Source organism: Spirillospora sp. NPDC127506, assembly GCF_040302145.1.
Lineage (GTDB): Bacteria > Actinomycetota > Actinomycetes > Streptosporangiales > Streptosporangiaceae > Spirillospora.
The window spans coordinates 390998-506340 of the sequence record NZ_JBEORG010000001.1; the positions used below are offsets into that span (position 1 = coordinate 390998).

A 115343-nucleotide genomic window follows, 5' to 3' on the forward strand; every position below is an offset into this window, starting at 1 on the left:
TGCACCCGAACGCCCGCGGCGAGGCCGCCTACGCCGACATCATCGGCAACGCCCTCGGAGCGTAGTCTCCGGAGCATGAACGAGGAGATGCGCGCCAACACCGCCGCCTTCGAGCAGACGGTCCGTTCGACCCTCGCGCTCGCCGCGACGCTCACCGACGACGACTGGGACCGGCCCACCGAATGCCCCGGCTGGACGGTCAAGGACCAGGTGTCCCACCTGGTGGGAATCGAGCTCGATCTCCTCGGCGATCCCTCCCCCGACATCGACGTCCCCGACTTCCCGCACATCCGCAACGACTTCGGCCGGGCCCTTGAGGCGGCGGTGCACGCGCGCCGCTCCGTCCCGGGCCCGGCCGTGGCGGCGGAGCTCGCCGACGCCCTGGAGCGCCGCCTCGTGCAGCTCCCCACCCTGGACCCCGACCGCGTCGTCAGGATCCCGGACGGCCGCGAAGGCCCCTACTCCCGCCTGATGCTGGTCCGCGCCATGGACTGCTGGACCCACGAGCAGGACATCCGCCGCGCGACCGGACGCCCCGGCAACCTCGACGCCCCGGCGGCGCACTGCTTCTGGAAGCTCTTCAGCCCCGTCCTGCCCCTCATCGTCGCCCGCCGCGCCAAGGCCGCCCCTGGCGAGTCCGTGACCTTCGTCATCACCGGCCCGCCCGACTTCGACGCGGCCGTCACGGTGGACGAGAACGGCCGCGGCGCCCTGTCGGCGGCGCCCTCCGCTCCCACCGCAGAACTCGCCATGGACTGGGAGACCTACGTCCGCCTGACCGCCGGCCGCTGCACCCCCGACGCGGTGACCGTCGGCGTCAAGGGCGACGCGGACCTGGCCGCCCGCATCCTGGCCGCCATGTCCGTCACCCCCTGAGGGGTTCCGCCGATCCGCTCATCCGCTCACTGGAATCGCGTTCGATTTGTGTTGATCACCATGGCTATGATGCGGCGATCACATTTTGGACCGTTCCGGGGGGAACTTCATGGCGGAAGTGCACCACTTCTCCTACGGCCTGCTGACTCCGGTGGCCGCGTACATCATGTCCTTCATCGGGTCGCTGCTGGGGCTGATGTGCACGGCCCGCGCCCGGGCCTCGTCCGGCCGCTCGCGGGCGTCCTGGCTGGGCCTCGCGGCGCTCGCCATCGGCGGCACCGGCATCTGGGTGATGCACTTCATCGCCATGCTCGGCTTCAGCGTCCCGCACGCGGAGATCCGCTACGACGTGCCGCTCACCCTGCTGAGCTGCCTCGTCGCGATCGTGGTCGTCGCGATCGGGCTGTTCATCGTCGGCTTCACCGGCCCCGGCACCGCGTCGATCATCCTCGGCGGCGTGCTCACCGGCGCGGGCGTGGCGAGCATGCACTACATGGGGATGGCGGCCATGAACATGTCCGCCGACCTCGGCTACCAGCCCGCCCTGGTGGCGCTGTCGGTGGTGATCGCCCTGGTGGCGGCGACCGCCGCGCTCTGGTTCGCGCTCACGGTCCGCGGCATGTGGGCGACGGCGGGCGCCGCGCTGATCATGGGCGTCGCGGTGACCGGCATGCACTACACCGGCATGGCGGCCATGCGCGTCCACCTGCACGCGCACGAGACCACCCCCGAGGGCGTCAAGGCCGTCGACTTCATCCTGCCCCTCGTCGGCGGCGTCGGCGCGGTCGCGACCATCCTGCTCATCATCATCGCGATGGCCCCGAGCGAGGACGAGATGCGCATCGAGGCCCGGCTCCAGGAGCGCCTGGAGGAGGCCCGCACCCGCCGGTCCGGACCCCGCCCGCCGGCCCCGATCACCCCCGCCGACTCCCGCTCCCAGGCCGGCGAGTGGTTCGGCGGCCCCAACCCCTGACGGTTGGCCCCTGACGGTTGGCCCCTGACGGCCGGGCCGGCCGTCACGGGCGGTGGCGGGTGGCGTGGGGGAAGTGGGACGCGAGGAGATCGGGGGACTCCTCGCGTCCGTCCAGGACGCGGTTGGTGCGGGACACCGCGCGCCAGCCGTCCTCGGTGCGGCGCAGGCGCCAGTGGTTGGCGGTGGCGCGGCGCAGGACGAAGCCGTCCCCGTTGACGATCATGAGGGTGTAGCCGACGGCGGTGGCCTCGTCGCCGTCGACGGTGACGTGCGGGGGGCCGATGAAGTGGGCGCAGCCGCCGGCGATCCAGCGCTGGTGGGCGGGCGAGCGGACCATCGCCTCGATCTCGGGCCGCCCGGTCATGAGGATCTCGTCCACGTCGTAGACGCCGCCGGGCTCCCACAGGGCGGCGACGCCGGCGGCGCAGCCGCTGTCGACCAGGGGTCCGTAGGAGAGGATCAGGCGGGTGATCTCGCGTTCGTCTTCGAGGGCGCGGAGGCGCTCTTCGAGGGCGGCGAGGCGGGATTCGACGGTCACTGCTTCTCCTCGAAGGCCAGGCCGTAGTCGCCGGCCAGGTCGCGCAGGGCCGCGAGCTGCTCGCGGTAGTGCGCCGGGGACGCGGACGCGAACCTCACGCCGGCGATCGTGGCGCCCGCGTCGCGGAGCCCGGCGAGGGCGGCGCCGGCCGCCGCGGGGTCGGCGAGGGGGTCGAGCGGGCGGGACGGGGCGAGGACCACGTCGAAACCGGGCGGGACGTCGGCCTCGCGCAGCATTTCGGCGAGGGTCTTCAGCGGGAGGCCGAACGGGACCCAGCCGTCGGCGGTCAGGGCGCGGCGCAGGGAGCGTCCCGAACGGCCGCCGATCCACAGCGGGACGCGCTCCTGGACGGCGTGCGGCTCCACCACCAGGCCTGAGTAGTCGTAGTACGCGCCGTGGTACTCGGGGACGCGGCGCCCCAGGGAGGCGCGGAGGGCGGCCAGGGCGTCGTCGGCGCGGGCGCCGCGGCCGGCGAAGGGGGCGCCGAGCAGGTCGAACTCCTCTTCCAGGCTGCCGACGCCGAGCCCGAGCACGAGCCGGCCGCCGCTGACCCGGTCGAGCGTCCCGTACCGCTTGGCGATCGCGAGCGGGTGGTGGTAGCCGAGCACGAGGACCTGCGTGGCGAGCCGGATGCGGGACGTCCGGGCGGCGAGGTAGCCGAAGGTGGCGAGCGGGTCCCAGTAGACGCCGCCGCGCCGCTCGGCCGCCCCGGCGGGGACGGCGACGTGCTCGCTGCAGGTGACGTGGTGGTAGCCGAGCCGGTCGGCGGTCTCCGCGATCGCCGCGATCTCCTCGATGCCCGCGTCCCGCTCCCAGGCGCCGGCGGGCGGCGGCTGCGCCACCACCGGCGTGACGATGCCGACACGCATTGTGGCTCCCCTCCTAGGCAGGAAAACGTTCTATCACGGCCTCCGGAACAGCCAGGACATCGGATTCCGCAGCAAAGACTTCGCTGACCTGGGCATATGTCCCCCCTTCACAGGAGACCAAGCGATTGCTACATTCCAGGTAACAAGAATTCATTTCAGTCGGCTTCTGGGAGGTGCGATGACCGAGGCGATGACGCACGGGGCAGCGGCGCCGACGGTGGCGGGGACGGCCGCACGGCGGGAGTCGCCGCCGTCGATGATCGAGCGGATGACGCTGATCCTGGACGCGTTCAACGGGCCCACCGCCCGGCTGACCCTGGAGGACGTCGCCCGGCGCACCCGGCTGCCGCGCTCGACCGCGCACCGGATCCTGGACCAGCTGGTCAAGCAGCGCTGGCTCGCGCACCACTCGTTCGGCTACGGCCTCGGCCAGCGCGCCCTCGGCCTCGGCGGGCAGGACGGCGGGCACGGCAAGATCCGGGAGGCGGCGGCCCCGCTGCTGCACGAGCTGCAGGTCACCACCGGGCTGGTCGCGCACCTCGCCGTGCTGGACGGCGCCGAGGTCTTCTACCTGGACAAGCTCGGCGGGCGGCTCGCCGCGTCCGTGCCGTCCCGGGTCGGCGGCCGCGCCCCGGCGCACTGCACCGCGCTCGGCAAGGCGATGCTGGCGTGGCTGGAGCCCGAGCAGGTGGACGCGCTGCTCGGCGACAACATCAGCCGCCTCACCAGCCGCACCATCGGCGAGCTGGGCACGCTGCACCAGGAGCTGCACCGCATCCGGCGGCGCCGCGGCCTGGCGTTCGAGCGCGGCGAGTCGTTCCCCGGCATCGCGTGCGTGGCGGCGGCGATCCGCGGCGACGAGGGGCCGGTCGCCGGCATCTCCCTGGCCGGCGACATCCGGACGCCGCTGGAGAACGTCGCCCCGCTGGTGGTCACCGCGGCCCGCGAGATCTCCCAGATCCTCTTCCCGGGCTCGGCGGCCGGCACCGGCCGCCCGCGCGCCCGGCGCGCCCCCGGCCGGACGAGCGAGGAGCCGACGTGGTCGCCCGAGACGCTGAACCGGCTGGTCGCCGTGGACGGACGCGGCACCTGGATGTGACACCGCGCCCGAACGAACACGGGCCGAACGAACACGGCCCGAACGCGCACGGGGCGTCAGCCCCAGCCCCACCGGTCGCCCAGCCCCCACGGGTCCGGGGCGATCGGCGCGTCGGGCTCGCCGACGCCGAACCGGCTGCGGAAGAACACCATCGGACGCCGCCACACCCCGTCCCGGACGTCGTGCCGCTCCACCTGCAGGACCCGGCCGATCACCACCTCGTGGTCGCCTGCCTCGTGGATGTCGTGGACGACGGCGTGCACGGCGAGCAGGACGTCCGGCAGCGTGGGCGCTCCCCACGGCGACACGTCCCATTCCAGGCCCTCGAACTTCGTGCCCCGGCTGGAGCCGAACCGCTCGCACAGGTCGCGCTGCTCCTCGCCGAGCACGTTCACGCAGAAACGCCCCGCGGCGCGGATCCGCGGCCACGACCGGCCCCGCTTGTCCGCGCAGAACAGGATCAGCGGCGGCTCCAGCGACACCGACGCGAACGACTGGCAGGCGAAGCCGACCGGCTCGCCGCCGTCGAGGGCGGTGACCACGGTGACCCCGGTGGCGAACTCCGCCATCGCCTTCCGGAACTCCGCCGGATCGGGCGCGGCGGCGTCGGACGCGGCGGGCGTGCGGCCGGTGTCTGCGGTGAGCGCTGGCTCGGCTGGCATCTGTTCACCTCGGGCTCGGTGCGGGACGGTCGACGTCCAGGTTCAACAACAACATGTCCGACAACAATGCCCAATAGGCGGCATCGTCCAATAAGCAGGGTCCGCGCGTCGCCGGTCAAGTGGCCGGTGCGCCTGAACGTAGGCATGCCCCCGGCGGCCGGCGCGCACCGGTCCCGTTGAGTGGAAGCGCGCGCCGAACCGGCCGGGGAGAGCGCCGATGAGACCCGCGTCCCGCTGATCGGGATCCACCGGGTGACCCCGCCCCGGCCGGAATTACGTTCACGTCAAGCCACCGTCCGAAGGACTGGGAGATCATGCCTGCGGAGCTGACCTACGAGTCGACGTTGCGCGAACTCGCCACCGACCGGGGCGTCCTGCGCTACCACGAGGCCGGCGAGGGCCCGCCCCTGCTGATGCTGCACGGGTCCGGGCCGGGCGTGACGGGCTGGCGGAACTACCGCGGCAACCTCCCCCGGTTCGCCGAGCACTTCCGGTGCCTGGTGCTGGAGTTCCCCGGGTTCGGGGTCAGCGACCCGACCGGCGAGCACCCGATGATGGCGGCCGGCGGCGCCGTCGTCCGGTTCCTGGACGGCCTGAACCTGGGCCGGGTCGACGTGATCGGCAACTCGATGGGCGGCATCATCGCCACCCAGGTGGCGCTCCGGCATCCGGACCGCGTCGGGCGCCTGGTCACGATCGGCGGCATCGGCCGGAACGTCTTCAGCCCCGCGCCCGGCGAGGGCATCAAGCTGCTGGCGGAGTTCACCGACAACCCGACCCGCGAGGGCCTGGTCCGGTGGCTGCACTCCATGGTCTACGACCCGGAGGTCGTGACGGAGGAGATGATCGAGGAGCGCTGGCAGCAGGCCACCGACCCCGACACGCTCGCCGCCGCCCGCCGCATGTACGGGTCGAAGGCGATGGCCGCCCGCGACAAGGCGATGGCCGCGTCCGACGAGCCGCCCTACTGGGCGATGCTCCACAAGCTCAGGGCGAAGACGCTTATCACGTGGGGACGCGATGACAGGGTCAGCCCCGTCGACATGGCGCTCATCCCGATGCGGACGATCCCGGACGTCCAGGTGAACATCTTCCCGAACTGCGGGCACTGGGTGATGATCGAGCAGAAGGCCGCCTGGGAGAGCGCCGTCCTCGCGTTCCTGACCGCCAAGGAGCAGGGATGAGCGCCGGGCGGGGCTGGGACCACGAGTACGACCTCGTCATCGTCGGCAGCGGCGGCGGCGGGATGACGGCCGCGCTGACCGCCCACGACGCCGGCATCTCCGCCCTGATCGTCGAGAAGGGCAAGCGGTTCGGCGGCTCCACCGCGGTGTCCGGCGGCGGCATCTGGATCCCGAACAACCCGACGCTGCGGGCGCACGGCCACGACGACAGCCGCGAGTCGATCCGCGCGTACCTCGACCGGCTCACCGAGGGCCGCGTCCCCGGCGCGCGCCTGGACGCCTTCATCGACAACGGCCCCGCCGCGATGGAGCTCATCGGCAAGAGCAGGTGGATGAAGTTCTTCTGGACGAAGGGCTACTCCGACTACCACCCCGAGTACGAGGGCGGCCGCCCGCTCGGCCGGTCCATCGAGGCCAAGCCGTTCGACACCCGCAAGCTCGGCGAGGACGAGAAGTACCAGCGGCCGAACAGCATGAAGGGCCCGCTCGGCCTGTGGATCACCGCGAAGGACTACCACGACCTCGCGATGGCCAAGCGCACCTGGGCGGGGCGCCGCGCGTCGCTGGTCGCGGCGTGGCGCGTGTCGTCCAACATGGTCCGCCGCCGCCACATGGCGACCGGCGGCCGGGCGCTCGCCGCGCGGCTCCGCATGGCGCTGAAGGACGCCGGCGTCCCGCTGTGGCTGAAGACCGCGATGACCGAGCTGGTCACGGACGAGGACGGCCGCGTCACCGGGATCGTCGCCACCCGCGACGGCGAGACGGTGCGCATCCGCGGCCGCAGGGGCGTCCTGCTCGCGACGGGCGGGTTCGACCACAACCAGGAGATGCGCGACAAGTACCTGCCGAAGGGCGGCCAGGAGGACTTCGCGATGGGCGCCCGCGAGCTCACCGGCGACGGCATCCTCGCCGGCGAGCGGCTCGGCGCCGCGCTCGACCTGATGGACGACGCCTGGTGGATGCCGGCCGTGCGGCACCCGGCCGGCGCGGTGATCCCGCTGCTGTCGGAGCGGTGCATCCCGCGGTCGGTGATCGTCGGCCAGGACGGGAAGCGGTTCACCAACGAGTCGGCGCCGTACGTCAACTTCGTCCACGACCAGCTCGACGGCGGGCACGTCCCGTGCTGGTTCGTGATGGACGCCAAGGCCCGCGCCCGCTACCCGTTCGCGCAGATCCTGCCGGGCGCGCCGATCCCGCAGGCGTTCTACGACAAGGGCATCGCGTTCAAGGCGGACTCCCTGGAGGAGCTGGCCGGGAAGATCGGCGTCCCGGCGGACGCGCTGGCCGAGACCGTCCGCAAGTTCAACGAGTACGCCCGCGCGGGACGGGACCCCGAGTTCGGCCGCGGCGACTCCGCCTACGACCGCTACTACGGCGACCCCAACCTGAAGAACCCGAACCTGGACGTCATCGAGGGCGGCCCGTACCACGCGTTCCGGATGGAGGTCGGCGACCTCGGCACCAAGGGCGGCCTCGTGTCGGACGAGCACGCCCGCGTGCTGCGCGAGGACGGCTCGGTCATCGAGGGCCTCTACGTGACGGGCAACTCGTCGGCGTCGGTGATGGGCAATGAGTACGCCGGTCCCGGCGCGACGATCGGCCCGTCCATCGTGTTCGGCTACATCGCGGCGCGGCACGCCGCCGGAAGGGCCGCGGAGCGGTCATGACGGCTCTGAAGGCGCGGGTGGTGGAGGTCGTCCACGAGACGGCCGACGCGCACTCGCTCGTCCTCGAACCCGCGGAGGGCGACCGGGACCGGTTCACCTACCGGCCCGGGCAGTTCCTCACGGTCCGGGTCCCGGCCGGGGACGGCTGGGCGGCGCGCTGCTACTCGCTGTGCAGCTCGCCGCTCACCGACGACCGGCTGAAGGTCACGGTCAAGCGGGTCGCGGGCGGTCTAGGGTCCAACTGGATCTGCGACAACGTCACCGCCGGCGACGTGCTGGAGGTGCTGCGCCCGGCGGGCACCTTCACCCCGGCGTCGCTGGACGACGACCTGCTGCTCGTCGCGGGCGGCAGCGGCATCACGCCGGTGATGTCGATCCTGAAGTCGTGCCTGGCGGGCGGGAGCGGCAGGGTGGCGCTGCTCTACGCCAACCGGGACGAGAAGTCGGTGATCTTCGCCGAGGAGCTGCGGGCGCTGACCGAGGCGCACCCGGACCGGCTGACGGTCGTCCACATCCTGGAGTCGGTGCAGGGGCTGCCGACGCCCGCCGTCCTGCGGTCCCTGGCCGGGCCGTACAAGGGGCGGCAGGCGTTCGTGTGCGGGCCGGAGGTCTTCATGGACCTGGTCACCGACACGTTCACGGGCCTCGGCGTGCGCGTCCACGTCGAGCGCTTCTTCTCGCTGGAGGGCGACCCGTTCGAGGAGCCGGAGGAGGCCCCGGAGGGCACCGGGGACGCGGGCGAGGTCGAGGTCGAGATGGACGGCGAGACGCAGACCGTCCCGTGGCCGAAGTCCGACCGGCTGCTCGACGCGCTGCTGCGCGCCGGCGTCGACGCCCCGTTCTCCTGCCGGGAGGGCAACTGCTCGGCCTGCGCCTGCATCAAGCTGGAGGGGGAGGTCACGCTGGACGCCAACACGGTCCTCGACGAGCAGGATCTCGCCGACGGCCTCATCCTCGCCTGTCAGGCGAGGCCGGTCACCGACCGGCTGAAGATCACCTACGACGGCTGAAACACATCACGGGAGACAGGCGATGGCGAACCGCGTGCTTGACACGATCATGGAGAGGGCGGAGCAGATCCGCGAGCTGGGGCCGTCCAACGAGGCCCTCGGCCGGCTGGACGACAAGGCCGCGTCGATCCTGCGCGAGGCCGGGGCTATCCGGCTGCTGCAGCCGGAGGCGCACGGCGGCCTGGAGGTCCACCCGCGCGAGTTCGCCGAGACGGTGATGGGCATCGCCGCCCTGGACGGCTCCACCGGCTGGATCGCCGGGATCGTCGGCGTCCACCCGTGGGAGATGGCCTACGCCGACCCGAAGGTCCGCGAGGAGGTCTGGGGTGAGGACCCCGACACCTGGATCGCGTCCCCGTACGCGCCGATGGGCATCGCCCGCCCGGTCGACGGCGGCTACGTCTTCAACGGCCGCTGGCAGTTCTCCTCCGGCACCGACCACTGCGACTGGATCTTCCTCGGCGGGATGCTCGGCGACGAGGAGGGCCAGATGGTCATGCCGCCGCGGTCGCTGCACCTGATCCTGCCCCGCTCCGACTACGAGATCGTCGAGGACTCCTGGGACGTCGCCGGGCTCAAGGGCACCGGCAGCAAGGACATCATCGTCCGGGACGCGTTCGTCCCGAAGTACCGGACGCTGGAGTACGCCAAGGTCGTCGACGGCACCGCGCCGCGCGAGGCGGGGCTGACCAACCCGTCCTACCTGATGCCGTTCTCGTGCGTGTTCCCGCTCGGCATCACCTCCGCGGTGATCGGCATCGCCGAGGGCGCGCTGCACCACCACCTGGCCTACCAGCGCGACCGCGTCCAGATCACCGGCACCAAGATCAAGGACGACCCGTACGTGCTGTACGCGATCAGCGAGGCCGCCGAGGAGATCAAGGCGTCCCGGACGGCGCTGCTCGACAACTGCTCGCGCGTGTACGACATGGTCGCGTCCGGGCGCGTCCCGACGTTCGCCGAGCGCGCCGCCGGGCGCCGCACCCAGGTGCGCGCCGCGTGGCGGGCGGTGCAGGCGATGAACGAGATCGTGGTCCGGTCTGGCGGCAACGCGATGCGGATGGACAACCCGATCCAGCGCTTCTGGCGCGACGCGCACGTCGGCCTCGCCCACGCGATCCACGTGCCCGGCTCGGTCTACCACGTCACGGCCCTGACGGACCTCGACATCGAGCCCCCGCAGGGCCCGATGCGCTCGATGATCTGACCGCCCCGCCGATCTAAGCGCCCCGCCGATCTAAGCGCCCCGTCGATCTGAGCGCCCCGCCGACTTGCGGCGTGTTGCCCTTATGAACGCGCCGTTAAGGGCGACACGCCGCAGGTCAACGAAGGAGGCCGAGGTCTTCGACCAGCTTGGGCGTCCAGATCACGCGGCCTAGGAACCTCTCCGCCTCCGGGTTCGCGGCGAGCCAGACCACGGCCGCCGCGGGAGCCTCCTCGGGCGTCGCCTCGAAGCCCTCCTCCTTGAGGGAGTCGAGGCCGCCGCGCGCCGCGCCCGCGTCCGTGATCACGAACCCGGGGTCGAGGTTGAACGCGCGGACGCCGCGGTGCAGGTACTCGGCGTTGATCGCGCCCGCGAGCCGCCCGAACGCCGCCTTGGACGCCGAGTAGGCCACGCCCCAGCCGCCCTCGCCGGGCGGTCCGGGCGGGTCGCCGGCCGCCGATCCCGAGCAGAGGTTCACGATCGTCCCGCCGCCCTGGCCGAGCATCGCCGGCAGGACGGCCTGGAGCAGCACGATCTGGTTGAGGTAGTTGCCGGCGACCACCTGTTCGGCGACGCCGACGTCCAGGTCGAGGAACCGCTCGTGGGTGCCGGCGACGTGCGCGACCGCGTTGTTGACCAGGACGTCCACCCGGCCCCAGGCGTCCAGCACCGTGTGCGCGGCGGCCCGCACGCTCTCCCGGTCCAGCAGGTCCATCCGGACGGGGAGCGCCCGCGCGCCGAGCGCCTCGATCTCCGCCGCCGTCCGCGCCAGGCTGCCGGGGACGGGTATGGCGTCGCCCGTGCCGTGCCGCGGCGGTATCCGGCCCTCGCCCTCGTCGACGGTGCGCGCGGTGAACGCGACGTCGTGCCCGGCGGCGGCCAGCGCGAGCGCCGTCCGCCGGCCGATGCCCCGGCTCGCCCCGGTCACCAGCGCGACAGGTCTCGTTGCAGTCATCCCGCGATCATCCCCGCTCGCCCGGCCCGGGCCGGTGCGCGACTCTCACTGAGCGGGAAGGCGCGGGCGGCGCCCCGGCCGGTTTGGCAGGTTGAGCATGGACCGCCGCAGCGCGGGCCCGCGACATCGAAGGGACCGAGGACAGTGACGCAGATCCGAGGGCTGGGGTATCTGAGGGTCCAGACCCGCCACATCGACCGCTGGCGCGAGTTCGCCCTCGAAGGGCTCGGGTTCGCCGAGGGCGGCGGCCCGGATCCCGACGGCCTGTACCTGCGCATGGACGAGCGCCGCTCGCGCCTCCAGGTGCTGCCCGGCGACGGCGACCGGGTGCTGGCCGTCGGCTGGGAGGTCCGCGACCAGTTCGCGCTGGCCGCGGTCCGCGAGGCCGTCGAGAAGTCCGGGACGGCCGTCGCGGCGCTGTCGGCCGAGGAGGCCGCGGAGCGCGACGCCGAGGAGGTCATCGCGTTCACCGACCCGGGCGGCACGCCCGTCGAGGTGTTCTTCGGCCCGGTGCTCGACCACAGCCCCGTCCGCACGGGCTTCGCGCAGAAGTTCGTCACCGGCCCGATGGGCATGGGGCACGTCGTCCTGCCGACGCCGAACTTCGCCGAGACCGCCGCGTTCTACAACGAGGTGCTCGGGTTCCTGCCGCGCGGCGCGATGAAGGTCGGCGGCGGCGCCGTCCGGATCCGCTTCATGGGCGTCAACCAGCGGCACCACAGCCTCGCGATCTGCCCGGCGCCGCACGACGGCGACCCCGGCCTCGTCCACCTGATGGTGGAGGTCGACACCCTGGACGCGGTCGGCATCGCGCTCGACACCGTCAAGGAGAAGGGCTTCTCGATCTCGTCCACGCTGGGCCGGCACACCAACGACAAGATGGTGTCGTTCTACGTCCGGGCCCCCGGCGGCTGGGACATCGAGTACGGCTGCGAGGGCATGCTCGTGGACGAGACGTACTACACCGCCGAGGAGATCACCAAGGACAGCTACTGGGGCCACGACTGGTCGGGCTCCGAGCCGTTGGCCGCGTTCGTCCCGCAGAAGAAGGGCTGACGCCGATGGCGAAGCCTTCGGTGGAGCCGGTCGACGCCGCCGAGGCGGACTTCGACCACGAGTGCGACGTGCTCGTGGTCGGCTTCGGCGCCGCCGGCGCCGCCGCCGCGTACGAGGCGGCTGCGGCGGGAGCGGACGTGCTCGTCCTGGAGCGGTCGAGCGGCCCCGGCGGGACGTCCGCGCAGTCCGGCGGGGAGCTGTACCTCGGCGGCGGCACCCGGGTGCAGAAGGCGTGCGGCTTCGACGACACGCCCGACGACATGTTCGCGTTCCTCAAGGCGGCGCTCGGCCCGCACGCCAACGAGGAGAAGCTGCGGCTGTACTGCGACGAGAGCGTCGAGCACTTCGAGTGGTTCCGCGCGCGCGGCGTCCCGTTCAAGGAGAGCCTGTTCGACGCGCCGGGCTGGATGCCGTACACCGAGGACGGCCTGATGTGGCTCGGCGAGAACGCCTGGCCGTACAACACGATCGCCAGGCCCGCGCCGCGCGGGCACCGCCCCGAGACGCCGATGTTCGCCGGCGGGATCCTGATGGACAAGCTGATCGCGGCCGTCGCCGAGGCGGGCGCCGCCGCCCACCCGGACACCTACGCCGCCAACCTCGTCGTGGACGGCGGCCGCGTGGCAGGCGTCGTCGCCCGCAGGTTCTCCGAACGGGTCGCCTACCGGGCCCGCCGCGGCGTCATCCTCACCTCCGGCGGGTTCGTCGACAACGAGGAGATGCTCGCCGACCACGCGCCGGTGCTGCTCGGGCACGACAAGGTCAGCGACGGCACCAGCGACGGGTCCGGCATCCGCATGGCGACCGCGGTCGGCGCCGCGACCCGCCGCATGGCGACGGTGGAGATCGCGCTCACCGCCAACCCCGCCGTCATCTGCCGGGGCATGCTCGTGGACGGCCTCGGCCGCCGCTTCATCAACGAGGACGTCTACCCGGGCCTGTTCAGCCACCGGGCCGTCCAGCACCAGCCCGGCCCCTACTGGGCGATCATCGACGAGGCCGGGTACGACGAGATCGCCGAAGCGGACATGTGGGGCGTCCACCCCAAGCACGCGGCCGAGACGATCGCGGAGCTGGAGGAGTCCCTGGGCCTGCCGCCCGGCTCGCTGGAGGCGACCGTCGAGACCTACAACCGGTACGCGGAGAGGGGCGAGGACCCCTACTTCCACAAGGACGCCAGGTGGCTGCGTCCGCTGAAGGGGCCGTTCGCGGCGATCGACCCGCGCGACGGGTTCTTCGGCGCGGGCAGGCACGGCGCCGGGACGGGCGCCGGCGGGTTCACCCTCGGCGGCCTGGACACCACCGTGGACGGCGAGGTCCGCAACAACTCCGGCGAACCGATCCCCGGCCTGTACGCGGCGGGGCGCACGGCCTCCGGCATCCACGGCGAGGGCTACATCAGCGGGACGTCCCTGGGCGACGGCACGTTCTTCGGCCGCCGCGCCGGGCGGGCCGCCGCCGCAGCTTCGGACTGAGGGGCACGCGCATGAGGTACGCCGTCCTGCCCCCCGTGGCGGCGGGCGTGACGGCCGATCCCGCGTGGATCGGCGCGTACGTCCGGCACGCCGAGGCATGCGGCTTCGAATCGGTCGGCGCGGTCGAGCACACGGTGGTGGCGAGCGGCTACGCGAGCGTCTACCCCTACGACGCGTCCGGGCGCATGGATCTGGCCGACGACCTGGACATCCCGGACCCGGACGATCGGAGATCGTCGCGACGCTGTCGGTGCTGGACCGGATGCCGCTGACCTTCCACGCGCTCGCGGGCCAGGTGTTCGACGCGGGGCCGGAGCCGGGCACGGCCACGGGCGAGATCGCCTGCGTCGCCCACCACATGAGCGCACGCGGGGACGGCGTGTCCGACCTCGTCTGGCACTGCCGGTACACCGACGTCTACCGGCTGGACGGCCGGACCTGGCGGATCGCCCGCCGCGAGCAGCGCATCGACTCGATCGGGATCCGTCCCGTCCGGAGGTGGCGCGGTGAGTGAGAACCCCCGGGTCAGCGTCGCCAAGGGCGGAGCGCTCGGCATGGGCGGGGCGATCTCCCGCCGCCTGGCAGCCGGCGGCGACCTGGCGGTCGCCGGCCACACGATCCCGGTCGACGGCGGGACCCTGGCCGCGTCCGGCTGGTTCGTCCGCGCCGACTTCGACTGTACGAACCGCCCCCACCGCGCCTAGGGAGTGCCGATGCCCGCGTTGCGAGACGACCGTCCGGACCACGAGATCACGTTCGCCGAGCTCGTCGCGGCTCGCGCGGACGACGACCGTCCTGCCCTGAACTTCGAGGACGCGTCCTGGACGTGGCGCGAGGTCATCGAGGAGGCCCTGCGCTGCGCGACCCTCGCTCGCTCGGCCGGCGGACACGTCGGCCTGTTCCTGGAGAACGGCCCGGAGCATCTGTTCTGGCTCCTAGGTTCGGCGCTGGCCGGCGTGCCGGTCGTCGAGCTGAACCCGACCCGGCGAGGTGCCGAGCTGGCTCGCGACATCGCTCATACCGACTGCGCGCTCCTGGTCACGGAGACGTCCCGCGCATCGCTGCTGGACGGCCTGGCGGACGTCCCGACGCTGACCGTCGACACCGACCGGTTGGAGGCCCCGCCGGCTGACGTCCTCCCCGTCGCCCCCGAGACGATCTTCTCCCTGGTCTTCACCTCGGGCACCACGTCGGCCCCCAAAGCGGTGATCTGCACTCAGGGCAGGCTCGGCCGGATCGCCGTCCAGCAGCGCGACCGCCGCTCGCTCACCCGCGACGACGTGTTCTACGTGGTCATGCCGATGTTCCACTCGAACGCGCTGATGGCGGGGATCGCCCCGGCAGTGGCAACAGGCGGCCGCATGGTGCTCCGCCGCAAGTTCTCGGCCTCGGGCTTCCTGCCGGACGTCCGCCGCTACGGCGTCACGTTCTTCAACTACGTCGGCAAGCCGCTGAACTACATCCTGGCCACCCCGGAGAAGCCGGACGACGCCGACAACCCGCTCCGCATCGCCTTCGGCAACGAGGCGAACGAACGCGACATCCACGAGTTCGCCCGCCGCTTCGGCTGCACGGTCATCGACTCCTACGGCTCCAGCGAGGGCGAGATCCGGCTGAACCGCGTCCCCGGCACACCTCCCGGTTCCCTGGGCGTGGCCGAGCAGGGCACCCTGGTCATCAACCCGGACACCCTCCAGGAATGCCCGCCGGCCAGGTTCGACGCCCACGGCACGCTCCTCAACGCGGAAGAAGCGATCGGCGAGATCGTCGACACGAACGGCGCGGGCAAGTTCGAGGGCTACTACAACAACCCGGAGGCGACGGCGAGACGCGTCCGCAACGGCTGGACGTGGTCGGGCGACCTCGCCTACCGCGACGCCGACGGCTACTGGTACTTCGCCGGCCGCACCGACGACTGGCTGCGCGTGGACGGGGAGAACTTCGCCGCGGCCCCCGTCGAACGCCTCCTGGCCCGCTACGAGCCCTTCGCGGAGGTGGCCGTCTACGCCGTCCCCGACGACCACGTGGGCGACCAGGTGATGGCCGCCGCAGCCCTCGCCCCGGGCCGCTCCTTCGACCCGTCGTCCTTCATGGCCTTCCTCAAGGCCCAGCCCGACCTCGGCACGAAGTGGACGCCCCGCTACATCCGCATAGTGGACGCGCTGCCGCGCACCCCCACCAACAAGGTCGTCAAGCGCCCGCTACGCGAGGCGGCCCGCAACACCACCGACCCGATCTACGAACACCGCAACGGCACCTACACGCTCCGAACGCCCTGACGACCGGACTGCCCGCTTTCGCCTGTGCCCTCCCAGAGAACCCCCAGAGAACACTGCCTGCGACGGCAGGTTGAACAACTCCAGCCAGGGGCGTGCCAGTCCCGTCCTAACGTTGATCCATGCCCAAGACGCCGTCACGGGTCGAACTGCGCCCGCTCACACGCTCCGACCAGGACGAGTTCTGCTCGCTCGTGCAGGCCAGCACCGAACTGCACCGGCCGTGGGTGCAGCTGCCCGCGACTCCGGAGGAGTTCCAGGCTTGGATGCGCCGCTTCGACGACGGCGCCAACCGGGGCTTTCTGGTCCGCGTCCGGGAGACCGGCGCAGCGGCCGGCATGGTCAACATCAACTCGATCATCCGGGGCCGCTACCAGGGAGCGTCCCTCGGCTACGCGGCCTTCGCCCCCTCCGCAGGCCGCGGCTACATGACCGAAGGGCTCGCCGCCACCCTGGAACACGCCTTCACCGAGCTGCGGCTGCACCGGCTGGAGGCCAACATCCAGCCGGGGAACAAAGCGTCCTTGGCATTGGTCCAGCGGCTCGGCTTCCACTACGAAGGACTTTCGCCCGCCTACCTCTATATCGACGGAGACTGGCGGGACCACGAACGCTGGTCCATTACCGCCCCGCCCCCATGGACCCCTGACCCGTCCCTCCCCGAGTTCTGAGCCACAGCCCGCCGCACTGAACCATGGCTCGGGCGGACGCAAACGCGCTCTACCTGAGGGGGCGGGGTGGCTGAATTCTTGTGATGATGTCGCGTTCGGGGGTGTGGCGATCGTCTAGTGGGTGAGGGGAGTGTCGGCTGCAGAGGAGTGAGGTTGCCATGCCGGACGACGACAGGAAGCGAGCAGCGCACCGGGCGCTGGTCGAGCACGTGCTGAGCGCGGAAGGCAAGGCATCTGCGGAGCAGCGGGCGCGTGCCTTCGGCAACGAGGGCCTCTCCCCGCCGTTGGACGCCCTGGTCGACAAGGTCGTCAACAGGCCCGCGCAGGTCGGCGACGCTGATCTGGCGGCGGCAAAAGCGGCGGGATACAGCGAGGACGGGGTCTTCGAGCTCGTGGTGTGCGCTGCGGTGGGGCAGTCCGACCGGCTCTACGAGGCTGGGCTGGCTGCTCTGGCCGAGGCGACCATGGGGGAGGGGCCGGATCATGCGTCTTGACGTCCTCAACAGCGGCTACGCCCGGAAGACCAAGGTGCTGTTCGGGGTCATCCGGCTGTTCTCCGGACGTCCGCTGCCGGACGCCGCCAAGCTGGTCTTCTACCGGCCCGACTTCTACGGTGCCCGGGCCAAGGAGTTCACCCATGAGGCGATGCGCGGGCCGTCCGACTGGTCCGTGGGCGACCGGGAGCTGATGGCGGCGTACGTGTCCAAGGTGAACGGCTCCGCCTTCTGCATCGGTGCGCATAGCGCCACGGCGAGCCGTGCCTACCAGGACGGGCAGTTGGTCGCGTCGGTGCTGGACGACCTGGAGACGGCGCCCGTCGGGGAGGCGCTGCGCGAGACGCTGCGGATGCTCGGCAAGCTGACCCGCGACGGCAAGGTCGGCGCCGACGACATGCGCAACGTGCTGGCCGCCGGAGCCACGCCCCGGCAGGTGCGGGACGCGCTGGCGGTTTGCGCCGCCTTCAACATCACCGACCGCCTCGCCGACGCCTTCGGCTTCGAACTGCTCGACCAGGAAGGCTTCGACGCGGGTGCCAGATACCTGCTCAAACGCGGCTACCGATAACGGGGCAATCTGCGGGGCCACGGGCCGGCGGGTGGGCGCGGGAGAGCCGGCCGGCCGGATGATCCGCCGGTATGTGCCGCCACCGACAGGAGCGGCCAGAAGTGCTTGTACGCGACTTCCTCTGTGCGCGGTCTGCGGCGGGAGTCATGCTGCGGTCGGAGGGCGGGTTTCGACCGTGGTCGGATGACCGGGAGATGCGGGCGGCCGAAGCTGGCGGCATGACTTCACAGAGGGACGCCGGCCCGGCGATCACGGTCGAGGGGCTGACGAAGCGGTACGGCCGGCGGACGGTGGTCGACGACCTGACGTTCACGGTCCGGGCGGGCGCGGTGACGGGGTTCTTCGGCCCGAACGGCGCGGGGAAGACCACGGCGCTGAAGGCGGTCGCGGGGCTGGCGCGGCCGTCGGCGGGCACGGTGTCGGTGCTGGGCGCGCCGGTGGGCTCGGTGGTGCCGGACGCGCGCCGGGTCGGCGTCCACATCGAGCCGTGCGGCGCGCACCCCGCGCGGTCGGCCCGCGCGCATCTGCGGGCGCTGGCGCTGGCGGCGGGGCTGCCGCGCCGCCGGGTCGAGGAGGTCCTGGAGATCGCCGAGCTGACGCCGGCGGCGGGACGCCGGGTCGGCGCCTTCTCGCTGGGGATGCGGCAGCGGCTCGGGCTCGCCGCCGCGCTGCTCGGCGACCCGGAGATCCTCGTGCTGGACGAGCCCGCCAACGGCCTCGACCCGCAGGGGATCCGCCGGCTCCGGACGATGCTGCGCGAACGGGCGGCGAAGGGCGGCACGGTGCTGCTGTCCAGCCACCTGCTCGCGGAGGCGGCGCAGACGGTCGACGACGTGGTGGTCATCGACCGTGGCAGGCTGGTGCACGAGGGGCCGATCAGTGAGGTGGAGTCGCTGGAGGACGTGTTCCTCGAGCTCACCGGAGGGGTGGAGCGATGATCGGCCTGCTGCGCGGGGAGCTGCTCAAGTCGGTGACGACCCGGGCCGTGTGGGGTTTCGCGGCCGGGGGGACGGCGTTCGCCGTGCTGAACGCCGTGCTCATCGCCGTGGCGTCGGGGACGCTCGACGAGGTGCCGGAGAAGAAGGAGGCGCTGTCGGGTCTCCCCGTCCTGCTGCTGCTCTGGGGGCTGGTCGGCGCGGCCGGCGAGTACCGCCACCGGACCGCCGCTCCGGCGGCGCTGGCGGCCCGGCGCGGCCGCGGCACCGTCCTCGCGGTGCGGATCGCGGCGTACGCGCTGACCGGGCTCGGGCTGGCGCTGCTGATCAACGCGGTCGCGGTCGGCGTGGCGCTGCCGCTGCTGGCGGACCAGCCCGGCCCGGCCCTGACGTCCGGCCAGGTGGCCGGGGTCGTGGCGGGCAACGTCCTGGCGCTCGTGCTGGCGACGGTGCTGGGCGCGGCGCTCGGTGCGCTGATCCGCGGCCCGGTCGCCGGCGCGGTGGTCCTGCTGATCCTGGCCCTCGTGGTGCAGCCCCTGCTGAGCGGGGCGTGGGAGCGGGAGGCGAACCTCCTGCCGTTCGGGGCGGCGGACGTCATGACGGGCGGGACCCACGACACGACGCTCACGGTCCCGCAGGCCGGCGCGGTGTTCGCGGCCTGGACGGTGCTCGCGGTGCTGGTCGCGGTCGCGTGCGAACGGCGGCGAGACCTGGCGTGAACATCGCGGAGCGGGTCGGGGCGGTGCGGGGCCTGCGGGCCGCGCACCGCTCCCTGCTGTTCGACATCGCGGTCGCCGTGGCGGCGACCGTCGTGGAAGTGGGGCTGCTGTTCGACGACGGCACCGAGGCCGTGCCGCTGCCGATCGCGGTGACGGTCCTCACCGGTGCGGTCCTCCTGGCCCGCCGCCGGTTCGGGGTGGCGGTGACCGCGGTGACGGTCGCCTCGGCGGCCGTGCTGGCCGTCGCCGGGTACTCGCCCGGCGGCGCGCCGGTCGTCGTCTCACTGTGGTCGCTCGCCGAAACGCGCGACCGGCGGGTCTCGCTGGCGGTGCTGGCACCGGTCGTCGTGTTCCTGGCCGGCGCGAGCATCTCCTCCCCGCCCGTGCCGGTCGGCGCGTGGATCCTGGGCGCCTACATGCAGACGCGCCGCCGCTACGTCCGGGCGGTGGAGGAGCGGGCCGCCACCCTCGAACGGGAGCGGGAGCAGCTCGACCTGATCGCGGCGCAGCGCGAGCGCGGCGCGATCGCCCGCGAGCTGCACGACATCGTCGCCCACTCGGTGACGGTGATGCTGATCGGCGTCCGCGGCGCCCGCGACGTCCTGGACACCGAGCCGCGGGTGGCCGCGCGGACGCTGGAGCAGGTGGAGGCCAGCGCGGAGAAGAGCCTGGCCGAGCTGCGCCGGATCCTCGTCCTGCTGCGCGGGTCGCACGCGGCGGACACGAGGCCGCAGCCGTCCCTGGCGGACCTGGACGAGCTGATCGCCGGGTACCGCGCGGCGGGCCTGCCGGTCCGGCTGGAGATCGCCGGCGAACCGCTCGACCTGCCGGGCGGCGTGGCGCTGTCCGCCTACCGGATCATCGAGGAGGCGTTGACCAACGCGCTGAAGCACGCCGGCGCGACACTCGTCACGGTGCGGCTGAGCTACGGCGAGGAGCTGGAGGTGCGGGTGCACGACGACGGGACGGGCACCGCCGAGCCTGGTCGTCCCGGCGGCCACGGCCTGGTGGGGATGCGTGAGCGGGTCGCGTTGCTCGGCGGCGAGCTGGAGACCGGCATGGCCCCCGGCGGCGGGTTCCAGGTCGCGGCCCGGCTGCCGATCGGGGAGCCCGCGTGACGATCCGCCTGCTCATCGTCGACGACCAGGAACTCATCCGGATCGGTTTCCGGCTGTTCCTGGGGACCCAGCCCGGCCTGGAGGTCGCCGGGGAGGCCGCGGACGGCCGCGAGGCCATCGCGCGGGCGGCGGAACTGCGGCCCGACGTCGTCCTGATGGACGTCCGCATGCCGCGGATGGACGGCGTCGAGGCCACGGCCCGGATCACCGCGGCCGGCCGTCCGCCCCGGGTGCTGATCCTCACCACCTACGACCTCGACGAGTACGTCTTCGGCGCGCTGCGCGCCGGGGCGTCGGGATTCCTGCTGAAGGACGCCCCGCGCGAGCGGCTCCTGGAGGCGATCCGCGTCGTCCACGACGGCGAGGCGCTGCTGTCCCCGTCGATCACCCGCCGGCTGATCGAGGACTACGCCGGCCGCACCGACCCGGTCCCGCCGGCCCCGGACCTGCTGGCCGCGCTGACCCCGCGCGAGCGCGAGATGCTCCTCCTCGTGGCCCAGGGCCTGTCGAACCAGGAGATCGCGGCGCGCCTCGTCGTCACCGAGGCCACGGTCAAAAGCCATGTCGGCAGCGTGTTCGCCAAACTCCATCTCCGCGACCGGGTCCAGGCCGTCGTGCTGGCCTACGAGCACGGCCTCGTCATCCCGGGCCGCCGTCCCGACGCCCTGTGACCGCCGACCCGTGACCGCCGACCCGCCGTGACCGCCGACCCGCCGTGACCGCCGACCCGCCGTGACCACTGACCCGTCGTGACCGCCGACGCGTCAGGTCGTCAGCACGACCTTGCCGCGCCCGTGGCCGGTGGCGACCTTCCGGTGGGCGTCGGCCGCGCGCTCCAAGGGAAACACCCCTCGCACATGGATGTGCAGGCGGCCCTCGTCGTAGAGGCGTGCCGCCTCGGCCACGCGCGACGCCGACCGCTTCTCGGGCGGCGTCGTCCGGACGCCGAGTCCGGCGGCACGGTCGTGGTCGACCAGCGTGATGATGCGGGAGCGGTCCTTGACCAGGTCGAGGGACACGTCCAGGGCGTGACCGCCGGCGCCGTCCAGGGCGGCGTCCACACCGTCCGGCGCGACCGCGCGCACACGCTCCTCCAGGCCGTCCTCGTAGGCGACCGGGATCGCGCCGAGCGCGCGGAGGTACTCGTGGTTGGCCTCGCGGGCGGTGCCGATGACCCTCGCACCCGCGACACGGGCCAGTTGCACGGCGACCGTGCCGACCCCGCCCGCCGCCGCGTGGACGAGAAGGGTGTCGCCCGGCCCCACCGCCATCTCCTCGAGCGCGATGTGCGGGGTCATGACGGCGGCGGGGAAGCCGCCCCCCACCTCCCACGGCATGCTCGCCGGCTTCGCCGTCAGCGCCTCGGCCGGGACGGTGACGTACTCGGCGTAGGCGTTGAGCCGGCAGTTGCCCAGCACCTCGTCCCCCGGACGGACGGTCGTGACGCCCTCGCCGACTGCGTCGGCCACGCCCGCGAACTCGTTGCCGGGCACGCGCGGAAAGCCCTCCGGCGTCCCCGGCGGCATCCACCCCTCCCGGACGGCCAGGTCGAACGGCTGCACCCCGGCAGCCATCACCCGAACCCGCACTTCGCCCGGCCCGGCCTCCGGCACCGGAAGATCCAGAATCCTCAGCACATCCGGCCCGCCCGGCTCGGTGAACCCCGCAACCCGCATGGTCGCCCCCAATCGTCGATCAGGAGGAACCCTAGAACCTCAACCAAACTTGAGGTCAAGTCGCGGACCCGCGGGCACGCCAGTCAGTCCTGGACGGCGAAGGCGTGGATCTCAGACCAGACCGCGGCGGGTTGCTCTTCCTGAGCGAAGTAGCCCGCGTCCGCGCACGCTAGGACGGGTCGGGCAGCATCCGCTTCATGGCCTCGTGCGCGCCCAGCACCTTCCGGTCGCGCGGGAAGCCCGCGCGCTTCTGCGCCGCCTCGTAGTTCCCGCCCGCGACCCAGACAGGCCCGTCCTTCAGGTGCGAAAGCCCCTCGCGAGCGATGTCGTCGGGTTCGGCGACGTTCAGCCCCGGCATGTCCATGTTGAGCCCGGCGCGTTCCATCGCCGGTGTCCGCGTCACGCCGAGGACGAGTTCCAGGACGTCCACCCCGTGCTCGCGCATCTCCAGCCACAGCCCCTCGGCGAAGACGCGGCCGAACGCCTTCGCGGCCGAGTAGACGCTGATCTGCGCCTGGCCCATGTACCCGGCGAGCGAGCCGACCAGCAGCAGGCCGCCCCTGCCGCGCGCCTTCATCAGCGCGCCGAAGTGGTGCGTGAAGGCGAGCTGCGCGGTGATGTTGAGGTCGATGACGCCCTGGAAGCGGTCCAGGTCGCCGGTGACGAACTCGTGGCCGTAGGCGTTGGCGCCCGCGTTGAAGATCAGCAGCCCGACGTCCAGGCCGTCGGTGACCTCGCGGACCTTCTTCAGCGGGTCGGGGGAGACCAGGTCCAGCTCCAGCGTCCGGACCCGCACCCCCTTCGCCCGGACGGCCTCGGCGGTCTCCGCCAGCGGGCCCGGCTTGCGGGCGATCAGCACCAGGTTGACGCCCGCGTCGGCGAGGCGGTGCGCGAACGCCGCGCCGACCCCCTCCGAGCCGCCGGCGATGACGGCCCACGGGCCGTACTCGTCGATCATTCTTCGTCGATCATTACTCGTCGGCCATTACTCGTCGGCCATTACTCGTCGGTCATTCTTCGTCGATCGTTCTTCTCCGTCCACGGCCGGGCGGACCCCGGCCGGCTCACCATCGACGATCTTGATGGCGCCGGTCAGCGCCGCCTCCTGGATCGCCGAGCGCAGCGCCGGGCAGGTGTCGTGCGGGTCCTGGAGGCCCACGCACGCGGCCCGCGCGGCGGCGTTCCACTGGATGCTCGTCTGCTCCCAGGTCGACTTGCGCACCAGCACCTCGGCGGCGCAGCGGCGGCAGGCCACCGGGACCAGCGGGCCGTCCAGCAGCCGGTCGTCCTGGCGGGTCGTCACGCCGAGGCCCCCTGCGCCTCCCGGCGGGCGAGATTCTCCTCGACCTCCTTCCTCCACGACTCCACCGGACGGGTCGTGTCGATCTCGAACTCGAACCGGTCGGTCATCTCCGGCCGGACGTCGGCGACGTCGACGTAGAACTGCTCGTACCAGCGGCGCAGCTGGTAGACGGGCCCGTCCTCCTCGCACAGCAGCGGGTTGTCGATGCGCGTCTTGTTCCGCCAGATCTCGATGTCCTGCTCGAAGCCGAGCAGGATGAAGTCCGACAGCTTCTGCGCGGACGCCTCCGCCGCCTCCGGCGGCAGCGCGTCGCTGTGCTGGACGATGATGCCCGAGTGCAGCGAGAACGAGTTCTGGTCGATCGGGTAGTGGCAGTTGATCAGCACGGAGTGCAGATCGTAGCCCTCGTAGTGGTACGTCAGCTCGTCGATCATGAACGAGGGGCCGTGGTAGGACGCGACCGAGGTGTTGCCGAGCATCCGCGGCCCGCCCCCGCCGCCCCGGGCCGCGCGGGCGTCCTCCCGGGTCACGCCCTTCATGATCTGCGTGGCGGTGTGGCCCTCGAAGATGTTCTTGAAGTACGTCGGGAACGACTTGTGGATGTAGAAGAAGTGCGCCATGTCCACGACGTTGTCGATGATCTCGCGGCAGTTGGTGTGGACGACCGTCTCGGTCCAGCGCCAGTCGGTCCAGTCGTCGCTGGTCGCGCCCGCGATCTTCGGGATCGTCACGTCCGCCGGCGGCTTGCTCCCCTCCGGGTCGTTCCACACGAACAGCAGCTTGTCCTGCTCCATCGTCGGCCACGCGGCGGTCCGGGCGCGCAGCGGGACGCGGCGCGAGTACGGGATCTGCTTGCAGCGGCCGTCGCCGCCCCAGCGCCAGTCGTGGAACGGGCAGGCGATCTCGTTGCCCTTCACCGTCCCCTGGGACAGGTCGCCGCCCATGTGCCGGCAGTAGGCGTCCAGGACGTTCGTCTTCCCGTCCGCGCCGGTGAAGACCACGAGCTTCTGCCCGAACGCGTTGACCGTGTGGGGCTTGCCGTCCTTGTACTTCTCGGCCAGCCCGAGGCAGTGCCATCCCCGGGCGAAACGGGAGGTGACGGCCTCCGCCTCGATGGCGCGGACGGCGTCCGACTCGGTTGCGGTCACGTGGATCATCCCTTCAGCGATGGATGGGTGATTCGAACGTTAGATCGCAGGTCACCGTCCCGAACGGCGAGTCCCGGTGGCCGGGACGCGGAGCCCCGTGCGGGCCCGCGCGCGTGGTCTGCTGCAATGGGCAGACGACGAAGACGGGAGTCGACGGATGAGCAACGAGGTCCTGGACGCCGTTCGCGGGCTGCTGCCGGGCATCGCCGAACGGGCCCGGTCCGTGGACGAGAAGGGACACATCCCCGCCGAGACCATGCGCGAGCTGACCGCCGCCGGGGTGTTCAGGATGCTCCAGCCCGCCCGCTACGGCGGCGCCGAGGACGACCCCGTCGCCTTCTACGAGGTCGTCCGCGCGATCTCCGGCGCCTGCGGCTCGACCGGCTGGGTCGCCGCGATCCTCGGCGTCCACTCCTGGCATCTCGGCCTCTTCGCGGACGAGGCGCAGCGCGAGGTGTGGGGCGCCGGGCCCGACACCCTGATCTCCTCGTCCTACTCGCCCATCGGCCGCCTCACCCCCGTCGACGGCGGCTACGAGCTGAGCGGCCACTGGTCGTTCTCCTCCGGCGTGGAGTTCGCGTCCTGGGCCCTGCTCGGCGCCCTCGTCGTCGGCGCGGAGGGACGCCCGGTCGACTTCATGACGGTTCTCGTGCCCAGGCGCGACTACGAGATCCGCGAAGTGTGGGACTCGATGGGCCTGCGCGGCACCGCCAGCGACGACATCGTCGTCGACCGGGCGTTCGTCCCGTCCCACCGCGCCATGCGCAACTTCGAGCAGGCCCAGCTCCGCAACCCCGGCCGCAAGGTCAACACCGGCCCGCTCTACCGGATGCCCTTCGGGACGATCTTCACCAGCACCGTCACCGCCAGCGTGATCGGCATGGCGGCGGGCTGCCACGACCTCTACGTGGAGAAGATGCGCGACCGGATCCGGCTCAGCCTCGGCGGCGGCCGCTTCGTCGAGGACCCGCACGCGCAGGTCGCCGTGGCCCGCGCCGCGTCCGAGATCGACGCCGCGATCCTGCAGACCGACCGGAACGTCCGGGAGATCCACGCGTACGCGGCCCGCAACGAGAAGATCCCGATGGAGCTGCGCCTGCGCGCCCGCCGCGACCAGGTGCGCGGCACCGAGCGCGCCATCCAGGCGATCGACATCCTCTTCAAGACCGCCGGCGGGAACTCCCTGCACCGCGGCAACGTCATCGAACGCGCCTGGCGCGACGCCCACGCCGGCAGCGTCCACGTGGCGAACGACGTCGAGCACGCCCTCTCCATGTGGGGCCGCGGCATCTTCGGCCTCAAGGTCGAGGACAACCTCGTCTGACCCGCCCCCGAACTCGTCTGACCTGCCCCTGAACTCGTCTGACCCGCCCCCGGAGGGGTCAGCCCGCGCGTCCGGGAAGCATGGCGAGGGCCTTGGAGCGCTCCGCGACGAGGCCGTCGTAGGTGCCGTCGCGCTCGGCCCAGCGGTGCATGAGGACCCCCTTCACGAGGATCTCGCGCGGGGTGGGCTCCTCCGAGAGCAGCCGCATGACCTCGGCGGCGAAGTCGTCGAGCGGCAGCGCGTGCGGGTTCACCTTCTCCTGGCCCGCCGTGGCGACGGCCGGGGGGACGAGTTCGACGACGCCGACGCCGGTCCCGTCGAGCTGCGCGCGCAGCGCCTCGGAGTAGGCGTGCACCGCGGCCTTCGAGGCGGCGTAGGTGGGCATGGGCGGGAACGGCAGGAAGGCGATGCCGGAGGTCACGGTGATGATCGTGCCGGCGCCGCGCCCGACCAGGTGCGGGGTGAAGGCGTCGATGACCCGGATGGTGCCGACCAGGTTGGTGTCGATCGTCGTCTTCGCCGTCTCGAAGTGCGCGGGGTCGCGCAGGTCCTCCATGGCCATGACCCCGGACATCGTCACCACGGTGTCCAGCTCGGGGTAGCGGGCGAGGACCTCGTCGCGGGCGCGTGCGACGGAAGCGCCGTCGGTGACGTCGACGCCGAACGCGCCGAACCCTTCCCCGGCGAGTTCCGCCAGCGCCTCCGCGTTGCGGCCGCCGACGGCCACGGTGCTGCCCGCCGCGGCGAACCGGCGGGCCAGCTCCCGCCCGATGCCCGAGGTTCCGCCGACGATGAGAACGGTGCGGCCGGAGAGATCCATGATGTCGTCCTTTCGATCCAGCTTTCGATCCTGGGCGCCGAGCGGTTCCCGGGCCCTTGAGCGGTACGGCCTCAAGCTTCGGCGGCATGCGCCGGGTGTGGCAGAGCCCCCGTGTTCCCTGGTCCTGACAGGACCCCCTCAGCGACGCGCCCACCGGCTTACGGTGGCGGTATGAAGGGCGGTATGAAGGACGAGGAATCCGGCAACCGGCTCGGCGCCTACCTGCGCGCGCGGCGCGAGCTGATCACCCCGGAGCAGGCGGGGCTCCCGCCCGGCGGCAACCGCCGCGTCCCCGGCCTGCGCCGCGAGGAGGTCGCGCTGCTCGCGGGGATCAGCCCCGACTACTACCTGCGGCTGGAACGGGGCCGCGACAGGAACCCCTCGCCCCAGGTGCTCGAATCGCTCGCGCGCGTCCTGCGGCTCGACGACGTCGAACGGACGTACCTGCTCGGCCTCGCGTCGGTCCGCACGAGATCGCCGCGCCGCAAGCGCCCCGAGCGCGTCCCGGCGCGGGTGCACCAGCTCCTCGCGCACCTGCCGATCCCCGCGTTCGTCGAGGGCCGCGCCTTCGACGTCCTGGCCTCCAACCCGATGGCCGTCGCGTTCTCGCCGCGCCTGCGGCCCGGCCAGAACCGGCTCCGCTCCTTCTTCCTCGACCCGGAGGAGCAGGCGTTCCACGAGGACTGGGCGGGCCAGGCCGCCGGGTTCGTCGCCGCTCTGCGCACCGCCATCGGGGACGACGTCGACGACCCCCGGTTCATCGAACTCGTCGGAGAACTCTCACTGGCAAGCCACCGGTTCCGCACCCTGTGGGCCAGGCACGACGTCCGCAACCTCGACGGGGGGACCACCGTCGTCCACCACCCCGTCGTCGGCGACATGCGGCTCCACCGCGACAAGCTCCCCATCGACGACGTCATCCTCGTCGCCTACTACCCCGACAAGGGCGGCGACAGCGACGAGAAACTGCAACTCCTCGCCGCCCTCTCCCGAACCGGCCCCGCCGCGGCGGCGCAGGAGAACCCAGCGGACATCCCGCGAACCGATGAGGAACGCCTCCGGTGAGCCGCTCTCAGGTGCTCCTCCTGATGTGCTGGACGGCGCGGTACGCGAAGGCCATCGCCGAGCCGATCGGGATGCCTGGGCCGGGGTAGACGGGCCCGGTGAACGAGGCGCTGGTGTTGCCGGCCGCGTAGAGGCCGGGGATCGGGGAGCCGGAGCCGTCCAGGACGCGGCCTTCGGGGTCGGTGCGCAACCCGCCCTTCGTCCCGAGGTCGCTGAGGACGACCTCCGCCGCGAAGTACGGGGCCTGGTCGAGCGCGACCACGCACGGTCCGCCGCCGGAGAAGAACCGGTCGTAGGGGTCCTCGCCGCGGTGGAAGTCCTCGTCGGCGCCCTTCTCGGCGAACCCGTTGAAGCGGGCGACGGTCCCGGCGAGGACGCCGGGCGGGACACCGATCTCGCCGGCGAGCTCCTCCACCGTCGCCGCCTGGACCCACCGGCCGGACGCCAGCTGCTCGTCCGGCGCCAGCGGCGGGACGGAGATCGCCGGCAGCCCGTCCCAGCGCGCGTCGAAGATCAGGTGGAAGGGGCCCTCGGCGGCGGCCATCTTCCGGCCCATCTGGTCGTAGGGGAGCGACTCGTTGGCGAAGCGGCGCCCGGAGCCGTCCACGATGAGCCCGCCCCGGAAGCCCAGCGTGAACGCCGGGAGGCCGTCCGGGGTGCGCAGGCCGGGGCAGAACCACGCCTGGTCGAGCAGGCCGGTGGACGCGCCGATCCGCACGGCCGCCTCGATCGCGTCGCCGGTGTTCGCGCCGTCCGGGGCCATCGTCCAGTCCGCGGAGCCCGGCACGCCGCGCGCGGCGCGCAGCCGGGCCGACGCCTCGAACCCGCCGGCGGCCAGCAGCACGCCGCGGGAGGCGCGCAGCCGCAGGCCGCCCGCCTCGACGCCCGCGACCCGGCCGTCCTCGACGATCAGCCCGGTCAGCGGGGTTCCGGTGCGCACGTCGCCGTTCCCGGTCGCGGTGAGGGCGAGCAGCAGCCGCCCGATCAGCGCCCGCCCCTGCGCCATCGGCCTGGCCGAGTGCCCGCGCCCCGCCCGGTCGCGGTCGACCGGCGGGCGGACGAGCCCGGCCAGCTCGCCGAGCCGCTCCACCGGCAGCTCCAGCGGCATGAACGACCGGCCCATGTCCAGCCGCCCGGGCGCGGCGAAGTAGTCGGGGAACGGCCGGAACTCGAAGTCGAGCGCCGGGTCGCGCTCCAGGAACTCCACGACCTCGGGCGCCGCCGCCAGGAACGCCTCCCGGTGCGCCGCGTTCTCGTCGCCGAGCAGCGCCCGCAGGTACGCGCGGGCCGATTCGGCCGAGTCGGCGATCCCGGCCCGCTCCTGCACCCGCGTGCCCGGCAGCCAGATCGCCGACCCCGAGTACGCGGACGTCCCGCCGAGCACCCCGGTCTTCTCCAGCACCGCGGTGCGCAGCCCGGCCGAGGCCGCGGCGAGCGCCCCCGTCATCGCCCCGGCGCCCGAACCGGCCACCACCACGTCGTATTCGTCGTCCCAGCGGGCGTCACCCACGCGGCATCCCCTCCCGATCTCGGCGCGCGCACACCGTAAGCGCGGGCCGCGGCGCGGCGGGACGACCGGTCCCACTGACCGGTATCGCCGATCGCGGGGACGGCCGCGACCCCGGATATTGTTCCTAGTCAGCACACCGGCAACAGCACCGGCATCAGCACACCGACACGAGCACACCGACAGCAGCACATCGACACCAGCACACCGACAGAGCACACCGACACCAGCACACCGGCGGAGCGGAGGGAGGACCGTGGCGAGGATCGCAGCGGCGAGGATGTCCGCCGAGCCCAGCTCACCCGAGCAGCACGACCGGCGGCAGCGCATCCTCAAGGCCGCGTCGCGCATCGGCGCGGAGAAGTCCCTCGAACGCGTCCAGATGCACGAGGTGGCGAAGGCCGCCGGCGTCGCGATCGGCACCCTGTACCGGTACTTCCCGTCGAAGGTGCACCTGTTCACCGCGGTGATGGCGGCGCAGGTCGACCGGCTGCACGAGCAGGTCTCCGAGCCCGCCCCCGGGGTCAGCCCCGAGGACGCGGTCGCCGACCTGCTGGTGAAGGCGAGCCGGAGCCTGCTGGCCCAGCCCGTCCTGTCGGCGTCGATGCTGCACGCGTCGAACAGCGCGCACGTCGCGACCGTCGCCGACACGATCCACATCGACAACACGTTCCGGGACATCCTGCTGCGCGCCGTGGGCATCGAGGTCCCGACCGCGCAGGACGTGACGCTCGTCCGGCTGCTGATGCAGTGCTGGTACGGGGTGCTCCAGTCGAGCCTGAACGGCCGCGCGTCCATGGCGGACGTGGAGAGCGACATCCGCCTCGCCTGCAAGCTGCTGCTCGCGCCCCGGTCGAACGCGCGGCCCTCACAGGACGGCGCGCAGCCCTCCCAGTGATCGGGACGGCCCCGGCGCAGGCTCCGGCGCCGCGGCTAGCGTGCGCCCATGAATCGCTATGACGGCGTGAAAGTGCTGCTCACCGGGGCCGCGTCCGGCATCGGGCGGGCCACGGCGATCCGCCTCACCACCGAGGGCGCCGCGGTCTACGGCGTGGACATCTCCGGCAAGGGCCTCGCCGGGACCGCCGAGGCCGTCACCGGGCCCGGCACCCTGACCACCCGTACGGCCGACGTGACCGACGAGGCCGCCGTGGCGGCCGCGGTGGCGGACGCGGCGGAGACCCTCGGCGGCATCGACGTCCTCGTGAACGTGGCCGGCGTCCACAAGACCACCCCGATCGAGACGCTCACCGTGGACGACCTGAACCGGCTGTTCTCCGTCAACCTCGTCGGCACCGCCCTGTTCTGCCGCGAGGCGCTGAAGCACCTCCCGGACCGGACGGGCGTGATCGTCAACACGGCCTCGCTGTCGGCGACGCAGGGCAGCCCGTACATGACGGCGTACTCGGCGTCCAAGGGCGCGGTGCTGGCGTTCTCGCTCAGCCTCGCCGCCGAGCTGGCCGCCCGCCGCATCCGCGTCGTGCCGATCTCCCCGGGCGCCGTCGACACGCCGCTGATCCAGTCCGCCGACATGTTCCCGCCCGGCATCGACCTCGACTACTTCTCCAAGATCCGGTCCTACTACGGCGCGGCGGACCCCGAGATGATCGCGGCGGCGATCGCGTTCGCCGGGTCGCCCGACGCCGCCTACTTCACCGGTGCCGACTTCCGCGTCGACGGCGGCGCGCACACCTAGGAGAGCGACATGGCACGCACCATCGCCGTCAGCGGTTCGGCGTCCGGCATCGGCGCGTCCCTCGCCGGGATGCTCCGGGACGCCGGCGACACCGTCATCGGGATCGACCGGCACGACGCCGACGTCCGCGCCGACCTCAGCGTCCCCGAGGGCCGGGCGGGCGCGGTCGCGCAGACGCTGGAGCGGGCGGGCGGGCGGCTCGACGCCGTCGTGGCCTGCGCCGGCGTCTCCGACTTCACGATCATGCCGGTCAAGGTGAACTTCTTCGGCGTCGTCGGGCTGCTGGAGGGGCTGCGCCCCGCGCTCGCGCGGGCCGAGGCGCCCCGCGCCGCCGTGGTCGGCTCGATCTCCGGCACGCACCCGGTGGACGACGCCACCGTCCGCGCCTGCCTCGGCCTGGACGAGCCGGCCGCGCTCGCCGCGGCCGCGAAGGTCGAGGAGAGCGGCGCCGGCGGCCTGCTGTACCCGTCGTCGAAGTCGGCGCTCGCCCAGTGGGTGCGGCGGGTCTGCACCGCCCCCGAGTGGGCGGGCGCGGGCATCCCGCTGAACGCGGTCGCGCCGGGCGTCGTGCGGACCCCGATGAGCGCGCCGCTGTTCGAGGACGAGGGCATGTTCCAGATCATGAAGGAGGCCGTCCCGATGCCGCTGAACGGCTTCGCCGGCCCCGAGGTGATCGCGGAGGCGCTGCGCTGGCTGATCTCCCCGGCCAACACGCACATGACCGGCCAAGTGATCTACGTGGACGGCGGCGCCGAGGCCACCCTCCGCGACGCGTCCCTTTTCTGAGAGCGGCGGTTTCTAAGAGCGGTTTTCTGAGAGCGGCGGTGACGGAGCACCGGCGGCCGCCCCCCTCGCGCCGGGGGCGGCCACCGGTCGGCTCCGCGGTCAGTACTTGCTGGTCTCGGTGTTGTCGAGCGCGGCGACGCTGTAGGCGGCGTAGGTCCGGCGCGGGTCGCGGTCCTCGAAGTACGGCGTGATCTGCGCGCCGAGCTCCTCGACGGAGAAGACGCCTCCGGCCGCCGTGAACTTCTGCTCCACGGTCGGCGCGGCCATCAGCGCGACCATGTCGCCGTAGACGATGAACACCTGACCGGTGATCTTCTCCGCGGCGGGGGACGCGAGGTAGCCGACGAACGTGCCGACCCGCTCGGGGGCCATGGCGTCGAGCCCGCCGGGCGAGGTGCCCTCCGCGAACGTCGCCTCGGTCATCGCCGTCCGGGCGCGGGGGCAGATCGCGTTGGCGCGCACCCCGTACCGGCCGAGCCCGGCGGACGTCGACAGCGTGAGCGCGACGATGCCGGCCTTCGCGGCGGAGTAGTTCGGCTGCCCCGCGGATCCGAACAGGAACGCCTCCGACGCGGTGTTGATCACCCGCCCGTAGACGGGGCCGCCGGCGGCCTTGCTCGCGGCCCGCCAGTGCACGGCGGCGGCGCGGGACACCGACGCGTGCCCCTTCAGGTGGACGCGGACGACGTCGTCCCAGTCCGGCTCCGACAGGTTGAACAGCATCTTGTCGCGCAGCACGCCCGCGTTGTTGACCAGGACGTCCAGCGAGCCGAAGGTGTCGACCGCCGCGGACACCAGGGTGTCGCCCATCGACCAGTCGCCGACGTCCCCCTTCACCGCGACGGCCCGCCCGCCCGCCTTCGTGATCTCCGCGACGACGTCGTCGGCCGCCGGCCCCATGTCGTTGACGACGACGTTCGCGCCCTGCGCGGCGAGGGCGAGCGCCTCGGCGCGGCCCAGCCCGGCGCCCGCGCCGGTGACGATGGCGGTACGGCCCGCCAGGGACAGGTCAGCGTTCATCGGAGCCTCCGGATCGGGTGTTCGGGTCGCTGGCCGGAGGCTAGTACGAATTCTAGTCACGCGGCAGGAGCCGTCCCGCTCAGCGGGTGTCCGCAGGCAGCTCGCATGGTGCGGACAGCTCAGCGGGACTGACCTTGCCCGCCGACAAGAACGAATTCTAGTCTCCCGGCCACGACGCTGGATCCGGCGACGCTGTCCGCCCCGCTCGCCGGCGCGATCCGCGCGCACGGCGGCGCGCACGGTGGCGCGTTCGACCTGTCGCGCCTCCGCTGACGGCGCGGATCCCGGTACGGTGGCGCGATGATCGAAATGGTGGGGTTCGACGCCGCGGTCGAGGTGGGGGTCGCGGCGTTCTGCGCGGGACCGGAGGCGCCGAGCGACGAGGACGTCCGGAAGCGGCTGACCGGGACCGGGGTCGAGCCGTGGCTGGCCGAGCGGCTCCTGGTCTTCCTCCCGATGGCGTTCACGCGGCGGCTGCTGCCGGATGTGCAGTACGCGGACGCGGTGGCCGCCCCGGGCGGCCGGGTGATCCTCCGGGACGAGCCGGTGTTCACGGCCGCGCTGGCGCGCGCGGAGCGGGCCGGCCGGGGCGAGTTCGAGCGGGTCGCGCTGCGCAGCGCCGAGTTCGCCGCGATCAACAACGCGCTGCACGGCGGGGCGGCGATGTCGGACCTGGTCATGGCGGAGACGGCGCTGACCGCCGACCTGCCGCCCGTCCAGCCGGGGGACGGCGGGGTGCCCTCGCCCCGGGCCGTGTTCGAGGGCTTCCTGCGGGGGCACGGTGTCGCGCCGGACGGCGGGACCGGCGTCGACGCCGGGCTCTTCGTCCACCCTTCGCCGGACGGCGTGGTGCTGGCCCAGATCGACTTCCGCGTGTCGCACCCGGCGCTGGCGGTGCCGTGGCTGGTGGAGAGCTTCGCCGGGCACGGCGCCACGTGGCGGGACGCGATCGGCGTGGCCCTGCAGAAGTTCGAGCGCGCTTCGCTGCATCCGATCGTCGACGGCCTGCTGCGTCCCGGGGCCGTCCCCGAGCAGGTGGAGCGGGAGCGCTACGAGCACCCGGGCGGCCCGTTCGAGCTGGTGCTGGGCGCTCAGATCAACATGTTCGCCGGCCGGCCCGTGCCGTCCGCCGGGCCGCTGCTCGACCGGATGCTGGAGGCGCTGCGGGCGGAGCCGCTCACCCGGAAGGTGCACGGGCTCCGCCTGTTCACCGCCTACAACGAGGGCCGGTTGGAGACCAACGAGGTGCTCCTGGACGGCGAGCCATGGGCCGCCGGGCAGATGGTGGTCGCGAACAGCCCGGCGCCGCTGCCCGACGGGAGGGTCGCGGTCCGCGTCTTCGGCCTGCTCGTCCCCCGCTGACGTCCCCTGCTGACGTCCCCCGCTGACGTCCCCCGCTGACACCGCCTCGGGCGAGGCGGCGGCACGGGCACGCCCGGGCGACGGGTCCTCGGCACCCCGCCCTTCTCCCCGCCCTTCTCCCCGCCCTTCTTCCCCCATTCTCGTCGGCGGCGGGGTGCGGGGTCAGCCCATGTGGAGGCGTTCCAGGGCGTCGTCGTGCAGGCGGCGCGCGATGAGGTCGTAGTCGGCGGCGAGGCCGGCACGGATCCGCTGCTCCTCGTCCGGCTCCATGAGCAGGGCCGGGTCCGCGGCGGGGAGGGCGCGCAGGACGGCGATGCGCAGGTGCGTGGGCGGGTGGCTGCGGTCCACGCGGAGCTGCCGGCGGGCCGAGACGCGGAGCCGGCGCTCGCGCTCGGAATCGGGGAGCGCGGCCAGGGCGCCGCGCAGGTCGTCCCAGTACCCGGCCGTGCGGCCGGCGAGCGCGTGCCGCTGCACGGCCGTGAGGTGCGTGTCCTCGGCGACCACGAGCGTCTCCAGCATGCCCGCGGCCGCCTCAGGGGACGCGAGGCGGGCGGCCAGCCGGTCGGCGAGGTACTCCGCCCGCTGCCCCGCCCGCAGCGTGATCATGTGCTGCAGGACGAGGACGGAGCCGACCACCGTGCTCGCCGCCCCCTGCACCACCCGGAGGCACAGGTCGATCAGGTAGTTGAGCCGGTCGTCGGGCGGCCCGGGGCGCAGCAGCGCGTGCAGCCGGGCGAGCGTGGACAGCGACGTCCCCACGACCACGCCGTGGGCGGCGTCGCCGTTCGCGCCGTGCGCGAACTCGTGCCCGAGCAGCGCGACCTTCTGCTGGGCGGTGAGCGACTCCCACAGCGGCAGCCCCAGGAACAGGACGCGGCGGCGGCGCAGGCCGACCGTCCCGTAGGCGGCGTTGAAATCCTCGGACACCACCACGGCGTCCACCGGCCTGACGCCCAGTTCGGCCGCGACCCGGTCGAGCAGGGCGAACAGGGCCGGGGCGTCGGCGCGGCGCCGGACGTCCGGGAGCTTGCGCAGGCTGCCGAACCGGGGCAGCAGCAGCCACGCCACGAGCAGCGCGAGGACCGCGAGGACGATCAGCACGGGCGTGCGCATCGCGGCGAACACCCAGACCGCGAAGGCGATCAGCGCGGCCGTGCACAGGTGCACGCCGAGCGCCAGCGCGTAGGACGCGACCCGGGCCGCGTCCCAGCCGGGCCGCTCCGCCGGTGACTGGGCGACCTCGGCGTAGAGCGCCTCGACCCTGCGGGACGACCACCGGTCGAAGCGCCCGCGCAGCCCGCGCCGCTGCGGTTCGTCGGCGCCCAGGCCCCAGCCGCAGCCGGGGCACCAGACCGGATGCCCTTCCAGGGAGGCCAGCGGCGCACCGCAGGAGGGGCACGGCGTGATCGTCTGCGTCATGGCAGACGATCTTAGGAAGCGCGGGTCGCGGGATCAGGAGAATTCAGTCTCGATCCGCTTGCGGAGCACCTTCCCGGTCGCGTTGCGGGGCAGCGGGTCGGTGGTGACGTGCCAGCGGGACGGGACCTTGAAGTAGGCGAGCCGCTCCTTCGCGAACGCCGCCAGCTCGTCCGGCGCGGGCGGGTCGTCGGGGAAGACGGCGACCGCCGCGACCTCCTGGCCGAGGTCCGGGTGCGGGACGCCGACGACGATGCACTCGGAGATCCCCGGGTACTCGGCGAGGGCGTTCTCGACCTCGGCCGGGTAGACGTTCTCGCCGCCGCGGATGATCAGGTCGGAGCGGCGGGTGGTGAGCCGCAGCCGGCCGTTCTCCAGCACGCCGATGTCGCCGGTGCGCAGCCAGCGGCCGGCGTCGATCGTGCGCCCGGTGGCCTCCGGGTCCCGCCAGTAGCCGATCATGTTGTAGGCGCTGCGGGCGCACACCTCGCCCTCGGCGCCCTCCGGGACGGGCCTGCCCTCCGCGTCGCGGATCTCGATCTGGACGCCGATGTTCGCGGGGCCGACCGTCCCCGGCGCCTCGGCGAGGTCCATGGGGGTGGCGACGGAGATGGCGGTGGACGACTCGGTCAGGCCGTAGCTGTCGACGAGGGCGCCGCGCGCCGGCGGGAACACCTCCTGGAGCCTCTTCTTGAACGCCGGCGAGGACGGCGCGGAGGCCAGCGCGAACGCGGTCAGCGACGACAGGTCGTACTTCGACAGGTCGCCGTGCCGCATCATGCGGTGCGCCATCGTGGGGACGGCGCCCCAGTTCGTGACCCTCTCCTTCTCGATCAAGCTCAGCACCTCGTCCACGTCGAACCCGCCCATGTGCATGATCACCGCGGTGCCGGTGGCGAGCCGCGGGACGGCCAGGTTGTGCAGGGACGCGATGTGGAACAGCGGCAGCGCGAGCAGGTAGCGGCGGGACGAGGCGTCGATGCCGAACGCGCCCATGACGGCGTCGTTGTACCGGTGGTACTCGATCACCGAGGTGAGGTTCCGGTGCGAGTGGACGGCGCCCTTCGGGCGGCCCGACGTGCCGCTCGTGTAGAGGATGACGGCCGGTTCGTCCTCGGCGGCGTCCGGGATGTCGAACCCGGCGCCCGGGTAGCGGGCCGCCAGGGACGGGACGTCCTTCTCGATCGTCAGCACGTCCTCGGAGATCAGCGCGGCCCGCTTCTCGTCGGCGATCACGACCTTCGGGTCGGTGTGGCCGAGCGCGTACTCGATCTCGGGCCGCGTCCACCAGGCGTTGTAGCCGACGGGGACGGCCCCCGCCGCGACCGCCGCCCAGAAGGAGACGATCCACTCGGGGCTGTTCGCGGCGTTGATCGCGATGCGGTCGCCGGGCCGCACGCCGAGGTCGTCCCGCAGCGCCTTCGCCATCGACGCGGCGGCGGCGGCGTGCTCGGCGAACGTCAGCCGGCGGGTCGCGGTGACGATGTAGTCGCGGTCGCCGTGGGACGCCGAGCGGACGAGCACCTCGCCGAGGCTGCGGGCCCGGTTCGCGAACACGGGAACCCGCGCGCCGAGCACGTCCTCCTCGCGCAGCTCGAACTCGCCGCCGGGACCGGTCAGCTTCGCGATCGACTCCATCGGACCCCCTCCTCCTCGCCGGAGCGCCCATTGTGGGCTGCGACACACCGGCGTCAGCAGGGCATTCCGCTCAGCGGGACGGTCACGGACCGTTCCAGGGCGAACTCGTTCCGGCTCAGTTGGATTGGGACCGGCTCAGCGGGACTGGGACCGGCTCGGCGGGACTGGGACCGGCTCGGCGGGACGGGGGCCGGCTCGGCGGGACGGGACCTTTGCGCGCCACGGCGTCGACGCTCCCGGTCAGCGGGATGTCCGGACTGCGCGGACATCCCGCTGATTAACGTCTAGTCCGGATGGAGGACTCCCGATGAACGACGTGCAGCCCGACGTGTTCGCCCCGGCCAGGCCGGGGCCGGTCACGCCGCGGAACCGGATCGTCAAGGCGGCCATCTGCGAGGGGCCGGCCAAGCACTGCCGGGTCACCCGTCGCGTCCTGTCCACTGAGCCGGCCCGGGGTGCCGCGAGTGCGTGACGAGACCATCGCCGGGATGCTGCTCGCGCGGCTGGGCGACGACCGGCCCGGCCTGCGCAGCCGCGAGCGGACCTGGACGTGGGACGAGGTCGTCCGGGAGAGCGCGGCGCGCGCGGCCCTGGCCCGCGGCCTGCGGCGGGACGGCCCGTTCCACATCGGGGTGCTGCTGGAGAACGTCCCCGAGTACGTCCTGTGGCTGGGCGCGGCGGCGCTCAGCGGCGCGACGATCGTCGGGATCAACCCGACCCGGACCGGCGCCTACCTGGAGCAGGAGGTCCGGCACACCGACCTCCAGCTGCTGGTCACCGACGAGGCCGGGCTGAAGCTGCTGGACGGGCTCGACATCGGCGTCCCGCGCGACCGGTTCCTCCTGATCGACTCGGCCGGCTACCCGGCGCTCGTCTCGTCCCACGCGTGCGAACCGGAGGCCGACCCGCCGGTCACCCCGGAGACGCAGATGCTGCTGCTGTTCACCTCCGGGACGACGGGCGCGTCCAAGGCGGCGCGCTGCTCGCAGGGCCGGCTCGCCGAGCTGGGCCGCGACAACAGCGCCAAGTACGACATCGGGCGCGACGACATCAGCTACTGCCCGATGCCGCTGTTCCACGGCAACGCGCTGATGGCGCTGTGGGCGCCGTCGCTCGCCGCCGGCGCGACCGTCGCGCTCACGCCGAAGTTCTCCGCGTCCGGGTTCCTGCCGGACGTGCGGTTCTACGGCGCGACGTTCTTCACCTACGTCGGCAAGGCGATCGGCTACATCCTGGCCACCCCCGAGCGGCCCGACGACGCCGACAACACGCTGACGCACGGGTTCGGGACGGAGGCGTCCCCTGAGGACAAGGCCGAGTTCCTGCGCCGCTTCGGCGCGAAGCTCGTCGAGGGCTACGGCTCCAGCGAGAGCGCAGGCATGATCAAGCGCGATCCGGCGGCGCCGCCGACCGCGCTCGGGCGGCCCGCCCACGACGGCGTCCGGGTCGTGAACCCCGAGACGCTCGAAACGTGCGCCCCGGCGATCCTGGACGAGCACGGCCGCGTCGCCAACGCCGAGGCCGCCGTCGGCGAGATCGTCGACGTGCACGGCGCCGCGAAGTTCGAGGGCTACTACAAGAACCCGGAGGCGGATGCCGAGCGGGTCCGGCACGGCTGGTACTGGACGGGCGACCTCGGCTACATCGACCGCGACGGGTTCCTGTACTTCGGCGGCCGGTCCGGCGACTGGATCCGGGTGGACTCGGAGAACATCTCGGCGCTGCTCACCCAGAACGTCGTCCGCCGCCACCCGAAGATCGTGGACGCGGTCGCGTTCGGCGTCCCCGACCCGCGCTCCGGCGACCAGGTGATGGCCGCGATCGAGATCCTGGAGGGCGTCGCGTTCGAGGACCTGGACCTCCCCGCGTTCCTCGCCGCCCAGGACGACCTCGGCACCAAGGGCGCGCCGCGGTTCGTGCGCGTCTCGCACGCGCTGCCGACGACCGGCTCCGGCAAGCTGAGCAAGAAGGAGATGCAGCTCGACGGATGGCGGACCTCCGACCCCGTGTACCGGTGGGCGGGCCGGGGCGCGCCCGAGTACGTCCTGATGACCGAGGCGGACAAGGCCGCGCTGCGGGACGAGTTCACCGCGGCCGGCCGCCGGCGCTTCCTTCCGTGAAATGAGAAGGGGCTCCCGTGAAATGAGAAGGGGCAGGTATGGATCTGCGTGAGTCCGACGCGCATCGCGAGCTGCGCGCGGAACTGAGGGCGTACTTCGCGGGCCTGCTGCCCGAGGACGTGCGGCGCCGCGCCGGCGAGCAGGGCGTGGGCGGCGACCGGTTCCGCGAGATCGTGAAGATGCTCGGCAACGACGGCTGGCTCGGCTACGGCTGGCCCACCGAGTACGGCGGGCAGGGAAAGTCGATCGCCGAGCAGTACGTCTTCTTCGACGAGGTGCAGCGGGCCGGGCTGCCGTTCCCGTTCGTCACGGTGAACACGGTCGGCCCGACGCTGATGCGCTTCGGGACGGACGAGCAGAAGAAGAAGTACCTGCCCGGCATCCTGTCGGGCGACATCGTGTTCGCCATCGGCTACACCGAGCCCGACGCCGGCACCGACCTCGCGTCGCTGCGGACCAGGGCCGTCCCGGACGGCGACGAGTTCGTCATCGACGGCGGCAAGGTGTTCACCAGCGGCGCCAACACCGCCGACTACATCTGGCTCGCCGCCCGCACGAACCCGGACGCGCCGAAGCACAAGGGCATCTCGATCCTGATCGTCCCGACCGACGCGGACGGGTTCTCCTGGAGCCCGATCCCGACCGTCGGCGGGATGGTGGTGACCTCGACGTACTACAACGGCGTGCGGGTGCCCGCGTCGTCGGTCGTCGGCGACGTCGACGGCGGCTGGAGCCTGATCACCACCCAGCTCAACCACGAGCGGATCGGCCTCGCCGCGCTAGGCGGCCGGATGATCCGGCTGTGGGAGGACGTCCGGGACTGGGCCCGCGACAACGGCGTGATCGACCTGCCGTGGGTGCGCGCCGACCTCGCCCGCACCCACGCCCGGCTGGAGGCGATGCGGCTGATGAACTGGAAGATGACCATGGCGGTGGAGGCCGGGACGCTGACCGGCGCGCAGGCCGGGGCCGCCAAGGCGTACGGCACGGAGACGCACATCTTCGTCCAGCGGACGCTGACCGGGGTGCTCGGCGCGGCCGGGCGGATCCGCCCCGAATCGCCGGGCGCGGTGCTGCACGGGCAGATCGAGCAGCTGTCCCGGCAGGGGATCGTCAACACGTTCGGCGGCGGCGTCAACGAGGTGCTGCGCGACATGGTCGCCGTCCAGGGCCTGGGCCTGCCGAGGGTGAAGCGGTCATGAGCGACGGCGCCGGCAACGACTACAGCGCCGGCAACGACAGCGCTGGTACCGACAGCGCCGGCAACGACTATGAGGACAGGCTGCAAGCGTGGGTCGGGCGCGAGCTGCTGACCCGCCGCTTCGGGCAGGACCCGGTGAACGTCCCCATGATCCGGCACTGGGTCGAGGCGATGGAGGACGACAACCCGGTCTACCTGGACGAGGCCGCCGCCCGGGAGACCGGACGCGACGGCATCGTCGCGCCCGCGTCGATGGTGCAGGCATGGACGATGCGCGGCTACGCGGCGTCCGTCCGCCCCGACCGGGAGCCGTCCGGTTCCGACGAGCTGACCGCGCTGCTCGCCGAGGGCGGCTACACCTCCGTCGTCGCCACCGACTCGGAGTTCGAGTTCGAGCGCGAGCTGGTGCCCGGCGACCGGGTGAGCGTCGAGGAGGTCGTCGAGGCGATCTCCGCGGAGAAGAAGACCGCGCTCGGCGCCGGCCGCTTCATCACGACCCTCCGGACGTACCGGGACGCGGACGGCGAGGTCGTCGCGACGCAGCGGTGGCGCCTGCTGCGGTTCCGCCCCGCCGAGAAGCCGGAGCCGAGGCCCCTGCGGCCGCGTCCCGCGATCAATCGGGACAACGCGTTCTGGTTCGAGGCGGCGCGCGAGCACAGGCTCGTCATCCAGCGGTGCGCCGACTGCAAGTCGCTGCGGCACCCGCCCGGCCCGTGCTGCCCGCAGTGCGGGTCGTTCGAGTGGGACACCGTCGAGGCGCAGGGCGAGGGCCACGTCTACAGCTACGTCGTCGCGCACCACCCGCGCCACCCGGCGTTCGACTACCCGCTGGTCATCGCGGTGATCGAGCTTGCCGAGGGGACCCGCCTCATCACGAACATGACCGGGGTCGCGCCGGAGGACGTCGAGATCGGCATGCCCGTCGTCCTCGACTGGATCGACCCGGACCCCGACCTGTCCCTGCCGGCGTTCCGCCCGGCCGACGCTGCGAAGGAGCGCTGATGGACTTCACGCTTGGGGAGGAGCTGGAGGCCGTCCGGGACCTGGCCCGGCAGATCTTCGCCGACCGGGCCGCGCAGGCGCGGATCAAGGCCGCGGAGCAGTCCGAGCGGGGCTTCGACGAGGGCCTGTGGGCGGAACTCGGCGAGACGGGCCTGCTCGGCGTCGCGCTGCCCGAACGGGCCGGCGGCGCCGGGCTCGGCATCGCCGGCCTGGTGGTCCTGCTGGAGGAGCAGGGGCGCACGGTCGCGCCCGTCCCGATCTGGCCGGGCGTCGCCGCCGCCATGGCGCTGGCCTCGCACGGGACGGCGGCGCAGCAGGAGATCCTGCCGTCCGTCCTGGACGGGTCCGCGCGGCTGACGGTCGCGCTGGAGGAGTTCGGGCCGCCCGACCCCGCGTCGCCGCGCTGCACCGCCGTGCGGGACGGGGACGGGTGGCTGCTGACCGGCACGAAGGCGGTCGTCCCCACGCCGTTCGGGACGAGCCATGTGCTGGTGTCGGCGTCGTCGCCCGACGGCCCCGGACTGTTCCTGGCCGAGACGTCCGCCGGCTCCTGGGAGCGCACGGAGACGACCAGCCGTGACGTGGCCGGGCACCTCACGCTGGACGGCGCTCCCGCCCAGGCCCTCGGCCCCGGCGCCCTCGACGCGATGCTGCGGACGGCCCGCGTGTCGCTGGCCGCCGTGCAGCTCGGCGTCGCCGACGGCGCGCTGCGCATGGCCGCCGGCCACCTGGCCGGACGCGAGCAGTTCGGCCGCCCGCTCGCCACGTTCCAGGCCGCGCAGCACCAGCTCGCCGACTGCTACATCGAGATCGACGCGCTGCGCGTCTGCCTCTGGCACGCCGTCTCGCTGATCGCCGCCGGGGAGGACGCCGACACCGCCGTCCTGGTCGCCAAGTGGTGGTCGGACGAGGGCGGGCTGAACGTCGTCCACCGCGTCCAGCACCTGCACGGCGGCATCGGCGTGGACGTCGACTACCCGGTGCACCGCCACTTCCTGTGGGGCAAGCAGATCGCCGGGACGCTCGGCGGCGCGTCGTCCGACCTCGACCTGCTGGGGGCGGCGCTGTGAAGCGGTTCGAGGACGTGGCGGTGGGGGAGGAGCTCCCCGAGCTGAGCATCCCGCTGACCCGCACGATGATCGTCGCGACCGCGATCGCGAGCCGCGACTACCAGGACGTCCACCACGACCCGTCGCTCGCGGTCGAGCGCGGGTCCAAGGACGTCTTCATGAACATCCTGACGACCAACGGTCTCGTCGACCGGTACGTCACGGGCTGGGCCGGGCCCGCCGCCGTCGTGAAGGCCATCAAGATCCGGCTGGGCGCGCCCAACTACCCGGGCGACACGATGGTCCTGACCGGCACCGTCACCGGCAAGCAGGACGGCCGCCGGGTCGAGATCGAGGTGCGCGGCGTGAACGGGATCGGCCCGCACGTGACCGGCACCGTCGTCGTCCAACTGCAGGGGAGCGACGCATGAGCGTGCTGCCAGGGGCCGCCGCGATCGCCGGGATCGGCGCCACGGAGTTCTCCAAGGAGTCCGGCCGCAGCGAGCTGCGGCTCGCCTGCGAGGCGGTGCTCGCCGCGATCACCGACGCCGGCCTCCAGCCGTCCGACGTGGACGGCATGGTGACCTTCACCGCCGACACCAGCTCCGAGATCCACATCGCCCGCAACCTCGGTATCGGCGAGCTGAAGTTCTTCTCCCGCATCGGGCACGGCGGCGGCGCCGCCTGCGGCACCGTCCAGCAGGCCGCGATGGCCGTCGCGACCGGCGTCGCCGACGTCGTCGTCTGCTACCGCGCGTTCAACGAACGCTCGGGCATCCGCTACGGCCTCGGCCAGGCGGACCGCCCGGCGGACGTCAGCGCCGACGGCGCCGCCTACGCGTGGCTGAACCCGTTCGGCCTGTCGACGCCCGCGCAGTGGGTCGCGATGTTCGCCCGCCGCTACATGCACGAGTACGGCGCGACCAGCGAGGACTTCGGCCGCGTCGCCGTCGTCGACCGCGCGCACGCCGCGGAGAACCCGGCGGCGTGGTTCTACGGCCGCCCGATCACGCTGGAGGACCACCAGGCGTCCCGCTGGATCGCCGAACCCCTCCGGCTGCTCGACTGCTGCCAGGAGAGCGACGGCGGCCAGGCCCTGGTCGTCGTGTCCGCCGAGCGCGCCCGCGACCTGCCGCACCGCCCCGCCCTCGTCTGGGGCGCCGCGCAGGGGTCCGGCAACGACCAGCACATGATGACGAGCTACTACCGCTCCGAGATCACCGGCATCCCCGAGATGGGCCTCGTCGGCCGCCAGCTCTACGCCCAGTCGCGCCTCACCCCGGCCGACGTCCAGGCCGCGATCCTCTACGACCACTTCACCCCGCTGGTCCTGCCGCAGCTTGAGGAACTGGGCTTCTGCGCCAAGGGCGAGGGCAAGGACTTCGTCGCGGACGGCAACCTCGAAATCGGCGGCCGGCTGCCGTTCAACACCCACGGCGGGCAGCTCGGCGAGGCGTACATCCACGGCATGAACGGGATCGCCGAGGCCGTCCGCCTGGTGCGCGGCACGTCGGTGAACCAGCCGGGCGACGTCCACAACGTCCTCGTCACCGCCGGAACCGGCGTCCCCACCAGCGGCCTGATCCTGGGAGCGGACGAATGACGGAGTGGATCGGCGAATATCTCGGCACCCGCACCGTCCCCTATGACGAGACCCGGGCGATCCTCTACGCGCTGGCCGTCGGCGCGGACGCCTCCGACCTCGACCTGGTCTTCGAGGAGAGGCTGCGCGTCCTTCCGACGTTCGCGCTGACCCTCGCCCAGTGGGCGCCGGACGCGCTCGGCTCGGCGGGCGCGTTCGACGTGCGGACGGCCGTCCACGGGTCCCAGCGGCTCCGCGTCCTGAAGGACCTGCCGCGCTCGGGCGCCGTGGAGATGAGCGCCCGCGTGGCGGACGTCTGGGACAAGGGGTCGGCGGCGGTCTTCGACCTGACCGTGGAGAGCGAGTACTTCGAGGCCACCTGGTCGATCTTCGCGCCGGGCCGCGGCGGATTCGGCGGCGAGCGCGGCCCGTCCGCCCGCCACCGTCCCGAAACGGCCCCCGCCGGGGAGCTGACCGTCCGGACGGCGGCGAACCAGGCGGCCCTCTACCGCCTCCTGGGCGACCGCCACCACCTGCACATCGACCCGGAGGCGGCGAAGGCGGCCGGGATGCCGCGCCCCATCATGCACGGCCTGTGCACGCTGGCGGCGATCACGCTGCCGCTGGCGTCGTCCCTGGGCGCCCACCCGGCCGACCTCCGCGAACTGGAGGGCCGCTTCGCCGCGCCGGTCTTCCCAGGCGGCACCCTCCGAGTGGAGACCTGGAAGGACGGCGAAGCAACCCTCTTCGAGGCATCGGTAGACGACAAGCCAGTCATCTCCGCAGCCCAAGCCCGCTTCGCCTGAGCCCGCAGTCGTCACTGAGCCCGCAGTCGTCATCAGCAGGCACAAGCACATTCCTCGCGTAACCGCCGTTCGATGAGGCCGCCCCGCCTTTCCGTCGATATGGATGACTCGTTGGCGGGGAGGGGCGGGGCGGCAGGTGCGCGTCCGGCGTTCATGTGGGCATCTGGGCCCACACGATTCTTCCTTCGCCCTTCCCTTCGCCCTTCCCTCCGCCTTTCCCTTCGCCGGTGGCGGAGGGGCGGACGCCGGTTCTCTTCGCGTAGGCGGAGACGATGGCCAGTCCGCGGCCGTTCTCGGCCGTGAGCGACGGCGGGCTCGGGGTCGGGCGTTCGGGGGACGGATCCCAGCACTCCAGGAGTGGCGTCCCCTCGTACAGCGCGCAGCGGAGGCGGAGCTGCCATCCAGGTGCGGCCGTTACGGCGTTGGTGACGATCTCGCTCATGACGAGGGGCGAGTCGTTGATGACGTCGCGGGTGAAACCCCAGTGCGTCAGCGCGTAGCGGACGAGTTCCCGAGCCAGCACGACGGTCGGCGGTACGGAGAGCAGCGTGAGCCTGACCGCCGGGATGCCGGGCGCTGGTGTGACGAGATCAAGATGATTCATCGGGGCCATCCTGAGTTCGCGTCCGCCTGACACGGGATGCCCCGTTTGCCGGCCGCCTTCGACATCGCCGACGTCGCCGTCATCACCGAGCTGCACCGTGGCGCCGCGCGACGGATCCTCCAGATTTCGCGGTCGTGATCGGCAATGCCCTATCGCCGAACCGGATGCGCTCTAGTCGGCGTCAATCTGGTCACCCCACCAAACGGGCGTTCTGTTGTTGGTACCGGTTGCGGCGGTCTTTTACCGGATTAGTGTGGTTGCTGTGGGTGCCCGGTTGCGGTGGCCTCTGGCGGGCAGGTGCGCACGTTGCGGTTGTGGTGGGCTGGAGTCACTTCGGCTGGGCTTGGCGGCGTGGGTGTGGTCGTTCGGCTGCGGGTCAGTGCGTGGTCGCTGCCCCTGGGCCGGGGCCTTCGGCCCCGAAAGACGGCAGCGAGGCGACCAGGAGCCGTTTGCGGTGCCGAATGGGCGAAATATCCCCCGAAGTGCCCCGCCGCCAAAAACACCAAGATTCTTTGCTGAATCGGCGTGATCATGCGTAACCGTTCGATAGCATACAGTCATGTGTTCGAGCCTAATCGACGCCGCGTCGATGTCCACCGCAGAGCTGGTGGACGCGGCGGCAGCGATCGCGGCCGAACTCGCCCATCGTGAAGCGCCCGACTCGGCGGCCGTCTGCATGACCCAGGCCGAAACCCTCGCCCGCGCCACCGACCAGCACGAAAGCGCACTGGCCGCCCGGATCGCCCGCGTGGACGCCTCCGGGGAGATGCGCCGGTGGGGGCTGCCCTCCACCCTGGCGTGGCTGCGGACCCGGCTGGGCATGCGCGAAGCCCGCGCCAAGGAACGCCTGCACCTGGCCCGCCAGCGTCACCGCCTCCCCGACATCACCCGCCGCCTCACCGACGGCGACCTGTCCTACGGGTACGCCAGCACCATCAGCGCCGCCGTCGCCCGCCTGGACGACACGGACTGCACCGCCGCCGAACACATCCTCCTCGACCTCACCGGAAAGGGCTTCTCCGCGGGCAAGGTCGCCGCGTTCGGCAACAAGATCACCGACCTCATCGCCGAACGCGACGGGCGCGAGCAGGCCCCGGCAGATGTGGCGCGGGGGTATGAGCGGTCGTGGATCGACTCGACCCGGTCGTTGGACGGTGGCCGCTACATCAAGGGCTGGCTGAACGCCGAGGACGCCGCCGTCTGGGACGGCACCCTGGGGCCTTTGGCCAAGCCCGCCGGAACCGACGACCACCGTGACCTTTCCGAACGGACTGCGGCGGCGTTGACGAGCGTGCTGGCGGGTGGGCACAAGGCCACCAAGGTCACCGTCATCTGCGACCTGGACACCCTCACCGGCGGCACCACCCCCGCACGCCTCACCGACGGCACCCCCATCCCGGCAGAGCAGGCCCGCCGCATCGCCCTCAACGCCGGAGTGTCACCCCTCCTGCTCGGCACCGGCCACACACCGCTCTACCTCGGCCACCGGGTCAGATTCGCCACCGCCCCCCAACGCCAAGTCCTCGAGACCTTGTACGCCACGTGTGCGGTTCAGGGGTGCGAGGTTCCCGGGACGTTGTGCGAGGTCGACCACGTCCGCGGCTGGGCCCTCGGAAACAACCCCACCGACATCGACCAGCTCGCCCTCACCTGCGGGTGGCACAACCGGTACAAACACACCCACCCCGACCGGCTCCACATCACCAAGACACCGGACGGCCGATACACCTACCGGCTCCACCCACCCGGCACCCGAACACTCCGACCCAACGGCGACCCCGAACCCGGACGCCCACCACCCGCCTGGGTCGAGGCCGCCTGATCAACAGACCGACGCCCGAGCCCGGCCGCCCCCGGCGGCACGGGCCGGGCCCGCCTGCCCATTCCCGCCCACCTGCCGCGCTGCCCCCAGAGCCAACGGCGCCCGATCGGCAAGCCGCACACGGCCAGGCCACCAACTCCGGCTGGGCAGCCATCCCCTCAACCCGGCAGCGCCCACCCCTGGTAGGCCCACCGCCAACGCTCCGCCTAAGTCGGAGTACGTCCTGCAGCGCCTCCCGTCCTCCCGCCGTTTCCCTCCGGCGGGTGGCTGAGCGGCCCGCCCCTCGACCAAGGCTGAGCGAGGGCCGTCCTCTCGTTGTTTCCTTCCGGTGGGGTGGCTGAGGCGGCCCGCCCCCTGGCCAAGGCCGAGCGAGGGCAGGGGCGGGGCTTACTAGTGCATGGGGTGATGGGGTGTCGTTCCTGTATGAGGTGGGGGCGGCGCGTCGGGCAGAGGGCAGGCGGAGCCTGCCCGACGAAAGCTGCACTCAGGGGCCGCAGAGGCTCCGAAGTCAAGGGTGGGACGAAGTCCCATCGCGAAGCGACGCCGAAGGCGCCCTTGACTTTGGAGGGGCGGCCCCGTACGCAGCGCCGCCCCCACCACAATTCCACCAACACCGAACACCCGGCACCGAACACCCGGCACCCGAACACACCATGGCCGATGACCGCGAGCACCCACGTGTACCGGAGACCTGCTTCTCCCAGCCACGCGCCCGCAACAGGCACCACAGCGGAGTGATCATCCAAGGTCCACGCGGGCTAGGGTGCCGCCGGTGATCACCGAACGACCCGACGTGCCGCTCATCGCAGACGAGCGTGCCATGCTCCGCGCCGGGGCCACCTCCGCCGAGGCAAGCTCATCGGGTGACCCTCCCCAGACACTCGAACCGCAGCGGCCCGTCCCCCTACCAACACCGAAGGAAACACTTGATGACGAGCGATAACGCCCTCTCCCCCGGCAGATCGCTGCACGCTATTTCGAGATGTGGAACACCGGAGACACCTCGATCGCCTCCCAGATCCTGCATCCCGACTGGATCGCCCACGCGCACCCCGAGGTGACTGGTCCTCACGGCGTGCGGCAAGCCGTCGAGCAGATCCGGGCAGCCCAGCCGGAGCTGCGATTCCAGATCGACACCATCCTCGGTGACGACGACCTGATCGCCGTCGTCGGTGCCGTCAGCCAGACAGCACAACACCCGGCCACGCGCCTGGTCTGGCTCATCGGCATGAAGGACGGCCAGATGGCCGAGATGCGGACCTACCGAGACACCAGTCAGTAGTCAAAGATCGAACACATCCACAGGACTCAACTCGCCAACAGGTGCGACGAGCACCGGGCCACCGTCCACACCGCTGCCGACTGGGCGTGGATCGGCCTGGACCAACACCAGGGCGAACGGCAGGGCGAACGTGCGTGGGTGCTGGCCCGCCGGTCGATCAGCGACTCCGCCGACCCGGCCTTCTACCGGCGCGAAGTGGCCCGACCGGCCGGCCTGCCCGAGCTGGTGCGGCCGGCCGGTTCACGCTGGAGCGTCGAGGAATGCTTCCAAGGTCGGCGGTGATCAAGGTCGGCGGTGATGATGTCGCCGACCATCGGGATGTCCGCTTGGCCGGCCGCCTGGGCGCCTTCGCGGTCTCGTCCTGGCTGAGGCCCAGTCCGGTCCCCGCGGGAGGGGTCAGGCGTCGCGGGCGGTGGTGGCGGGTGCGGGTTCCCCGGCGGACGGTGGGGCGCCGGCCCCGGGGCTCCTGCGGGTGCTGGTGGCGAGCATGACGAGCAGCGACGCCGCCGTGAGCGCGACGCCGAACCACACCACGCTGGTGACGCCGAGGTTGTCGGCGAACAGCCCGCCGAACAGCGCGCCCAGTGCGATCGACGTGTTGTACGCCATGGTGTTGAGCGACATCGCCGCTTCGAAGGTCTCGGGTGCGGCGGCGAGCGTCATGTTGACCTGGGACAGCTGCACGACGCCGAAAGCGAGCCCCCAGAGCACCAGCGCGACGATCGCGCCCGCCTTCCCGTCGCCGATCGCGAGCAGCAACAGCAGGGCGGTCGCCAGCATGAGGGAGCCGACGATGAAGCTGCCCCGCAGGTTCTTGTCCACCGTGTACCCGGCGATGAAGTTGCCGATGGCGCCGCCGATCCCGAACACGATCAGCACCACGGTGATGAAGCTGGACGAGGCGGACGCGACGTCCTCCAGGAACGGCCGCACGAACGTGTAGGCCCCGAAGTGGCCGAGGACGAAGAGCACGACGATGAACAGCACCGCACGGAGCGGCACGTTCTTCACCGGAAGGCCGAAGACCTCGCGGACCGAGACCGCGTTGTCCGAGGGCAGCGAGGGGACCGTGACGGCGACCGTGAGGAGCACCAGCAGTCCGAGGCCGGCCCAGATGAGGAAGGTGGTCCGCCACCCGGTGAGGTCCTCCACGACCGTCCCGAGCGGGATGCCCACCACCGTGGCGATCGAGATGCCGGACATCACGATCGCGGCCGCCCGGCTCGCGTGGCGCTCCTGGACGAGGCGCATCGCCATGCTCACGCCGATGGCCCAGAACACGCCGCTGGCGAACCCCATGAGCAGGCGGGTCGCGAGGACGAGCGGGAAGTTGGGCGCGACGGCGGTGACCAGGTTCCCCAGCGTCAGCACGGCCAGGAGCACGCTGAGCAGGACGCGCCGGTTGACCCGCCTCGTCCAGGCCACGATGAACGTGACGGCGAGCCCGGCCGCCACTCCGTACAGGGTGACCATCAGGGCGGCGACCCCGACCTGGACGTCCAGGCTGCGGCTCAGCGGGGTGAGCAGCCCGACGGGCATCAGCTCCGTCGTGAGGAAGACGAACAGGCTGGCCGTGATCGCCGCGACCCCCAGCCATCCGCGCAGCGACGAATGTGTCAGGTGTTCGTTCACCGACAACCTCTCAACGTTGAAGTGTTTAACGTTGGCGACGGTAGATCGGGTGATAGCTTGATGTCAAACAGTTCAACGTTGAGGGGTGAGTGCGGGTGGCCCGTGACGCCGTCGACCTCGTGCTGGAGCAGTGGGCCCGCGCCCGGCCCGACCTCGACGCGTCCCCGATGCGGGTCCTCGGCCGCCTCTCCCGGCTCACCCGGATCGCCGAGCGCGAGCTGAAGAACCTGTTCGACGAGTTCGGGCTGGAGAGGGGCGAGTTCGACGTCCTCGCCACCCTCCGGCGCGCCGGCTCGTCCGGCGGCATGACGGCGGGCGCGCTGGCCCGCTCCTCGATGGTGACGTCCGGCGCCGTCACCAACCGGCTCGACCGGCTCGTCGCCAAGGGCTACGTCACGCGCGACCTGGACCCCGCCAACCGGCGCACCGTCATCGTCGCCCTCACTCCCGCCGGCCGCGACCTCATCGACCGGGCCGTCGTCGCGCACGTCGAGAACGAGCGGCGCATCCTCGCCGCGCTCGACCAGCGAGAGCAGGACGACCTCGCCGAGACCCTGCGCACCCTCCTGCTCAGCCTCGGCGACGAAGCCCCCGACGCCTGAGCGCCGCCACAGGTCAGCACAGGCCAGCCACAGGTCAGCACAGGTCAGTCCAGGTCAGCCACAGGTCAGCCACAGGTCAGCACAGGTCAGCACAGGTCAGCAGCGCATAACGGCAGCATTCGCCCAAGGGCGGGGCTGCGGCTGAGCAATGCGTGACGTTTATTCGGATTTGCCGGAAATGTCACCGTCGCAGTGCCGCCGTTCCCGATCCCCCTCGGGGCGCCCCGCCCTGGCCGGGAACGGCCGCGGAAGGGCTCCCCCGATGCGACGCCTGCTGCTGTTCCTGCTCCCGGCCGTCCTGGGCGCGGCGCTGCTCGCCGTCCTGGACGCGCCGGCGTACGCGACCCCGCCGAACATCCCGTCCGCCGCCACGGCCGCGAGCCGCCTGGCCTCCCTCACCGTCGCCGCCGAGTCTCACCAGAGCAGCTACGACCGCGACCTGTTCCCGCACTGGATCACGATCTCGGGGTCCTGCAACACCCGCGAGACCGTCCTGAAGCGGGACGGCACGAACGTCGTCACCAACTCGTCCTGCGCGGCGACGTCCGGCCGCTGGTACTCGCCCTACGACGGCGCCACCTGGACCGCCGCGTCCGACCTGGACATCGACCACATGGTCCCGCTCGCCGAGGCGTGGGCGTCCGGCGCCTGGGCCTGGACGACCTCCCGCCGCCAGACCTACGCCAACGACCTCGGCGGCCCCGAGCTGTGGGCCGTCACCGACAACGTCAACCAGTCCAAGAGCGACAAGGACCCGGCGGAGTGGCAGCCGCCGCGCGCCGCGTTCCGCTGCACCTACGCCCGCGCCTGGATCCAGGTGAAGTGGTACTACGACCTCACGGTCGACAGCGCCGAGAAGAGCGCCCTCACCTCCATGCTCAACACCTGCTGACCCCGCCCGCCGGCCCGCCGCCCGACGAAAGGGGCGGCGGGCACCGCCCCGGCCGCGCAGATACCGGGGCGCGATGTCACTGCCCGCGATGTCACTGCCCGTGATGTCACTGCCCGTGATGTCACTGCCCGCGACTAGGGTGACCGGCGGTCGCGCGAGGGGCGGGAGAGTGATGGCGGCCGGACTTGAGGGCATCGACGACGTCGACTGGGCCTCGCTCAGTCACGCGTACGGCTCGGCTGAGGACTTCCCCCAGACGCTGCGGGACGCTGTCGGCGACGACGAGCCGGCCGAAGAGGCGGCCGAGCACCTGTTCAGCAGCATCATCCACCAGGGCACGCTGTACTCGGCGACGCCGCACGCGGTGCCGTTCCTCGCCCGGCTCGCGACCGCGACCGCGATGCCCAGGCGGGAGACGCTGGTGGGCCTGCTCGCCGGCATCGCCGCCTCCGACGACGCCGCCTCCGGCGACGCCGCCTCCGGCGACGCCGCCCCGGAGGTTCTGGCGGACGTTGGCGCCGTCCTGGCCCGCGAGGCTCCGCGGCTGCTCTCCCTGCTGGACGACGTGGACGCCGAGATCCGGCACTGCGCCACCTACCTGCTCGGCCACCTCCCGTGTTCGTGCGCCGCCGAAGTGGTGCCGGCGCTGCGGGCGCGGCGGGCGGAGGAGCGGTCGCCGCGCGTGGCGGCGGGCCTGCTGGCCGCCGCCGGCCGCCTCGATCCGCGGGGCAGCGCCGCGTGGCTGGCGGAGGAGGCGGCGGGACGGTCCGCCGCCGTCCGCGCCGGAGCGCTGTGGGCGATCGCCGCCAACGACCTGCCCTGGCCGGACGCGGCGCCGCACGCACTCGCCCGGTGCTGGGCGGAGGGCGAGCCGCTGAAGGGCTGGGCCTGGGCGGACGACCCGTTCGGCGACATCGCCGCCCGCCTCGACGCCGCCTCCTTCTCCGCCGTCGCGGGCACGCTGCTCGACCGCGGATCCGCCGATTCCGCCCGCACCGCCGTCAACGCCGCCTACGACCGCTGCGTGCGGTCGCGCTCCGCGCATGCGGAGTCGGTGCCGCTGCCGGCCGCCGCGATCCGCCACCCCGACTCCGGCGTCCGCTTCGCCGCCATGACCGCGATCCGCGATGTGCGGGAGGCCGCGGTGGCGTCCGCCGACTCCCTGGCCGCCCTCGCCGCCGCGCCGCCCCGGAACGACGACTCCCTCGAAGCGCGGGTGTCCCGCTCGGCGCTGGAGACGCTCATCGACCTCGGCGACCCCCGCTGGCGCGAACCGTTCATCGCCGCACTCGGCGCGGGCGCGGTGGACTCCGACATTCTGGGCCTGCTCGCCGACAGCGGTGTCCCCGCCGACCCGGGGCTGCTCGCGGCGGTGCGGGAGAGGCTCGCGACCGTCCCTCTCGAAGAGGCTCCGGATGAGGGCGGCTACGACGCCCACCTCGGCAGGATGCGGCGGCACAACGAGGTGAACGCGCTGACGCGGCTGCTGCGTCATTGGGGGCCTGCCGCGGCGGACGCGGTGCCGGAACTGCTCCGGCTCGTCCCGTACGACGATGGGGTCCCGTACGACGGTTGGTGGGCGACCCGCGCTCTGGCCGCGATCGGACCCGCGGCATCGGCGGCGGTGCCCGGACTGACCCTGGTCCGCGACGACCCGGACGCGTCCTGGCGGCGGCGTCTCGGCTGCGCGCAGACCCTCGCCGCGATCACCGGTGACACCGCCCAGCTGACCGCCCGCATCGCCGAAGCCGCCGCCGAGGGCGAGGCCGTCCTGGCGGCGGAGGCGGCGCTGAAGCATGGGCTGCCTTTGGACGGCCCCCTCCCCGCGCTCCGCGATGTTGCCACCGCGGCCGGCGGGGACGGCGCCTCCGACGTCCGGCGCCGGCTCGACGCGGCACGCCTGCTGCTGCGCGCGGGGGAGACCGAAGCGCCGTTGCGGGCCATCGCCGAGGTGCACGACGGCGGCAGGACCCTGATGGGCACCGTCGAACTCGCGGGGCTGCTCGGCCCGGACGCGGCGAGCTTCGTTCCGCGCCTGCGGCAGATGCTCGGCGGCCGGTTCGGCTACCTGCCCGCCGCACTCGCGATCCGCCGGATCACGGGCGAGGCCGCGCCGCTCGTGGACGCCGTCCGCCGGTGGCTCGCGTCCATGGGAGCCGGGCCGCAGGTCGTCGAGGCGCTCCGGGAACTGGGCGCGGACGCCGCTCCGCTGCTGCCCGGACTGCGGGAGCTCGTCGACGGTGACGACGCCGTACCCGGCGTCGGCGCCTACGGGAGGCAGGTCCGCGGCGACGAGGAGCAGCGTCGTGAACTGGCGGCGGTTCTGGCCGAACTTCCCGGATAGCGGTGGCGCACTCCGATGAATTTCATTCTAGAATTGGCTTCTACGTCTACGGAGGTGCCTGATGGCGGTGGATCCGACCGGTGCGGGGCTGAAGCAGTTCCTCGCGGAGGACCCCGGCGGCCCGGTGGTCATGCTCAACCTGCTGCGCTTCCGGGAGGGCGGGGAGAAGAGCTACGCCCGCTACTCGGAGGTGGTCGGCGATGCCATCCTCCCCCGGTACGGCGCTGAGGTCCTCTACTACGGCAAGGGGTCGACGGCGCTGGTCGCCGAGGACGGGCAGGCGTGGGACGCCGTGCTCCTCGTCCGGTACCCGTCCCGCGAGGTGTTCGCCCAGATGGTCGCCGACCCCGACTTCCAGGCCGTCGCGCACTTCCGCACCGAGGCTCTCACGGACGCCGTGCTGCAGGCGACTGTCCAGCTCGGCGCCTGAGGCGGCCCCAGGGCTTGGCGACGGCGAGGACGGTCGCGAAGGTCAGGGCCGTCAGGGACACCGCGGGCGGGTAGAACAGGTCGGAGATGAACGCCGGTTCGGGTGCGCCGGAGGTCAGCGTCCGGCCGTATTCGCCGACCTCGTCCATGCCCGGCTGGAGTGCCACCAGGATGAGGGTGCACAGGATCAGGTTGAGGACGAGCTTGACCGCCACCCACCAGTAGCGGAGCAGCCCCCAGCGTGTGCCGAGACCCAGGACCAGCCCGGTGACGAGGCAGATGAGCCCGGACGTCAGCATCGGCCACACCACGAAGGTCGCCAGCGCCTCGTAGGCCAGCCCGCGCACGTGGTCGGTCGTGCCGAAGCGCCCGGTCAGCACCAGGACGGCCACCATGACGTCGATGCCGATCCACGCGCCGGCGGACACGATGTGCGCGATCAGCGTCGTCTTCCGCAGTCTCCTGCTGAGCGGGATGCGGGCGTCCGGGCGGCGGCGGTGCGTGGCGCGGTCGGTCTCCTGCGTCGCCATGTCTCATGTCCTTTCGGGCGTCGTCGTCAGGACGTGACGATGCCGGTGCGGTGCGGGGCGTGTCGTCGGGTGCGCGGCGGCATCGCTTGTACGACGGGCGGCGCAGCGGGGGAGCGGCCGGTACCACGGGCGGCGTAATTAGAGACAGTCTCTAGAGAAGCTCTCTAGAGAAGCTCTCTATAAATCGGTAGGCTGCGCGGCATGGACGAGGCGTTGCGGGTCGCGGTCACCGGCGGGAACCGGGGTGTGGGACGCGCGGTGGCGGCCGAGGCCGTCCGGCGCGGACACCGGGTGGTGATAGTGGCGCGGCGGCCGGACGCGGGGGCGGCCGCCGCGCGGGAGATCGGCGCGGAGCTCGTCGTGGGCGACCTGTCGTCCATCGCGGCGGTGCGGAAGCTGAGGGACGCCCTGCCCGAGGTCGACGTGCTCGTCCACAACGCGGGCGTCTGGCCCAGCCGCCGGGTGCTCAACGAGGACGGGTTCGAGCAGGCTTACTTCACCAACCATCTGGCGCCGTTCCTGCTGAACCGGATGCTGGAAGGGCGGTTGCGGCGCGTCGTGCAGGTCAGCGCCGGCCTCTATGTCACCGGCAGGGTCGATCCGGAGCGGACGCCCACGGGGGACGACTTCCACGCCGTCCACACGTACGCGAACACCAAGCTGGCGAACCTGCTGATGGTCCCGCTGTTCGCCGAGCGGTGGAGGGAGTCCGGGGTGACGATCGACGCCGTCCATCCGGGCGTGCTGCGGACGGATCTCGGCGCCCGGAGCGGTGTCTTCGGGTTCCTGCTGAAGACCCTCAAATGGACGCTGAAGCCCGCCGGGAAGAGCGGGCCGCCCGTCGCGGATCTGATCACCGCCGACGGGACGGGGCGGTACTTCCACGTGAAGAAGGAGACGCCGTTGAAGCCCAAGGCCCTCGACGCGCCGCTGGCGTCCAGGCTGTGGGCCGACGCCGAGAAGCTGCTCGATGTCCCCTAGGCGCCAGGGCACCGGCGAGACCGTCGCGCGGATCCTGGCCGAGGCGCTCCGGGTGCACGCCGAACGCGGGCACGAGGGGTTCACGATGAAGGCCGTCATCGCGGCCACCGGGATGAGCAGCGGCAGCCTGTACCACCATTTCGGATCATTCGACGGCCTCGCCGCCGCCCTTTACGCGCGCTGCATGGCCGAGCTGCTCGACGCCCTGCTGGCCTCGCTGGAGGGCGTCGCGGAACCGCGCGCGGGCGTCGAGGCGGTGACGCGCGCCTACCTGCGGTTCACGCGGGAGCGCGGCGACGCCGCCCGGTTCATCCACGCCTCGGCCTACGCGGCGTTCCTGCCCGGGCACGCGGGCGTCATCGCCGAGGCGAAGGCGCCGCGCGTCGCCCGGCTCACCGCCTGGATGGCGCCGCACGTCACGGCCGGCCGGGTCGCCCGGCTGTCTCCGGCGATGATGGAGATGCTCCTCATCGGGCCGGTCGCCGAGACGGCGCGGCGGTGGCTGTCCGACCCGGCGTCCGTGGATCTGGACGAGGCCGCCGCCGTCCTGCCGTCCCGGATATGGCGCTCCCTCCAGCCGTGACGCAGCCAGCCGTGACTCAGTGGGTTTCGGCGCGGTGCCACATCTCCAGGTACGCCTCGGCGCCGCGGGCCAGGTCCTCGGTGATCTCCGGTCCGCTGATGTTGCGCATGTCGGCGATCCAGTCCGGGACGAGCCCGTAGTTCGCGACGCCTTCGGTGTTCAGGTCCCAGGTGCGCTGCCCGGTGCGTTCCCGGTCGAGCACGACGCCGTTGATCGGGGACGTGAACGGGTAACTCAGCGGGTTCGCGGAATTGCCGGTGCGGGGCGGGGGCAGCGCGCCCATGCCGTTCGCGTCCAGGCCGTAGCCGTAGCCGAACGTGTAGCGCGGGTCGCGTGACTGCTTCTTGCGCTTCCATTCCGCGACGAAACGGTCGGCGGCGTTGCCGTAGCCGGCGGCCATCCCGCCGAGCGCGTAGATGCGTCCCATGTAGTGCTCGTCCGTCCAGCTGTGGGACGAGATGACGCCCGAGTAGTGCGCGTTCTCCAGGATGTCGAGTGTCTCGCCGGCGGCCTTGGCGCTCATGTGGTCGATCTCGACGATCATGTGCCGGTCCATCATCCCCTGGATCATGTGGCGGCCGAGGGCGGTCAGGCCCAGGATGTTGCAGTGCGGCGCCTTCGGATAGACCGGCAGCGTGATGCCCGCCTTCCCGAGCCGCCGCAGGATGTCCGCGACCTCGTCGTCCACGGTGGCGGCGGACGCGAGCGTGTTGTCGTGGATGGGGCCGGTGCACGTCTCGGCCTGCCAGAAGCGCCCGGTGGCGAGGAAGTTCCCCGCGTTGACGAGGGCGCCGGTCGTCCCGGAGTCGTAGCGGACGCCGCAGAGCGCGTTGTCGAACTTGTGGCACACGAACATCGAGGAGACGCCGAGCTTCTTCACCTCGTCCAGGCCCTTGTCGATGTCCGCGCGCGTGCATCGCGGGACGCCGTTGACGACGCGGCAGCCGAACGGCTCCGACGTCTCGATGCCGAGGACGACGGCGAGTTTGCCGTCCTGGATGACCCGGCGGGCCTCGGCGGAGTCGCGCACGATGCGGAACCAGCCCTTCCCGGGGCCGCCGTTCTGCGCGTCGATGTACGCCTCCATCTCGCGCATGCGCTGCGCTTCGAGCCGGATGACCGCCATCTCGTCGCACGCGTTGCGCTTGAGCGGGTACAGCTCGCACAGCTGCCGGTTCGCGACCAGGTGGTTGACGAGGACGCGCTGCCCGGCGCGCCAGGAGCGCTCCAGCCACGTGTAGTAGACCTGCTGGTGGGTGCGGGAGTCGTAGGCGGGCCAGTCCTTGAACGTCGGCCAGCCGGTGGGGTCGTGCGTCCCGAAGGGGGTGCCGTGCCGCATGAAGTTCTCGAACCAGGCGAACACCCCGTTCGCGGCGTGGTCGGGGCAGTCGCGCAGCGCCTCCTGGATGCCGCGCTGGTCGAACGGCTTGCCGCAGAGCACCTGCCCGCCGAACGCCTCGTACGACATCAGGTGGCTGTGGGCGTCGAGGTAGCCGCGCACCGCGCCGCTGCCGGCGTGCGCGGGCGGGGCGGGGCGGACGGCGAGCAGCAGGGCGGCGATGAGGGCGAGGACGAGGGGGACGTGGAGGGGGACGGGGCGAGGGACGGGGCGGGGGACGCGAAGGGGGACGTGGCGGGGGACGTGGAGGGGGCGTCGGAAGGGCATGCGGCACCTCGACCGGGGGTGGGGTCCACGACTACTCCATCGAGTGAAACACCGATCCGGACGAAAGTGAACAAGCCTCACATTGAGGGAGATGGGCGGGTACCGGTGAGCGGGACGCCCTGCCCCGGCCGGCCGCGCCGCGCTCATCATGGAGGGCTATGAGCGAGCTGACGATCCCGGGATTGCTGGCGCGGGCGGCGGAGGAGTCTCCGGACGCGGAGGCGGTCGTGGACGGCGACGTCCGCGTCACCTACGCGGAGCTCCGCGAACGGGTCCGGGAGGCGACGGCCGCGTTCATCGGCGCCGGCGTCGAGCCCGGCGACCGCGTCTCGATCTGGGCGCCCAACGGGCTGCGGTGGATCGTCACCGTGCTCGGCGCGATGGGCGCCGGCGCGACGCTCGTCCCGCTCAACACCCGCTTCAAGGGCGACGAGGCCCGCTGGCCGCTCTCCAAGGCCGCGGTGAAGGTCCTCTTCGTGGAGGACGGCTTCCTCGGCATCGACTACTCCGGCATGCTCGGGATCGGCGAATCCGGCGGCGCCCCCGGCCTGCCCGCCCTCGAAACGGTCGTCACGTTCGGCGCGTCCGCGCGCCCCGGCGTCCTCGGCTGGGACGAGTTCCTCGCCAAGGCCGCGCCCGCCGAGGAGGCCGACGCGCGCGCCGCGGCCGTCCGGCCCGGCGACACCGCCGACATCCTGTTCACGTCCGGGACGACCGGCAAGCCCAAGGGCGCCATCGTCACGCACGAGCAGAACGTCCGCACCTACGCCGCGTGGACGGGGCGCACCGGCGTCAAGGCCGGCGACCGGTACCTCATCGTCAATCCGATGTTCCACTCGTTCGGCTACAAGGCGGGCGTCCTGGCGTGCGTGCTGAAGGGCGCCACGATGGTGCTCCAGCGCACGTTCGACGTCCCGGAGACGCTGCGGCTGATCGAGCAGGAGAGGATCACCGTCCTGCCCGGCCCCCCGACGATCTACACCTCGCTGCTGGACGCCCCCGGCCGCGGCGAGCGCGACCTGTCGTCGCTGCGGCTCGCGGTGACCGGCGCGGCGGACGTGCCGGTCGCGCTGGTCCGGCGCATCCGCGCGGAACTGTTCCCGCAGGTCGTGACCGCGTACGGGCTGACCGAGTCGTCCGGCACCGTGTCGGCGTGCTCGGTGGACGACGATGCCGAGACCATCGCCACCACCTGCGGCAAGGCCATCGAGGACGTGGAGATCGCGATCGTCGACGAGAAGGGCGAGCGGGTCCCGCCCGGCACGGACGGCTCGGTCCTCGTCCGCGGCTACAACGTGATGAAGGGCTACCTGGACGACCCCGCGGCGACGGCCGAGGCGATCCGCGACGGCTGGCTCGACACCGGCGACCGGGGGCGGCTCGACGAGCGCGGCAACCTCACCATCACCGGGCGGACCAAGGAGATGTTCGTCGTCGGCGGGTTCAACGTGTACCCGGCCGAGGTCGAGGACGTCCTCGCCCGGCACGACGCCGTCGCCGAGTCAGGCGTCACCGGCGTCCCCGACGAGCGGTTGGGCGAGGTCGCGCGCGCCTACGTGCGGCTGCGCCCCGGCCGGCGGGCGACCTCGGACGAGCTGATCGCGCACTGCCGGGAGCGGCTCGCGAACTTCAAGGTCCCCCGGGAGGTCGTCTTCGTGGACGACCTCCCGAAGACCGCGTCCGGCAAGGTCCGCCGCGTGGAGCTCAAGGAGTTCACAGAGCGGCGATGACGCGGGCCCGGTGCTCGGCCACCGTGCCCCAGGCCGAGTACAGCGCGCGGGCCTTGCGGATCCACAGCGACGGGTCGTACTCGTCGGTGTAGCCGATCGCGCCGTGCACCTGCAGGGCGGTCTTGGCCGTCCCGTAGGACGCCTCCGACGCGGCGACCTTCGCGGCCGACACGTCCCGGGCGAAGCCGGGCGTCCCGTACGACAGCGCCGCCCCGTACACGAGCGGGCGCGCGAACTCCAGCTCGACCATCGCGCCCGCCAGCCGGTGCTTGATCGCCTGGTACTCGCCGATCGGGCGCCCGAACTGCCGCCGCGTCCTGGCGTAGTCCACGGACACGTCCAGCAGCGCCCGCGCGAGCCCGATCTGCTGCGCCGCGCACAGCAGCGCGCCGAAGTCGGTGAACCCGCCGCCGCCCTCCACCCGGAACAGCCGCCGCGCCGGGTCCAGCGACGCGAGCGCCTCGCCGGCCTTCCGCTCCACCTTGTCGGCGGTCAGCACGAGGTCGGCGACGTCTGCGTCCAGCGCGTGCGGGACGGCCAGCGACACGATCGCCTCGCCCTCCGCGATCCGCGGCAGCCACGGCGACTCGCCGAGCAGCTCGGCGGCCGCGAGCGTCTCCACGTACGGGCCGGGCGCCGCCGCCCGGCCCAGCTCCTCCGCCGCGACGGCCAGCTCGACCGGCAGCGGCCCGGCGCCGCCGAACTCCTCCGGCACCGCGACCGCGAACACCCCGGCGTCCGCGACTGCCGCCCACAGCGCGCGCCCCGGCCCCGCGTCCCCGGCCGCCCACGCCCGCGCGATCTTCGCGGTGCCCGCGTCGGCCAGCAGCCTGCGCAGCGTCTCGCCGAACATCCGCTGCTCGGCGTCCAGGACGAACCTCACCGCGACCCCCTCGGCAGGCCGAGCAGCCGCTCGGCGATCACGTTGCGCTGGATCTCGTTGGTGCCCGCGTAGATCGGGCCGGCCAGCGAGAACACGTAGTTCTCCAGCCACTCCGACGCCAGCTCCCCGTCCGGGCCGAGCAGGTCGAGCGCGGTCTCGTGCAGCGCGACGTCCAGCTCCGACCAGAACACCTTGTTCAGGCTCGACTCGGCGCCGATGTCGTCGTCCCGCGAGATCGTCTCGAAGCCCTTGAGCCGGTAGGCGCGCGACCTGATCCACGCGTCGGCGACCCGGTCCCGCAGCGCCGTGTCGGACGGGTCGGCGCGCTCCCTCCACAGCTCGACGAGCCGCTCGGCCGCCGCCGTGAACCGCCCCGGGCTGCGCAGCGTCAGCCCCCGCTCGTTCCCCGCCGTGGACATCGCGACCCGCCACCCGTCGCCCGGCGCGCCGATGACGTCCTCGTCCGGGACGAACACCCCGTCGAGGAACAGCTCGGCGAACGCGGGCTTGCCGTCCAGCCGCCCGATCGGACGCACCGTCACGCCCTCGGCGTCCAGCGGGAACATCAGATAGGTCAGGCCCCTGTGCCGCTCGGATCCCGGATCGGAGCGGAACAGCCCGAAGCCCCTGTCGGCGAACGCGGCCCGCGAGCTCCACGTCTTCTGCCCGTCCAGCAGCCAGCCGCCGTCCGTCCGCGTCGCGGTGGAGCGCAGCGCCGCGAGGTCGCTGCCCGCGCCCGGCTCCGACCACGCCTGCGCCCAGATCACCTCGCCCGCCGCCATCGGCGGCAGGATCCGCGCGAGCTGCTCCGGCGTCCCGTGCTCCAGCAGCGTCGGGGCCAGCAGGTTGATGCCGTTCTGGCTGACCCGGCCGGGCGCGCCCGCCGCGTAGTACTCCTCCTCGAAGATCAGCCACTGCAGCACCGGGACGCCGCGGCCGCCGTACTCCTCCGGCCACGACACCGCGCCGAGGCGCGCCGCGCCGAGCGTCCGCTCCCACTCCCGGTGGGCCGCGAACCCCTCCTCGGTCTCCAGCGAGGGCAGCGGCTCCGCCGGGACGTGCGCGCGGAGCCACTCCCGCACCTCGGCGCGGAACGCCTCGTCCGCCGCCCCGAACTCAAGATCCATGGGAACCTCTTTCTAACAACTGTTTGGTAGGGTAGCCCTCCTTTCCCGTGACCGACGCCGTCTCCCGCCCAGTGAGATCGGGCTCTAGGGGATCCGCCCCACGCCGCAGAAGGCGTCCACCTCGGGCGGCTCGCCGAACGGGGACGGCTCGGGGCGCCAGCGCGACACCGGCACCACGCCGGGCTCCAGCAGCTCCATGCCGGTGAAGAACCCGGTGATCCGCTCGGGGGAGCGGAGGTTGTAGGCGACCCCGCCGGCCTCGACGTAGCGGGCGATCGCGCGGGCGCGGGCGGTGTCGTCGACGCCGTCCCCGCCGGGCGACCCGAAGACGTTCGTCCCGTCGTTGATCACCACGTGGCTGCCGGGCGCGAGCGGAGCCACCAGCCGGGCGAGGACGCCCTCCGGGTCCTCCTCGTCGGTGAGGTGGCCGAGGATGCCGAGCAGCAGCAGCGCCACCGGCCGGTCGAAGTCGAGGGTCTCGGCGGCCTTCTCCAGGATCGCCTCCGGCTCCCGGATGTCGGCGTCGAGGTAGGCCGTGGCGCCCTCCGGGGTGGACGTGAGCAGCGCGCGGGCATGGGTGAGGACGAGCGGATCGTTGTCGGCGTACACGATCCGCGCGTCGGGCGCGACCCGCTGCGCGACCTCGTGGGTGTTGTCGACCGTCGGGAGCCCGGTGCCGATGTCGAGGAACTGCCGGATACCGGCCTCGCCCGCCAGGTACCGGACGGCGCGGCCGAGGAACGCCCGCGAGTGCCGGGCGATGTCCTTCTGCTGGGGGAAGATCCGCACGAACTCGTCGCCGACCTCCTGGTCGATGGGGTAGTTGTCCTTGCCGTCCAGCCAGTAGTTCCAGATGCGCGCCGAGTGCGGGACGGACGAGTCGATCTCCGGGTGGTCGGCCATGGGATTCCTCCAACACCGAGATTTCGTGATGTGTGGCGATCCTACGTTTTGCGCCCTCGCTCTTTCCTCTGTCCGAGACGGCGGGTGTCGGGGAAGGCGGGTGTCGAAGACGGCGGGTGTCGGAGAGGGCGGGCCGATGGTTAAGATCGCGCTCTAGAATCGCGTTCGGAGTCCCGGGAGGGCCCATGGCGAGGATCATCGAGCACGGCACCTGGAAGCTGGAGCCCGCCGACGAGGGCCTTCACGAACCCGGCCCCGAACCGCTGTGGAACGAGTCGTACTACTTCGACTTCGCCGCCCCCGACGGCTCCGTCGCCGGCTACGTCCGCCTCGGCCTCTACCCCAACTGGGACCGCGCCTGGTACTGGGCCGCGCTGGTGCGCCCCGGCCGCCCGACGCTCCTCATCGCCGACAACGACGCGCCGCTGCCCGAACCGGGCACGACCGACGTCCAAACCGGGACCTACACGGCGACCCAGCAGATCACCGACCCCTTCGGCCCGGCCCGGGTCGTGCTGACCGGCACCGCCTCCGCGCTGTCCGACCCCGCCGAGACCACGGGCCTCTCCTTCGACCTGCGCTGGGACACCGCCGGAGGCGTCTACCCCTACAAGGACATCCCGCGCTACGAGATCCCCTGCACCGTCACCGGCCTGGTCAGCGTCGGCGGCGAGAAGATCGGCATCGACGCGCACGGGGAACGCGACCACAGCTGGGGCGAACGCGACTGGTGGAAGGTCTCCTGGCTCTGGACGTCCGGCCGCCTGGACGACGGCACGTTCGTCCACGGCATGCAGGCCAACATCGGCTTCCCGCTCGCCTGGCCGTGCTTCGCCGTCCCGCCGGGCGGCGACATCGAGCACCGCGCCGGCTTCTCCGCCGAGACGACCTTCGCCGGCGGCCTGCCCGCCCGCTCCGACCTCCGCTTCCCCGGCGCCCCCATGACCGTGACCCCGGTGGAGTTCGCGCCCGTCGCCGTCACCTCGCCCGACGGCCGCGAGGCCCGCTTCCCCCGCGCCCTGTGCCGCTTCGAGACCGAGGACGGGCGCACCGGGCACGGCTGGACGGAGTGGCACCAGCCGCCCGGCTGGGAGGACCACGGCTGGACCCACCTCACCGAGGAGACCGCATGACCGTCTCAGGCGCCGGCGACCTGACCGCGTCCTGGCTGTCCGACGCGCTCGGAACGAGGGTCGCCGCCGTCCGGACCGAACCCGTCGGCACCGGCCAGGTCTCCGACAGCCTGCGCCTGCACCTCACCTACGCCGACGAGACGTCCCTCCCGCCCACCATGGTCGCCAAGGTCCCGGCGGCGGACCCGTCCAGCCGCGCCGCCGCCCGCGCCATCCGCACCTACGAGGTCGAGGCGAGCTTCTACTCCGAGATCGCGCACTACTTGGACGCGGGCATCCCCACCTGCTACTTCTCCGCCTACGACCGCGAACGCGACGAGTACGCCGTCCTCCTCGCCGACCTGGCGCCCGCGCGGCCCGGCGACCAGCTCGCCGGCATCGCCCCCGAGGACGCCGCCGCCGCGATCGCCGAGATGGCCGCCCTGCACGCCGCAGGCTGGGACGCCCCCGGCCTCGCGGCCCTGCCCTGGCTCAACCGGCACGACGCCGACTCGGCCGCGTTCACCGCCGCGCTGGTCACCGACCTCTACACCGGCTTCAAGGACCGCTACGCCGCCGACCTCGCCCCCGAGGTCATCGCGCTCATCGAGGACTTCCTCCCCTCCATCGCCGCCTACCTGACCGCCCGCGAAGGCCCGCTCACCCTCGTCCACGGCGACTTCCGCGCCGACAACCTCCTCTTCGGCGGCCCGCGCGCCGCCGTCCTGGACTGGCAGACCGTCATCTACGGCCCCGGCCTCGCCGACCTGTCGTACTTCCTGGGCTCCAGCCTCCCCGTCGAGGTCCGCCGCGCCCACGAGAAAGACCTGGTGGAGCGCTACCACACCGCCCTGACCGCCAGGGGCGTCCCCCTCTCCTGGGACGACTGCTGGACGGCCTACCGCCTCCACACCTTCCACGGCATAGTCATGGCGATCGGCGCCTCCATGCTCGTAGAACGCACCCCACGCGGCGACGAGATGTTCCGCACCATGACGACCCGCCACGCCCACCACGCCCTGGACCTGAACTCCCTAGCCCTGACCCCCTGAGCCTTTGGTGCTCATGTGACCGTGGCGGGTCCAGGCCGCATCCGGCCATGCCGCTGACTTAGTGGTCATCTAAGGTGGTCGCATCGGTTTAAGAGGCATTCACGTAGGAAAGCTTCACACACAGAGCTAGGATGGATTCAGCTCCCGAGTTGAGGTGTTCGTCATGTTGCTGAGGTTTCGCGGAGCGAACCACAGATCGTTCCGTGGCGAGTTCGAACTCTGGACGGCCGCCAGCCGCTTCAATGTCGATTCCGCCCGTCCTGCGGATCTTGCCGATGATCCGGATGCGGCGTACCTGCCGGCCGTCGTGATCTACGGGGCCAACGCCTCCGGCAAGTCCAACGTCCTGCACGCGATGCGGTGGATGCGGGGTGCCGTGTTGGGGTCGGTGGACAAGTGGTCGTCCCTGGACGCCATCCCCCGCGAGCCGTTTGCTCTCGACCCGGAGGCTCTGGACGAGACCTCGCTATACGAGGTCAACATCGTTCTGGACGGCGACCGCTACGTCTATGGGTTCGAGGTCTCTGACGAGCGTGTCGAGTCGGAATGGCTGCATGCGTACCCGCACGGGCAATCGCGCAGACAGGTGTGGTTCGAGCGCGACGCGGACAAGAAGGACCCGTTCAAGTTCCCCGGGGAGGGGCTGAAGGGAGACAAGGAGCTTCTCGTTCCGAGGACCCGCCCGAACGCGCTGTTTCTCACCGTGGCCGCCGCGTTCAACCACCCGTACCTTGGGCCGATCCATGACTGGTTCAAGAGCAATCTGTGGTTCATCGGTGACGATGACGAAGGGGCGCGCAGCGGGTTCACCGGCAGGAAGCTCCAGAATCCGGCCGTCAAGGACCGGCTGAAGCGCCTGCTCGAGGTGGCCGACCTCGGTGTGGACGGGGTCAACCTCGAACAGGGCGAGCGCGGCATGAAGGTCCGGCTGTCCCATCGTGGCAGGCAGGGCAGCGTTCCGCTCGATTACCACCTGGAATCGAAGGGAACGCGTGCATGGTTCGCGTTCCTGGGGCCGATGTTCGAGGCTCTGGACACCGGTGCTGTTCTGCTGGTCGACGAGCTGGACGCCAGCCTGCACCCGCTGGTGGCCGCTGAGGTCCTGCGAATCTTCCGTGACCCTGCGGCCAATCCGAACAACGCGCAACTGGTGTGCACGAGCCAGGACGTGTCTCTGCTGGGCAACTTGCACACCTTCCCGCCGCTGGAGCGAGACCAGGTCAGGATCGTCGTCAAGAACCGCGTCGGTGAATCCGAGATCTATCCGCTCACGGATGCACGTCCTCGCAAGAGCGAGGCGCTCGACAAGCGTTACCTCGCCGGTGCCTACGGGGGTGTGCCGCGCTTGACCGAGGGAGAAGCGGCCGAGGTCCTCGGCTTAAGCGATGCAGAGGCGTGCGCATGACTCCCAAGAGGAAGAGAAGGGGCATTCCTCAGGGGAGTACCTCATCCTCTCCGCCCGGGCCGGGCCGGGATCAGAGGCGCCTCGTGGTGACGGTCGTGTGCGAGGGCAAGACGGAACGCAACTACCTCGAGCGGATCCACGACGAGGCCGGCCAAGACAGCCGTTTCGTGCTGCACTTCGATCCGCACGCCCAGCCCGGCAAGGGCTTCAAACCGGCCGAGGCGGTCGACCGTGCGATCGACGTCCAGCACAGGACCGCTCGAAGCGCACAGGAGAACGAAGAGGAAGAAGAGGAGAACAGCGGACCAGAACAGTACGTGTGGGCGGTGTTCGACCGAGACCAGCACAACGACGTTGACGAGGCCATACGGAGGGCTCACAAGAATGGAGTCGAGGTAGCCTTCTCCACTCCTTCGTTCGATCTGTGGCTGCTCCTGCACTTCGCTTCCGGGCCACCGGCGAACGTGTCGAGTGACAACAAGCTGCTGGTTCGCAGGCTGAACGCAGTCCAGCACTTCGAGCGCTACGGAAGGAGCAGCGGTGGCAAGGGCAGCGATTCGAAACCGAAGATCCTCAACGAAGCGCAGCTCACCGCTCTGTGGACGAAGCGCGGTAACGCGGTGAGGCTGGCCCGCCAACTCGTCGACCGCTGTTCGAGTGGACGGTGCCGGGCGGCCACGAGAAAGGCTGAGCGGGGCCACGACCCGACTTGCGATCCGTTGAAGCGCGACACCCAGACCGACTTCTACCGGTTGCTCGAACTGCTCGGCGTCGACGACCGCGACAGCGCCGCTGGGAGGCGAGGCCGTGGCTGAGGTGACGACCCTTCACCAGGTGAAGGCGCTGCTGCTCGATGCGGCGTCCCAGCTCGGGAAGGTCGATGTCGCGGCACGCCGGAACTACGTCTCCGCCCTGCTCCTGCTCAAGCGAAGCTCTGACGTGTTCGCCGAGGCCAGCGCCCGCGTGCACGCTCGGGAACTCGCACGCACGGGCGACGAGGCCGAGGCGGCCGAGGCGGCCGGCGACCCGGACGAGTACATCGAGGAAGTCTTCGTGCCGCCGGAATCGTCCTGGCCGCGGCTGCTCGGCTCGACCCGCATGGTGGGCGAGGCGCTGAACGGCGCGCTGGGCGGCTTGGAGGAGTACAACGCCGACCTCGCCGGAATCCTGACCCACATCGATTTCAACAGGACCCCCGGCGGGGCGCGCCTCAACGATGAGACGCTGACCGGCCTGATCAGGGCGTTCGACGAGGTGTCGCTCCGGGACGCCGACCTGGAGTTCCCCGGGCTGATCGGCGACGCCTACGAGGCGTTGCTGGCCGAGCTCGCCGGCTCGGCCGGGTTGAACAGCGGCGACATGTACACGCCGGGGTCGATCGTCCGGCTGATGGTCCGGCTCGCGGAGCCCGCGCCGGGCCAGGCCGTCTACGACCCGTGCGCGGGGTCCGGCGGCCTGCTCATCCAGGCGCGGCAGTTCGTCGCCGACCACTACCCCGGCAGATCGGGGCATCTGGCGTTGGCGGGGCAGGAGGTCTCGGCGCTCCAGTGGGTGAGCGCGCGGCTCAACCTCCTCTTCCACGGGATCCGGGACGCCGACGTCCAGCTCGGCGACACGCTCTCTGACCCCAGGCACCGTGCGGGAAAGGGAGTCAAGCGGTTCGACCGCGTCCTGTCCAACCCCGAGTTCTCGGTCTCCTATGACGCCGCGGCGGTCGCGGCCAAGGACCTCGGGCGGTTCCGCTACGGGACGGGCCCCAAGTCCGCCGACCTGATGTTCGTGCAGCACATGGTCGCGTCCCTCGCCGAGCAGGGGCTCGCGGTCACGGTCATGCCGCACGGGGTGCTCTTCCGGTCCGGGCGCGAGCAGGCGATCCGGCGGGAACTGCTGGAGAACGACGTGATCGAGGCGATCATCGGCCTCGGCCCGCAGTTGTTCGCCGGGACGGGGATCCCCGCCTGCCTGATGCTGCTGCGGTCCCCGGGCGGGAAACCCCCGGGGCGGCGCGGCCGGATCCTGGTCGTCAACGCCGACCATGAGTACCGGGCCGGACGGACCCGCAACCACCTGGGCGAGGAGCACATCGAGAAGATCGGCACGGTCTGCCGGGAGTGGCGGGAGGTCGGCGGCTTCTCGCGGATCGTGACCACCGGGGACGTGCTGGCCGATGACGCCAACCTGAACATCCGCCGGTGGGTCGACAACACGCCGCCCCCGGAACCGCAGGACGTGAGCGGACACCTGTACGGGGGGATACCGGCCGCGGAGGTCGATTCCCTGCGTCCCGCCTTCGCGGCCTTCGGCCTGGACGCCGGCGACTTCTTCGTCCCGCTGGATGACGGCTATCTCGACTGTCCGCCGGGCGGGCCCGCCGAGGCCGCGGAGCGGATCGAGCGACTGGCCGGGCAGGAGGTGGAGAAGCTGCGGCGGCGTTGCCGCACCTGGTGGGACGACGAAGGCGGGGTGCTGCTGAAGCTGACGGGGCGCGGGCCGATGGCTGCGAGAGAACGGCTCGTCGCCACGTTCGGCAGGGCCCTGGAGCCGCAGCGAATCCTGGACGAGTTCGTGCTGACCGGCCTGGTCGCGCAGTGGTGGATCGACCACCGGGAAGAGGTGCAGGCGCTCGCCGCGGGCGGCCCGAAGCGGGTCGCCGGGAGCTGGGCCGCCTCTGTGGAGGCGAAGATGCGGACGTTGCGCGGCCGCGGCTCACGCGGTTCGCCGGCGGAGTGGCGGGAGGTGCTCGAGCATCCGCTCACCCGCCGCTCGTTCGCCGGCCACCTCGAAGCGCTGAAGATTTTCGAAGAGCAGTACATGGAGCTGGACGCCCGCGTGAAGGGCCTCTCGGAGGCCGAGGAGGATGAGGATCGTAAGGCGCGGGAGGCCGAGCGGAGGCGTCTAAGCAAGAGGCGGACGGAAGCTCGCCGGCAGTTCGACCTGGTGGCGGGCAGGCTGGCCGAGGAGTACCTGCGCACGGTCACCGACATGCCGGATGAGGAGGCGGAGCGCGTCGTCCTCGGCATCCTGGGCGAAGACCTGTTCGCCCGGTTCGGCGCCCGCCTGGCGGACGCTCTGCGCGGCCTGCTCGACGGATACCGGGCCGTCGCCAGCAAGTACGAGGTGTCGCTGGAGCAACTGGAGACCGAACGGGACGAGGCCGCGGCCCGTCTGACCGAGCTTTTGACCGGACTCGGCTACCCCCGGCGTGTTAAGCGGAGAATGCCCGAAAAGCCTGCCCTGTCGTAGCTACAGTACCGGAGGGAACCTCCGAGGGGGCAGGGTGAACAGCCGGTACTGGTCGACGGATCGCCTCGCAGAGCTGCTCGCGGACCGGCTCGGCTGGCCGCCGCCGGTTGACTGCTCTCTTGACGAGAGCGGCCCCTTCACCCGGGACGAGCTCGCCGGCGGCATCGACCGTGACCGCTTCCTGGCGGCGGTGCGCCGCCTCAATACCGGGCCCGGCGGTGAGCCCTGGCTGGACGAACCTCGGCTCGCGCAGGTCTGGGACGCCGTGACCAGAATCGGCGACGGCCTGAGCAGCGGCAACGAGGACTTCTTCAAGCTGCTGCTGTCCGGTGTGGTGGTCGACGCCCCGCCGTGGATGCAGGGCGCGCGCACGCGCGTCGTCCGGCTCGTCGCCTGGGACGACCCCGACGCCAACGACTGGCTCGTCGCGACGCACGTCCCCATTCGTCGTCCCGGCTACACGGGGGTGCCGACGGTCGAGCTCGACTTCGTCGTCCTGTGCAACGGCATCCCCTTCGTCGTGGGCGCGTGCTCCGGGCCCGACAGGACCGACGGCGTCACCGGCGCCATCGACCGGCTGCGGGTCCTTTCGGGAGAGCGCCGCCTGGTGCCGGACCGCTCGGTCCCAGGTCTGTTCCGCTACGTCCAGCTCCTCGTCGCCGTCGACGACGAGCGCGCCAAACTGGGGACCGTCACGTCCCTGCCCGAGCATTTCGCCGAATGGCGCAGTACCGACCCGGACACCCCGCAGGAGGCGGCCGCCCGGCTCGGCCTGGGCGCGAAGGAGCGGCTCACCACCTGGCACACGCTGGCGCTGGGGGTGCTGCGCCGGGAACGGTTGCTCGACCTGGTGCAGAGCTTCAGCGTCTTCCAGTGGCTGGACGGCCGGATCGTGCGGCTCGTGGCGCGGCATCAGCAGTACCGGGCCGTCGGCAAGGCGGTGCGGCGGCTGATCGAGGGACGTGACCCGCGCAGCCGCGGCGGCCTGCTCTGGCACACGCAGGGCTCCGGCAAGAGCCTCACGATGGTGTTCCTCGTGCGCAAGATGCGCACCACCGAGGAGTTACGCGCCTTCAAGGTCGTCGTCGTGTCGGACCGCCGCGCGCTGAAGGCGCAGCTCACCCCGGTCCTGCGGCTCAGCGGCGAGGCGCCGCGGGTGGCCGGGAGCAGCGCCGAGGCGCGCCGCCTCCTCAGCAGCACCACGCCGGGCGTGATCCAGCTGATGATCCAGCAGGCCAGGGGCGGCGCGGCAGGGGGCCGGGAACTCGACGACCGCTTCCGCGGCCTGTTCGACTCCGTGCTCAACGACAGCGACGAGATCCTGCTGCTGATCGACGAGGCGCACCGGACGCACACCGGCTGGTGGCACGCCCGGCTCTCCACCGCGCTGCCCCGCGCCGTCAAGATCGGCTTGACGGGCACGCCCATCGTCCGGTCCCGCCGCCGCACCACCACCGAGATCTTCGGCTCGGAGATCGACCGCTACACGCTGCGGGAGGCCGAGCAGGACGGCGCCACCGTCCCGATCCGCTACGAGGGACGGCACATCTCGTCGGAGCTGGTCGACCGGGCCGCCCTGGACGCCGCCTACCAGGCCGAGGCGTCGGGAGAGGTGCCGCTGCGGCTGCGGGACGTCCTGGAGTCCACCGACCTGATCAAGGAGAAGGCGCGGGACATGCTCGCCCACTGGGTGGGCTACGTGCTGCCGGGCGGCTTCAAGGCCCAGGTCGTCGCGGTGAGCCGTCTCGCCGCCGTCCGTTACCGGGACGCCTTCCTCAGCGTCCGGGACGAGCTGGTTCGCGCCACGGAGAAGTACCTGGAGCGTCCGGGCCCGTATGACGGCTACGACGCGGCTCTCCTGGGGACCGCCGCCCGGCACCTGTACCCCCTCCGGGAGATCGACTTCATCCCGGTCATCTCGGCGGCGGCCGGTGACCCGCCGGAGTTCCGCCGCTGGACCGACGGCCCGGCCCAGGACGCGCACGTCCTCCGCTACCTGCTGCCGCTGCCGCGCCCCGTCGAGGGCGAGCGTGCGGGCGCGGGGAACGGCGTCCAGGTGTTCGGCGAGGGAGACCCCGACGACCCCTGGTCGGATTCGCCGCCGCTGGAAACCTCCCCTTCCGGCCCTGACAAGGTTCCGGACGGCCCGTGGGAGGAGGATCAGTACGGCGGTCTGGCCTCCGACAGCACGTTCTCCTCCGACTGGCTCGACAGCGCCTTCTCCGCCGGCCCGCACGAGTACGCCCCGTTCGCGGGCGACGAAACGCCTCGGCAGGGTGACGCTCCGGTCGCGTTCCTGATCGTGCAGCGGATGCTGCTCACAGGGTTCGACGCGCCGCTGGAACAGGCGCTGTACGTTGACCGTCCCATTCGGGCGGCGGAACTCCTCCAAGCCGTCGCGAGGACGAACCGTCCCGCGCGCAACAAGCCGTACGGCCTGGTCGTGGACTACGTCGCGCTCGCCGACAACCTCGACGAAGCACTCGCCGAGTACGACCTCAGCGACCTGGAGGGAATGCGGGAGGACCTGCTCGGCTACGAGCTGCCCCGCTTGGAGGAGCATGCGGAGAGGCTGAGAGGAGTCTTGGCCGAACTCGGCGCGACCGGTCCATTCGCCGATGATCTGGAGGCTCAGGAACGTCTCCTCGAACGTCTGGAGGACCCGGATCTGCGCATGCGGTTCGACGAGGCCGCAAAGACCTTCCTGGGGGCTGTGGAACGTCTGCTGCCCCGGCCGGAGGTCACGTCCCATCTGCCACTGGCGAAGGAGGCCGGGCTGCTCCAGTGGCGGGCTCGGCGGAGGTTCCGCGACACGGGGACCGGCCGTCCCGACCCCAACCAGTACGGCCCGCTCCTCCGGGAACTGCTGGACGAGCACATACGTGCCAACGTGCCCATGCAGCAGGTACCGCCCGTCGAGATCACCGATGCGAGCTTCCGGGACCGGGTGGACGCGCTCCGCAGCGACCGAGCACGCGCCCGCGAATACGAGTACGCGCTGCGCCGGTTCCTGGAGACGAACCGGCGCAGCGACCCCGGCCGCGTCCTCCGGCTCAGCACCCGCCTGGATTTCCTGCTCACCCAGCTCGATCAGCAGTGGCGGGCGCTGGCGGACGCGCTGGGCGATCTGGTCGAGGGAGTCGCGACGGACGACACCGAGATCCTCGCGCTGGACCTCGACCCCAAGACGGAAGGACCCATCTACAGCGCTCTGGAGCAGCGGCTCGCGGCCATGCTCGGCACCGACGGTGAGATCACACGCGACGTGCTGGTGGACGCGGCCCGCCAACTCGCCGGGGTGGTCGAATTCGAGGTGGGGCCGCCGCACTTCGCCGAGAACCTGTATCTCCAGGAGAAGCTTCGCAGGGAGCTGTGGCGGCGGGTCAGGGACCTGCTCGGAGTCAAACGCGACGTGGCGCGCCCGATCGCGGAGGACCTGCTGGGGCTCGCCATCGCGCGCAGGGACGACTTCCTCCGGAAGTAGAGAGGACTGTGCACGGTGGTGTCCGGTGTGGCTCCACGGCGAGACCGTCGCCTGGCTCATAGCGGGTTCGGGGAGTGCGCCGGGGCGGGGATGCCGTCGAAGTGGCGGACGAGGAGCTCGGTGGTCTCCTGGAGATCGATGAGGGGGCGGCGGAGGTAGCGGTGCGGGGTGGACCACCAGCAGAAGGTGCGCCGGTGGACCCACACGTTGAGGGTGGGGAGGACGAGGACGGAGAGACCGTCCTCGGTGGTGCTGCGTTTCCCTTCGATGCCGCGGCGGGTGAGGTTGAGGAGCAGGTGGTGCGCGGCGGTACCCGGGTGGACGCGGTAGTGCAGGCCGGGCCAGTCGTGGGGGAGCGGTAGGGCGAACCAGACCGTCTTGCCTGGGACGGACGTGGTGTCGACCCGGGACCGGGTCGGGGCGCTGCCCCAGTCGGCAGTGATCTGGCGGACGAGGTGGAGGCCCTTGCCATGCTCGTCCAGCAGCCCTGCCCCGGAGGTGCGCGGTATGGCCGTTCGCGCGCCGTCGAAGACGGAGACGATGAGCTGCGGGGACGGGACGATCCGCGCCCAGATCCACAGCTCCGGTAGGGGCGGCGGCCGGTCGCCCTGGGCACACCCGGCGTGCCGCAGGGCGTTGGTCGCGGTCTCGGACACGGCGAGCTCGCCGTCCTCGATCACGTCCCGGCCGAGCCGTAGTTCGCACATCGTCTGACGGACGAGCCGCCGCGCCGCCGCCGGCCCGCTCTCGTCCCCCGGCAGCCGCCACGCGCACAACCCCCCGGTCACCAGCCCCCACGCCCCCTTGACCTCCATCGGGCCTCCTCAGTGATCACCATGCGTGTGCGTCAAGTCACATGTCGTGTGGACGGCTCGATACTGACTGATGCAAAGCTAGGATGCAATCCCGTTTTCAAAACTCATATGTAGTGACCGAAATGGACTGTGTGTGTGGTTTCTGCCACGCAAAGTGAGGTTGGGAGGGCAGAATGACGACCGACCATCGAGGAGGTGCCCTCATGCCACGCCCCGAGAGCCCGACCGTCCGCCGGATCATGCTGGGTATCCGGCTCCGCGCGCTGCGGACCCGCGCCGGCATCACGGCGGATGACGCGGCCCGCCACATCGCCCGGACTGACTCGACCATCAGCCGGATGGAGACGGGGCAGACATCGGTGCCCGCCCGCGTCCTCGAACGGCTCGTGGAGCTGTACGGCGCGACGCCAGATGAGACGGCGCAGCTCACCGAACTGGCCAAGGCGGCACGGCAACGCGGCTGGTGGCAGCGCTACGGCGAGGTCCTGCACCCCGGCTTCGAGCTGTACCTCGGCCTGGAGGCCGAGGCGACAGAGATCGACATCTATGCCAATGAGTGGGTGCCCGGCCTACTGCAGACGCCGGAGTACGCGCGGGCGATCATGTCCGTCGAACCGCGTCGGCCTTCGGACGAGGAGATCCAGGCACGAGTAGAGGCCAGACTCGCTCGGCAAGCGATCTTGGAGGGAGACGAGCCCGCCCAGTACTGGGCCGTACTCAGCGAGGCGGTGCTTCGTAGAGTCGTCGGTAGTTCCGAGATCATGGCAGAGCAACTCCACGCTCTGGTGGCCAAGGCGCGGAAGCGCAACGTCAAGCTTCAAGTCCTCCCCTTCAGCTGTGGTGCCCACCCTGCGGTCAGTGGAGCGTTCACCATGGTGACCCTGGACCTCGGGGAGGCTGCTGTCGCCGAGTACGTGTATGTCGAGAACCGGGCTGGATCGCTCTTGATGGACAAGACGGCGGAAATCGAGATACATAGACTGACCTTTGATGCGCTCCGGGCTGATGCTCTCAGTCCAGAGAAGTCGATCACCTTGATCGAGAAGGCAGCCACAGAGCTGCCATGACGGAGAGACGAGGTCCTGTGATGGAGGAACCCACCTTCAGCCCTGCCGCGTGGCGGAAGAGCTCCTACAGCGGCAGCTCTGGTGGCGAATGCGTGGAGGTGGCGCTACTCAATGACGTGAAGGCCGTGCGGGACTCAAAGAACCCGGATGGCGGTGTCCTGACCTTGCGGCGGGAGGTGTGGGCGGCGATGGTGTCGCAGATCAAGCGGGGTGCGTACGATCTTTGACCCTGTCAGCGATCGCTGACCCGTTGGCACGGTGTCCCTCGCGCTGAGCGCAACGTGCCAGGGCAGATCTGGCCCCCCGGCTGGGCACTGCACGCCCAGGCGGGTCTGACTTGTCGGCGTCCCCTGACCCCGCCCCTACCTCTTGGGGTCGGGCCGCCGGGCCTCTCGCGACCCTATGGAACGATGGTTTCGGCGTAGGCGGCGTCAACCTCCGATGTGAAGACGGACTCGGCGTCGTCGCTATCGGTGACTGAACTGCGGCTTGCGCGAGATCGTGACCAGAAGGCCCGCATGTCTGGGCTGGTCATCAGGAAGCGTAGTGCGCCACGAAGTTCGGCCAACTCAATCGTCTTGGTCTCGTATGCGACCTTCTGAAGGTTGAGGATGAGGTTGCAGTAATGATCCTTGCGCGTCGTCTCGTGGCCCGGTGAGGGGGCCGGCCAGACCGAGCGGAGTTCGCTGTCATCGATCGCCATTTTGATGAGGTCGGTGTGAAGTTCACGAAGAGCGATCTCGCTGCTGCGCTCTTGCTCTTCGCGGGCGATGGCCAGCTCCTCGCGCTGGTACCTCAGCTCACGTCCCTGCAACAGGAGCGCTGCGGTGATACCGAAGAACGCGGCACCGGAGAAGAAGATCCCGACCGGACTTATCGCCTGGCCCACGTCTGACCAGCGTGCCAGTTCCTTCTCGTCGAGGCGAAGCAGCAGAACAATCGGGACGACGACGAAGAAGATCAAGAGAACAAGCCCCGCGCCAATGGCAAGGCCCATCAAACGTAGATTTCTCATGAACTGCACGACCAGGTCGTAGTCCGCTAACCTCTTTTTCCGTGAGCTCGCAGTTCGGTGATGATGTCGGCGAGCGCTTCCAGGACCTCCGGGCTGTGGCTGACCCAGCCGCCGGTCTGATGGCCGACGGGCCCCTCCCCATAGTCATGGATCAGGGCGGTGCGGGAGTCGAAGAGCAGGAAGTCGAAGTACGATTCGACCGGGGATGACGGAACAATGAATTCGATGTTCTCGCCGAGTCGACTGCGAATTTCGTAGTTGATCATTTCATACCGCAGGTAGTCGGTGAGCGGGTAGGAGAGCAGCCGTATCCGGGAGAAGCTCAGGTTTCGGGCCGCCACTTCGTCGTACAGCGGCTGATCATCTTTCGCCTCTTCCTGCAGGAGCCGACGTGCCAGCGGGACATCCCCCTGCTGGAAGGCGACCTGTGAGCGAACACCTTCGGCCTCCTTGTAAGACTGCCAGCACTCGACCTTCACGAACCGATGTTCCAGTTGTCGCCATGCGTCACGGAAGGCTCTTCCGAATCCATCGAGCGTGAGGCGTCGGCTCTTTTGCAAAATCCACGTGGGAGGCTGATGTCTCACTCGTCTGGAATGTCTTTCTTGGCGGCAATCAGCGTTGCGCGAGTAATCTGAACGATCCGCTCATTCGGTGCGCACATGGCGTCCTCCAGAGGAGTGCGTCCGAGCTGGTCGGTAATGTCCACTCCGATCACGGCGAACGTGCCGTCATCCAGCGCAAGGATATCTGGGGAGCCGCTTACCGAAGTCGTGTCGCCACGGAGAGTGGGGGGTGTACCGAGGCGAGTGATCGCTTTCATGGAGATCTCCAGCGGAGGGGCGAGTGGTACAGGGTGAACTGTTCCCTGAAGTCCGGCCTGGGCACGGCCGAGACCACTATCGGCCGCGTCTATCACAGCGCTGGCTCATCGCGCCTTGCGCTCCGGTGACTCAACGCACAGGTGTCGCCACACGGTGCGGTTGCTGTGGCTGGGCTCAAAGCTCGGGTTGGCGAAGTCCGCGCGGAGTGTCGTAGGAGACTGAGACACTAGTGCGGCGTCGCCGGCCTGGTGACGTGCTGTGACCTGGAGTTGATCGGGACCGAGGAGACCTCCCCGTGGCGAGACTGACCCTGCCGCAGTTGGAACGACACCTGTTCGGGGCAGCCGACATCCTCCGGGGCAAGATGGACGCCTCGGAGTTCAAGGAGTACATCTTCGGGATGCTCTTCTTGAAGCGGGCATCGGACGAGTTCGACGCCGTTCGCCAGCGCCTCAAGGCCGAGCAGATCAAGGCAGGCCGCTCCGAGGAGGAGGCCGAGGCCGCCACCAAGGCCCCATGGGCCTACCGGGGCAAGAGCTTCTTCGTCCCCGAAGAGGCCAGCTGGCAGTACATCAAGGACAACTCGCGAGCCGGAGGCGTCGGCAGCCTGCTGAACAAGGCCCTGGACGCGCTGGAGAAGGCCAACACCGGTGCGCTCGAAGGCGTCCTCGAACATATCGACTTCACACGCAAGGTCGGCCAGTCGACCATCCCGAACAAGCGGCTCCAAAGCCTCGTCGATCACTTCGACCGGTACCGACTCCGCAACGAGGACTTCGAGTTCCCCGACCTGCTCGGCGCGGCCTACGAGTACCTGATCGGTCAGTTCGCCGACTCGGCCGGCAAGAAGGGCGGCGAGTTCTACACGCCTCGCGGCGTCGTCCGGATGATGGTCCGCCTCGTCAAGCCAGGCCCCGACATGCGCATCTACGACCCCTGCGCGGGCTCGGGTGGCATGCTCCTCCACGCCAAGGAGTACGTCGAGGAGCACGGCCACGACGCCCGCACCCTGACACTCGCCGGGCAGGAGTACAACGGCGGGACGTGGGCCATCTCCAAGATGAACATGATCCTGCACGGTGTGCTCAACGCGGACTTGCAGAACGACGACACCCTCGCCAACCCCCTCCACAAGGAGGCCGGCGAGCTGATGCGCTTCGACCGCGTGCTCACCAACCCGCCGTTCTCGCTGAACTACAGCAAGTCAGGCATGGAGCACCCGGAGCGCTTCAAGTACGGCTTCGCGCCCGAGACCGGCAAGAAGGCGGACCTGATGTTCGCCCAGCACGTGCTCGCGGTCCTGATGCCGGACGGCATCGGCGCCACCGTCATGCCCCACGGCGTTCTCTTTCGGGGCGGCAAGGAGAAGGAGATCCGCGAGGGCATCATCAGGGACGACCGACTTGAAGCGGTCATTGGCCTGCCCGCGAACCTCTTCTACGGCACCGGCATCCCGGCCTGCGTCCTCGTCCTGCGAGGCAGCGCCCGACGCCCCGAGGAGCGTCGGGGCAAGGTTCTCTTCATCAACGCCGACCGCGAGTACAGCGCCGGCCGTGCCCAGAACTACCTGGAGCCCGAGCACATAGAGAAGATCGTCTCCGCTTTCGAGGAGTACCGCGACATCCCAGGCTTCGCCCGCGTCGTGGACATCTCCGAACTTCGCGAGAACGACTTCAACCTCAACATCCGCCGGTATGTGGACAACACCCCGCCGCCCGAGCCACAGGACGTCCGTGCCCACCTTCACGGCGGTGTCCCGAAGAAGGAAGTAGCGGCCAAGGCCCACCTCTTCCAAGCCTTTGGCATCGACCCAAGTTCCCTGTTCGCGGAGCGGGACGCCGACTACTACGATTTCCTTCCCGAGGGCTGGGTACGCACGGCCGAGCGCATCCCCGAGTTGGCCAAGCCCGCCGAGAAGCGGCTGTACGACGCGTTTGATGACTGGTGGAGCCGCCACAGCAAGCGCCTGACCGAACTGCCCGAGTCCCACGCGGTAATGGACGCCCGCCGCGAACTCCTCGACTCCTTCGTCGCCGAACTCGAACCTCTCGGTCTACTCGACCGCTACGAGTTGGCCGGCGTAATCGCCGCCTGGTGGGGCGAGAATAGGCACGATATTCAAACGCTCTCCGTTCACGGCTTTGCAGGAGTGGTCGAAGGATGGTTGACCACCATCACGACCGCGTTTGAGTTGGATGAAGAGCATGTTCCTTATTGGGATAAGCAAAAGATAGCAGCCGAGAAGCGTAAGGCGCGCGCACACCGAGTCGTCCCAGCTCTGATTCCGGACTATCTCATGGAAATAGAGCGGGCGGAATCAAAGTACGCTGAGATCAGCGCTAAGTACAAGTCCTTTACCGCAAAGCTCGGCGATGAGGACGAGGACGCTGGCCTTTTTAACGAACCCATGTATAAGGTCGACGTGAAGCGCCTCAAAGACGAAGCAACTAAGGCTCGGCGCAACCTCGCGGCAGTGGAGGGTGCATTTATTGTACGCCTAACTTCCGGAATTGGGAGACTGGATGACAAGGCTCGTGTTGAACTTGTCCTCGATGTCATCAAACGTGCACTTTCGGCGGGCCTAAGCTCTCGTCTTGCATTGGCGCGTCAAAGGATGGAGGAAGTATATCTAAAATTGGGTGATAAGTATGCGGTGACCTTTCGTGCTTTGGAGAGTCGGCGTGGTATGGCAGCTGCACGCTTGCAGGATCAACTGAAGGAGCTTGGCTATGAGTAGTCCGCTCAAAGGTATTCCACTCAGCCATCTCGTTGAGGTCAATCCGAAAGATTTTCCTGCGTGCAACCCCGTGCCTTATGTTGGTATGGAAGACGTATCTGAAGATGGCCGCCTTCTGCGTATCGGGCCTAGGGATCGAGGTGCCATTTCTCCCGGCCAGCCCACATTCAGTGACGGTGACATTCTATTCGCAAAGATAACCCCCTGTATGGAGAATGGGAAGGGTGCCTTGGTGTCGGGTCTTGGGGGGCGAGTTGCGCAGGGAAGTACGGAGTTCCATGTTTTGAGGGCACGCCGCGGCGCACACCCAAATTTTGTATACCAGTGGACGCGAACACCGCTGCTGCGCCGTGCGGCAGCAGCCATGATGACCGGATCTGCTGGACAGCGAAGGGTTCCTTCGGAATTCTTTGCAAAGTTTGAGGTGCCGGGGTTCTCTCTCGAAGAGCAGCGGCGGATCGCGGAGATTCTCGATGCTCTCGACGCTCGAATTCGATGTCAAGATCAATTGATCGCCAAGCTCGTTGCAGTTCAGCAAGGGCTGGAGTCCTCCCTGCTTGATATGCCAGATATACCTTCTGAGTCGCTGGCCAACTACTTGGCCTCTTCGCCCAAAAATGGTTACTCGCCAAAAGAGGTTGATGAGTGGACCGGGATGGTCGCTCTTGGGTTGGGTTGCTTGACGGCAAATGGATTTCAGCCTAGGCAGCTTAAGAACGTTCCGTCTGGCGATTCCAGAAATGTAGGAGCGGTTCTCCGGGACGGTGACCTGCTGATGAGCCGCGCCAACACTCGTGAGCTTGTGGGGTTGGTCGGCATATACAAGGACGTCGGCCACGATTGTATTTACCCTGATCTGATGATGCGTCTGACGCCGACTAAGCGCTGTCGCGTCGGATATTTGGAGCTAGTTCTTCGGAGTTCCGCTGTGCGACGTCAGATTCAAGGTATGGCACAGGGCACTTCGGAAAGTATGGTTAAAATTAGCTCGTCAATCGTACAAGATTTGAAAGTGCAGATACCGGACTTGGCGGTGCAAGACCGGATTTTGGAAGTTGTTGATGCCGCTCGTGCTCGTAGAGACGCCGAGGAGGCGGTGCGTGATGGCTTGCTGCGTCTCAAAGCCGGGCTGGCGGAGGATCTTCTTACCGGGCGGGTGCGGGTGCCGGAGGCGGAGGCTGTGGTGGAGAGTCTCTGACCCTGCCGTAGTGGCGTGGTTCGTCCTAGGCTGTGGGGGCGGGTGTTCGGGGGGCCGAGCGATGATCTCCTTTTCGGGATGGGAGTGGCGTCGTGGTGGATTGGGAGTACACGCTGGTCGAGCGTCCTCTCATCGAGCAGCTCAAGGGGATGGGCTGGGAGCATCTCCAAGGGGCGCCGCCGGAAGCGGTGATGCCGCTCGATCCCTACGACTCCGGCCGGGCGGGCTTCGACGAAGTCTTCCTCGAAGACCGGTTGCGGGACGCTGTTCACCGCATCAACCTCGACCCGGACGGCCGTCCCTGGCTGGATGACGACCGCATCGACCAGGCCGTCAGCGAACTGACGCGCATCCCCGCGTCCGGTCATCTCATCGAGGCGAACCAGGCCGCGACGAAACTGCTCCTCGAAGGCACCGTCGTGGACGGGGTGGCCGGCTGGGAAGGCGGCAAGAGCCGTTCAATCCACTACATCGACTGGCGGAACCCCGAGAACAACGACTTCACGGTCGTGAACCAGTTCCGCGTGGACGTGCCCGGCAACGACGGCCACCCGATCATCCCGGACGTGGTGCTGTTCGTGAACGGCATCCCGCTCGTCGTCCTGGAGGCGAAGAAGCCGCAGACGAGCAGCCTGATGACCGCCGCCGGGCAGATACTCCGCTACTCCGAGCAGGTGAAGGGCGACGTCCGGCTGGGAAACCAACGCCTCTTCCACACCGTCCAGCTCACCGCCGTCAGCAGTGGAGAGGACGCGAAACTCGGCACGGTCACCGCCCGCTACGAGCACTACGTGCCGTGGCGTGACCCGTATCCGCTGACACGGGAGGAACTGGGCGACCGCCTCGGTAAGAAACCCGAGGCGGTGAGCAAGCAGGAGATCCTCGCGGCCGTCCTGTTCGACAAGGCGCGGCTGCTGGACATCGTCCACAACTATGTGACGTTCCTGGTCACCGACGACGGCAAGACCATCAAGGCCGCGCCCCGCTACCAGCAGTTCCGGGCCGTGGACCGGGCCGTTCACCGGCTGCGCACCGGCAAAACCAAGCAGCAGGACGGGGAGCGGGACAGGCGCGGCGGGATCGTCTGGCACACGCAGGGGTCCGGCAAGAGCCTGACCATGACCTTCCTGGTCCGCAAACTCCGCGCGAGCGACGACCTCAAACACTTCAAGGTCGTCGTCGTCACCGACCGCACCCAGCTCCAAGACCAGCTCAGCGAGACCATGGAGCTGAGCGGCGAGACCGTGGACGTCGCGAAATCCACGGCGCGGGCGCGGAGCATTCTCGGCAAGCACGGGCCGGGCCTGGTGTTCGTGATGATCCAGAAGCAGCGGGACGACGCTTCATCCGAGCCGGGAATGTCCGTTGACGCCCCGCTCGGGGAGGTCAACGCGGACGAGTCGATCGTCGTCCTCGTGGACGAGGCGCACCGGTCGCACACCGCCTCCCTCGGCGCGAACCTCCAGATCGCCCTGCCGAACGCGGCCCGGATCGGGTTCACCGGGACACCGATCATGACGAAGAAGGGCCGGCGCAGGACGACCCTGGAACTGTTCGGCGAATTCATCGACATGTACCGGCTGAAGGACGCCGAAGAGGACGGTGTGATCGTCCCGATCCTGTACGAGGGGCTGAGCGTGCGGGGCGCCGTCCAGGACGGCCGCGACCTGGACGAGGTCGTGGACGAGATGTTCGACGAACTCTCCCCGGAGGACCGCGACCAGCTGCAACGCCGCTACGCCACCAAGGCGAAGGTGTCGGCCGCCGAAAGGCTCGTCGCCGCGAAGGCCAAGCACATGCTCCGCCATTACGTCGAACGCGTCCTCCCCGAAGGCTTCAAAGCCCAGGTCGTCGCGCTGGACCGGGTCACCACCGTCCAATACCGGGACGCCCTGATGGCCGCGCGGGACGAACTCGTCACCGAGGTCGAGGGCCTGCCCGCGCGCATCCTGGAAAAGCCGCTGGACGAGCTGAAACCGCGCCAGGCGTACCTCGTCGGCGCACACCGCCACCTCGACCTGCTGAAACGCATGGAGTTCGTCCCGGTCATCTCCGAAGGCGACTCCGAGCACGAAGCCGAACTCGCCGAATGGACCGCGAAGGCGAAGCAGAAGACCCGCGTCGGCGACTTCCTCAAGCCGTTCAGCGAATCGAACGTCGGCTTCGTCATCGTCAACGCGATGCTGCTCACCGGCTTCGACGCCCCCATCGAGCAGGTCATGTACCTGGACCGCCGGCTCAAAGAGCACGACCTGCTCCAGGCCGTGGCCCGCGTCAACCGGACCGCCGACGGCAAGGAGTACGGCTACGTCGTCGACTACCAAGGCCTCGCGCAGAACCTCGTGGAAGCGCTGAAGATCTACGCGCACGACTCCTTCGGCGAGGACGACTTCGCCGACGTCGAGGAGGCGCTGAAAGACGCCAAGGCCGAGCTGGCGAAGCTGGAGCCGCGCCGCAACCGGGTCCGGATGATGTTCCGCGACCCCGACGACGTGGAGAGCTGCGTCGAGGAACTCGCCGACCCGGAACTGCGGGACCGGTTCAACGCCGACTTCGCGCTGTTCGCCAAGACCTACAACGCCGTCCTGCCCGACCCGGCCGTGAAACCGTTCGAGGCCGACCTCAAACGCTTCACCGTCGTCAAGATCACCGCGACGCGGCGGTACCGGGTGGACGACGGCGAGTTCGACCCCGCCGCGTACGGCGGACGCATCCGGCACCTCATCGACGAGCACGTCACGTCCCTCGGCATCGAGCAGAAGCTCCCGCCGGTCGCGCTGACCGCGCCCGACTTCACCGAAAAAGTCGAGGCGATGCCCGGCGGGGCGCGGGCCAAGGCGTCCGAGATGGAACACGCCATCCGGCACCACATCACCGTCAACAAGGCCAAGGACCCCGCCTACTACCAGCAGTTCAGCGAACGCCTGGAAGAAATCCTCCAGGAACTCAGGGAGGACTGGGACCAGCAGGTCCTCGCGCTCGAAGGGCTCATCACCGAACTGAAGGACGACGCCCCCGACAACCCGCACGGCCTCGGCCCGGTGGAGGGCGCGCTGTTCCGCCTCCTCAGCCAGGAATGCGACGACGCCGACCGCATCCCCGACCTGTTGGACGCCGCCCAGGACGTCTACCACCGCGCCGCCGAGGTCGTTCACCGCAGGGACTTCTGGCACCCCAGCAAGGAGACCGACCGGGAGGAGTTCCGCAGCGAAATCTGCGGCATCCTCTTCGACCGGCGGCTCGCGACGGCGCAGGACGTGGAGAAGCTCGCCGGCCGGCTGTTCGAAGTGATCAAGGCGAACCGGGAGCGGATACCGCGGCCGTGACCCGGGCGGCGTGTCCCGTGAGCTGCGCCGACAGGGTGGCCTGGCATCCTGGGCCCGTGAGCGATTTCCCGGGGATGCTGCGCGTCGGCGAGCTCGACGTGGCGGTGGCGGTCAGCGAACGCCGCCGCACCGTCCGGCTCACCGTGGAACGGGACGCCTCCGTCACCGCCGTCGTTCCGCCGTCCACCACCCGCGACGAACTCGCCAAGATGGTCGAGTCCAAACGCGCCTGGCTGTACGGGAAACTCGCGCAGCGCCGCGAACTCGGCGAGCCGCACCCGGAGCGGAGCATCGTCTCCGGGGAAGGCTTCCTCTACCTCGGCCGCTCCTACCGGCTCAAGATCGTGGAGGCGGGGACGCCGGTGAAGCTCGTCCGGGGGCGGCTGCTGCTCGGCGAAGGCGGCGGCGCGCGGGACCTCGTCCGCTGGTACCGGCGGGTCGGTGAAGCGTGGCTGACCAAACGCATCGAGCCGTGGGCGTCCCGGATGGGCGCCGAAGTGACCGGGCTGCGGGTCATGCCGCTCGGCTACCGCTGGGGGTCCTGCTCGTCCAGCGGCCACCTCAACATCCACTGGGCGACCATGCAGCTCCCGCCCACCCTCATCGACTACGTCCTCGTCCACGAACTGGCGCATCTGGAACGCCCCGACCACGGTCCGGAGTTCTGGCGGATCGTCGACCGCGCCATGACCGGCTACGAGGAACGCCGGGAACGGCTCCGCCGGTTCGGCCCCCAACTGTGGCTTCCCGACGAAGGGCGCTGACCCCCGCGGTAAGGCGACCGGCCACTGCAAGACACTGAAGGCCGATGGCGGGCGCAGTACTCTCGGCCACGTGACCACACCGGCCCCCATCGTCCTCAACGACCGCTACACCCTCGACCGCGCGCCGCTCGGACGCGGCGGCATGGGAGAGGTGTGGGGCGGGCACGACACCGTGCTCGACCGGCGGGTTGCGGTGAAGCTCATCCGGCTGACGGACGTTCCCGACGACCTCGCCGAACTGGAGAAGCGGTTCCTGCGGGAGGCGCGCGTCATGGCCCGGCTCGGCCACCCCGGCGCCCCCGCGATCCACGATGCGGGCGTCGGCGAGGGCGCGTCCCAGACCCGGCGCATGTTCATCGTCATGGAGTACGTGGACGGCATCCGGCTGGACGACGTCATCGCCGAGACCGAGTCGCTGCCCCTTGGTTGGGTCGCGGCGGTCGGCGCGCAGGTCGCCGCGGTGCTGGCCGCCGCACACGGGAAAGGCGTGCTGCACCGCGACCTGAAGCCGAGCAACCTCATCCTGTGCCCGGACGGTGCGGTCAAGGTCATCGACTTCGGGCTGGCGCTCCTGCACGACCCGGAGGTCACCAGGCTGACCCGCAGCGGCGCGATCATCGGAACCGCCCTGTACATGCCGCCGGAGCAGGTCCGCTCCGAGACCGCCACCGGGCGCAGCGACCTGTACGCCCTGGGCTGCGTCCTGTACGAGATGATCACGGGTCGGCCGCCGTTCGTCGGGGACACCGAGTACGCCGTCCTGGAGCAGCAGGTCAACGCGCGTCCGATCCCGGTCGGGAAGCTCCGGCCGGACGTTCCGGGCGACCTGGCCGACCTGGTCGCCGAACTGCTCGCCAAGGACCCGGCGAAGCGACCCGAGGACGCCGCCGCCGTGTACCGCCGGCTCGTCCCGCACGTGTCGGGCGCGCACCCGCTGCCGCACATGGCCGACCAGGAGGTGACCCCGCTGCGGATGTACGCCGACGTCCTCACCCGTGTCCTGCACCGGCCCGGGGGCCGGGCGGAGAGCGGCGGGCCGCATGCGAGCACGGCGGAGATGAGCCGCGTGCGCCGGGAGGCGACGGCGCTGGCCCGGGACGGGCGGCACGCCGACGCGGCGCGTGTGCTGGAGGCGGTCGTCGAACCGGACGGCCGTCCCCTCGCCGTGGACGACCCCGAAGCCGTCAAGCTGCGGCTGCTCTACGCCAACGTGCTCGCCGGCGGCGGCGACCACGGCAGGGCCGCCGGGGTCTTCATGCGGCTCGGCGACGACCTCGCCGCACGGTTCGGGGTGGAGGACGAGCGGGTCGTCCAGTGCCGCCTCGGCGAAGCCGACTGCGACCGGGCGCGCGGCGACGACAGGCTCGCGTTGCGGCTGCTGCGGGGGCTGCTCGCAGAACAGCTCGACGTACGGCCGGCGGACGATCCCCGCGTCCTGGAGCTGCGGCGCCGCGTCGGGGAGCTGGAGGCCGAGGTCGGCGAGCACGCGGCGGCGCGGCGGACGCTGGCCGACCTGCATGACGACCTGAGCCGCGACGCCGGCCCGGACCACCCGTCGGCGATCCGGGTCAGGGACAGGCTGGAGCGACTCGGCCCCTGACCGTCCTCACCGCTCTCACGCCAAGGGGGGCGGGCGGTGGAGTAGAGGTGGATCAGGGCTTCGGTGGGGGCTGTCTTCGCGCTCGCCCACGGCGAGGTAGACGTCGATGGCCTCGCGGTCGGCGGTGGGGGCGCGGATGCCGTCCAAGAGGAGGTCTGGTGGGTTGCGACGGACGTTCTAGCGGTTGGCAGGGGAGCCGCAGCATTTGTTGTACTTGCGGCCTGAGTCGCACCAGCAGGGGTCGTTGCGTTCCGGGGGCCAGTCGAGGGTGGGGGCGCCTTCGCGGATGCGGTCCATAAGGTGGTCGGCGCGGGTCTGCTCCTTCTGTCGCGGTCGTGCTCCTTCGCGTACTTGAGGAGGCCGTCCGCCATCGTCGGGAGGATGCGCAGTCTGGACGTGCCGAGTTCGCCGAGAGAGGCCCGCCAGCCGCGTTCGACGTCGCGGAGGTAGCCGTACGCGTCGGTGGTGGCCGTGCCATGGACGAGGCCCCGGCGAAGGCGTGTTCGACGTCCGTGCGGACGAAGAACGAGCCCGCTTTCGGCTCGGGCGGCCCCGCGGCCTTTCTGAAGAGTCCGCTGATCTCGGCTTGCTCGTCCTCGGTGTGCAGGTCGAGTGTGTCGGGCGGGAGGCCGAGCGCCTGGCGGACGCGCTTTCGTCCCCGCGGCTCAGGCCGGACGAAAAGCTTGGCCTCGAGCGTGTAAGCGTCGATGCCGTCAGGGGGCCAGGTCGGTGAGGAGACCGGTGAGGACCTGCTCCTCCTCTACGCGGACGGCGCGGTCCTTCATCGCGGTGGCCAGGGACGGGTCCCAGGGGGTCGGCACGGGACGGCCCGTCAGGGGCGTGTCCGAGGTCGCCTTGAGGTAGGCGGGCGCGTCGTAGCGCCACGGGCGCCAGCCGATGCGGGCGTGGACGGCGGCGGCGATCGCGGCGCCGCCCCAGTCGAAGTCGCCGTGGTAGGCGAACTCCGCGCCGCCTTCGGTGAGGAGTTCCAGGAGGCGCCAGACCGCCGTTGACGGACGGCCGTTGCAGCATACGAGCGGCGGGCAGGCGGAACCCAGCGCGTCGGCCGCGGCGGCCACCACCACCGGGTTCTCGCAGACGCGGACGAGACCGGCCTTCAAGGCCGTGTGGCGGCGCAGTTGGCGGAGGGTGAGCGACACCGGTTCGCCCCGCATGGCGGCGAGCATGCGCCCCAAAGGGGTGTGCGCGTCGCCGGGCAGGCCCAGGCACAGGACGGTGGAGGAGAGTTCGTCCATGTGCACCCCCACGGACGCCCAGGTCTCACGGCGGGACTCGGCGCCGCCGTCCGCGCGGAACGGCAGGCCGGTGAGGGCCCGGGCCGACGAGAGGGCCAGGGTGGCGAGCGGGCCGTCGTCCAGCGCGTGGGCGTGCCCGCAGGTCTCGGCGGCGAACCGGCCGAGGGGCATGTCGGGGGACGGCAGGCGGCGCACCACGGCGGCGAGGCGGTGGAGCAGGTCCGCGGCTTCGGCGGGGCCGGACGTCAGCCGCCGGACGAGGCCGGTCGCGTCCAGCCAGGCGCGCCATTCGGCGAGTTCGGGGCGGGAGGCGAGGGTTTCGTCGAGCGGGGCGAAGGCCGAAGCCCACGCGGCGGCGATCGCTGCGTTCTCGCGGGTCAGGTCGCGGACGGGGCCGTCGAGGAGTTCGACGGCGGCGGCCAGGCCGTCCGGAGACGCGCCGCTGGCGCGCAGGACGCGGTCGACCTCGGGGAGCGGCACCGACAGCGACGTCCCGGTGCCGGCGCGGCGGCCGAGCAGCAGTTCGGCCGCGCGGCGTTCGGCCGGCGTGGCCCGCGCCAGAGTGACCTTGCCCGTGAGCGGAGAGCCGCGTTCCAGCCGGGAGCGGACGCGCTGCACGAGCCAGGCGGTGTCGGGCCCGCCGAGCAGGCGGCGGAGGCGGTCGGTGTCGGTCATTCGAAGATGTCCGCCTGCCCGGTCGCCGGTTCGGGGTCGGGCTCGTCGGCGCGGGTGCGTTCGCGGCCGTCCCAGCGCCATGGCGTCACCAGGACCGCGTCGATGCCGTCGCGGCGGGTCAGCTGGCAGATCGACAGGCCCGGCACCTGCGGGTAGCAGCCCCATTCGCGTTCGCTCGTCATGACCACGTCCATGTCGAAGGTGGCGAGCAGGCCCAGGCATTTGGCGCGTGAGTCGTCGTCCACGCCGGCGAACGCCTCGTCCAGGGCGACGAGACGGGGCGCGTAAGGGTTGCCGGCCGACTTGTAGTGCGCGGACGCGGCCGCGAAGAGCGGGACCGAGGCGGCCAGCACCCGTTCGCCGCCCGATGCGGGGCCGGTCGCGGGACGCCACTGCCCGTCCTGGAGCCGCTGGATCGTGAACGCGTGCCACGACCGGTAGTCCAGGGCGCGGGTGAGCTGCTCCGTCCAGCCGGCCGCCGGGTTGTCGGCGTGCTCGCGTGTGATCTGCTCCTGCAGGAACCGGCCGACGGCGGCGCGGTCGTCCACCGACCAGGCGTCGATGGTCTGGCGCAGCTTCTCCCGGACGCGGTCCAGGCCGTCGGGTGCGCCCTTCGCGGGCCTCCAGACGAGCCGCAGCCGCATCCCGGTCGACGTCGGGCGGGAGGCCAGCTCGGCGTTCATGTCCCGGACCTCGTCCTCGGCGGCGGCGATGAGCTCCTGGAGGGTGCCGGCGACCTCGTTCAGCAGGTGGTTCTCCAGGATCTCCCGCTCACGGGCCGACAGGAGGCGGGCGCGCTGCTCCGTCTCGGCGTCGAGGGCGTCCGCCAGCCCGGGAACGTCGCGGGTGCGGCCCTGGAACAGCACGTCCACGACCATGATCCCGCCGTAGACGGTGAGGCCGACCGAGTGCCCGTGCCGGGACATCGCGTCCGACAGCAGCTTGTGCTCTTCGGAGATCTTCCGCTGGACGCCCTCCCACGGGCCGTCGCCGTCGTCCACCTGGTCGAGTTCGGTGTTGACGGCGCGGGCCAGGAGGACGGCCGGGTTGGGCGCCCACTCCTCGGCCGGATCAGGTATGTCCAGTGCGGGCACGGCAACGGCGAGCAGGCCGGTCGCGGCGAACGCGCGGAACTCCGCCACCGCGCCGTCGCGGATCACGGCCGCTTCGGTGATCTGCTCGCGCAGCCGGTCGCGGGCCTCCCCGGCCTTGCCGCGTTCTGCGACCGCCGACCGCTCACGGTCGCGGGCCCGCGACTCGGCGCCCTCCCGGTCGGTGATGGCCCGCTTGACCTCCTCGAGCCGGCGGAACAGCTCGTCGACGGCGGCACCCGCCGTCTCGACCAGCGCCCGGTGCGCCTCGGCGGCGGCGTCGGCCTGCTCGCGCGCCTCCGCGGCCCGCTCCGCCGCCTCCGCCAGCCGTTCCCGGACGCGCGCCAGTTCTTCGGCCGCCTCCCGTGCCGCCTCCCGCGCCGCCAGCAGGGTCTGCGCGGCGGGCCACAGCTCGGCCAGTGCCATCCGGTAGCCGCCGACCGCCTCGCGCACCCGCGCCAGTTCCGGTTCGCCGCCGGGCAGGCCGACATCGGAGGCGAACTCGGCGGCCCGTTCCGCCGCCGCCGAGACCTCCTCGCGGCGCCGTGCCGCGGCCTCTTCCGCGCGTGTGCGCTCGCCGTCGAGCTCCCGCCGCCTGCGGTGCTCGCCGGCGAGCCGGACGTGGGCCTCGCGCAGCGCGGTGTCGCGGGGCACGGCCCGGTGTTCGGCGGTCAGCGTCTCCCGCCGCGCCGCCAGGCCGTCCAGCTCCGCGTCCAGCGCCGCGATCCGGGACCGGGTCTCGGTGAGGTCGGCGCGCAGCCGGGTGATCCGGGTGCGGCGGGCGGCCTCGCGGGCGCCCTCGCCGATGAAGTCGGCGCTGTCCTTGCGCCAGGAACCGCCGAGGACGCCGTTCGCCCACCGGCCGTCCACCGCGACCCACGTCCGCGTGCCCGGGCCGAGCCCCAGCCCCGCGAGGACGGCCCGCACCGCGTCGGCGGTGAGCGCGGCGGCCCCCGGGTCGGCGCGGTCGATCGCGGGGCGCAGCACCAGGGCGCACGAAGGCCCGTGCACGGCCTCCCCGGTCAGCAGGTAGGTGTCGTCCGCGCCGAGCAGCGCGCCGTCCGGCGTCACCCAGGCGTCGAGGATGCCGGACGCCTCCAGCGCGGCCTCCAGCCCGGCGCGGTGGTCGGCGGGCACGGTCTCGGCGAAGTCGACGACCTTCCACAGCGGCGCGCCCGGCCGCCCCTCCCGCGCGGCGGTGCGCGTGTGCGGGACGGGCGGGACGTCGTGCCCGCCCGCCTCCAGCCGCCCGATCTCCTCCAGCAGCGAGGTCTCGGCGGCGTGTTCGGCCCGCAGCCGGGATTCGGCGTCCGCGACCCGGCCGCCGAGCGCGGCCGTGGCCTCACGGGCGGCGTCGTCCACGGCGGTCGCCGCGGGATTGCGCCCGTCGGCGGTCTCCGCCCATTCCTCCAGCCCGGCCAGGACCGCGTCGGGGTCGTCCACCCGGATCTCGGTCAGCCCGGCCAGGTAGGTGACGTAGGCGTCCCGCAGGTCCGCCGCACCCGTCCGCGTCTCCGTTTCCGCCGCGGAGATCCGCTCGGCCGCGGCCTGCAGTTCGCCGACCAGGCGTTCCGCCTCGGCGGTTGCGGTCTCCAGCCGGGTCCGCGCGGCGGTGACCGCCGCCAGCAGCCGGTCGAGTTCGGCAAGGGCGCGGGACCGGTCGTCGGCCAGCGCGCCGGTCGCGCGGCGCGCGTCGGTCAGACCGTCCTCCCAGCCGTCCATGGCGGCCGCGTGCGCCGGACCGCATCCGGCGGCCGCCGCCAGCGTCACCGCACGGTCTCGGACGGCGCCGAAGCCCGACTCGGCCTCGTCCGCGCGCGACCGCGTCTTCTCCGCCCTGGCCTGCTTGCGCGCCGCCTCGCCGGACAGATCGTCGCGGTCGCGTTCCTGCGTTTTCGCGTGCGCGTCGCGGCGGCGGGCCTCCTCGCCCATCTGATCGATGCGTTCGGCGTCGCGCATCTCCGGGCTGGTCTCCAGGGCCCGCCGGCGCGCCTCCAGCCGGGTCTTCTCCGCGGCCAGCCCGTCCAGCAGCCCCGCCACCTCGGCCAACTCGGCCTCGGCCGCGGCGAACCGCGTCTCCGCCTCGCCGAGATCCCGGTTGAGGTGCTCGTACCTGCTCTGCGTGAGGCGCGGACCGGCGGCCCTCCGCTTCGCGGCGATCCGGGCATACCGCGTGTAGTGCCTGAGGAAGCCGGTCGCCGCCTTGTGCGCCTCCTCCAGGGCGCGCAGCGCGTCCCGCTCCTCGTCCAGGCCCCGGAACGCCTCCGCCACCGTCGTGATCAGCGCGGGGCTGAGCGGCGGCAGCGCCTCCGTCAGCGCCCGCGACAGCAGCCGCTCGTCCGGCTTCTTCGACAGCTGCGGCTGCCGGAGCTGGATCAGCAGGTTGACCAGCGCCTCGTACCGGTGCTCGCCCAGCCCGAACAGCGCGTCGTCCACGGCCCGCCGGTAGTCCGACGCGCGGTCGTAGACGATGCCGCGGCCGTCGACCGCCTCGCGGAGCTTCTCCCGCGTCAGCGACACGCGGGTCTCCGAGACGAGGGAGAGATCGGCGCCGACCCGCTGCGGGGTGACGAAGAACCAGTGCCGGACGATGCCGCGGTCCTTCACCGCCTTCAGCCCGCAGCCGAGCGTCCGGTACTCCGGCGTCCCGTCCGGGTGGAGGCGGCCGAACTCCAGCCACGTGTAGCCGAGCCGCTCCGGATGCGGATGCTTCCCGCCGAGCAGCAGGTTCCACTCCATCCGCTTCTGCCGGTCGCCGTCCGGTTCGACCCGGTGCGGGGACAGCTCGCCGTCCAGCAGGAACGGCAACGTCAGCGCCAGCACCTTCGACTTGCCGGTGCCGTTGTTGCCGCGCAGCAGCAGCCGCCCGTCATGGAACCGGAACTCCTCGACGTCGTAGTAGAACATGTCGACCAGCCCGGCGCGCAGCGGCTTCCAGCGCTCGGACGTCGGCAGCGGCATGCCGCTCATCCCGCGGCCCTCCTCGTGCTCCCCGTGGGGGGACGACCCCCCACGGCTCCCGGCTCACGGACGGTCGGTTCCTCGACGGCATAGCGCGCGATCGCCGGACGCGCCCGGACCAGCCCGCCCGGCAGCACCTCCACCAGCCGCAGCGCCGCCAGCTTCCCGAGCGCGATGTCCAGCAGCTCCTCCTCCGCGCCCGGCTCGGTCACGCCCTTGCGCCAGAACGACTTGTGCCGCCCCGCCGCGTCCCGGACGAACGCCTCCAGCTCGTCCCGCCGGGCCTCCCCGCGTCCCGCCAGGTGCTCGGCGACCAGCAGCGTCACGTGCCCGTCGGTGCGCTGCTCCGGCATCCGCACGTCGGTCAGCTCGTCGTCCGGATCGACCATGGCGATGCCCTCCGCCCGCAGTTCGGGCACGAGACCGGCCGCCTCCTCGATCCGGCGGGTGATCGCGACGCGCTGGGAGACGAGGTAGCCGCGCTCCGCGTCGTCCAGGTCGTCGTAGTACACCACCGGGTCCTCCAGCAGCCGCCGCGTGAGGCGGCGCCGCAGCGCCCGGTTCCGCAGCTCGTCGGTGTCCGGGACGGGCTCGTCGGTCAACTCGGCGAGCCGCTCCTCGAAGTCCTCGGCGGCGACCGTGGACGGCCCCCGCACGCCGGCCGGCAGTGACGCGAGGACGACCCGGCGCACGTCGTACAGGACGTCCCCGGACGCCGACAGGTACGACTCCTCGTCGCCGGAGACCCGGCGCAGCACGCCCCAGCCGAGCAGCAGCCGCACCACCGCGACCAGGTCGGCGCGCTCCGCCCGGCTCTCCAGGGTGAACGGGAACGCCAGGTCGGGCTCGGCGGCGGCGTTCAGCACCTCCTCGGCGAGCCGGCCCAGCGTCGTCTGCGCGTCGGCGCGCTCCAGCACGGCCAGCGCCAGGCACAGCACCACATAGCGGCGCCGGCCGAACGCCTCCCCGGCCCTCCCGCGCGCCGGATGCGTCCCGTCGTCCAGGGTCGGCGCCGTCTTGAACAGGCGGGCGGTCTCGGCGTCCACATGCAGGCGCCAGCCCGTCTCCCGGCTCAGCCAGTCCCGCAGCTCCGCCTGGTACCGGCGGACGAGGACGAGATCCTCCGGATCGGACTCGAGCGTCAGCAGCGGCCGCTTCAGCAGCGCCCGCAGCGCCGACCGCGGCCCCGCGAGGTCGTCGATCACGCCCGGCCCCCGCTCACGTCGGTGATCTCGATGATGTGCTGGGGGCCGGTGAGCACACCGTCCTCGGTGGCGATCCGGACCTCGCCGCCATCGGGAACGAGCGACAGCCGCACCTCCATCGACCCGTCCCCGGTGATCGCCTTCACCTCGTTGTCGCCCGGCGACCGCGCCGCCAGTGCGTCCCCGAGCAGCGCCAGGAACAGCCGGAACGCCCGCGGGTCGAGCACGCCCAGTCCGGACAGCGGCACCGGGCCGGCGGTGCACAGCCGCGCCCGCGCCGCCGCCGTCTCGGCCGCCTCCCGGTCGGCGCGCTCGCGCAGCAGCCGGCGCAGCTCCGACCGGTCCTGAACGCGGTTGGGCTTGCCCCGGCGCTCGTACGAGCCGGTCCGGCGCAACTGCGGCGAGATCCGCACCGGCGGGGCGTCCGACCACGGCAGCCCCTGCGGGGACTCCTCCTCCCACGCCGCCACGGTCGCGGCGGTGACGGTCAGGTGGCGGGCGGACGTCAGCCCGAACGCCGCCCTCCACAGCCGGTGCCGCGCCTCCTCGTCCGGCGCGTCGGCGAACCAGCGGGCCAGCGTCCGGAAATCGGCGGACCGGTCCGACCGGCCCGAGCGGCGCTCGTTCAGCAGCCCCACCGTGTCGATCAGCTGCTTGATCGCCGTCACGGCCGACTGCCGCAGCAGCCGCGCCTGCGACGGGCGGGCCGTCCCGCCGGACACGAACCAGTCGCGCAGGCCCCGCCACCGGTTGCGCCACGACTCCAGCGCCGCGGCCTCCGCGCGGCCGAACGCCTCGGCGGCGTCCGCGCCCTCCGGCACCGCGTCGGACGCCTCCCGCCGCGCCGCCAGCGTCAGCAGCCGCTCATGCCCGCGCGACTCCACATCGTCCAGCAGCGCCGCGATCCGGGCGCCCGAGTTGGCGAGATCGGCGATGAACCGGTTGATGTAGTCGATGAGACGTTCCTTGTAGGCGATGAAGCCGTCGACGTCTCCGTCGGAGAAGTCGATCGCCCGGCGCAGCGACGCCATGAACGCCTGCGCGTTGTCGGCCAGCGAGGAGAACCGCTCGGCCAGCGCCAGCAGCAGCAGGTGGACCTTGGCCGGGTCGGGGTCGGGCTCGTCCGCGAGGGCCGCCAGGCCCGCGAGCCGGTCGGCGATGTCGGTGAGGGCCACGGACTGGAGCACGCCGCGGCGGCCGATCGCGTCCTCGTAGAACGCGATGGCCTGCTCGGCGGCGTGCCCGGCCGCGGTGAGCTGGAACAGGAACCGCTTGCGGTGGAAGTCCTCCACGGTGGTGACGCGGCCGGTGTCGGCGTCGGCCCGCAGGTTGCCCCACTCGACGAGCTTGCCGAGCGCCTGCGCCAGTTGCTCATCGCTTTCGAGGCGCAGCTCGGCCGCCACGTCCTCGGGGCGCAGATGGACGATGAACCGCTCCTTGGCGCGCGCGAACGCCAGCAGCACCTCCCGGTAGAGGGACGCGTTCGGCACGCTCAGATGGGCGAATGGCTGTGGTCCGTCCGGCCCCGAGTCCAGATCAATCACCACCTCATTGTGGGGGCCCCGCGAGGGGAGGCGCGCCGACTTGCGGACGCCCGTCCAGCTCCGGTCGGTCGAAGCCCCTCGGAAGTCAGCTGCACTGAGCCGCCCAAGGCTGCGCTCGCCCTTGCGAGACCCGGGACACCGCGAGTGCGCCGGGATGCGGGCGGCCTCTGGTGTACTAGGTCACGTACTCGGGAGGCGGTTCATGGTCAGCGATAACACCGACAGGCTGGCGGTGCTCATCGACGCCGACAACGCGCAGCCCAGCATCGTCGAAGCGCTGCTGGCGGAGGTCGCGAAGTACGGCACCGCCCACGTCAAGCGCGCCTACGGCGACTGGACCGGCACGAGCCTGCGGGGCTGGAAGGAGCATCTGCTCGACCAGTCGATCCAGCCCATCCAGCAGTTCGCCTACACCACCGGCAAGAACGCCACCGACGCGGCGATGGTCATCGACGCGATGGACCTGCTGTACTCCGACCGCTTCGACGGGTTCTGCATCGTCTCCAGCGACAGCGACTTCACCCGCCTGGCCGCGCGGATCCGCGAGTCCGGCCTGACCGTGTACGGGTTCGGTGAACGCAAGACGCCCAAGCCGTTCGTGGCGGCCTGCGACAAGTTCATCTACATCGAGAACCTCACCTACGACCAGGGCGCGGCCGCACCCGCGGCGACGCTCAAGCCCGCGCCCCCGACGTCGGCCGCGAAGCTCAAGCAGGACGCCGCACTCGTCAACCTCCTCCGCAACGCGGTGGAGGCGGCCTCCGACGAGGACGGCTGGGCTCCGCTGGCGTCCGTCGGCCACATCATCACCAAGCAGCGCCCCGAGTTCGACTCCCGCAACTACGGCTACGCCAAGCTCAGCGACCTGATCGCCGCGACGACGCTGTTCGTCATGGACCGCCGCAGCCCCGGCGACGGAAAGCCCCCGATCATCTACGTCCGCGACAAACGCCACCACGACAAGAAACCGACCGCGTAGCACCCGCTCGAAAGACGCCGATGCCGTTGGCGACGGCGCGCTCTCCGCCGTCCGCCGGGGTGTTGCGGACGGTCACCGATGCGGCGCCGGGGTCTCGGGTGACCAAGGTCGAGGAGCCGCCGCCGTCGAGGTTCACCGCGTCGTCGGCGCCCAGCTCGTCCAGCAGATCCGCCAGCTCGGCGAGGGTCAGGCCGCCGCTCCGCTCCGACCGGCCGTCCACCACGACGAGGAACAGGTGCCGCCCCCCGCGGCTCACCCCGGCCGCGGTGCGCGGTGCCGGTCCCTTGGGGCTCACGTCCAGCGGATCGCCGTCCCGCAGGATCGGGATTCCGCCCACCGCGAACCGGAAGCGGACGGACCCGGCGAAGCGGTAGGAGACCCGCACCCGGTCGCCGGGCCGCAGCCGGCGCAGCGCGTCGGCGCCCTCCTCTCTCCCGACCAGCACGGTCGTGCCCGCCGGGATCGCGCCCGCGCCCACCGCCTCGGACACGCCCGCGACCACGCCCCGCCGGACGGTCACCTCGGCCGTGTTCGTGCTGCACGGTGCGCTGCGCACCTTGTCCGTCCCGCACACCGCGCGCCGCCGCGACACCGCGCCCCACCGCGAATCGAACGCCCCAACGCCGCCGACCCGGATCGCGTACTGGTTGAGCCCGCGCAGCGCGATGGACCTCTTCCCAGACCGGACGACCCCGGCCAGCCGCAACCGCGCCACATGCCCGCGCCGATCGGCCCCTACCCCGATGACGCTCTCACCGGACGCACCGGGCGGCAGCGCGGGCCCGAACCGCTGCCCATCCGGCACCGCCCCCTTGAGCGGACGCCCTCCGACCACCTCCGCACCGGACGACGCCCCCGTCGGCGCAACCCCGTCATGCGTCTCGCTGGCGTTGAAGAAGTCACCGTTCACGCCCGCCACCGCCCCCTGCGCGTCCGCCATCTCCGACACCGTCCGGCGCGCGGCGACCACGGGCGGCCGCAACAGACCCACGAAGACCTTCGGGCTGCGCAGATCGACGTCCACCAGATCACCCGACACCCGCCCACGGCCCCCGAACGTCTCGAACGTCCGAAACCTCACCCCAGGCGCGATCCGCTCAGAGGAGGTGAACCGCACCTCCCCGCCCCCGGCGAAGGACGGCAGCCCCCACCCCCGCACATCCGTCCGCCCCCCGCCCCCGGCCTTGTCCGCCCCAGCCCCGTCCATTCCCGGCGGTGCCGCCGTCGCCGCGACCGCCGGCGCCGCGACCGCCGGCACGTGCCCGGCCAGAACCATCCCCGCAACGACCACCCCGGCCGCGACCCATCGCATCCGACGCCCTCTCAGCGACCCCCGACCCGCTGATCATGACGCGCCTCCACCCCCACACGTTGACTTGCGGCGTGTTGCCCAAAGAGCGCCCCGATAAGGGCAACACGCCGCAAGTCAACGGGAACGGGCTCGTCTTGTGGCAAGCCGCTTGCGTATGAGCCGGGGGAGGAGTCACTCCGTCCCAGCCGGCTCGCGGCTTGCCCGCGCGGTCGCGGGTTCGGCTCTGGCCGTGTCGCCGCCTCGCGCGAATCCCTGCACAACGCGACAGAGGCGCCGCACATGCGACGCCTCTGTACGCGGTAGGCCGGGCGGGGGCGCGACAGAGGCACTGCGCATGCGGCGCCTCTGTGAGCGGCGGGTTGGGTGGGCCTTGCCCCTACCCGGTCTTACGACCTCACCCGGTCATATGAATGAGCTGAATGAGCACCACCATGACGTTAGGCGTCACGGTGAGCACCAGAGCGGCGGTTAGAACCTTGTGCAAGAGACGGGTCACGAAGAATCCCATTCGCTAGCATCCACCAACCCGGTACGTCCGGGTTTCTAGGGAGAGAGCGTACTAAGCCTGGATGATCCTGGGTGGCAACTTTGGTGACTCTCGTACCCGCCTACCCGAGATGCCGCATTGCGAGCGAGGAGAAGAGATGGCGCCTCGGCTCGGTGGGGTGCACGTGCGGCAGGGTGGTGCGGATTAGAACATGTTTCTTGCATGATGTTCGGCGCTGGGCGGCGAGGTGTTCGAGGCAAGCACCCGGCAGAGAATGGAATGAGTTCTAGCCTGGGTCAGGTGCCGGAGGCGCGGTCGAGGGACTGGAGCCGGGCTCGCAGGTCCTGCGCCTCGGGCAGGTTCAGCGCGGTGAAGAGGTGCAGCGCCTCCTCCCAGGGGCGGCGGGCGGCTTCGCTGCCCTGGACGTGGAGGAGGGCCGTGCCCAGGCTCGCCAAGGCTCTCGCCTTCTCGTCCGGGACGCCTATGTCGGTGGATAGAGCGTAAGCCTGCCGGAGGTGCTCGGCGGCGGCCGGATAGCGGCCGGAGGAGGTGAGCACTTCGCCTAGGTGGCGGAGGGCAACGGTCTCTTCGTAACGCTCCTTGATCGAGCGTGAAATGGCTACAGCTCGTTCGTGATGAATTAAAGCATCACCGTAGCGGCCAATGCTATGTAAAGTGGCGCCGATACCGATGAGGGTGTCGACCTGTGTTCTCCGATCGCCCAATTCCATCGCTATCGCGAGGGCCGCGCGGTAATTGGCCAGGGCCGTTTCGTAGGCTCCGGTGCGGCGGTGGACGTTGGCCGCGTTGATGAGCACGATGGCCTCATGCTGGCGGCTCAGCTCGGCGGCGCCGGCGGTCTGCGCGTAGTACTCGGCGGCGCGGTCGACGTCGCCCATGCGGATCATCAGGTCGCCCATGTTGTTGAGCGCCATCGTCCGCAGGCGCGGGGCGTCGATCTCGGTGAGGATCGCGAGGGCCTTGAAGCGGAGCCGTTCGGCCTCGCGGTAGTCGCCGGTGAACTCCAGGATGATCGCGTTGCGATCGAGGTTCTCCGCTTCTCCATGCCGGTCGCCGAGGGCGCCGTGGATTTCCACCGCCGCCCGGCAGTGGGCCAATGCCTCGGGGAAGCGGGATAGATGCCAGTGGATGAGGCTAATGCGGCCGAGAATATGCGCCTCTCCACGGCGGTCACCGGTTGAACGGTAGATTTGCAGCGCCTTTTCCGCATTTTCCATCGCGCTGTCGTAGTCGCCGACGCGGAAACGGATGTGGCTCAGGTCGGTCAGGGCGCGGGCGGTGCCCGGACGGTCGTTCAGGCGCCGGAGCGCCTCGACGGCCCTGGTGTGCAGGTGTGCGGCGGTGTCCCAGTGGCCGCGCGACTCCAGATGCCCGGCGAGCACGCGGGAGAAGCCGGCGACGTGCGTCGCCGAGCCGATGCGGTCGGCTTCGGCGGCGGCGTTCAGGAGGCAGGCGTGCTCGGCGGCGAACCATTCCGCCGCGTCCGCCTCGTCCGCGAGGGGCGGCGCGGAGTGCGGCCGGCCGGTCGGCTCTTGGTGCGGGAACAGCAGGTGGTTCGCGTGGCCGGCCGCCGCGAGGTAGAAGTCCAGGAACCGGTGGACGGTCCGGCGGCGGTCCTCGTCGGCGTCGGTCCGGCGGGCCACGCGGCGCGCGTAGTCCTGCACGAGGTCGTGGAAGCGGTATCGGCCGCGGGCGGGCTCGGTGATCAGGTGGCGGTCGAGCAGCTCCTCGAGGATCCGCTCGGCCTCCCGGAGCGGGCACGCCAGTGCCGCGGCGGCGGCGTCGGCGGTCAGGTCGGGGCCGGGGTGCAGGCCGAACGCACGGAACGCGTCCCGCAGCGGCGGTGCGAGACCGCGGTAGGACACCTCGAACACGGCGGCTATCCCGCGGTCCTCGTCGCGCAGTTCGTCCAGCCGCATGTCGTCGGCGGACAGCCGGTCCAGCAGGTCGCGGACGTCCCACGCGCGGCGGTGGCGCAGCCGGCTCGCCGCCATGCTCACCGCCAGCGGCAGCCGCCCGCAGCGCTCCACGACCGCGGCGACGTCGGCGCCGGCCTTGGCGCGCCCGGGGCCCGCGATACCGGTGAACAGCGCCGTCGCGTCCTGGAGGGACAGGGTCTCCAGCGACAGCGGCCAGGCGTCGTGCAGCCCGGTCAGCCGGCGGCGGCTCGTCACGATCACCAGGCAGCCGGCGGATCCGGGGAGCAGCGGCCTCACCTGGTCGTGCCCGGCCACGTCGTCCAGGACGAGGATCGCGCGGCTGCCCGCCAGCTCGGACCGCCACAGCGCGGCGCGCTCGTCAAGTGCCCGCGGCACCCGGGTCACCGGGACGCCGATCATGCGGAGCAGCGTGTGCAGGGCGTCCGCCGGATCGACGGGCTCCTGCCGGGCGTCGTTCGCGTGCAGGTCGAGGTACATGGTCCCGTCGGGATAGTGCTCGGCGAGCCGGTGCGCCAACTGGACGGCGAGCGCCGACTTGCCCACCCCGGCCATGCCGTCGATCGCTATGACGGGCATCGCGGCGCCTGCGGGCGGACCGGCGATGCCGGGCACCGTGTCCAGGAGCTGCCGCATCTCGTCGTCGCGTCCGACGAAGACCCGCGCGCGGTGCGGCAGCGTGTGCGGGCGCCGGTCCAGGCTCAGCTGGGTGCCGGGGACGCGCAGCAGGTCCGGGTCGCCCCGCAGGATCTGCTGCTGGAGCCGCCGCAGCCCGGGGCCGGGGTCCGTGCCGAGTTCCGCCGCGAAAAGGTCGTGCGCGCGCCGGTAGACCTCCAGTGCCTCGGCCTGCCGCCCGCAGCGGTAGAGCGCCTTCATGAGCCGTTCGACGGGCCGCTCGTCCAGCGGATGGCGCTCGGTCAGATCCGATAACTCGCGGAGGACGTCGGCGTGGTTGCCGTGCTTCAACTCCAGATCGATGCGCGCGAACGCGGCGGACAGCAACTCCTGCTCCAAATTGTGCCGGGTGCGTTCGGCCCAGCCGCCGGACAGGTCGGCGAGCGGTTCGGCCCGGCACAACTCCGCGGCTTGGCGGTGGTGATCGAGGGCGTATTCGTCGTCGCCGCTCTCGGCGATCGCGCGGGCCTGGTCGCGCAGCCGCCGGAACCGGTAGAGGTCGACGGAGTCATCGTCGACGTCGAGCAGATAGGACCCCTGCCTGGAGATCAGTGTGGCGCCTTCCGCGTCCTCCAGCCTGTGGCGCAGCCGCGTCATGTAGACCTGCAGGCCCTGCCGGGCCTTGGCCGGCGGGTCGCGGTCCCATACCCGGCGGATGATGGTCTCGGTGGGCACCGGCTGCCGGACGCTGAGGAGCAGCACGGCCAGCACGCAGCGTTCCTTGGGCGTTCCGAGGTCGCGCCGCCGGCCGTTCACCCACAACTCGACGGCGCCCAAGATGCGGAACTCCACCGGTTCCCCTTTGTGGAAATCTCCTCCTGAGCCGATTTTGGCATCGTGTGCACCGAATGGCCAGGGCGGAGCCGCGTTCCCCGGGACTTCCCGGAGCTCCCACTACTCACCGAGTCAGGATGATTGCAAGTTTTCGTCAAGTTCCTCGGCGGACACTCGATTCCGGAGGGCGGGTCTTTTCGGTCCGCGACGGAGGGACGGATGTTCGCATCCGAGGACGAAGGGGGTTCGTTGACGGCAATGACCGGCTTCGAATGGCGTCGGGCCCTGACCGGGTTCGACCCCGGCTGGTGGGGACGGCTGGGGGACCGGCGCACCGTGCTGGTTGTCGTGGGCTCGCCCGTACGGGGCCAGCCCGCACTGGACGTGGCGCGGCTCGCGGGCACCGACCCGCGGCTGCGCGTGCTCTTCGCGGCGGCCCCCGGGCCGTCCTCGGCAGCTGTGGAGGTGATGCTCAAGGACGCGGGCGCCGCACCGCTGTCCTTGTCCGAACTCGCGGGCGGCGATGTGGGCCTGGTCGTCACCGCGCACCGGGTTCCCGAGGGCCCGCCGGCCGCGCCGCTCATCGCGCTGCCCGGGACGATCACCGCTGAGGTGGCGCACCGGCCCGCGCCGACCGTCTTCACCTACGCCCACCACCTGGACCGCCCCCCGGACGCCCGGGACGGCCACGTGGTCGGCGACTCTGATCATGATCGCTTGGTGGCGAGCCTGCCGCTGCGCGACTTCTACCGGCGCGCGCTGGGCGTCGGCGGGCGGCGCGGGCTCGTCGTGGTCGCGCTGCCCGCGGCCGGCGGCGCCGGGGTGTGCGCGTGCCGCCGGTCGCCGGACGTCGTGGGCCGCCTGCTCGCCGAGCTGCCGTCCGACCGCTACCTCGTGCTCGGCGTCCCCGACCCGCGCGGCGACCGGTGCCCGGAGAGGCTCGCGGTCCACCTGCGGGCGGGGCTGAGCCTGATGCCGCCGGAGGCGGACTGGCGGGCCGCGCTCGCCGCCGCCGACTGGATCCTCGGGCCGCCGGGGCCCGTCACGCGCTACGGGACGATCACCGGCGTCCCGGTGCTCATCACGGGACCGCCGCCGGGGGACGCGCTGCGCCTGCTCGCGGTGCGGTTCGCGGCGCACCGGCCCGTCCGCCCGCAGCTGGCCGAGGCGGCGGCGCGGTGGCGGCCGGAGCGGGTCCGGCCCGTCCTCGGGCGGATCACGTCCGAGCCGGGGCGGTTCGACCGCAACATCCGCAGCCTGATGTACGGGCTGCTCCGGCTGCCGCAGCCCGCCACGATCCCCGTGGCCGATCCGGTCTCGCCGCCGTTCCGCATCGGCCGCCGGCCGGCCGGCCGCGTCCTGCAGGGAGGCTGAGATGATCTTCTCGGCCGACTCCTGGGTGCCGGGCCCGTTCGGGCTGGACGCTCTGCGCGGCGCGACCGTGCCGGCGCGCCGGGCGGTCCTGGCCGTCGCGCACCATCTGACCGCCGCGACGCGGCTCGCCGACGTCATCCCGCTGCTGGAGTCCGACCGGCGCGTCGCCGTCGCCTACACGGCCCCGCCGGCGTCGGTGTTCACCGGCGGGCTGGAGGAGCATCTGCGGAGCCTCGGCGGGCTCGTGCTGCCGTGGCGGCAGTCCGTGTCGACCAAGTGGGACCTCATCGTCGCGGCGAGCAACGGGATGCTGGAGAACCTGCACGGCCCGGTCATGACCGTGCTGCACGGCGCGGGTCCGGGGAAGCTGCTGGCCCGCCTCCGCGGCGACGGCCCGGCCGCCGCACGTCCCGTCACCGGGCTGATCAGGGAGCGGCTCGTCGTCGCCGGGAGGGTCGTGCCGTCGTCGATCGTCCTGGCGCACGACCGGCACCTGGAGATGCTCGAACGCGAGTGCCCGGAGGCGCGTCCGGTGGCGTTCGCCGCAGGCGACCCTTGCCTGGACAGGCTGCTCGCGAGCCTGCCCTACCGGAGGACGTACCGCCGCGCGCTCGGGGTGCGGCCCGGTCAGCGGCTCCTCTTCGTCAGCTCGACCTGGAACGGGGACTCGCTGCTCGGCCGCCACTTCGACCTGCTGCTGCGCCTCGCCGCCGAGCTGCCGCGCGAGCGGTACAAGATCGTGGCCGCGCTGCACCCGCACGTCTGGGCCTACCACGGCCGGCGCCAGGTGCTCGCCTGGCACACCGACTGCCTGCGGCTCGGCGTGCGGCTGTTCCCGCCCGAGGAGGGGTGGCGCGCCGGGCTGGTCGCGGCCGACGTGCTGATCGGCGACCACGGGTCCGTCACCTGCTACGGCGCCGCGATCGGGGTGCCGGTGCTGCTGGGGGCCTTCCCGGAGGACGCCGTGGCCCCCGGAACCCATGTCGCGCGGCTCGGCGCGCTCGCCCCGCGGCTCGACACGGACCGGCCGCTCGCGCCGCAGGTGGAGGAGGCCGCGCACGCGTTCACCGGGCGGGTCCATGCCGCGATCCGCGGCGACATCACCTCCCGGCCGGGGCAGGCGGCCCGCCTCATCCGCGAGGAGATGTACCGGCTGCTGCGGCTGCCCGACCGGGACCGCCCGCCGGACGTCGAGCCGGTCCCGCTCCCGGCGTCCTGCGGCCTGCGGGCGGCGTGATGGTCGCGCTCGTGCGGGTCTGGGACGGCCTGCCGGGAGCGGAGCGGGTCCTCGTCGGCGGGCGGGCGCTGACGCTTCGGCGCTCGCCCGCCGGCTCCGGCCCGCCGCCGTGCGACGAGCACCTCGTTGCCGGGCCGGACGAGGCGTCGCGGGCCTGGCTGGCGTGCGCGGACGTGATCGTCGGCGGCGCCGGGGACCCCGCCCGGCTCCTGGCGGCCCATCCGGGGTGCCTCGTCGCGGTGACCGTCAACGAGCGGGGCTGCCTGGTCGCTGCGCGCGGCCTGGACGCACGGCTCGACCCCGTCCTCGGCGGGACGTGCCCCCCGGCCGACGCGGCCCTGTACGCGTCCGCCCTGCATGCCTGGCTCGTGTCGGGCGGGCGTCCGGTGGGCACGCTCGCCCGGCTCACCCTCGTCCGCGGGAACACGGTCACGGTGGTCAGGGTGCGGCATCACCCGGCGACGCGCCCGGCGGCTCGCCCGGCGGCTCGCCCGGCGGCTCGCCCGGCGGCGCGCCCGGCAGCTCGGCGAGCCGCTCGCTGACCTGCGCGGCCTGCGGCGAGCCGAGATCGGCGTAGAGGGCGAGCGCCTGCTCCAGCAGCGGGCGCTCGGCCGCCGGGTCGCCCCGCCGCTCGGCGATCCGGGCCAGCTCGCGCAGCGCGCCCGCCGCCACGTGCGGCGCGTCCGTCTCCCGCGCGACGGCCAGCGACTCGCGGAGGGCGGCGGCGGCCTCGTCCAGGCGCCCGGCGCGCAGCCGGGCCTCGCCGAGGCAGGTGAGCGTCCGCGCGTGGTGGTACGGCTCGTCCCGCCGCGGGAACTGCTCCAGCACGCCGGCCAGCGTCGCGTCGGCCTCGTCGTGCCGCCCCGCCATGCTGAGCGCCTCGCCGATATGCCGGTCCATCAGCGCGATCCCGCGCGGACGCCCCAGGCTCACGTGGACGTCCCGCGCCAGGGCGAACAGCTCGACGGCACGGGACGGGGCGCCGGTGGCGAGCGCCGCGACGCCGAGTCCCTCCAGCGCCGACGCCTCGCCGAGCCGGTGGCCGGACTCCCGCTCCAGGGCCAGCGCGGTCTCGTAGTGGCCGGTCGCCGCGCCGAAGTCCTGGAGGTTGAGGTGGGCGACCCCGAGCCCTTCCAGCATCCGCGCCTCGGCGCGCGGGTCGCCGCAGGACCCGGCGGCGGCGCGGCCCAGCTCGTACATCCGGATCCACGACGCGTAGTGCTTGCGCTGCAGGAACAGCGGCCACATCGCCTCGGCGAGCTGCCAGGCGACGGCGTGCAGCCCGGTGGCGTGCGCCTCCCGCGCCACCGCCGCCAGGTTCGGGCGCTCCCGGTCGAGCCACTCCAGCGCCGCTCCGCGGGACGGGAACCGGTCGTCCGGCGGGGCCGCGTACCGTTCGCCGAGATGCCAGCGCCCCGGCATGAGGGTGAGGTCGGCGGCCACGGCGGTCGCCAGGTACCAGCCGGCGAGCCGCTCGAACGCGGCCCCGCGCTCCGGTTCCGCCGCGCGGGACGCGTCCCGCGCGTGCAGGCGGACGAGGTCGTGGAAGTGGTACCGGTCGCCGGGGCCTTCGAGCAGCAGGCTGGCGTCCACGAGGCCGTCCAGGACGCGCGCGGCGTGCTCCTCGTCCGTCCCGATGAGGGCCGCCGCCGCGGCGACGCCGAGATCGGGCCCCGGGTGGACGCCGAGCAGCCGGTAGGCCGCCGCCTCCTCTTCGCCGAGCGCCTGGTAGGAGGTGTTGAAGACGGCGCTCACCGAGATGTCGCCCTCGCCGGTGCGCAGCGCGGAGAGCCGCCGCGCCTCGTCGCCGAGTTCGGCGACCGCGCGGGCGATCGGCCAGCGCCGCCGTGCCGCGAGCCGGGCGCCGGACGCGCAGACCGCCAGCGGCAGGGTGCCGCACAGCTCGACGAGCGAGCGGGCGTGGTCGCGTTCCGCGCCGATCCGCTCCGCGCCGATCAGCCGCTCCAGCAGTTCCAGCGCCCCCGGTTCGCCGAGTGGGGCGACGTCCAGGAACCGCGCGCCGTCCACGACGAGCCCCGTCAGCCGGTGCCGCGAGGTGACCACGACCAGCGACGGCCCCGCCCCGGGCAGCAGCGGGCGGACCTGCGCCGCCGACACGGCGTTGTCGAGCATGACGACCAGCCGGCGGCCGGTCGTCATGGACCGGAACAGCGCGGACTGCTCCTCGGCCGCGGCCGGGATGCTCTCCGGGGCCGCGCCGAGGGCGCGCAGGAAGCGCTCCAGCGGCTCGTCGGGCGGGAGCGGCCCGGTCCCGGAGAAGCCGCGCAGATCGATGAACAGCTGGCCCTCGTAGCCGTCCTTGATCTCGTGCAGCCACCGCAGCGCGAGCGTGGTCTTGCCGACGCCGCCGGGGCCGGTGAGGACCACGGGCCCCGGCCGCTCCGCGAGCGCCGCCAGCTGCCGCAGCTCGCTGCGCCGGTTCGCGAACAGCCCGGACGGCGGCAGCTGCGCGGGGGCGGGAAGGGCCGGCGCGCCGGGCGCGGTGATGTGCACGCCGCCGGCGATGGAGCCGGCCTGGACGCTCGACCCGGCGATCCTCCCCGTCAGCTCGTTGGTCCACCGGTCCCGTTCGTCGGGAGACTGCACGTTCAATCCATCCCATTGACTCGGTGGTGCGTTGATCGCCCCGCTTTATGGCTAATGTAGCCGGACGTCCGGTTGACGATACAGCGGGATTTATTTGCAGTTTTGGTCATGGCATTTATGGAGAGCCGGTCAGAATGGCGATTGTCCGCGTCCGCCCGGCGTGATGCACTGGTGCGATGACAGATCCGATGACCGTCGCCATCGCCACCGCCATGGCCGGCAAGGCCGTCGAAGTGGCCGGGGAACCGGTCCGGGCCGCCGTCGCCGAGCTGTCCCGGCGGGTCCGCGAGCGCCTCCGGCGGCGCCCGGCCGGCGAGGAGGCCCTGGCGCGGGCCGCCGCCGACCCGACGCCCGAGCGGGTCGCGTCCCTCGCCGAAGCCGTCGGGCGGCTCATGGCCGACGATCCCGGGTTCGCCGCGGAGGCGCGCGGCCTCTGGAACCAGGCGCAGGCCAACGCCGCCGCCACGAACGACGGCGTGGTCAACGTGCTCAACGGGCGAGCCGAGAAGGTCGTCCAGCTCAGGGACGTCCAGGGCGACCTGAACATCAACTGAGCGCGGCCGGGGTCAGGCGCCGGGGCGGGCAGCAGGGTCAGGCAGCAGGGTCGGGCGCCGGGGTCGGGCGCCTGGGTCAGGCGTCGGCCGGGTGGTCGTCGAGCTGCTCGTCGGACGGGCGGGGCGCTTCCGGGCCGTCGCGGCCGAGGCGGAGCATGCGGGAGACGCGGACGGTGCGGAACTCGCGTCCGCGCACGCTGAACGAGTGCCCGGACGCGGCGCGGATGCCCGCGGCCATCGCCTCCCATTCGGCGAGCTCCGCGGCGGACGGCGGGTCGCCCTGGAACTCGCGGAGCCGGGGGAGCAGGCCGGTGAAGCGCCGGGCCAGCCGGTCGCGGACCTCGTCGGGGTCGTCGCCGCCGGTGAGCGGCGCCCATGAGTCGCCGTCGAGCTCCACCGCGACGAACGCCGGCGGGAGCAGCACCACCCCGGGGTGCGTCCGGATCGCGTGCCGCGCCTCCGTCCGGACGATGCCGGGGACGCTCCCGGGCTTCGGCATGAAACCGGCGAGGTTCAGCCGCAGCTGCGCCTCCCACTGGCCGCACGGCGCCGCCGGGTCGATCAGGTGGCCGCGCAGCAGACCGTCCCGGGCGAGACCGTCCCCGGCGAGACCGTCCCCGGCGAGACCGGCGTCGGTGGCACGCGGCGGCTCCAGCACCCGGTCGCCGAAGTGGATGAACCGCTCCACCCGGACGATCCGGTACCGGCGGTCGCCGATCTCCCACTCGTCCTTCGCGAGCTGCTCGCCCTCCTCCGGGTCGAGCCGGGCGGCGGCCGCGCGCATGGCTCCGGCGGTCGCCGGGTCGGGCTCGCCGGCGGCGGCCGTCCGCAGGTCGACGGCGAGGCCGTACCGGGCGGCGGAGGGGTCGTCGCAGCCGAGCGCGCCGATGCGCCATTCGCGTCCGCGCTGCACCGCGTGGCCGAAATCGGGGGAGCCGAACGGAAAAATCTTCGGGTAGCGCCGGATCCGCTCGCCGAGCTCCCGGTCGCGCACCGCCGCGACCGGATCGAGGCGGGCGACCACGTTGATGTGGTCGTACCCGCGCATCAACGCGAAGGTCATGCCCGCATCCTGGCCGGACGCCCGCTGGCGCGCACGGTTTTCTCCGCATTCCTGCGCCGGAATCGTCACCCTTGTCCGCGATTGCGGTCAATATTCAGACCGGTTTTCGGACGCTCATCCGTCCAGTTCGATGACGACCTTCACGTCGTCGGGGTGCGGGGTGAACGCCTCGTCGTAGCGCTCCAGCGGGACGCGGCGGGAGATGAGGCGGCCCAGCCAGTCCAGGTCGGCCTCCGCGAGCGCCCGCGCCGCCGCGGCGTAGTGGCCGAGGTTCGCGTTGACCGACCCGACGACCGCGTCGTTCTCCAGCACGATGTCGCGGTTGAGCGCGCCCGCGTCGACCTTCAGCGGGCGGCCCGTCGGCGACACGCCGGTCAGGCACACGACCCCGTACGCGGCGTTGTTCGCGATCGCGCCGAACACCAGCTGGGCCGCGCCCGTCGCCTCGACCACGATGTCCGGCCGGCACTCCGCGACGGCCGCGTCCAGCCCCTCGTGGTGGTAGGTCGCGCCGAGGCCGGCGACCAGCTCCGGCTTCGGCCCGTCCGCGACGCGGTCGAGGACGTGCACGTCCAGGCCGCGCTGCGCGCCCAGCAGCGCGGCGAGCAGCCCGATCGGCCCCGCGCCCGTCACCAGCACCCGGCGCGGCTCGAACCAGGAGCGCCCGCCGACCTTCTCGATCTGGTCCCACGCCTTGGCGACGACGGTGGTCGGCTCCATGAGCACGCCGACCTCGGCCAGCCGCGGGTCGAGCTTCACCGCGTAGTCCGCCTCGACCCGCCACGCCCGGCTCGCGTACCCGTCGATCTCCTTGATGCCGCGCTCGGTGTACTTCCCGTTGCGGCACATGTCGAACTCGCCGTGCGCGCACGCCCCGCACGGCTCCGGGTCGGGCCGCCGGACCACGCCGACGACCAGGTCGCCGGGGGAGAAGCCGCTGCCGGGCGGCGCCTCGCGCACCCGGCCGAGCGACTCGTGCCCGATGACCAGCCGCTCGCGCCCGGGCGGCGCCCAGCCGTAGTCCCCCGCGGCGATCTCCCGGTCGGTGCCGCACACCCCGACGGCGAGCCCGTCCACCAGCAGGTCGTTCTCCCCGGGCTCCGGGTCGGGGACGTCGGTCACGGCCAGCGAGCCGCCCTTCTTCGGCAGCACGGTCAGGGCGCGCATGCGGTTCCTCCTTCGGCTTCGGGCGGTTCAGGGGCGGTGGTGCGCGGGCCGCGTGCCGCTCAGGTGCCGGGCGGTGTTGACCAGCCCGACGTGCGAGTACGCCTGCGGGGTGTTCCCGATCTGCCGCCCGGCCGCCGTGTCGTACTCCTCGCTGAGCAGGCCGAGGTCGTTGCGCAGGTCGAGCAGCCGCTCGAACAGCTCGGTCGCCTGCTTGGTGCGGCCGATGCCGTGCAGCGCGTCCGCGAGCCAGAACGTGCAGGCGAGGAACGAGCCCTCGTCGCCCGGCAGGCCGTCCACGCCGCCGTCGGCGCCGGTGTCGTAGCGGAGCATGAACCCGTCCCGGTACAGCTCGCGCTGCACCTCGTCGACGGTGCCCACCACCCTCGGGTCGTTCCACGGCAGGAACCCGACCTGCGGGATGAGCAGCAGCGCCGCGTCCAGCCCCCGCGAGCCGTAGAACTGGGTGAACGTGCCGCGCTCCGCGTCGAACCCGTTCGCGCACACGTCGTCGTGGATCTCCTGGCGCAGCGCCTTCCACTTGTCGACCGGCCCCTCCAGGCCGTACCGCTCGGCGCCCTGCACCATGCGGTCGACGCCCGCCCACGCGAGCACCTTCGAGTGGACGAAGTGGCGCCGCTCCCCGCGCACCTCCCACAGGCTGTTGTCGGGGTCGCGCCAGTGCCCTTCGAGGAAGTCCATCAGGGCGAGCTGCATGTCCCAGGCGTCCTCGTCCGCGTCGATCCGGGCGGTGCGCGCCAGGTGCAGGCCGTCCAGGACCTCGCCCCACGTGTCCAGCTGGAACTGGTCGGACGCCGCATTGCCCACCCGGACGGGCGACGACCCCTCGTACCCGGGGAGCCAGTCCACCGTGAACTCGGTGAGCCGCCGGGTGCCGTCGATGCCGTACATGATCTGCAGGTCGGCGGGGTCGCCGGCGACCGCGCGCAGCAGCCACTCGCGCCACGCCTTCGCCTCCGTGGCGAACCCGGTGCCGAGCAGCGCCTGCAGCGTGAACGTCGCGTCCCGCAGCCAGCAGAACCGGTAGTCCCAGTTGCGCGGGCCGCCGAGCTGCTCCGGCAGGGACGTGGTCGCGGCGGCGACGATGCCGCCGGTCGGCGCGTAGGTGAGCGCCTTCAGCGTGATCAGCGACCGGCGGACCGCGTCGTCCCAGCGCCCGTCGTATTCGTAGTGCCTCATCCAGTCCGACCAGAACGCCTCGGTTTCGGCGAGGGCCTGCTCGGGCTCGACCGCCTTCGGGCGCGGCAGGTGGGACGGCTTGTGGGTCAGCACGAACGGCACCCGGTCGCCCGCCGACACGGCGAACTCCGCGTACGTGGCGAGGTCGTGCCCCTCCAGCTCGACGGGCGTCTTCAGCCACGCCGCGTCCGGCCCCGCGATCGCGTTGAACTCGCCCTCGCGGTGCCGCACCCACGGCACGATCCGCCCGTAGTCGAACCGCAGCCGCAGCGCCGTGCGCATCGGGACCCGCCCGCTGACGCCCTCCACGATCCGGACGATGTCGGCCGCCTCCCCGCGCGGCGGCATGAAGTCGATCAGCCGGACGGTGCCGTCCGGGGTGTCCCACTCGCTCTCCAGGATCAGCGTGTCGCCCCGGTAGCGGCGCCGCGTGCACAGGCCGCCGGACGCGGGCGCCACCCGCCAGAACCCGGCGTCCTCGTCGCCGAGCAGCGCGGCGAAGCAGGCGGGGGAGTCGAACCGGGGCAGGCACAGCCAGTCGACCGATCCGTCCCTGCCGACCAGCGCCGCGGTCTGCGTGTCGCCCAGCAGCCCGTAGTCCTCGATCCTCAGTGCCAAAACGCGCACCCCCGCACTCGGTCCTCCGGCGTACTCCGATCTACCCGTGATAGTGGATGTATGTCCCGTCCGTCAGAGATTCGGAGAAAGGCCCCGGAAATGTGCCGGCACGGCGACATGGGAGCTGCCGCCGTGCCGGATGCCGAAGCGTCGTCCGCTACGGGGTGCTGCAGGAGATGGACGGGTCGGAGACGTCGCCGCTCGGCGTGCCGGCGGTGAAGCCGAACGACGCCGACTGGCCCGGCCCCAGGTTGGAGTTCCAGCCGACCGGCTTGACCGTGACGACGTTGCCGCTCGTGCTGGGCGTGCCGTTCCAGAGGGCGACGATCGACTGGCCGGAGTGCATGGTCATGACGACCGTCCAGGAGCTGACCGCACTGCTGCCGGCGGTGATGACGACCTGGCCGTTGAAGCCGTTGTTCCACTGCGCGGTGCGGGTGTAGGTGCAGGTGACGGTGCCGTCGTCGCCTCCGTCGTCGCCTCCGTCGTCCCCGCCGTCGTCGGAGGAGCCGCCGAGGGCTTCCAGGACCGCGTTGTACGCGGGCTTCTTGTTGTAGTTGTCGTCGAAGAGGAGCGCGGCGCCCTCACCGGGGAACGTGTCGGGGACCCAGGAGTACTTGTCGGTGATGCCCCACACGGTGATGACGGTGCAGCGCGACACGGCGAGGCACGCGGAGACGACCTTCTTGTAGTCGTTCGCCTGCGTGGCGAGCTTCGAGCTGTCCGCCGGGGTGTTCATGCGGATGTCCAGCTCGGTGATGTGGACGTCCACGCCCAGGGCCGCGAACCGCTGGATGTTGGCCTGCATGTCGGACGGCACGTTGCCCAGGGTCAGGTGCGCCTGGAGCCCGACGCAGTCGATCGGGACGCCCCGCGCCTTGAAGTCCTGGACCATGTTGTAGACGGCATTGCTCTTCGCGTTCTGGCCGTCGATGTTGTAGTCGTTGTAGCAGAGCTTGGCGTTGGGGTCGGCCTGGCGGGCCGCCCGGAACGCCTCCTCGATGTAGCCGTCGCCGATGACCCGCTGGAACACCGTGTCGCGGCGGGCGCCGGAACCGTCCTGGAACGCCTCGTTCACCACGTCCCAGTAGTTGATCTTGCCGGCGAAGTGGCCGGCCTCCTTCGCGATGTGGTTCCGCATCACGCTGAGCAGCTCGTCCCGGGAGGAGATGCCGCTGACCCACCCGGGCAGCTGGCTGTGCCACACCAGCGTGTGCCCGCGGATCGCCATGCCCTGCGCCTGAGCGTGGCTGACGAGCTGGTCGGCCGCGCTGAAGTTGAACGAGTCGCGGGACGGCTCGGTGGTCTCCCACTTCATCTCGTTCTCGGGCGTGAGCTGGTTGAACTCGCGGTCGAGCGTGGTGACGTACGCCGACTCGCCCATGTGGCCCTGCGCGGCGGCGGTACCGAAGACGCGGCCCTTGGCGGCGGCCGCCTCCCCGAGCGTGCCGGGGGCCGCCGACGCGGGGAGCGCGACGGCCACCAGCATCGCGAGGAGCAGCGACACTGCTCCCAGCACTGCGGTGAGTGCTCTTCTCATGGTTTCGTTCCTCCTAGGAGAGTGAGTGCTTTTCGTTCGGCCTTTCCGAGGAAAGTGAGGGGCTTCCGGGATTCCGGGGATGAAGAGTGCCTATTCGGAGGTGGAGCGAGACCCCGCCCGCCGGCTTTCCGGGGGACCGAGATAAGAGGTCCTGAGCCCTCCGGTGTCGACCACGATCTTCTGCAGGACGACGGTCGGGTCGACCATCCAGAACTTCAGGGTGTGCGTCCCCGGTCCGGTGATGGCGTGGGTGGTGACGGTGCGGTTCACGTTGTCGGACGTGTTCCGCTCCCACTGCCTGTTCATGGTGGTGTCGTTCGCACCGGTCTGCGCCGTGACGTTCACGACCTGCGGCTGCTCGTCATCGATGGAGACGGCGTATTTCAGGCCCTCGGCCGAAAGGACGCTGTTCCTCGGCGACAGGTAGGCCCAGACCTTCACCGGACCCGTCGTGGTGATCGTCATGTCGTATTCGAGGCGCGGTCCCTCGCCGGGCTCCCGGCTGGGCGCGGTGACGGGGAACGGCTCCATTCCGGCGCCGGTGCGGCCGATTCCGGGGACGCGCTTCCACCGCGCCGCTCCCGCACCGGTCGCGCGGCTGTAGTGGTCGGCGTTCATGGAGACGTAGCCGCCCGCCTCGACGAAACCGTGCGCCCGGTTCGAGGCCGGCTTCTTGACGACGGCCTGGACGGTCACCGTGCGCCCGCCCGGCCCCGAGATCTCGATGGGCACGCGGCTGGTGCCCTTGGGCGCGCGGGCCCAGTCGATCCACACGGTCGCCCGGACCTGCTTGTCGACCCGTCCCCTGTCATGGGTGACCCGCACCCAGGGCTTGCCGGGGGTGATCCTGTACTGGAACGGGTCGGACCCGCGGTTGAACACCTCGATGTACTGGGCGGGGCCGCTCTGGTAGGGGCTGAACTCCGGGAGGACGGCCTCGGACTCCGCGTGCGGCCACCATTCGTCGGAGCCGTCGATCGCCACGCCCATGTCGGCGCCGGCGGGGACGTCGATCCGCTTCAGCTTCGGGAAGATCTCGTCGGGCAGGGCCACGTTGTCGCGTTCGGGCTGCTGCCAGGGCGCGTTGGGTCCGTACCGCTCGACGTCGCCGTAGCCGATGTGCGGCTGGCTCTGGAAGCCGTCCCACTTCCCGCCGGCGAGTTCGGTGTTGTAGTGGTTCGACATCGCCTGGTCGTCGTCGAAACGGGCTTCGGCGAGGTCGGCGTAGTCGTTGGCGGCCGCCCGTCCCTGCTTCGCGTACAGGATGTTGGTGAATTCGGCGTCACGCAGTTCGTACAGGTTCGCGGTCGCCTTCACCTGGTAGTAGACGAGCTGGTAGTAGGCGTCCTGGTACTCCTCCGGCAGCCGTTCGCGTATCCATTCCGCCTCTGCCGCCAGCCGCTTCCACCGCGCCGTGACGGTGGCCATCTCCCCGTACTGGTTCAGGTAGAACGGCGTCTGCCGGTCGTCGTAGACGACCGCGCTGGAGTCGGTGGACAGGTCCTTGTCCGGGTCCACGGTGATGCGGCGGTTGAGCAGTTCCGGCTTGCGCAGCGCCTGCAGGTTCCCGTACTCGTCCAGGACGTCGGCGATCTCGTCCGCGTGCTCGGGGCCGAAGTTCTGCGCGGCGTACTGCCGCTCCCATTCCCTCAGGTTCTCCAGCTGCCACTTGCCGGGATTCCACGCGTAGTCGAGGAAGAACTGCAGCGGCAGCTCGTTGCTCTTCATGTCGCCGACGTTCGCCACCCACAGGTTGCGGATGCCGTACTGGTACGACTGGTGCAGCTGCTCCCACGTGTTGCCGAGCTGCGCGGTGTCGACCCACTTGTAGTTGCGGCCGCCGCCCACGTAGTCGAAGTGGTAGTAGAGCCCGTACCCGCCGGCCCGCTCCGGCAGGCTCCGGTCGGGCAGCTTGCGCATGTTGCCCCAGTTGTCGTCGGTGAAGACCACCGTGACGTCGTCGGGGACGCGCAGCCCGCGGTCCCAGTACCGCTGGACCTCCTTGTAGAGCGTCCAGACCTGCGGGGTGGCGGACGGGTCCTTGCCGGTGACCTCGCCGAGGATCTCGCGCTCCTTGGCGATGATGCCGCGCATCAGCTCGATGCCGTCGCCGTCCGGCAGGCTGACATCGCCGTTCCCGCGCATGCCGATGGTCACGACGCCCTCGAAGTCCTCGTCGACCATCCGCTGGACGCCGTCCCTCCAGTACTTCTCGATGGCGTCGCCGTTGCGGCGGTAGCTCCACTCGCCCGTGCCCCCGTACGGGTCGTGGCCGGGTTCGACGATGTCGCCGTCCTCGTCCCGCTGCGCCGGGACGGCGTGCCGGTTCCACTCCTCGATGCCGCGCATCATCGGGGCCTCATGGGACGTCCCCATGACCACGCCGTACTCCTTCGCGGTCGCGTGGTTCAGCGGGTCGTCCTCGGCGAACGCCCGCCCCCAGACCGCCGGCCACAGGTAGTTGGCCTTCAGCCGGAGCATCGTCTCGAAGATCTTGGCGTAGAACTCGTGGTTGAAGCCGTTCGGATAACCGGGCGCCTTCCC

At 71.6% G+C, this 115343-nt stretch carries 99 protein-coding genes (2 of these 99 running past the window's edge); 62 read left to right on the plus strand and 37 right to left on the minus strand.

What is annotated here, in order from left to right; genetic code table 11:
• From ABTW95_RS01875 to ABTW95_RS01885, 3 genes are all read left to right on the plus strand, one after another.
• Positions 1-65, plus strand: the 3' portion of a protein-coding gene (locus ABTW95_RS01875) for an SGNH/GDSL hydrolase family protein (protein WP_396447547.1). It extends 781 nt beyond the left edge of the window; the window shows 65 of its 846 coding nt (coding positions 782-846); its start codon lies off the left edge, out of view; its stop codon occupies positions 63-65.
• Between the two features lie 10 nt (positions 66-75).
• On the plus strand, positions 76-876 hold the full coding sequence (locus ABTW95_RS01880) for a maleylpyruvate isomerase family mycothiol-dependent enzyme (RefSeq protein ID WP_500223646.1): 801 nt from the start codon (positions 76-78) through the stop codon (positions 874-876).
• A gap of 109 nt (positions 877-985) precedes the next feature.
• Entirely contained in the window at positions 986-1849 is an 864-nt protein-coding gene (locus ABTW95_RS01885; RefSeq protein ID WP_396447545.1) for an MHYT domain-containing protein, read from the plus strand.
• A 43-nt stretch (positions 1850-1892) separates the two neighbouring features.
• Here ABTW95_RS01885 and ABTW95_RS01890 read toward each other — a convergent pair whose 3' ends face one another.
• On the minus strand, positions 1893-2387 hold the full coding sequence (locus ABTW95_RS01890; protein ID WP_500223648.1) for a nuclear transport factor 2 family protein: 495 nt from the start codon (positions 2385-2387) through the stop codon (positions 1893-1895).
• On the minus strand, positions 2384-3256 hold the full coding sequence (locus ABTW95_RS01895) for a TIGR03619 family F420-dependent LLM class oxidoreductase (protein WP_396447541.1): 873 nt from the start codon (positions 3254-3256) through the stop codon (positions 2384-2386). The genes ABTW95_RS01890 and ABTW95_RS01895 overlap by 4 nt, the downstream gene beginning before the upstream one ends.
• A 178-nt stretch (positions 3257-3434) precedes the next feature.
• Here ABTW95_RS01895 and ABTW95_RS01900 point away from each other — a divergent pair, with 178 nt between their 5' ends.
• Entirely contained in the window at positions 3435-4355 is a 921-nt protein-coding gene (locus ABTW95_RS01900) for an IclR family transcriptional regulator (protein WP_396447540.1), read from the plus strand.
• A 56-nt stretch (positions 4356-4411) separates the two neighbouring features.
• Here the strand turns inward: ABTW95_RS01900 and ABTW95_RS01905 are convergent, their stop codons facing one another.
• Positions 4412-5017 carry a flavin reductase family protein gene (locus ABTW95_RS01905; protein ID WP_500223651.1) on the minus strand — a complete coding sequence of 202 codons (606 nt, stop codon included), beginning with the start codon at positions 5015-5017 and terminating at the stop codon, positions 4412-4414.
• 314 nt (positions 5018-5331) lie between these two features.
• On the opposite strand from ABTW95_RS01905, the gene ABTW95_RS01910 reads away from it, so the two are divergent.
• Genes ABTW95_RS01910 through ABTW95_RS01925 form a run of 4 tightly spaced genes read left to right on the plus strand, consistent with a single transcriptional unit; the run spans position 5332 to position 10085 of the window.
• Positions 5332-6201: an alpha/beta fold hydrolase gene (locus ABTW95_RS01910; protein ID WP_396447537.1), complete on the plus strand. Its 870-nt coding sequence runs from the start codon at positions 5332-5334 to the stop codon at positions 6199-6201.
• Positions 6198-7868, plus strand: coding sequence for an FAD-binding protein (locus ABTW95_RS01915; protein ID WP_396447536.1), 1671 nt, complete (start codon positions 6198-6200; stop codon positions 7866-7868). The genes ABTW95_RS01910 and ABTW95_RS01915 overlap by 4 nt, the downstream gene beginning before the upstream one ends.
• Complete coding sequence (locus tag ABTW95_RS01920; RefSeq protein WP_396447534.1) at positions 7865-8878, plus strand: 2Fe-2S iron-sulfur cluster-binding protein; 1014 nt, start codon at positions 7865-7867, stop codon at positions 8876-8878. The genes ABTW95_RS01915 and ABTW95_RS01920 overlap by 4 nt, the downstream gene beginning before the upstream one ends.
• Before the next feature lie 22 nt (positions 8879-8900).
• The gene (locus tag ABTW95_RS01925; RefSeq protein ID WP_396447533.1) at positions 8901-10085 is read left to right on the plus strand and encodes an acyl-CoA dehydrogenase family protein; all 1185 of its coding nucleotides are present in this window, start codon (positions 8901-8903) and stop codon (positions 10083-10085) included.
• 115 nt (positions 10086-10200) lie between these two features.
• Here ABTW95_RS01925 and ABTW95_RS01930 read toward each other — a convergent pair whose 3' ends face one another.
• Positions 10201-11037 (minus strand): SDR family NAD(P)-dependent oxidoreductase, encoded by an 837-nt coding sequence (locus tag ABTW95_RS01930; RefSeq protein WP_500223654.1) that lies wholly within the window; start codon positions 11035-11037, stop codon positions 10201-10203.
• Between the two features lie 144 nt (positions 11038-11181).
• Here ABTW95_RS01930 and ABTW95_RS01935 point away from each other — a divergent pair, with 144 nt between their 5' ends.
• From ABTW95_RS01935 to ABTW95_RS01995, 13 genes are all read left to right on the plus strand, one after another.
• A complete protein-coding gene (locus tag ABTW95_RS01935; RefSeq protein ID WP_396447531.1) occupies positions 11182-12093 on the plus strand; it encodes a VOC family protein in 912 nt (303 codons plus the stop codon).
• 5 nt (positions 12094-12098) lie between these two features.
• On the plus strand, positions 12099-13568 hold the full coding sequence (locus ABTW95_RS01940) for an FAD-dependent oxidoreductase (RefSeq protein ID WP_500223656.1): 1470 nt from the start codon (positions 12099-12101) through the stop codon (positions 13566-13568).
• An 11-nt stretch (positions 13569-13579) separates the two neighbouring features.
• The gene (locus ABTW95_RS01945) at positions 13580-13840 is read left to right on the plus strand and encodes a hypothetical protein (protein ID WP_500223658.1); all 261 of its coding nucleotides are present in this window, start codon (positions 13580-13582) and stop codon (positions 13838-13840) included.
• Positions 13831-14082 (plus strand): nuclear transport factor 2 family protein, encoded by a 252-nt coding sequence (locus ABTW95_RS01950; protein ID WP_500223660.1) that lies wholly within the window; start codon positions 13831-13833, stop codon positions 14080-14082. Before ABTW95_RS01945 ends, ABTW95_RS01950 begins: the two co-directional genes overlap by 10 nt.
• Positions 14075-14272 carry a hypothetical protein gene (locus ABTW95_RS01955; RefSeq protein WP_500223662.1) on the plus strand — a complete coding sequence of 66 codons (198 nt, stop codon included), beginning with the start codon at positions 14075-14077 and terminating at the stop codon, positions 14270-14272. Before ABTW95_RS01950 ends, ABTW95_RS01955 begins: the two co-directional genes overlap by 8 nt.
• Positions 14273-14281: 9 nt before the next feature.
• Positions 14282-15847: an AMP-binding protein gene (locus ABTW95_RS01960; RefSeq protein ID WP_500223664.1), complete on the plus strand. Its 1566-nt coding sequence runs from the start codon at positions 14282-14284 to the stop codon at positions 15845-15847.
• A gap of 119 nt (positions 15848-15966) precedes the next feature.
• Entirely contained in the window at positions 15967-16515 is a 549-nt protein-coding gene (locus ABTW95_RS01965; RefSeq protein WP_500223666.1) for a GNAT family N-acetyltransferase, read from the plus strand.
• A 158-nt stretch (positions 16516-16673) separates the two neighbouring features.
• On the plus strand, positions 16674-17009 hold the full coding sequence (locus ABTW95_RS01970; RefSeq protein ID WP_500223667.1) for a hypothetical protein: 336 nt from the start codon (positions 16674-16676) through the stop codon (positions 17007-17009).
• Positions 16999-17580, plus strand: coding sequence for a carboxymuconolactone decarboxylase family protein (locus tag ABTW95_RS01975; protein WP_396453294.1), 582 nt, complete (start codon positions 16999-17001; stop codon positions 17578-17580). Before ABTW95_RS01970 ends, ABTW95_RS01975 begins: the two co-directional genes overlap by 11 nt.
• A gap of 218 nt (positions 17581-17798) precedes the next feature.
• The gene (locus tag ABTW95_RS01980; protein ID WP_500223668.1) at positions 17799-18518 is read left to right on the plus strand and encodes an ABC transporter ATP-binding protein; all 720 of its coding nucleotides are present in this window, start codon (positions 17799-17801) and stop codon (positions 18516-18518) included.
• Complete coding sequence (locus tag ABTW95_RS01985) at positions 18515-19234, plus strand: hypothetical protein (protein ID WP_500223670.1); 720 nt, start codon at positions 18515-18517, stop codon at positions 19232-19234. The genes ABTW95_RS01980 and ABTW95_RS01985 overlap by 4 nt, the downstream gene beginning before the upstream one ends.
• Positions 19231-20352: a sensor histidine kinase gene (locus tag ABTW95_RS01990; RefSeq protein ID WP_500223672.1), complete on the plus strand. Its 1122-nt coding sequence runs from the start codon at positions 19231-19233 to the stop codon at positions 20350-20352. The genes ABTW95_RS01985 and ABTW95_RS01990 overlap by 4 nt, the downstream gene beginning before the upstream one ends.
• On the plus strand, positions 20349-21023 hold the full coding sequence (locus tag ABTW95_RS01995; RefSeq protein WP_500223674.1) for a response regulator: 675 nt from the start codon (positions 20349-20351) through the stop codon (positions 21021-21023). Before ABTW95_RS01990 ends, ABTW95_RS01995 begins: the two co-directional genes overlap by 4 nt.
• 93 nt (positions 21024-21116) lie before the next feature.
• On the opposite strand, the gene ABTW95_RS02000 is transcribed toward ABTW95_RS01995, so the two are convergent.
• From ABTW95_RS02000 to ABTW95_RS02015, 4 genes are all read right to left on the minus strand, one after another.
• A complete protein-coding gene (locus ABTW95_RS02000) occupies positions 21117-22028 on the minus strand; it encodes an NADP-dependent oxidoreductase (protein WP_500223676.1) in 912 nt (303 codons plus the stop codon).
• A gap of 169 nt (positions 22029-22197) precedes the next feature.
• Entirely contained in the window at positions 22198-22986 is a 789-nt protein-coding gene (locus ABTW95_RS02005; RefSeq protein ID WP_396453272.1) for an SDR family NAD(P)-dependent oxidoreductase, read from the minus strand.
• Between the two features lie 27 nt (positions 22987-23013).
• Positions 23014-23331 carry a ferredoxin gene (locus ABTW95_RS02010; protein WP_396455158.1) on the minus strand — a complete coding sequence of 106 codons (318 nt, stop codon included), beginning with the start codon at positions 23329-23331 and terminating at the stop codon, positions 23014-23016.
• Positions 23328-24488 (minus strand): 3-ketosteroid-9-alpha-monooxygenase, oxygenase component, encoded by a 1161-nt coding sequence (locus tag ABTW95_RS02015; protein ID WP_500223678.1) that lies wholly within the window; start codon positions 24486-24488, stop codon positions 23328-23330. The genes ABTW95_RS02010 and ABTW95_RS02015 overlap by 4 nt, the downstream gene beginning before the upstream one ends.
• Positions 24489-24636: 148 nt before the next feature.
• On the opposite strand from ABTW95_RS02015, the gene hsaA reads away from it, so the two are divergent.
• Positions 24637-25803 (plus strand): 3-hydroxy-9,10-secoandrosta-1,3,5(10)-triene-9,17-dione monooxygenase oxygenase subunit, encoded by a 1167-nt coding sequence (gene hsaA / locus ABTW95_RS02020; RefSeq protein ID WP_396453257.1) that lies wholly within the window; start codon positions 24637-24639, stop codon positions 25801-25803.
• Between the two features lie 58 nt (positions 25804-25861).
• On the opposite strand, the gene ABTW95_RS02025 is transcribed toward hsaA, so the two are convergent.
• Positions 25862-26623, minus strand: a complete 762-nt coding sequence (locus ABTW95_RS02025) for an SDR family oxidoreductase (protein WP_396451259.1) — start codon at positions 26621-26623, stop codon at positions 25862-25864.
• 183 nt (positions 26624-26806) lie between these two features.
• On the opposite strand from ABTW95_RS02025, the gene ABTW95_RS02030 reads away from it, so the two are divergent.
• Positions 26807-27688, plus strand: a complete 882-nt coding sequence (locus tag ABTW95_RS02030; RefSeq protein ID WP_396451257.1) for a helix-turn-helix transcriptional regulator — start codon at positions 26807-26809, stop codon at positions 27686-27688.
• Positions 27689-27695: 7 nt separating this feature from the next.
• Here ABTW95_RS02030 and ABTW95_RS02035 read toward each other — a convergent pair whose 3' ends face one another.
• A complete protein-coding gene (locus ABTW95_RS02035) occupies positions 27696-29198 on the minus strand; it encodes an FAD-dependent oxidoreductase (protein ID WP_500223681.1) in 1503 nt (500 codons plus the stop codon).
• A gap of 253 nt (positions 29199-29451) precedes the next feature.
• Here ABTW95_RS02035 and ABTW95_RS02040 point away from each other — a divergent pair, with 253 nt between their 5' ends.
• Genes ABTW95_RS02040 through ABTW95_RS02050 form a run of 3 tightly spaced genes read left to right on the plus strand, consistent with a single transcriptional unit; the run spans position 29452 to position 31677 of the window.
• The gene (locus tag ABTW95_RS02040; RefSeq protein ID WP_500223683.1) at positions 29452-30093 is read left to right on the plus strand and encodes a TetR/AcrR family transcriptional regulator; all 642 of its coding nucleotides are present in this window, start codon (positions 29452-29454) and stop codon (positions 30091-30093) included.
• Between the two features lie 48 nt (positions 30094-30141).
• Positions 30142-30891, plus strand: coding sequence for an SDR family NAD(P)-dependent oxidoreductase (locus ABTW95_RS02045; RefSeq protein WP_396454848.1), 750 nt, complete (start codon positions 30142-30144; stop codon positions 30889-30891).
• A gap of 9 nt (positions 30892-30900) precedes the next feature.
• Entirely contained in the window at positions 30901-31677 is a 777-nt protein-coding gene (locus tag ABTW95_RS02050) for an SDR family oxidoreductase (RefSeq protein ID WP_500223685.1), read from the plus strand.
• 99 nt (positions 31678-31776) lie between these two features.
• Here ABTW95_RS02050 and ABTW95_RS02055 read toward each other — a convergent pair whose 3' ends face one another.
• Positions 31777-32697, minus strand: a complete 921-nt coding sequence (locus ABTW95_RS02055; RefSeq protein ID WP_396454846.1) for a 3-oxoacyl-ACP reductase — start codon at positions 32695-32697, stop codon at positions 31777-31779.
• Between the two features lie 300 nt (positions 32698-32997).
• Between ABTW95_RS02055 and ABTW95_RS02060 the strand changes: the two genes are divergently transcribed.
• On the plus strand, positions 32998-34059 hold the full coding sequence (locus ABTW95_RS02060; RefSeq protein ID WP_500223687.1) for a DUF6348 family protein: 1062 nt from the start codon (positions 32998-33000) through the stop codon (positions 34057-34059).
• Positions 34060-34221: 162 nt separating this feature from the next.
• Here the strand turns inward: ABTW95_RS02060 and ABTW95_RS02065 are convergent, their stop codons facing one another.
• On the minus strand, positions 34222-35478 hold the full coding sequence (locus ABTW95_RS02065) for a M48 family metalloprotease (protein ID WP_500223689.1): 1257 nt from the start codon (positions 35476-35478) through the stop codon (positions 34222-34224).
• Between the two features lie 33 nt (positions 35479-35511).
• The gene (gene casG / locus ABTW95_RS02070) at positions 35512-37113 is read right to left on the minus strand and encodes a steroid-24-oyl-CoA synthetase (RefSeq protein WP_500223691.1); all 1602 of its coding nucleotides are present in this window, start codon (positions 37111-37113) and stop codon (positions 35512-35514) included.
• Positions 37114-37420: 307 nt separating this feature from the next.
• On the opposite strand from casG, the gene ABTW95_RS02075 reads away from it, so the two are divergent.
• From ABTW95_RS02075 to ABTW95_RS02110, 8 genes are read left to right on the plus strand one after another with little or no spacing between them, the layout of a single operon-like run.
• Entirely contained in the window at positions 37421-37585 is a 165-nt protein-coding gene (locus ABTW95_RS02075) for a hypothetical protein (RefSeq protein ID WP_500223693.1), read from the plus strand.
• Positions 37578-39233: a steroid-22-oyl-CoA synthetase gene (casI, locus tag ABTW95_RS02080; protein WP_500223695.1), complete on the plus strand. Its 1656-nt coding sequence runs from the start codon at positions 37578-37580 to the stop codon at positions 39231-39233. The genes ABTW95_RS02075 and casI overlap by 8 nt, the downstream gene beginning before the upstream one ends.
• A 38-nt stretch (positions 39234-39271) precedes the next feature.
• Positions 39272-40435 (plus strand): acyl-CoA dehydrogenase family protein, encoded by a 1164-nt coding sequence (locus tag ABTW95_RS02085; protein WP_500223697.1) that lies wholly within the window; start codon positions 39272-39274, stop codon positions 40433-40435.
• Positions 40432-41436, plus strand: a complete 1005-nt coding sequence (locus ABTW95_RS02090; RefSeq protein WP_500223699.1) for a bifunctional MaoC family dehydratase N-terminal/OB-fold nucleic acid binding domain-containing protein — start codon at positions 40432-40434, stop codon at positions 41434-41436. Before ABTW95_RS02085 ends, ABTW95_RS02090 begins: the two co-directional genes overlap by 4 nt.
• The gene (locus tag ABTW95_RS02095) at positions 41436-42506 is read left to right on the plus strand and encodes an acyl-CoA dehydrogenase family protein (protein ID WP_500223700.1); all 1071 of its coding nucleotides are present in this window, start codon (positions 41436-41438) and stop codon (positions 42504-42506) included. Before ABTW95_RS02090 ends, ABTW95_RS02095 begins: the two co-directional genes overlap by 1 nt.
• Complete coding sequence (locus ABTW95_RS02100; protein ID WP_500223702.1) at positions 42503-42916, plus strand: MaoC family dehydratase; 414 nt, start codon at positions 42503-42505, stop codon at positions 42914-42916. Before ABTW95_RS02095 ends, ABTW95_RS02100 begins: the two co-directional genes overlap by 4 nt.
• The gene (locus ABTW95_RS02105; protein WP_500223704.1) at positions 42913-44088 is read left to right on the plus strand and encodes a lipid-transfer protein; all 1176 of its coding nucleotides are present in this window, start codon (positions 42913-42915) and stop codon (positions 44086-44088) included. Before ABTW95_RS02100 ends, ABTW95_RS02105 begins: the two co-directional genes overlap by 4 nt.
• The gene (locus ABTW95_RS02110) at positions 44085-44873 is read left to right on the plus strand and encodes a MaoC/PaaZ C-terminal domain-containing protein (protein ID WP_500223706.1); all 789 of its coding nucleotides are present in this window, start codon (positions 44085-44087) and stop codon (positions 44871-44873) included. The genes ABTW95_RS02105 and ABTW95_RS02110 overlap by 4 nt, the downstream gene beginning before the upstream one ends.
• A 151-nt stretch (positions 44874-45024) precedes the next feature.
• Here the strand turns inward: ABTW95_RS02110 and ABTW95_RS02115 are convergent, their stop codons facing one another.
• Positions 45025-45477 (minus strand): ATP-binding protein, encoded by a 453-nt coding sequence (locus ABTW95_RS02115; RefSeq protein WP_500223707.1) that lies wholly within the window; start codon positions 45475-45477, stop codon positions 45025-45027.
• A 559-nt stretch (positions 45478-46036) separates the two neighbouring features.
• Here ABTW95_RS02115 and ABTW95_RS02120 point away from each other — a divergent pair.
• Complete coding sequence (locus ABTW95_RS02120; protein WP_500223708.1) at positions 46037-47299, plus strand: HNH endonuclease signature motif containing protein; 1263 nt, start codon at positions 46037-46039, stop codon at positions 47297-47299.
• 961 nt (positions 47300-48260) lie between these two features.
• Complete coding sequence (locus tag ABTW95_RS02125) at positions 48261-48581, plus strand: ester cyclase (RefSeq protein ID WP_500223885.1); 321 nt, start codon at positions 48261-48263, stop codon at positions 48579-48581.
• Between the two features lie 396 nt (positions 48582-48977).
• On the opposite strand, the gene ABTW95_RS02130 is transcribed toward ABTW95_RS02125, so the two are convergent.
• Positions 48978-50213 (minus strand): MFS transporter, encoded by a 1236-nt coding sequence (locus tag ABTW95_RS02130; RefSeq protein ID WP_500223710.1) that lies wholly within the window; start codon positions 50211-50213, stop codon positions 48978-48980.
• 95 nt (positions 50214-50308) lie between these two features.
• Here ABTW95_RS02130 and ABTW95_RS02135 point away from each other — a divergent pair, with 95 nt between their 5' ends.
• The 4 genes from ABTW95_RS02135 (at position 50309) to ABTW95_RS02150 (ending at position 54481) form a co-directional block, all read left to right on the plus strand.
• Complete coding sequence (locus ABTW95_RS02135; protein WP_396453207.1) at positions 50309-50815, plus strand: MarR family winged helix-turn-helix transcriptional regulator; 507 nt, start codon at positions 50309-50311, stop codon at positions 50813-50815.
• 262 nt (positions 50816-51077) lie between these two features.
• Positions 51078-51707: an HNH endonuclease family protein gene (locus tag ABTW95_RS02140; protein ID WP_396453205.1), complete on the plus strand. Its 630-nt coding sequence runs from the start codon at positions 51078-51080 to the stop codon at positions 51705-51707.
• A gap of 172 nt (positions 51708-51879) precedes the next feature.
• On the plus strand, positions 51880-54051 hold the full coding sequence (locus ABTW95_RS02145; protein WP_500223713.1) for a hypothetical protein: 2172 nt from the start codon (positions 51880-51882) through the stop codon (positions 54049-54051).
• Between the two features lie 61 nt (positions 54052-54112).
• Positions 54113-54481, plus strand: a complete 369-nt coding sequence (locus ABTW95_RS02150; RefSeq protein ID WP_396451415.1) for a DUF1330 domain-containing protein — start codon at positions 54113-54115, stop codon at positions 54479-54481.
• Here the strand turns inward: ABTW95_RS02150 and ABTW95_RS02155 are convergent.
• On the minus strand, positions 54438-55010 hold the full coding sequence (locus ABTW95_RS02155; protein WP_500223715.1) for a hypothetical protein: 573 nt from the start codon (positions 55008-55010) through the stop codon (positions 54438-54440). The two genes, ABTW95_RS02150 and ABTW95_RS02155, sit on opposite strands and share 44 nt — an antisense overlap.
• A gap of 201 nt (positions 55011-55211) precedes the next feature.
• On the opposite strand from ABTW95_RS02155, the gene ABTW95_RS02160 reads away from it, so the two are divergent.
• Positions 55212-55991 carry an SDR family NAD(P)-dependent oxidoreductase gene (locus tag ABTW95_RS02160; protein WP_500223717.1) on the plus strand — a complete coding sequence of 260 codons (780 nt, stop codon included), beginning with the start codon at positions 55212-55214 and terminating at the stop codon, positions 55989-55991.
• Positions 55981-56574: a TetR/AcrR family transcriptional regulator gene (locus ABTW95_RS02165; RefSeq protein ID WP_396454726.1), complete on the plus strand. Its 594-nt coding sequence runs from the start codon at positions 55981-55983 to the stop codon at positions 56572-56574. The genes ABTW95_RS02160 and ABTW95_RS02165 overlap by 11 nt, the downstream gene beginning before the upstream one ends.
• A 16-nt stretch (positions 56575-56590) precedes the next feature.
• On the opposite strand, the gene ABTW95_RS02170 is transcribed toward ABTW95_RS02165, so the two are convergent.
• Positions 56591-58240 (minus strand): Coagulation factor 5/8 type domain-containing protein, encoded by a 1650-nt coding sequence (locus ABTW95_RS02170; protein WP_500223719.1) that lies wholly within the window; start codon positions 58238-58240, stop codon positions 56591-56593.
• A 158-nt stretch (positions 58241-58398) separates the two neighbouring features.
• On the opposite strand from ABTW95_RS02170, the gene ABTW95_RS02175 reads away from it, so the two are divergent.
• Positions 58399-59970, plus strand: coding sequence for a FadD3 family acyl-CoA ligase (locus tag ABTW95_RS02175; RefSeq protein WP_396451405.1), 1572 nt, complete (start codon positions 58399-58401; stop codon positions 59968-59970).
• Here the strand turns inward: ABTW95_RS02175 and ABTW95_RS02180 are convergent.
• From ABTW95_RS02180 to ABTW95_RS02190, 3 genes are all read right to left on the minus strand, one after another.
• Positions 59954-60853, minus strand: a complete 900-nt coding sequence (locus ABTW95_RS02180; RefSeq protein WP_500223721.1) for an acyl-CoA dehydrogenase family protein — start codon at positions 60851-60853, stop codon at positions 59954-59956. The two genes, ABTW95_RS02175 and ABTW95_RS02180, sit on opposite strands and share 17 nt — an antisense overlap.
• Complete coding sequence (locus ABTW95_RS02185; protein WP_500223723.1) at positions 60850-61980, minus strand: acyl-CoA dehydrogenase family protein; 1131 nt, start codon at positions 61978-61980, stop codon at positions 60850-60852. The genes ABTW95_RS02180 and ABTW95_RS02185 overlap by 4 nt, the downstream gene beginning before the upstream one ends.
• Positions 61981-62064: 84 nt before the next feature.
• Positions 62065-62883, minus strand: coding sequence for an SAM-dependent methyltransferase (locus ABTW95_RS02190; RefSeq protein ID WP_500223725.1), 819 nt, complete (start codon positions 62881-62883; stop codon positions 62065-62067).
• Positions 62884-63068: 185 nt separating this feature from the next.
• Between ABTW95_RS02190 and ABTW95_RS02195 the strand changes: the two genes are divergently transcribed.
• The 6 genes from ABTW95_RS02195 to ABTW95_RS02220 all read left to right on the plus strand — a co-directional run bounded on the left by ABTW95_RS02195 (position 63069) and on the right by ABTW95_RS02220 (position 73179).
• Positions 63069-64016 (plus strand): DUF7064 domain-containing protein, encoded by a 948-nt coding sequence (locus ABTW95_RS02195; RefSeq protein WP_396451401.1) that lies wholly within the window; start codon positions 63069-63071, stop codon positions 64014-64016.
• The gene (locus ABTW95_RS02200; protein ID WP_500223727.1) at positions 64013-65047 is read left to right on the plus strand and encodes a phosphotransferase; all 1035 of its coding nucleotides are present in this window, start codon (positions 64013-64015) and stop codon (positions 65045-65047) included. Before ABTW95_RS02195 ends, ABTW95_RS02200 begins: the two co-directional genes overlap by 4 nt.
• 163 nt (positions 65048-65210) lie before the next feature.
• Complete coding sequence (locus ABTW95_RS02205) at positions 65211-66452, plus strand: AAA family ATPase (protein ID WP_396451399.1); 1242 nt, start codon at positions 65211-65213, stop codon at positions 66450-66452.
• A gap of 83 nt (positions 66453-66535) precedes the next feature.
• Positions 66536-67267, plus strand: a complete 732-nt coding sequence (locus ABTW95_RS02210) for an RloB family protein (protein ID WP_396451398.1) — start codon at positions 66536-66538, stop codon at positions 67265-67267.
• Positions 67260-69695 (plus strand): N-6 DNA methylase, encoded by a 2436-nt coding sequence (locus tag ABTW95_RS02215; RefSeq protein WP_396451397.1) that lies wholly within the window; start codon positions 67260-67262, stop codon positions 69693-69695. The genes ABTW95_RS02210 and ABTW95_RS02215 overlap by 8 nt, the downstream gene beginning before the upstream one ends.
• A 34-nt stretch (positions 69696-69729) precedes the next feature.
• Positions 69730-73179, plus strand: a complete 3450-nt coding sequence (locus ABTW95_RS02220) for a type I restriction endonuclease subunit R (protein WP_500223730.1) — start codon at positions 69730-69732, stop codon at positions 73177-73179.
• A gap of 56 nt (positions 73180-73235) precedes the next feature.
• Here the strand turns inward: ABTW95_RS02220 and ABTW95_RS02225 are convergent, their stop codons facing one another.
• A complete protein-coding gene (locus tag ABTW95_RS02225) occupies positions 73236-73994 on the minus strand; it encodes an ATP-binding protein (protein WP_500223732.1) in 759 nt (252 codons plus the stop codon).
• A gap of 173 nt (positions 73995-74167) precedes the next feature.
• Here ABTW95_RS02225 and ABTW95_RS02230 point away from each other — a divergent pair, with 173 nt between their 5' ends.
• Positions 74168-75061 (plus strand): helix-turn-helix domain-containing protein, encoded by an 894-nt coding sequence (locus ABTW95_RS02230; protein WP_500223734.1) that lies wholly within the window; start codon positions 74168-74170, stop codon positions 75059-75061.
• Positions 75062-75081: 20 nt separating this feature from the next.
• Complete coding sequence (locus tag ABTW95_RS02235; RefSeq protein WP_500223736.1) at positions 75082-75288, plus strand: DUF397 domain-containing protein; 207 nt, start codon at positions 75082-75084, stop codon at positions 75286-75288.
• A gap of 173 nt (positions 75289-75461) precedes the next feature.
• Here the strand turns inward: ABTW95_RS02235 and ABTW95_RS02240 are convergent, their stop codons facing one another.
• The 3 genes from ABTW95_RS02240 to ABTW95_RS02250 form a co-directional block, all read right to left on the minus strand.
• A complete protein-coding gene (locus ABTW95_RS02240) occupies positions 75462-76076 on the minus strand; it encodes a DUF6082 family protein (protein ID WP_500223887.1) in 615 nt (204 codons plus the stop codon).
• Positions 76077-76102: 26 nt separating this feature from the next.
• Entirely contained in the window at positions 76103-76555 is a 453-nt protein-coding gene (locus tag ABTW95_RS02245; RefSeq protein ID WP_500223738.1) for a DUF6879 family protein, read from the minus strand.
• A 104-nt stretch (positions 76556-76659) separates the two neighbouring features.
• Positions 76660-76899, minus strand: coding sequence for a hypothetical protein (locus ABTW95_RS02250; RefSeq protein WP_500223740.1), 240 nt, complete (start codon positions 76897-76899; stop codon positions 76660-76662).
• A 296-nt stretch (positions 76900-77195) separates the two neighbouring features.
• Here ABTW95_RS02250 and ABTW95_RS02255 point away from each other — a divergent pair, with 296 nt between their 5' ends.
• From ABTW95_RS02255 to ABTW95_RS02275, 5 genes are all read left to right on the plus strand, one after another.
• The gene (locus ABTW95_RS02255; RefSeq protein WP_500223742.1) at positions 77196-79637 is read left to right on the plus strand and encodes a type I restriction-modification system subunit M; all 2442 of its coding nucleotides are present in this window, start codon (positions 77196-77198) and stop codon (positions 79635-79637) included.
• Positions 79630-80835 (plus strand): restriction endonuclease subunit S, encoded by a 1206-nt coding sequence (locus tag ABTW95_RS02260; RefSeq protein ID WP_500223744.1) that lies wholly within the window; start codon positions 79630-79632, stop codon positions 80833-80835. Before ABTW95_RS02255 ends, ABTW95_RS02260 begins: the two co-directional genes overlap by 8 nt.
• 92 nt (positions 80836-80927) lie before the next feature.
• Complete coding sequence (locus ABTW95_RS02265; protein ID WP_500223746.1) at positions 80928-84161, plus strand: type I restriction endonuclease subunit R; 3234 nt, start codon at positions 80928-80930, stop codon at positions 84159-84161.
• Between the two features lie 56 nt (positions 84162-84217).
• Positions 84218-84925, plus strand: coding sequence for a M48 family metallopeptidase (locus tag ABTW95_RS02270; RefSeq protein WP_500223748.1), 708 nt, complete (start codon positions 84218-84220; stop codon positions 84923-84925).
• Positions 84926-84995: 70 nt separating this feature from the next.
• Positions 84996-86525: a serine/threonine-protein kinase gene (locus tag ABTW95_RS02275; RefSeq protein ID WP_500223750.1), complete on the plus strand. Its 1530-nt coding sequence runs from the start codon at positions 84996-84998 to the stop codon at positions 86523-86525.
• Positions 86526-86702: 177 nt separating this feature from the next.
• On the opposite strand, the gene ABTW95_RS02280 is transcribed toward ABTW95_RS02275, so the two are convergent.
• The 5 genes from ABTW95_RS02280 to ABTW95_RS02300 all read right to left on the minus strand — a co-directional run bounded on the left by ABTW95_RS02280 (position 86703) and on the right by ABTW95_RS02300 (position 95257).
• Positions 86703-86822: an SEC-C metal-binding domain-containing protein gene (locus ABTW95_RS02280; protein WP_396451764.1), complete on the minus strand. Its 120-nt coding sequence runs from the start codon at positions 86820-86822 to the stop codon at positions 86703-86705.
• Positions 86823-87238: 416 nt separating this feature from the next.
• The gene (locus ABTW95_RS02285) at positions 87239-88456 is read right to left on the minus strand and encodes a TIGR02679 family protein (RefSeq protein WP_396451766.1); all 1218 of its coding nucleotides are present in this window, start codon (positions 88454-88456) and stop codon (positions 87239-87241) included.
• The gene (locus ABTW95_RS02290) at positions 88453-92517 is read right to left on the minus strand and encodes a TIGR02680 family protein (protein ID WP_500223753.1); all 4065 of its coding nucleotides are present in this window, start codon (positions 92515-92517) and stop codon (positions 88453-88455) included. The genes ABTW95_RS02285 and ABTW95_RS02290 overlap by 4 nt, the downstream gene beginning before the upstream one ends.
• Positions 92514-93713 (minus strand): TIGR02678 family protein, encoded by a 1200-nt coding sequence (locus ABTW95_RS02295; RefSeq protein ID WP_396451770.1) that lies wholly within the window; start codon positions 93711-93713, stop codon positions 92514-92516. Before ABTW95_RS02295 ends, ABTW95_RS02290 begins: the two co-directional genes overlap by 4 nt.
• Positions 93710-95257, minus strand: coding sequence for a TIGR02677 family protein (locus ABTW95_RS02300; protein ID WP_500223756.1), 1548 nt, complete (start codon positions 95255-95257; stop codon positions 93710-93712). The genes ABTW95_RS02295 and ABTW95_RS02300 overlap by 4 nt, the downstream gene beginning before the upstream one ends.
• 202 nt (positions 95258-95459) lie before the next feature.
• On the opposite strand from ABTW95_RS02300, the gene ABTW95_RS02305 reads away from it, so the two are divergent.
• Positions 95460-96236 carry an NYN domain-containing protein gene (locus ABTW95_RS02305; RefSeq protein WP_396451773.1) on the plus strand — a complete coding sequence of 259 codons (777 nt, stop codon included), beginning with the start codon at positions 95460-95462 and terminating at the stop codon, positions 96234-96236.
• Here the strand turns inward: ABTW95_RS02305 and ABTW95_RS02310 are convergent.
• On the minus strand, positions 96187-97260 hold the full coding sequence (locus ABTW95_RS02310) for a phosphodiester glycosidase family protein (protein ID WP_396455119.1): 1074 nt from the start codon (positions 97258-97260) through the stop codon (positions 96187-96189). The genes ABTW95_RS02305 and ABTW95_RS02310 overlap by 50 nt on opposite strands.
• A 1071-nt stretch (positions 97261-98331) precedes the next feature.
• The gene (locus ABTW95_RS02315) at positions 98332-101460 is read right to left on the minus strand and encodes an AfsR/SARP family transcriptional regulator (RefSeq protein ID WP_500223759.1); all 3129 of its coding nucleotides are present in this window, start codon (positions 101458-101460) and stop codon (positions 98332-98334) included.
• Positions 101461-101700: 240 nt separating this feature from the next.
• Here ABTW95_RS02315 and ABTW95_RS02320 point away from each other — a divergent pair, with 240 nt between their 5' ends.
• Genes ABTW95_RS02320 through ABTW95_RS02330 form a run of 3 tightly spaced genes read left to right on the plus strand, consistent with a single transcriptional unit; the run spans position 101701 to position 104595 of the window.
• Positions 101701-102816, plus strand: coding sequence for a hypothetical protein (locus ABTW95_RS02320; RefSeq protein WP_396452808.1), 1116 nt, complete (start codon positions 101701-101703; stop codon positions 102814-102816).
• A gap of 1 nt (position 102817) precedes the next feature.
• The gene (locus ABTW95_RS02325; RefSeq protein WP_396452810.1) at positions 102818-104053 is read left to right on the plus strand and encodes a hypothetical protein; all 1236 of its coding nucleotides are present in this window, start codon (positions 102818-102820) and stop codon (positions 104051-104053) included.
• Positions 104053-104595 carry a hypothetical protein gene (locus ABTW95_RS02330; protein ID WP_396452812.1) on the plus strand — a complete coding sequence of 181 codons (543 nt, stop codon included), beginning with the start codon at positions 104053-104055 and terminating at the stop codon, positions 104593-104595. The genes ABTW95_RS02325 and ABTW95_RS02330 overlap by 1 nt, the downstream gene beginning before the upstream one ends.
• On the opposite strand, the gene ABTW95_RS02335 is transcribed toward ABTW95_RS02330, so the two are convergent.
• Entirely contained in the window at positions 104492-106660 is a 2169-nt protein-coding gene (locus ABTW95_RS02335) for an ATP-binding protein (protein WP_396452813.1), read from the minus strand. The genes ABTW95_RS02330 and ABTW95_RS02335 overlap by 104 nt on opposite strands.
• Positions 106661-106836: 176 nt before the next feature.
• Between ABTW95_RS02335 and ABTW95_RS02340 the strand changes: the two genes are divergently transcribed.
• Entirely contained in the window at positions 106837-107214 is a 378-nt protein-coding gene (locus ABTW95_RS02340; protein WP_500223765.1) for a hypothetical protein, read from the plus strand.
• 76 nt (positions 107215-107290) lie between these two features.
• Here ABTW95_RS02340 and ABTW95_RS02345 read toward each other — a convergent pair whose 3' ends face one another.
• The 5 genes from ABTW95_RS02345 to ABTW95_RS02365 all read right to left on the minus strand — a co-directional run.
• A complete protein-coding gene (locus ABTW95_RS02345; protein ID WP_500223767.1) occupies positions 107291-108277 on the minus strand; it encodes a DUF5954 family protein in 987 nt (328 codons plus the stop codon).
• Positions 108278-108391: 114 nt separating this feature from the next.
• Positions 108392-109444 carry a glucose 1-dehydrogenase gene (locus ABTW95_RS02350; RefSeq protein ID WP_396455065.1) on the minus strand — a complete coding sequence of 351 codons (1053 nt, stop codon included), beginning with the start codon at positions 109442-109444 and terminating at the stop codon, positions 108392-108394.
• A gap of 27 nt (positions 109445-109471) precedes the next feature.
• Positions 109472-111253: a glycoside hydrolase family 15 protein gene (locus tag ABTW95_RS02355; RefSeq protein WP_500223889.1), complete on the minus strand. Its 1782-nt coding sequence runs from the start codon at positions 111251-111253 to the stop codon at positions 109472-109474.
• Between the two features lie 163 nt (positions 111254-111416).
• Positions 111417-112799 (minus strand): glycoside hydrolase family 10 protein, encoded by a 1383-nt coding sequence (locus ABTW95_RS02360; RefSeq protein WP_396452756.1) that lies wholly within the window; start codon positions 112797-112799, stop codon positions 111417-111419.
• 90 nt (positions 112800-112889) lie between these two features.
• Positions 112890-115343, minus strand: the 3' portion of a protein-coding gene (locus ABTW95_RS02365; protein WP_500223770.1) for a glycosyl hydrolase 115 family protein. 711 nt of this gene lie beyond the right edge of the window; only the last 2454 of its 3165 coding nucleotides appear in the window; its start codon lies off the right edge, out of view; it ends in the stop codon at positions 112890-112892.

Coding starts and splice junctions, on each gene's coding strand:
- ABTW95_RS01910 (WP_396447537.1), top strand. CDS start 5,332: ATGCCTGCGGAGCTGACCTACGAGTCGACGTTGCGCGAACTCGCCACC.
- ABTW95_RS02055 (WP_396454846.1), bottom strand. CDS start 32,697: ATGAACGCTGACCTGTCCCTGGCGGGCCGTACCGCCATCGTCACCGGC.
- ABTW95_RS01970 (WP_500223667.1), top strand. CDS start 16,674: ATGCCGGACGACGACAGGAAGCGAGCAGCGCACCGGGCGCTGGTCGAG.
- ABTW95_RS02200 (WP_500223727.1), top strand. CDS start 64,013: ATGACCGTCTCAGGCGCCGGCGACCTGACCGCGTCCTGGCTGTCCGAC.
- ABTW95_RS02205 (WP_396451399.1), top strand. CDS start 65,211: ATGTTGCTGAGGTTTCGCGGAGCGAACCACAGATCGTTCCGTGGCGAG.
- ABTW95_RS02195 (WP_396451401.1), top strand. CDS start 63,069: ATGGCGAGGATCATCGAGCACGGCACCTGGAAGCTGGAGCCCGCCGAC.
- ABTW95_RS02140 (WP_396453205.1), top strand. CDS start 51,078: ATGCGACGCCTGCTGCTGTTCCTGCTCCCGGCCGTCCTGGGCGCGGCG.
- ABTW95_RS02030 (WP_396451257.1), top strand. CDS start 26,807: ATGAAGGACGAGGAATCCGGCAACCGGCTCGGCGCCTACCTGCGCGCG.
- ABTW95_RS01885 (WP_396447545.1), top strand. CDS start 986: ATGGCGGAAGTGCACCACTTCTCCTACGGCCTGCTGACTCCGGTGGCC.
- ABTW95_RS01980 (WP_500223668.1), top strand. CDS start 17,799: ATGACTTCACAGAGGGACGCCGGCCCGGCGATCACGGTCGAGGGGCTG.
- ABTW95_RS01950 (WP_500223660.1), top strand. CDS start 13,831: ATGCCGCTGACCTTCCACGCGCTCGCGGGCCAGGTGTTCGACGCGGGG.
- ABTW95_RS02305 (WP_396451773.1), top strand. CDS start 95,460: ATGGTCAGCGATAACACCGACAGGCTGGCGGTGCTCATCGACGCCGAC.
- ABTW95_RS02005 (WP_396453272.1), bottom strand. CDS start 22,986: ATGATCGACGAGTACGGCCCGTGGGCCGTCATCGCCGGCGGCTCGGAG.
- ABTW95_RS02075 (WP_500223693.1), top strand. CDS start 37,421: ATGAACGACGTGCAGCCCGACGTGTTCGCCCCGGCCAGGCCGGGGCCG.
- ABTW95_RS02260 (WP_500223744.1), top strand. CDS start 79,630: ATGAGTAGTCCGCTCAAAGGTATTCCACTCAGCCATCTCGTTGAGGTC.
- ABTW95_RS02120 (WP_500223708.1), top strand. CDS start 46,037: ATGTGTTCGAGCCTAATCGACGCCGCGTCGATGTCCACCGCAGAGCTG.
- ABTW95_RS02345 (WP_500223767.1), bottom strand. CDS start 108,277: ATGACCTTCGCGTTGATGCGCGGGTACGACCACATCAACGTGGTCGCC.
- ABTW95_RS02290 (WP_500223753.1), bottom strand. CDS start 92,517: ATGAGCGGCATGCCGCTGCCGACGTCCGAGCGCTGGAAGCCGCTGCGC.
- ABTW95_RS01925 (WP_396447533.1), top strand. CDS start 8,901: ATGGCGAACCGCGTGCTTGACACGATCATGGAGAGGGCGGAGCAGATC.
- ABTW95_RS02235 (WP_500223736.1), top strand. CDS start 75,082: ATGGAGGAACCCACCTTCAGCCCTGCCGCGTGGCGGAAGAGCTCCTAC.
- ABTW95_RS02000 (WP_500223676.1), bottom strand. CDS start 22,028: ATGCGGGTTGCGGGGTTCACCGAGCCGGGCGGGCCGGATGTGCTGAGG.
- ABTW95_RS01900 (WP_396447540.1), top strand. CDS start 3,435: ATGACCGAGGCGATGACGCACGGGGCAGCGGCGCCGACGGTGGCGGGG.
- ABTW95_RS02360 (WP_396452756.1), bottom strand. CDS start 112,799: ATGAGAAGAGCACTCACCGCAGTGCTGGGAGCAGTGTCGCTGCTCCTC.
- hsaA (WP_396453257.1), top strand. CDS start 24,637: ATGAGCAACGAGGTCCTGGACGCCGTTCGCGGGCTGCTGCCGGGCATC.
- ABTW95_RS01975 (WP_396453294.1), top strand. CDS start 16,999: ATGCGTCTTGACGTCCTCAACAGCGGCTACGCCCGGAAGACCAAGGTG.
- ABTW95_RS02145 (WP_500223713.1), top strand. CDS start 51,880: ATGGCGGCCGGACTTGAGGGCATCGACGACGTCGACTGGGCCTCGCTC.
- ABTW95_RS02165 (WP_396454726.1), top strand. CDS start 55,981: ATGTCCCCTAGGCGCCAGGGCACCGGCGAGACCGTCGCGCGGATCCTG.
- ABTW95_RS01880 (WP_500223646.1), top strand. CDS start 76: ATGAACGAGGAGATGCGCGCCAACACCGCCGCCTTCGAGCAGACGGTC.
- ABTW95_RS02230 (WP_500223734.1), top strand. CDS start 74,168: ATGACGACCGACCATCGAGGAGGTGCCCTCATGCCACGCCCCGAGAGC.
- ABTW95_RS02150 (WP_396451415.1), top strand. CDS start 54,113: ATGGCGGTGGATCCGACCGGTGCGGGGCTGAAGCAGTTCCTCGCGGAG.
- ABTW95_RS02320 (WP_396452808.1), top strand. CDS start 101,701: ATGACCGGCTTCGAATGGCGTCGGGCCCTGACCGGGTTCGACCCCGGC.
- ABTW95_RS01920 (WP_396447534.1), top strand. CDS start 7,865: ATGACGGCTCTGAAGGCGCGGGTGGTGGAGGTCGTCCACGAGACGGCC.
- ABTW95_RS02065 (WP_500223689.1), bottom strand. CDS start 35,478: ATGACGCAGACGATCACGCCGTGCCCCTCCTGCGGTGCGCCGCTGGCC.
- casG (WP_500223691.1), bottom strand. CDS start 37,113: ATGGAGTCGATCGCGAAGCTGACCGGTCCCGGCGGCGAGTTCGAGCTG.
- ABTW95_RS01985 (WP_500223670.1), top strand. CDS start 18,515: ATGATCGGCCTGCTGCGCGGGGAGCTGCTCAAGTCGGTGACGACCCGG.
- ABTW95_RS02045 (WP_396454848.1), top strand. CDS start 30,142: ATGAATCGCTATGACGGCGTGAAAGTGCTGCTCACCGGGGCCGCGTCC.
- ABTW95_RS01930 (WP_500223654.1), bottom strand. CDS start 11,037: ATGACTGCAACGAGACCTGTCGCGCTGGTGACCGGGGCGAGCCGGGGC.
- ABTW95_RS01965 (WP_500223666.1), top strand. CDS start 15,967: ATGCCCAAGACGCCGTCACGGGTCGAACTGCGCCCGCTCACACGCTCC.
- ABTW95_RS01940 (WP_500223656.1), top strand. CDS start 12,099: ATGGCGAAGCCTTCGGTGGAGCCGGTCGACGCCGCCGAGGCGGACTTC.
- ABTW95_RS02285 (WP_396451766.1), bottom strand. CDS start 88,456: ATGACCGACACCGACCGCCTCCGCCGCCTGCTCGGCGGGCCCGACACC.
- ABTW95_RS02105 (WP_500223704.1), top strand. CDS start 42,913: ATGAGCGTGCTGCCAGGGGCCGCCGCGATCGCCGGGATCGGCGCCACG.
- ABTW95_RS02085 (WP_500223697.1), top strand. CDS start 39,272: ATGGATCTGCGTGAGTCCGACGCGCATCGCGAGCTGCGCGCGGAACTG.
- ABTW95_RS02240 (WP_500223887.1), bottom strand. CDS start 76,076: ATGAGAAATCTACGTTTGATGGGCCTTGCCATTGGCGCGGGGCTTGTT.
- ABTW95_RS02175 (WP_396451405.1), top strand. CDS start 58,399: ATGAGCGAGCTGACGATCCCGGGATTGCTGGCGCGGGCGGCGGAGGAG.
- ABTW95_RS02325 (WP_396452810.1), top strand. CDS start 102,818: ATGATCTTCTCGGCCGACTCCTGGGTGCCGGGCCCGTTCGGGCTGGAC.
- ABTW95_RS02250 (WP_500223740.1), bottom strand. CDS start 76,899: ATGAAAGCGATCACTCGCCTCGGTACACCCCCCACTCTCCGTGGCGAC.
- ABTW95_RS02115 (WP_500223707.1), bottom strand. CDS start 45,477: ATGAATCATCTTGATCTCGTCACACCAGCGCCCGGCATCCCGGCGGTC.
- ABTW95_RS02110 (WP_500223706.1), top strand. CDS start 44,085: ATGACGGAGTGGATCGGCGAATATCTCGGCACCCGCACCGTCCCCTAT.
- ABTW95_RS01895 (WP_396447541.1), bottom strand. CDS start 3,256: ATGCGTGTCGGCATCGTCACGCCGGTGGTGGCGCAGCCGCCGCCCGCC.
- ABTW95_RS02350 (WP_396455065.1), bottom strand. CDS start 109,444: ATGCGCGCCCTGACCGTGCTGCCGAAGAAGGGCGGCTCGCTGGCCGTG.
- ABTW95_RS02025 (WP_396451259.1), bottom strand. CDS start 26,623: ATGGATCTCTCCGGCCGCACCGTTCTCATCGTCGGCGGAACCTCGGGC.
- ABTW95_RS02015 (WP_500223678.1), bottom strand. CDS start 24,488: ATGATCCACGTGACCGCAACCGAGTCGGACGCCGTCCGCGCCATCGAG.
- ABTW95_RS02340 (WP_500223765.1), top strand. CDS start 106,837: ATGACAGATCCGATGACCGTCGCCATCGCCACCGCCATGGCCGGCAAG.
- ABTW95_RS02185 (WP_500223723.1), bottom strand. CDS start 61,980: ATGGATCTTGAGTTCGGGGCGGCGGACGAGGCGTTCCGCGCCGAGGTG.
- ABTW95_RS01905 (WP_500223651.1), bottom strand. CDS start 5,017: ATGCCAGCCGAGCCAGCGCTCACCGCAGACACCGGCCGCACGCCCGCC.
- ABTW95_RS02225 (WP_500223732.1), bottom strand. CDS start 73,994: ATGGAGGTCAAGGGGGCGTGGGGGCTGGTGACCGGGGGGTTGTGCGCG.
- ABTW95_RS02280 (WP_396451764.1), bottom strand. CDS start 86,822: ATGGACCGCATCCGCGAAGGCGCCCCCACCCTCGACTGGCCCCCGGAA.
- ABTW95_RS02190 (WP_500223725.1), bottom strand. CDS start 62,883: ATGGCCGACCACCCGGAGATCGACTCGTCCGTCCCGCACTCGGCGCGC.
- ABTW95_RS02160 (WP_500223717.1), top strand. CDS start 55,212: ATGGACGAGGCGTTGCGGGTCGCGGTCACCGGCGGGAACCGGGGTGTG.
- ABTW95_RS01915 (WP_396447536.1), top strand. CDS start 6,198: ATGAGCGCCGGGCGGGGCTGGGACCACGAGTACGACCTCGTCATCGTC.
- ABTW95_RS02095 (WP_500223700.1), top strand. CDS start 41,436: ATGGACTTCACGCTTGGGGAGGAGCTGGAGGCCGTCCGGGACCTGGCC.
- ABTW95_RS02090 (WP_500223699.1), top strand. CDS start 40,432: ATGAGCGACGGCGCCGGCAACGACTACAGCGCCGGCAACGACAGCGCT.
- ABTW95_RS01960 (WP_500223664.1), top strand. CDS start 14,282: ATGCCCGCGTTGCGAGACGACCGTCCGGACCACGAGATCACGTTCGCC.
- ABTW95_RS02155 (WP_500223715.1), bottom strand. CDS start 55,010: ATGGCGACGCAGGAGACCGACCGCGCCACGCACCGCCGCCGCCCGGAC.
- ABTW95_RS02060 (WP_500223687.1), top strand. CDS start 32,998: ATGATCGAAATGGTGGGGTTCGACGCCGCGGTCGAGGTGGGGGTCGCG.
- ABTW95_RS02050 (WP_500223685.1), top strand. CDS start 30,901: ATGGCACGCACCATCGCCGTCAGCGGTTCGGCGTCCGGCATCGGCGCG.
- ABTW95_RS02330 (WP_396452812.1), top strand. CDS start 104,053: ATGGTCGCGCTCGTGCGGGTCTGGGACGGCCTGCCGGGAGCGGAGCGG.
- ABTW95_RS01945 (WP_500223658.1), top strand. CDS start 13,580: ATGAGGTACGCCGTCCTGCCCCCCGTGGCGGCGGGCGTGACGGCCGAT.
- ABTW95_RS02170 (WP_500223719.1), bottom strand. CDS start 58,240: ATGCCCTTCCGACGCCCCCTCCACGTCCCCCGCCACGTCCCCCTTCGC.